Source organism: Klenkia soli, assembly GCF_900103975.1.
GTDB lineage: Bacteria > Actinomycetota > Actinomycetes > Mycobacteriales > Geodermatophilaceae > Klenkia > Klenkia soli.
On sequence record NZ_FNIR01000014.1, the window covers coordinates 55,096 to 141,766 of the forward strand.

Sequence of the window (86,671 nt, forward strand, 5' to 3'; positions counted from 1 at the left end):
CAGCTATCGCGAACTGGATGCGACTTTCATTCTTGTGGCGACTACCCGCAGCTCAGACGGTAGAACTAGTACGAACTCGGCGCAACTAGCAACATGAGACGAGTTCGCGATGTACTACGACATCTGATCGACGTCACCACGACGCCCCCGATCTCGCCGAGGTCGGGGGCGTCGTGCTGTCCGGGGTCACGTCACTACGGAACGAGATCTGCCGATAAGGGCCTGCAGTTGATCCCCCGGAGGTCCCGATGCTGCGCCGCCCCCCTGCCCACCCCACCGACAACGGTGACGTCCCGCGTGACGTCGAGGCCCTCGAGCAGGTGATCGAGGTGCTGGACGGCGGGGTCGTCGACGCCCGGGACGCCTTCCGGAGGGCCACCGAGACCTTGGTCCACGAGCTCCGGCTGTCCTACGGCGCGATCTGGGTGCCCGCGGGCGACCGGTTCGTCCTGGCCGGTGAGTACGGGCCGCTCGTGCCGTCGATGGCCGACGCGCCGGGCGCACGCGACGGGGGCCTGCCCCGGACGGTCGGCTTCGGCGGCGTCGCGATCCGCACCGGGCGACCGACCATCATCGACGAGACCAGCGACCGCACCAGCTGCCTGCGGTGGGCCTCGGCCGCCCGCAACGGAGCCACCCAGGGCTGCGTCCTCCCGGTCCTCGAGGACGGCGAGGTCGTCGCCCTCCTGGAGTACTACGGCTCCGCTCCCCTGCCGTTCCTCGGCGGCCGCGCCAGCAAGTGGGAGGCCATCGGCCGGCTGGTCACGCACGCCCGCCGCGCGGCCCTGGCCAGCGCCGCGCTCCAGGAGACGATCGACGACCGGGGCGCGGTGACCACCGTCGTCCAGGAGGTCGGCGCGGCGACCGACGAGCGAGCAGCGCTGCTCGCGGCGCTGGACAACGTGCGGACGGCCTTCGGCTGGGCCTACGGCTCGTACTGGGCGTTGGACCCCGCCACCAACACCCTGCGGTTCGACACGGAGTCCGGTTCCGCCGGCGAGGAGTTCCGCCAGGTCACGCTCAGCGCGAGCTTCGCCGAGGGCGTGGGGCTCTCCGGTCGGGCCTGGCGGGCCCGCGACCTGGTGTTCGTCAGCGACCTCGCCGAGATCACCGACTGCGTCCGCGCGCCCGCCGCCCAGCGGGCCGGCGTCCGGTCCGGGGTCTGCTTCCCGGTCCTCGTGGACGGCGACGTCATCGGCACCATGGACTTCTTCACCACCGCGACCATCGAGCTGTCGGAGTCCCGCGCCTCGGCGCTGCGCAACGTGGCCCAGCTGGTGTCGCAGCGGCTGGACGGGCTGGCCCGCACCGAGCGGGACGGCGACAACGCCCGGGCGCTGTCCGAGACCATCCACCGGCTGCGCGAGGCCGCTGACGACGCCGGCCGGGTGGCCGACTCCGCGGTGTCCCAGGCCCGGTCGATGGCCGGTGAGGTGGACGCGCTCGACGAGGCGTCGGCCGCGGTGGGCGAGGTCATCCGGATCATCAGCCGGATCGCCGACCAGACCAACCTGCTCGCCCTGAACGCCACCATCGAGGCCGCCCGGGCCGGTGAGCTCGGCCGCGGCTTCGCCGTCGTCGCCAACGAGGTCAAGGAGCTGGCCCGCGAGACCGCAGGGGCGACCAAGCGGGTGTCCGAGCACATCACCGGGATGCAGGAGACCACCCGGTCGGTGTCGGCCGGCATCCTGGCGACCGGTGAGGAGATCGCCCGGCTGGGCGACGTCCAGGCCCGGATGAACGACGTCCTGGAGGAGCAGGCCCGCATGGCGGCGGCGTTCGACCGCTGAGCGAGCAGCGGTGGACGGCGCCACCGGGCGCCGTCCACCGCGACGGCGCGACCTGCCTGCTCGGCGGCTGGGGCTCGGCGATGTTCGCCGACGAATCGACATGTCCCCTGCCGATAACTTTGTGTACATGCCCACCTACCAGGAGCGACTCATGACCAGCTCGACGACACGCCGTCCGCGACCCGAGCTCGACGTCCTCCGGGACGACGACGGCTGCGCCTGCGGCCCGCGTTGCACCCTGTCCGGCCCCTGCCTGGAGACCGCCCTGGCCGACGAGCGGTTCGGCCTCTGGATCCGCGAGTCCCGACCGGTCCTGCGCCTCGCCTCCTGACCCCGGCCTCCCGGGGCGATCCGGACCCAGAGGTTCCGGACCCCCTCCCGCCGGGCATGACTGGTCGGTGCATCTGCCGACGCCCCGCGGTCCGCTGTCCACCCTCCTGTTCGCCGACCTGACGACCGGGGGCGACGTCTCACCGGCCACCCTCGCCCTGGCCGACCAGGCCGCGGGCACCCCCGTCCCGCTGGCCGACGACGACCTGCAGATCAGCCTGTACGCCTGCTACGAGCTGCACTACCGCGGCTTCGACGACGTCGACGACCGCTGGGAGTGGGCCCCCTCCCTGCTCGCCCTCCGCGCCGTCCTCGAGGCCCGGTTCGAGGACGCCCTGCACGAGGCGGCGGACCCCTGGGTGCGGTCCTTCACCGCCGAGGGCGACCCGGTCGACCGGCAGCTGGCGGCCATGGTCGCCGCCGACGACGGCCCCTCGATGTCCGAGCACATGGCCAAGCGCGCCGACGAGGCGCAGTGGGCCGAGTTCCTCGCCCTGCGGTCGGTCTACCACCTCAAGGAGGCCGACCCGCACACCTGGGCCATCCCGCGCATCGCCGGCCGCGCCAAGGCCGCCCTGGTCGAGATCCAGGCCGACGAGTACGGCGGCGGCTCGTACCGCCGCATGCACTCGGTGCTCTTCGCCCGGGTCATGCGCGCGTTCGGCCTCGACGACACCCACGGTGCCCACGTCGACGCCGCGCCCGCCGAGCAGCTGGCCACCCTCAACGCGATGAGCTACCTCGGGCTGCACCGCCGGCACCGCGGCGCGGTGGTGGGCCACCTCGCCGCCCTGGAGATGACGTCGACGGTGCCCAGTCGGCGCTACGCGTCGGGCCTGCGGCGACTGGGCAAGGGCGAGGACGCGACCCTGTTCTACGACGAGCACGTCGAGGCCGACGCGGTGCACGAGCAGGTCGCCTCGGTGGACATGTGCGGGTCGCTGGTCGCCGACGACCCGTCGCTGCGGGCCGGGGTCCTCTTCGGGGCCGCCGTGGCCCTGGAGCTGGAGGCCCGGGCCGGCGCGCTGGCCCTGCAGGAGTGGACCGCCGGTCGGTCAGCCCTCCGTCGGACCACCCCGGTCGTCGTCCGCGCCGTCTGACAGCGCGGCGAGCCGGGTGCTGGGCCGCGCGCTGCGGGGCGCGGACGGCGCGGAGAACCCGGCCCGCTTGTGGCTGCCGTCGCAGAACGGCTTCAGGCCGGACTTGCCGCAGCGGCACAGGGCCACGGTGTCCCGGCCCGGGTCGATCTCGACGCCGTCGGCGTCGACGAGCCGGAAGTCACCGCGGACGACGAGCGGGCCGTCGCGGTAGGGCGTGATGGTGGCGGGTTCGCGGTCCTCGGGCACCGGGTCCCGATGCCCGCCGCCGACCAGGCCCAACCGGTCTCAGTCGACGGCGTCCTGGCCGTAGAAGACCCGGTCCACCACCGACCGGGCGTGCCGGGTGGCCCGGCGGTAGTCGTCGACGAACTCCCCCGGGTCGGCGTCGGCCGGGTAACCGCTGGCCCGCGCCACCCCGGCGAGCTCCAGCCCGGGTCGGGGCAGCTGGTCGCCCGGGCGGCCGCGGACCAGGAAGACCGCGTTGCGGGCCCGGCTGGCCCGCTCCCACGCCACCCGGAGGGCCACGGCGTCCGCGGCGTCGAGGAGGCCGGCCGCCTGGAGGCCGACCAGCGCGTCGACGGTCGGGGTGACCTGCAGCGCCGGGTGGTCGTGGGCGTGCTGCAGCTGCAGCAGCTGGACGGTCCACTCGACGTCGGCCAGCCCGCCGCGACCCAGCTTGGTGTGGGTGGCGGGGTCGGCACCGCGGGGCAGCCGCTCGCTCTCCACCCGGGCCTTGATCCGGCGGATCTCGGCGACCTGGGCGTCGGTGAGGCCGTCCGCCGGCCAGCGGAGCGGGTCGACGAGCGCGCAGAACTCCCGGCCCAGCTCGGGGTCGCCGGCGACCGGCTCGGCCCGGAGCAGGGCCTGCACCTCCCAGACCGACACCCAGCGCTCGTAGTACTCGCGGAACGCCGACAGGCTGCGCGACATCGACCCCTGGCGGCCCTCGGGGCGCAGGTTGGCGTCGACCTCGAACGCCGGGTCGGGCGCGGGCTCGGCCAGCAGCCGGCGCAGTGCGTGCGCGATCTGGTTGGCGGCGCCGACCGCCCGGGACTCGTCGGCGCCCGGGCGCACCCGGTGCACGAAGAGGACGTCGGCGTCCGAGCCGTAGCTCATCTCGCGCCCGCCCAGCCGCCCCATGCCGATGACCGCCATGTCGACCGGCACCTGGTCGGCGGGCAGCTTGGCCTCGGCCGCCCAGCTGCGCACCGCGGCGGCCAACCCCGCCTCGAGGGTCGCCACCGCGACGTCGCGCAGCGCCACCCCGACGGCCACGACGTCCAGCAGCCCGAGCAGGTCGGCGCAGGCGATGCGGAGCAGCTCGGTGCGGCGCAGGCCGCGGAGCACCCGCACCCCGTCGGCCGCGTCGCCCGCGCGGGCCACCGACTGCAGCCAGGCCGAGGTCAGCGAGGCCGCCGTGCGCGGCACGAGCTCCTCGTCGCGGGCCAGCAGACGCAGCGCCTCGGGCGTGCGGGTGAGCAGTCCGGCGACGTACTGCGAGGAGCCCAGCAGCTGCGCGAGCCGCTCGGCCACCTGGCCCTCGTCGCGCAGCAGCCGCAGGTACCACTGGTTGCCGCCCATGGCCTCGGACACCTGCCGGTAGGCCAGCAGGCCGGCGTCGGGGTCGGCGCACGAGGCGAGGGTCTGCAGCAGCACGGGCAGCAGGTACCGCTGCATGGACGCCGAGCGGGACACCCCGCCGGTCAGCGCGGCCAGGTGCCGCAGCGCGCCCTCGGGGTCGGCGAAGCCCAGGGCCCGCAGCCAGACGCCGGCGGCCTGCGGGCCGAGGGCCAGCTGCTCGCCGGGGACCCGGGCCACCGCCGACAGCAGCGGTCGGTAGAACAGCTTCTCGTGGATCCGGCGCACCTCGCGGGTGTGCAGCGCGAGCTCGGCACGGAGCACGGCCACGGCGTCCCCGCGGTGGTCGGGCTTGTAGCCCAGCGAGCGGGCCAGCCAGCGCAGCTGCACCTCGTCGGTGGGCAGCAGGTGGGTGCGGCGCAGGCGGAGCAGCTGCAGGCGGTGCTCGACGGTGCGCAGGAACCGGTAGGAGGCCAGCAGCGTGGCGGCGTCCTCCCGGCCCACGTAGCCCCCCGCCGACAGCGCGAGCAGGCCGGGCAGCGTGCCGCCGGTGCGCAGCGTGGTGTCGACCCGGCCGTGCACCAGCTGCAGCAGCTGCACGCTGAACTCGACGTCGCGCAGCCCGCCGCGCCCCAGCTTGAGCTCGCGGCCGGCCTGGGCGGGCGGGATCAGCGACTCGACCCGGCGGCGCATCGCCTGCACCTCGCCGACGAAGCCGGGGCGGTCGCCGGCCTTCCAGACCAGGGGCCAGAGCGCGTCCACGTACTCCCGGCACAGCGCCGGGTCGCCCGCGACGCCGCGCATCTTCAGCAGCGCCTGGAACTCCCAGGTGCTGGCCCACTGCTCGTAGTAGGCGACGTGGCCGGCCAGGGTGCGCACCAGCTGCCCCGCCTTGCCCTCGGGGCGCAGCGCGGCGTCGACCTCCCACGCCGCCTCGTGGCAGACCCGCATGAGGGTGGCGCAGACCTTGGCCGCGGTGGCCGTGGCGGTGGAGTCGTCGGCGCCGTCGAGCGGTTCGGCGACGAAGACGACGTCGACGTCGCTCACGTAGTTGAGCTCGCGGCCCCCGCACTTGCCCAGCCCGATCACCGCGATCCGGCACCGGGTGGCCCCCGGCGGCTGGTCGGCGACCGCGATCGCCAGGCCCGCGACGAGCACCGCGCCGGCCAGGTCGGCGAGCTCGCCGGCCACCTCGTCGGCGGTCAGGTTGTCGCCGAGGTCGCGGCCGGCGACCGAGAGGACCGCCCGCAGGTAGGCCCGGCGCAGGTCGCGCACCCGGGAGACGTCGGAGTCCGGCGCCGGCGTGCCCAGGCCGACGCCCCACGGCGGGTCGTCGGGGTCGGCCCCCACGGCCCGCAGCATCTGCTGCTCCAGGGCCCGCGGGGTCGGCCGGAGCAGACCGTCGTCGCTGTCGAGCACCACCCAGTCCTCGGGGTGGGCGACGAGGTGGTCGTCGAGCCCGGCGCTGGCGCCGAGGACGGCGAGCAGCCGGGCGCGCAGCGGCGCCGAGCCGCGCAGCCGGGCCAGCAGGTGGGCGGCCAGCTCGCCGCCCGGGTCCTCGCGGTCCAGCGCGTCGACCAGCCGGGAGAGGGTGAGCAGGGCAAGGTCGGGGTCACCGGCCCGGGCCAGCGCCGAGACCACCGGCGCGGCCTCGGGGTCGGCCGGCTCGTTGCGGGCGAGGTCCCACAGGCCCAGCTGGGGCGAGGCGAGCAGCCGGGCCGCCTGCTCGCCGTCCTCGAAGCCGAACCGGACCAGCCGGACGACGGCAGGTCGCGGGATCGTGCCCCGGTCGGGTCCGGTCACCTCAGCGGGTGGCCGCGCGCGAGCGGACCAGCTCGGCGAACCGGCCGGCGAACGGCGACCACACCTGCTCGAGGTCCGGGTGGACGGCCTCGGCCTGGGCGCTGACCTCTGCGGCGTCGAGGCCGGTGGCGGCCACCCCGACCGGGTCGTGCTCGGCCCAGGACGCGGTCATCGCCGGGGTGGTCTCGACGTGGAACTGCAGGCCGTAGACCGCCGAGCCCAGCCGGAAGGCCTGGACGTCGCAGACCGGGTTCGCCGCCAGCACGACCGCGCCCTGCGGCAGCCGCTCGACCTCGTCGTGGTGCCAGGCGATGACGTCCGGGGAGAGCGGCAGGCCGGTGAAGACCGGGTCGGTCTCGGCGGCGTCGCGGCGGGCGACCAGGGTGGCGCCCACCTCGGGGCCGTCCGGGCGGACCCGGGTGGACCCGCCGGCGGCCTGGGCCAGCAGCTGGGCGCCCAGGCAGATCGCCAGCGTGGGCACGTCGTCGGCGGTGGCCCGGGCGAGCAGCTCGCGCACCGGCCCGAGCTCGGCGGCGGTGTCGTCCAGCGAGGACTGCGGACCACCCAGCACCAGCAGCCCGTCGTGCGCGGACAGGTCGGCCGGCACCGGGTCGCCGGCGTCGAGGTGCCGCTCGTCGAGCTCCAGCCCGGCCGCCGTCAGCCACTCCCCCAGCCGCGCCGGCGGGTCGGTGTCGGACGGGACGACGACGAGCAGGCGCATGGCCGCAAGGTTAGAGGCCGGGGAGGTAGCGCCTGAGCTCGAAGGGGGTCACGTTCTGCCGGTAGGAGTTGAACTCCTCCCACTTGTTGCGCAGGAAGAACTCGAACACGTGCTCGCCCAGGGTCTCGGCGACCAGCTCGCTGCCCTCCATCGCGGTCAGCGCCTCGCCCAGGCTGACCGGCAGGTCGACGTAGCCGGCGGCGCGGCGCTCGGTGTCGGTGAGCGACCAGACGTCGTCCTCGGCCTCGGGCGGGAGCTCGTAGCCCTCCTCGATGCCCTTGAGCCCGGCGGCCAGCAGCACCGCGAAGGTCAGGTAGGGGTTGCACGCGCTGTCGGGCGACCGGACCTCGACCCGGGCCGAGTTGGCCTTCGACGGCTTGTAGGAGGGCAGCCGCACCAGCGCCGAGCGGTTGGCCTTGCCCCAGGTCGCCGCGGTCGGCGCCTCGGTGCCGGCGAGCAGGCGGCGGTAGGAGTTCACCGTCTGGTTGGTGACGGCGGTGACCTCGCGGGCGTGGGTGAGCAGCCCGGCGATGAACTGCTTGCCGGTGGTCGACAGCCGCATCGGGTCGTTGGCGTCGTGGAAGGCGTTGCGGTCGCCCTCGAACAGCGACAGGTGGGTGTGCATCGCCGAGCCGGCCAGGTCGGTGAACGGCTTGGGCATGAAGGTGGCGTGCACGCCCTGGGCCAGCGCGACCTCCCGGACCACGTGCCGCAGCGTCATGATGTTGTCGGCCATGCTCAGCGCGTCGGCGTAGCGGAGGTCGATCTCCTGCTGGCCGGGCGCGACCTCGTGGTGGCTGAACTCGACCGAGATGCCCATGGCCTCGAGCGCGAAGACGGCCTCGCGGCGGAAGTCGTGGGCCACGTTGTGCGTGGAGAGGTCGAAGTAGCCGCCGGTGTCGGCCGGGGTGGGCGGCGTGCCGTCGTCGGGGAGGTCCTTGAGCAGGAAGAACTCGATCTCGGGGTGGGTGTAGAAGGTGAACCCCATGTCGGCGGCCTTGCCCAGCGCCCGGCGCAGCACGTGCCGCGGGTCGGCCCACGCCGGCGAGCCGTCGGGCAGCGTGATGTCGCAGAACATGCGGGCGGTCTCGCTGGTGCCGCCCTTGGCCGACGGCATCACCTGGAAGGTGCCCGGGTCGGGCTTGGCGAGCATGTCGGACTCGTAGACCCGGGCGAAGCCCTCGATCGCCGAGCCGTCGAACCCGATGCCCTCGGCGAACGCCGCCTCGATCTCGGCCGGGGCCACCGCGACGGCCTTGAGGTAGCCCGAGACGTCGGTGAACCAGAGCCGGACGAACCGGATGTCGCGCTCTTCCAGGGTGCGCAGGACGAACTCCTGCTGGCGGTCCATGCTCGGCATCCTGTCCTCCACGCGTGTCCGGTTCGTTACGACCCGCCCAGAGCCTGCCCGAGCGGGTCGGCGGCTACGCGCCGGGGTGCAGCGCCGAGCCGGCCACCCACTGGTCCCAGCTGACGTTCCAGTCGCCGAAGCCGTCGGTCTCGGCCAGCGTCGCCCCGGCGTTGCTCACCTCGACGACGTCGCCGCGGCCGAAGTTCTCGTAGAACCAGCCCGCGTTCGCCGTCGAGACGTTCAGGCAGCCGTGGGAGACGTTGCGATACCCCTGCTGGCCGACCGACCAGGGCGCCGCGTGCACGAAGATCCCCGAGTTCGACAGCCGGGAGGCGTACTCGACCTCGGAGCGGTAGCCGCCCGGGGCGTCGATCGGGACACCGTAGGTCGAGGAGTCCATCGTGTAGCGCCGGGACTGCTGCATCACCACGTAGGTGCCCGAGGGCGTGGGGGTGGAGTCCTTGCCCAGCGAGGTCGGCATCGTCTGCACCAGCTGGTCGTCGACGTAGAGCCGCAGCACCAGCTCGGTGGCGTCCACCACGCCCACCTTCTTCGGGCCGATGTCGAACTCGACGTGCTTGCCGGCCTGCCCGCTGATGCCGTCGCCGACGTCGACGCCGTAGGTGTCCACATCCACGGCGACGTGGGTGTGCGCCGGCCAGAAGTCCGCCGGGCGGTAGTGCACGGTGCGGTCGGACAGCCACGACCACGAGCCGTCCACGTGCGGCGTCGTCACCACCGACAGGTGGCTCTCGACCGCGGCGCGGTCGGTGATGTCCTCGTCGAAGGTGATCGAGATCGGCTGGCCCACGCCGACGACCGGGGTGTCGGCGTTCGGGAAGACCGTGGGCATGGTGAAGGTGCGCGGGGTGACCGTGGCCACCGTGCCCGTGGTGGTGGACGTCCGCCCCGCGGCGTCGGCGGCCGTGGCCGTCACCGTGTAGGTGGTGCCGAAGTCCAGGTCCGCGGACGCCGTCCAGGTCGTGCCGGTCGCGTCCAGCCCGCCGGGCAGGGCCGTGCCGTCGGCGGCGGTGACCCGGACGACGCCCAGGGAGCCGTGGTCGGCGAGCACCTCCAGCGGGGCCACCGGGTCGACGTCCACCGAACCCAGCGGCGGGTCGGCGGTGACCACCGCGGCCGGGACCGGCGGGGTGGTCGGCGCCGCCGAGGTCGCCGCGGCGTCCGGTGCCGGGTCGCCGTCGACGCCGTTCTGGCACCCGGCCAGCAGCACGACCAGCAGGAGGAACGGGGCGCAGCGGCGGCGGACCACGGACATGGGGACCTCGGGCTCGGGAGCAGGACTGGTGGAGCGGATCCAACCAGTGCCCGGGGCGTGCGGGAACCGTGTCGCGCCGTCCAGGAACGACGACGTCCGGGTCCGCATCTGTCAGGTGTCACCCGCCGGGCCCGCAGGGCAGGATGGACGCCGTGACCACGCCGTCGTCGTCCTCCCCCGAATCCGTGCTCTACGGCGGTGGCTCGCCCACCGCCCGGGTGCGCATTCACCACCTGCAGCAGGCCAAGGCCGCCGGCGACAAGTGGGCCATGCTCACCGCCTACGACACCTACGCGGCGCGGGTGTTCGAGGAGGCCGGCATCCCGGTGCTGCTCGTCGGCGACTCCGCCGGCAACGTGGTGCTGGGCCACTCGTCGACGGTGCCGGTGACGGTCGAGGACCTGCTGCTGTTCACCAAGGCGGTCACCCGGTCGACGTCGCGGGCGCTGATCGTGGCCGACCTGCCCTTCGGCTCGTACGAGGCCTCGCCCGAGCAGGCCTTCGCCACGGCGGTGCGGATGATGAAGGAGGGCGGCGCGCAGGCGGTGAAGCTCGAGGGCGGCGCCCGGGTCGCGCCGCAGGTGCGGCTGCTGGCCGAGAACGGCATCCCGGTGATGGGCCACGTCGGCTTCACCCCGCAGTCCGAGCACGCGCTGGGCGGGTTCCGGGTGCAGGGGCGGGGCGAGGGCGGTGACCAGGTGCTGGCCGATGCCCGCGCCGTGGCCGACGCGGGCGCGTTCGCCGTCGTCCTCGAGATGGTCCCCGCCGACGTCGCCGCCCGGGTCACCGCCGAGCTCGCCGTGCCCACCATCGGCATCGGCGCCGGCGTCGACTGCGACGCCCAGGTGCTGGTGTGGCCGGACATGGCCGGGCTCAACGGCGGCCGGGTGCCGAAGTTCGTCAAGAAGTACGCCGACCTGCGGGGTGAGCTGCTGCGGGCGGCCCAGGAGTACGCCGCCGAGGTCCGCGGAGGTCAGTTCCCCGGCCCGGAGCACAGTTTCTGAACCCGTCCGGGTGAAAAGTGCCGAATTGAACTGAACTGGATCGTCCGTATTGCCGATCTCCGTGGCAACCACCCCCGGAGAGGATCGACCATGAAGTTCGACCGCACTGCTGTGATCGGCGTCGCCTCGGGCGTCGTCTTCCTGGCCGCCGTGATCGGCGGGGTGGCGGCCAACGCCGCCCCCGGCGACCCCGGCACCGCTCCCGCGGCCGAGACGGCGGCGGTCGCGGCGACCGCCCCGACCGCGGCTGCTGCCCCCACCGCTGCGGCGGCCCCCACCGCCGACGTGGGCAACGCCGCACCGGTCGCACCGGTCGCCGGGACCGCTGCCGTCGCCGGCACCGCCCCCACGGCCTCGCCGGCACCCACGGCCGGTCAGGGCACCGTCGGGGTCACCGCCGGGGTCGGCTCCACCGCCGGCCTCGGGGCGACGGCCGGGGTCGGCGCGGCAGCACCCACCGCCACCACCGGCACGATCGGCGTCACCGGCACCGTCGGGGTCGCCGCACCCACCGGCAGCGTCGGTGTCACGGGCACCGTCGGGGTCGCCGCACCCACCGCGGCCGTGGCCGCCATCGCCATGCCGGCGAGCGGGACCTGCCCCACCGGCACCACCGCCGGCATCGGTCTCGGCGGCCTCGCCGTCTGCATCAAGCTCTGACCCCGGTGACCGGCCGCCCACCCGGGCGGCCGGTCACCGGTCCAGCGGAGCGCCGTTCAGCTCGATGCCCGTCGTGCCCCCTGCCCCGGGCATCGACGCGGCCAGCTGGTCCAGGAAGTCGTCCACCGCCGCCTCGGCGTAGCCCCGCTTGCCGATGGGCGGCTTGCGGAACACCACCTGCTGCACGTCTGCGGCGTCCATCCCCGGCGGGTGCCCCGCGGCCAGCGCGTCCAGCGCCGCCGCCGCGCGGTCGAGGAACGCGTCGACCTCATCCGGGGCGTAGCCCCGCTTCCCCCAGCCGGGCTGGCCGAAGGCCACCGCACGCACGTCGTCCCCGGTGAGCCGCGCCATCAGACGCCGGTCACCCGCACGCCGGCGTGCGCCTTGTACCGGCGGTTGACCGACACCAGGTTGATGGTGAGCGCCTCGACCTGGCGGGCGTTGCGCAGCCGGCCGGCATAGACCCCGCGCAGCCCCGGCAGCTGGCCGGCCAGCGCCTGCACCAGGTCCATCGCGGCCCGGTCGTCGCCCACCACCAGCACGTCGCCGTCCAGCGTGGGCTGCGAGAGGTCCTCGAGGGTCACCGCGGACAGGTGGTGGAACGCGCCGACCACCCAGCTGTCGGGGAGCAGCGCGGCGGCCTGCTGCGCGACGCTGCCCTCCTCGACGTCCAGCACGTACGCGCCCAGCTCGTCCCAGCCCATCGGCACGACGCAGTCGACGACGACCTTGCCGGCCAGCGCCGGTGCCAGCTCGGCCAGCAGCTCGGCGTGCCCGGCGAAGGGGACGGCGACGACGACCAGGTCGGCCGCACCGGCGACGTCGGCGTTCGAGCCGCCCTGCACCGAGACCTCCTCGCCGCCGGCCGCGGCGGTCGCCCGGGCAGCCACGGCGGCGGCGACCTCACCGGCCCGGTCGGCGTCCCGGGAACCCAGCAGCACCCGCTGCCCGGCCGCCGCCCAGCGGACGGCCAGCCCGCGCCCCTGCGGCCCGGTGCCGCCGAGGATCCCGACCACGAGCTCGCCCACCGGCCGGCCCCCGGCCGGCGCACCGCTCTCGCTCACGTGCGGTCGCCCTGCTCCCACGCCCGGTCCGCGGCGTCGGCCTGCTCGTTGCGCTCGGCCACCTTGTCCAGCGCGGCGGCCGCCTCCTCCTGGGTGGCGAAGGGGCCCAGGCGATGGCGCTCGGCACACCCGTCGGGTCCTTCCACGGTGTGGTGCTTGAGGCAGAAGAACCACGGTCCCTGGCTCATGTCGGCGTCCTCCTCGTCGTGGCGTGCAGGCGTGCGCACGACAGCCTGGCACCCCGGACCGACGGTCGCCCGCCGACCGACCACGGCGGGACGGCGACCGGCCACGGATGGTCCGTCGTGCGGCACACTTCCGGGGTGCCCGCGGACCGGAGTGCCCCGACCGACGCTGCCGGGGGTCCGCCGGCGGCCACCGACGAGGTCGTCGGCGGGGTGGTCGCCGCCCGGGTGCTCGCCGTGCTCATCACCGTCGGGGCCGGCCTGGGCTCGCTGAACCTGCTGGTCGACGGGGTCCTGCGCCCGGGCGCGCCGCGCGGTGTGTACGCCGGCACCATGCTGCTGCTGGTGGCGCTGGCCGTGCTGCTGCTGGTCACCCGGCGGATCAGCCTGCCGGCCATCGCCGGCCTGGTGGCCGTCGGCGACCTGGTCTACGTGGTGGTCGCGCTGTCGATCACCGACCCGATGCTCTACTCGCCGCCGCTGATGATGCTGTTCGCGGCCTTCACCGCGGCGTGGTTCCTCGACGGCTGGATGCTGGGCCTGCACATGCTGGCGGTGCCGGTGGCCTGCTGGATCGCCCTCATGGGCAGCTTCGAGGACCCCGCGGCCCTCGGCGTCCAGGTCGTGGTGCAGTCCGTCGTCCTGGACGTCGCGTCGGCCGGGGTGTACGTGCTGCGTCGCCGGGTGCAGCGGCTGCTGGCGGCCACCGAGCGGCTGTCGTCCACCGACCCCCTCACCGGCCTGGCCAACCGCCGGTCCATGACGGCCGCCGCCGAGCGGCTGTGGCGCCAGGCCCAGCGCGAGGGCGGGTCCGTGGCGGCCTTCCTGCTCGACCTCGACCGGTTCAAGCAGCTCAACGACGAGCACGGGCACGCCGCCGGCGACGCCGTCCTGCTGGCGGTCGCCGGGTCGTTGGCCCGCACCGTGCGCCCCACCGACGTGCTGGCCCGCACGGGCGGCGAGGAGCTGGTCGTGCTCGGCCTGGTCGACGACCACCACGACGCCCGGCAGCTCGGCGAGCGGTTGCGCACCGCCGTGCACCAGGCCGGCCACCAGCGGCACGCGGTGACCGCCTCGGTCGGGGTCGCCCTGACGTCCCCGGTCCTCGGCGAGAACCCGCAGGACGCCGTCTGGCGGCTGATCGACCGGGCCGACCTGGCCATGTACGCCGCCAAGGAGGGGGGCCGCGACCGGGTCGAGGTCGCCGTCCCCGTCGTCCCGCGACCTCGCGTGGGCGGCACCCCCGCGGGCGCCGGCTGACCCGGGCTGGTCTGATCGGGGGCATGACGACCACCGTGCCCCTCCCGCTGCGCGAGCAGGCCGCCGTGCGGGACCACTGGCTGGACCGTCGCATCGACGACCTGCTGCCGGGGTTCATGGACGAGGCCGGCATCGACCTCTGGGTGGTCGTCGGCCGGGAGTACCACGAGGACCCGGTGCTGCCCACGATGCTGCCGGCGACCTGGCTGTCGGCCCGGCGCCGCACGGTGCTGCTGCTGCAGCGCACGGCCGAGGGCGTCCTCCCCCAGGCCGTAGCCCGGTACCCGGTGGGTCGTTTCGCCCAGGCCTGGCAGCCCGAGGACGACGACCCGGCCGCTGCGCAGGAGGCCGCGCAGTGGGCCGCCGTGCGGCGAGCCGTCGACCGCGCGCAGCCGCGGCGGATCGGCGTCGACGTGTCCGCGACGTTCGCCCACGCCGACGGGCTGGCGCACACCGACCACGGGGCCCTGCTGGCCGCGCTCGGCCCCTGGGCGGACCGGGTGGTGCCCGCCGAGCAACTCGCGGTGCGCTGGCTGGAGACCCGGCTGCCCGAGGAGATCGCGGCGCAGGACGCGATGAACGGCCTGGTGCACCGGGTGGTCGACGAGGCCTACTCCCCCGCCGTGATCACCCCGGGCAGCACCACGGCCCTCGACGTCGCGTGGTGGATCCGGCAGCGTTTCCACGACCTCGGCGTCGACCCGTGGTTCCAGCCCACCGTCGGCCTGCAGCGCGCCGGCACCCCCTTCGGCGGGGTCCCCGACGACGCCGTGGTCGAGCCCGGCGACCTGGTGCACTGCGACGTCGGGCTGCGCACGCTCGGCCTGACCACCGACACCCAGCGCAACGCCTACGTGCTGCGCCCGGGCGAGACGGCTCCGCCGGCCGGGCTGGTGGCGGCCCTGGCGACCGGGAACCGCATGCAGGACCTGGTGACCGCGGCGATGGTGCCCGGCCGCACCGGGAACGAGGTGCTGGCCGCCGCCCGGGCCGGCGCGGCCGCCGAGGGCATCGACGGCGACGTGTACTCCCACCCCGTCGGCAACCACGGGCACGGGGCCGGCCCGGCGATCGGCATGTGGGACGCGCAGGACGGCGTCCCCGGCACCGGTGACGCGGTGGTGCGCACCGACACGGTGTGGGCCCTCGAGCTGTGCGTGCGGGTGCCGGTGGCCGAGTGGGGCGGCCAGGTGGTGCGCATGGCGCTGGAGCAGGGCATCGCGCTGACCGCCGACGGCGTCTCCTACCTGGCCGGCCGGCAGACCACCCTGATCACGATCTAGCCTCGCGCGTCGCCCGGTCGTTGGCCTTCTCGAGGGCCTCGACCAGTTCGTCCTTGGTCATGGTCGAGCGGCCCTCGACGTCGAGCTGCTGGGCGCGCTCGTAGAGGTGGGCCTTGCTGGCGTTCGCGTCGACGCCGCCGGCGGTGCCCAGGTCGGTGTCCCGGTCCCCTTGCGCCGACTGCTCGTCGGAGGGCCCCTTCTCCTCCTTGGGCTCCCAGTGGTCGCCGACCTTCTCGTGGGTGTGCTTGACCGCCGACCAGGCCACCCGGGCCGCGGCCTGCTCGTCGCCGTCGTAGGTGTCCAGCGCGCTGTCGTGGGCCTGGGCGAAGGTGTCCTTGGCCTTCTCGTCGGACCGCTGCAGCGTGCTGGGCAGCTCGTCCTCGATGGGCGTCCCGCTCTTCGTGGTCTTCGGCATGGCGCGGCTCCTACCCGGCCGGCTCCTCGAGGAACGTCGTCCACCAGGCCCGCTCGGCGTCGGTCAGCGGCCGCGACGCGTCGCCGTCGACAACCACGAGCACCGCGACGACCGAGATGGCCACGGCGCCGTCCTGGTGCAGGTCCTGCCGGGTGGTGATCGAGCTGCGGCCCAGCCGGGTCACCCAGCTCTCGACCCGCACCTGCTCACCGGGCCGGTAGAACAGCTGGCGCCGGTAGTCGACCTCGAGCCGGGCCAGGATCACCGGCGGGGCCGCCCCGCCGTCCCCGGCCTCGGACGCCATCGTCAGCCGGGCGTCCTCGAGCAGGCTCAGCGCCCGGGCGTGGTTGACGTGGCCGTAGACGTCGGGGTCGGACCACCGCAGCTGGACGGCGTGCTGGTGCCGCACCCGCTCAGACGGTCTGGTCGGAGGTGCGGTGGCCGCCCTCGTCGGCATCCGGGTGCAGGGTGCGCTCCTCGGACTCGGCGAGGATGGCCGCGGCCTGGGCCTCGGGGTCCGCGCTGCCGCCGGCGGCGTCCTCCTCCGGCAGCAGCTCGGCGCGGGTCTCGACGTTGTGGTCGGTGACGTTGTCGCGCGCCTCGGGGCTGGGGTCCTGGGTGGAGGTCATGCCCCCAACCTAGGAGTCAGCCCATCAGGTCGCCCAGGTTCATGAAGGCCGGACCCAGCACGACGACCAGCAGCGCGGGCAGGATGCAGACCATGAGCGGGAAGGAGACCTTCACGGGGACCTTCATCGCCCGCTCCTCCGCCCGCTGCCGCCGCTTCATGCGCATCTCGGCCGCCTGCACGCGCAGCACGTCCGCCATGGCGATGCCGTAGCTGTCGGCCTGGTTGACCGCCGCGACGAACCGACGGAGGTCGTCGATCTTGGCGCGGGCGACCAGGGCCTCGTAGGCGGCCCGCCGCGGCCGACCGACGTTGATGTCGGCGAGGGTGCGCCTGAACTCCTCGGCCAGCACCCCCGTGCCGTGGTTGGCGACCCAGGCGAGGGCGGCCTCGAAGCCGAGGCCGGCCTCGACGGCGATGGTCATCTCGTCCAGGACGTCGGGCAGCTCCTGGGTCAGCTTCGCCTGCCGCTCCTTGCCGCGTCCGTCGAGGATCGCGTCGGGCAGCCAGTAGGAGCCCACGGTGGCCGCCAGGCCCAGCAGCACGACCAGCGGGCCGGGGTAGGCGTCCACCACGGCGAGGGCGAGCAGCCCCACGACGACCACGAGGAGCGGCTTGGCCGCGAGCACCCGGGTCATCGTCATGCCGGCCGGGTAGCCGGCCGCCTGCAGGAGGCGGCGGGCCCGGCGGGCCTCCCGCTCCGGGGTGATGGTGCGGAGGAACGCCGTCGCGCCGTTGCCCCGCGACTCCAGGGACCCACCGGTCGGGGTGCTCGTGCTCAACCCGCGGGTGAGGTTGCGGTGAGCGATCGCCAGCGGGCGACGCGAGGTCCCGGCGAGCAGGTACACCGCCGCCGCGAACGGCAGCGCGACGGCGAACGAGGCACCGAGGAGCAGGGGGGACATCAGAACCTCAGCTTCACGATCGAGCGGAGCCAGAAGGCGCCGACGGCCATCAACCCCAGGGCGACGAGCAGGAGCAACCAGCCGGTCCCGGTGCTGAACAGGGGGGTCAGGTAGGCGGGCGCGCTGAGCGACATGAGCAGCACGACGCCGAACGGCAGGGCCAGCAGCACGATGCCCGAGGTGCGGCCCTCCGCGGAGAGCGCGCGCGCCTGGCGGAACAGCTGGGCGCGGTCGCGGAGGGTCTCCCCCACGCGGTCGAGGACCTCGGCGAGGTTGCCGCCGACCTCGCGGTGCACCCCGATGGCCTGCACCAGCCAGCGGAAGTCGTCGCTGCCGGTGCGCTCGGCGACCTCGGCCAGCGCCTCGGTCACGTCCCGGCCGACCCGCACCTCGTTGACCACCCGGGAGAACTCCTCGGACATCGGTGCCGGGGTGTCCTTGGACACCGCGTCGATGGCGCGGAGCAGGCTCAGCCCCGCGCGCAGGCTGCTGGCCATGAGCTGGAGGGCGTCGTCCAGCTGCTCGGCGAAGGCCTTGCGCCGGCGGCCGGCCCGCACGGACAGGAAGCCCCACGCACCGATCGGCACACCGACCAGGAGCAGGGCGGCCAGCGCCGGACCGCCCAGCACGCCACCGAGCAGCAGCCCGGTCAGCGACCCGACGGCCACGACGACCAGCAGGTCGGCCGCGGCGATGCCGAGGCCCGCCAGCTCGATCGCGGCGCCCAACCGGCTCTGCGGGTCGAGGCGGCGGAGCAGCCGTTCGGCGACGGCGACGGTCTCGTCGGCCGTCGTCGGCTTGCGCGTGGACGTGGCCTCCCCGCCGACCTGCAGCCGGGTGATGTCCACCCGGGGCGGGCGGGTCAGCAGGACGCCGACGCCGACGGCCAGGGCGAGGGCCAGCGCGGCGACGGCTCCCCAGACGGCGGCGGGCATCAGGCGCGCCCAGCCGTGAGCGGACGACGTCCGGGGGCGGTCGGCGGTGCGGCGAACACCCGCGACGAGACCGAGACGCCGAGATCGGCGAAGCGGTCGACGAAGCGCGGGCGCACCCCGGTGGGCACGGCCTTGCCGAGAAGCCGGCCGTTGAGGTCGGCCCCCGCGGAGTGGTCGAAGAGGAACGCGTCCTGGAGGGTGACGGTGTCGCCCTCCATGCCCTGCACCTCGGTGACGTGGGTGATCCGGCGCGTGCCGTCCCGGAGCCGGGAGATCTGCACCACCAGGTCGACCGCCGACGTGACCTGCTCGCGGACGGCCCGCAGGGGCAGGTCCATGCCGGCCATGAGCACGAGGGTCTCGAGCCGGGCGATGGCGTCGCGCGGGGTGTTGGCGTGCACCGTGGACAGCGAGCCGTCGTGGCCGGTGTTCATCGCCTGCAGCATGTCCAGGCTCTCGCCGCCGCGGACCTCCCCGACCACGATGCGGTCCGGGCGCATGCGGAGCGAGTTGCGCACCAGCTCGCGGATGGAGATCTCGCCCCGCCCCTCGATGTTCCGGGGCCGGGACTCCAACCGGACGACGTGCTCCTGCTGCAGCTGCAGCTCGACGGCGTCCTCGATGGTGATGATCCGCTCGGACTCCGGGATGAAGGAGGACAGCACGTTGAGCAACGTGGTCTTCCCGGTGCCGGTGCCCCCGGAGACGATGATGTTCAGCCGTGCCTCCACGCAGGCGCGCAGCAGCTCGGCCATCTCCGGGCTCAGCGTCCCGTAGGAGATGAGGTCGCCGATGCCCAGCGGGGTGCGGGCGAACTTGCGGATGGTCAGCGACGACCCGCCGAAGGCCAGCGGCGGGATGATCGCGTTGACGCGCGAGCCGTCCGCGAGCCGGGCGTCCACCATCGGCGAGGACTCGTCGATGCGGCGGCCGACCCGGGAGACGATGCGCTCGATGACGCGGCGCAGGTGCTCCTCCGAGGTGAAGGTGGAGGCGGTGCGCACCAGCCGGCCGTTGCGCTCGACGTAGACCGACTCCGGCCCGTTGACCATGATCTCGCTGACGTCGGGGTTGTCCAGGTGCGGCTGCAGCGGCCCGTAGCCCAGCACCTCGTCGGTGACCTCGGTGATCAACCGGCGGCGGTCGGCGTCCGAGAGCGGCGTGGGGTCGTTGGCGACCACGCGCTGCAGCTCGGAGTTGACCAACCGGTGCAGCTGGTCCTCGGGGACCTCGGAGCTCGACAGCTTGCTGCCGAGCCGGTCGAACAGGGCCTGGGTGGCCCTGGCCCGCAGCTGCGCCAGACCGTCGCCCAGGATGACCGGGGCCTCGGGCTGCGCGTGCCGGCTCAGCGGGTCGACCTCGACCGGCGCGTGGGAGGCCCGGGCCGAGAGCGAGACGTGCTCCTCCGCGGGTGCGGTGCGGGCGGCCCGGACCGGGTCGGGGCCGAAGGCCTCGTCGCCGCGGGCCGTGGCCAGCCGCTCGCCGAGCCTCATCGGGCACCGCTCCGGAGCCGGCCGAGGACACCGCGGGGAGCGGCGGCCGGCTCGGGCAGGAAGCGGTCGACCAGCGACTGCAGCCCACGCACGACCTGGTCGCGGCCGCCGCCGGACAGCAGCATCGGCACCCCGGTGTTGGTGGACAGCGGGACGGCCGAGCTGCGCGGCAGGACGACGTCCAGGGGGAAGCCCAGGGTGGACTCGACGTCGGCCAGGCTGAGCCCGCCGGAGGTGTCCGAGCCGTTGAGCAGGAGGTGGCGCCCCTTCGGCACCAGGTTCAGCTCCGTCAGGACGTCGAGCTCCTTGCGCATGCCGCGGACGCCGGGGACGTCCATGCTGCTCATGAGCACCAGGTCGGTGGCCCGCTCCAGGGTGGTCAGCGTGTGGTCGGACAGACCGGGGGCGGTGTCCACCACGACGTAGCGGAACTCCTGCCGCAGGGTGTCGACCAGGCGGGCGACCTGCTGCGCGGTGACGGCGTCGCCGGCGGCCGGCGACTCGCTGCCCGCGACGACGTAGAGACCGCTCTCGTGCCGGCTGAGGAAGCTCTTGAGCACCAGCGGGTCGGTCGACGCCGCGCCGTGCACGGTGTCGGGGAGCGTGTACTCGGGGACCAGAGCCAGGGCGCTGGCGACATCGCCGAACTGCACGTCCAGGTCGACCAGCACGGTGGACCCGGTGCCCGAGCGGGCGAGCCCGACGGCCAGGTTGGTGGACACGGTGGTCTTGCCGACCCCGCCCTTGGCCGAGCCCACCACGACGACGCGGTGGCCGCGGTCGCCGGTGGTCTCCCGGAGGGCCTCGCGGCGGGCCTCGGCCCACTCGGCCCCGCGGGCCACGACGCCGTCCACGTGGTCCTGGTGCGCGTCGGAGGTCAGCAGGTCGCGGACGCCCGCGTGCATGGCCCGCATCCACAGGTCCGGGTCGGTCGAGCTGGTCGCCATGACGATGCACGTCGGGGCGGCCAGCACGTCCGCGCGGGTGGCCAGGGCCAGCGCGCGCTCCTCGGGGACGTCGGGCCCCAGGACGGTCACGCCGGGCGAGCCGGCCTCGGCGACGCGGGCGAACAGGCCGCCGTCCGCGTCCAGCGCCTCCACACCGAGGGCGACGACGTCGCCGTCGCAGGCCAGCGCGAAGCGTGCGACGAGCTCGGCTCCGACGCCGACGGTCAGGACGGTGCTCACGAGTTGCCTCCGGAGGACGAGGTGGTGGTGGACGAGGAGTCGGACGAGGAGTCGCCCCCGGCCAGCCCGCTGATGTCGCTGGAGTAGCGCGACGCGGCAGCGGTGCCCGCCGCCTGCAGCGAGAGGTAGACGGTGCCCTTGGACTGCGCCGCCTGGACGACGGTGGACGCCTCGGGGCTCAGGGCGAGGGTGATCGTGTAGATGCCGTCGGGGTCGCTCGGGCTGGCAACCCGGGTCACCAGGACGCCGTCGAGCTGGAACGAGACCTCGGGACCGTCGTTGATCGTGTCGGCAGTGCCGAAGACCCCGACCAGGTCGCCGGGGGCGAGGGCTCCGCCGACCGAGCGCTGGCGGTCGAGGGTCACGCTGATCTCCTCGGTGCCCGCCGGGGCGGGGACCGACCCGTCGGCGCGGGCCGCGGTCGGGTCCCCGAAGCGGCCGCTCTGCACCATGTCGCCGGGCAGGAGGTCGGTGGTGGTGACCAGACCGGTCACGCTGGCCAGGTCGCTCAGGGTGCCCGAGGTGACCAGACGGGCCGGCACCTGCTGCAGGGAGACCGCGGTCCCCAGGTCGGCGACCGGGGTGCCGGCCGGCACCTCGGAGGCCACGACGAGGACGGGGGTGAGCTGCTCGGCGGACTGGGCGCGGGCGTCGGCGCCGCGGACGTAGCCGAGGATCACCCACGCACCCGCGGCGGCGACGAGCACGGCCACGACGGCGGCCACGAGACGGCGGTTCATGGAGTCCTTCTCCTTCGATGGGTGGGGTGGGTGATCGGGGGCGGGGTCAGCAGGGGCACCGGGTGCCCTGCCAGTCGTCGGGGTCCCAGAGGAAGACGCCGCGTGCGCCGAGGTCCGGCGCGGTGGGCATCGTGCTGGGGGTGTCGATCTGCCGGCCCTCGTAGGTGAACCAGCCGGTCACGCTGGCCGGTGAGCCCGAGCTCACCGACGTCACCCGCAGGGCGGCGTAGCCGTACACGCGGACCGACGAGGAACCGCTCTGGTCGTAGACCGCGAGCAGGATGTCGGTCCCGATCAGGCCGTTCAGGTAGGCGGCCGTGCAGACGGCCGGCGCCGAGGTGGCGGTGGTGACCGTGGTCCCCGCCGTCGAGGCCGTGCCGCAGCGCGAACCGGTCGGCTGCAGGAGGGCGCTGGTCCCGCGGACGGCGGTGCCGTTCGGGGCGTTGCAGGAGGTGGTGGTCACGGTGCTGAGCGACACGGTGGCGGTCGCCCGCGTCGACCCGACCCCGCCGTTCCCGATGGCCGACTGGTAGGCGCAGTAGGACACCGCGACCGGGAGGTCCGCCGTGGCGGTCTGCAGGCCCGCCCAGCGCGCCATGGTCTCGACGGTGAGCTGCACGTCGGGGATGCCCAGCGCCGCTCCGAAGAAGTGCCGGATGGTCCAGGTCCCCTGGCCGCGCGTGGCCCGCTGCCCGGTGTCGGTCTGCAACCAGCCCGTGCCCGGCTGCAGCGAGGCCAGCTTGGCGCCGGAGTTGTTGGTGATCCCGTAGTGCGAGATCATCGTCTCGCCCTCGGTCTTGGTCGGGCAGTCCTGCTCGGCGCAGTCCATGGCCGCGGCCAGCGCGAAGGCGTCGACCGACGAGAAGACCTGGGTCCTGGCGTTCCAGACGGCGGCGGTGTCCACCGCGAGCGCCGCGGCCCCGAAGAGGATCGGGAAGAGCAGGGCGACGGCCACGGCCACCGCGCCGCGCTCCCCCGCAGGTCCGCGCACCCACAGGCGGCGCCACGGGCGGGTGGTCATCGCCCGCACCGGTACAGGGCCTTGCCCGTGATGGGGAACGCCAGGCCGGCTGCGTAGCTGCCGGTCGGCTGGAAGGTGTAGGTGATGGTGACCGTGACGTCGGCGCCGGGACCGGCGGTCGCGCACGAGGAGGGGCTGATCGAGATGTTGGCCGTCGACAGGGTGACCGCCGAGGTGCCGGCGGCGTTCACGGCCCTGGTGCGGGCCGAGGCCACGTCGTCGTTGATGGCGTAGTCGCGGGCCGCCTCCCGGGCGGCGCCGGACAGCGCCGCCTGCACCTGGAAGGCGCGGCTGACCGAGACGATGCTGAACAGGAAGAGGAGCAGCAGCGGGACGACGAGGGCGAACTCGACGGCGGACGCGCCGCGCTCACCGCGTGGTCGGCCGAACCGGCCGGTGCGGCGGGTGCGGGTCATGCCGATCTCCTCTGCTGCTGGTGGGGGTGTGCTGATCGGGCCGGCGGGCGGGAGGGTCTCCCGCCCGCCGGGCCCAGCGGGTCACGTCAGGGCTTGGTGCCGTTGACGTTGATGTTGGTGAACAGGGCGTTGAGCTTCGGGCCGAAGAGGCCCACGGCGGCGACGACGGCGAGGGCGATCGCACCGACCAGCAGGGCGTACTCGACGGCGCTGGCACCGGTCTCGCGGGCCTTGAGGGACTTCAGCTGGCCGCCGACGCGGTCCGCGCTCGTGACCGACAGCGCGAAGAGGGTCTGGAACAGGTGGGTCATGTCGTGCTCCTTCAGGTGACCGTCACCCGGAGGGACCACGGTGGTCCCAGGTGCGGCTGCAGGAGCGACATCGGGTTGCGCCCAACCGGTCATGAGCCCAGTCGGCCGGGTCTCCCCCGGAGGGGTGAACAGGCCGCGACCGCGGTTTCAGGCGGCGAGCAGCCCCACCACGAGGGCGCCGGCCAGCAGCGCCGGGCCGAAGGCCAGCTGGGTGTCCCGGCCGGCACGGCGTGCGGCCAGCAGCACCATGGCCACCAGCCCCTGGACGACGAAGCCCAGGAACACGCCGGTGAGCACCGCCGACCAGCTCAGCCAGCCCAGGTAGAGGCCGAGCACGAGGCCCAGCTTGACGTCGCCGAGCCCGAGGCCCGACGGGTTGACCGCGGCCAGCGCGAAGAGCCCGGCGGACAGCGACAGGGCGGCCAGCACCCCCCTGACCAGCGCGGACCAGTCACCGGTGGCCGCGGCGACCACGGCCAGCGCCACCAGCCCGACCACCCCGGTGGGCAGCAGGACCCGGTTGGGCAGCAGGTGGTGCTGCAGGTCGATGACCACCAGCACGACGGCGCACCCGGCGAGCCAGAGCCAGGCGGGCAGCAGGGGGACGAGGCCGAACCGGGCGAGCACGAGGGCGGCCAGCGCCGCGGTGCCGAGCTCCACCCACGGCCCCGGGACGGCGACGCGGCGGGTGGTCGTGGTCCCGGGCAGCAGCTTCGCGGCATCCGGCCGGCGGACGACGACCCGGTGCGCGAGCACGTTCAGCCCCCGCCCGGCGAGCAGGCCCACGACGGCCCCGACCACACCCAGCAGCACCGGCTCGCCCACGGCGGGGAGGGTCGCACGGGGGCACCCGTCCGGGTGGGAGGCGGCACGGGGATCGTGGTGGTGTGCCGAGCCACCCCTGCGGGTTTCGTCACATGTGTCACCGGATCGACCGTCCGGCAGGCGGGAGGCCGGGGCGTCGTCCTGCCTACCGTGGATCCATGCCTCGCACCCAACTCTCCCCGGTTGACCGCAGCCTGGCCGCCCGCGTCCGCCAGCTGCACCTCATCGCCGCCGCCCGCGTCTCCGCCGCCCGGGCCACCTCCCCGCAGCAGGTGGCCGACATCGTCCGGGTCACGGTGGACGACGAGGTCGACACCCGCACCTTCGCCGCCATCGTCACCGACTGCTCGGCCGGCCTGCCCCGCCGCTGACCCACCCCTGTCGGTCCCGGCCCGGACGGGCCACGATGGACCGGTGGCCGAGGTCGTGGACGAGCACCTCGTCGCGCCGCGACCGCACCGGCACCTGGCGGGCCTGAGCGGCTGGGCCCAGGCCGGCACCACCCCGCAGGTGCACCACGGGCTGCCCTCGCCCTGGCTCACCTTCATCGTCACGCTGCACGACCCCCTGGTGGTCGCGGCGCACCCCGACCCGGCGCAGCGGCCCGACCACTACGAGGCCCTGCTCGGCGGCCTGCACACCCGGCCGGCGCTGATCACCCACGGCGGCCGGCAGTCCGGGGTCCAGCTGTCGGTGCACCCGCTCGCCGCCCGCGGACTGCTCGGTGTGCCCGCCGGCGAGCTGGCCGACCGGGACGAGCACGCCGTCGACGTCCTCGGGCCGTGGGTGCAGGACCTGCAGGACCGTCTGCGCACCGCGGTCGGGTGGCCCGAGCGGTTCGCGGTGGTCGCCGAGGAGCTGGCCGGCCGCCCCGAGCTGCCGGTCGTCCCCGAGCTGCGCCGGGCCTGGGCACTGCTGACCCGCACCCGCGTGCCGGTGGCCGAGGTGGCGGCCGACGTCGGCTGGAGCGCCCGACGGCTGCACACGCGGTGCCGCGCCGAGACCGGGTTGTCGCCCCAGGAGCTGCGCCGGGTCACGAGGTTCGACCGGGCACGGCGGGCACTGGCCGCGGGCGCCACGCCGTCGAGCGTGGCCGCCGACCACGGCTACACCGACCAACCGCACCTGACCCGCGAGTTCAGCCGGTTCGCCGGCCTCCCACCGCGTCGGTGGCTGGCCGCGGAGGGCCGATCCGTGCAAGACACCGTCGCCCCGCCGGACGCAGGATGACCCCATGACTGCTCCCGCACCCCAGGTCTGGCCCACCCTCCGGGCCACGGACGCACCCGCCCTCATCCGGTTCCTCGTCGACGCCTTCGGGTTCGAGGAGGTGGCGGTGATGGCCGACGGCGACACCGTCCACCACGCGCAGCTGGCCTGGCCGCTGGGCGGCGGCGTGATGCTCGGCTCGGCACGGCAGTCCGACGCCGACCGCTGGCCGCTGCGCCCGGGCACCTTCGGCGCCTACGTGGTGTGCGACGACCCCGACGCGCTGTTCACCCGGGCCGTCGTCGCCGGGGCCACGGTCGGCCGCGAGCCGGAGGCCACCGGCTACGGCTCGCGGGAGTGCCTGCTGCTGGACCCCGAGGGCAACCACTGGTCCTTCGGCACCTACCGCGGCGAGCCGCGCCCCTGATCGACCCGCTCGACGCAGACCGGGCAGGCATCGGGGTCCGCGCCGTCGAACGGCTCGCCACCCATCACCCGCACCGCGTGGTTGCACAGGGAGGTGGCGGCCTCCAGGTCGGCCAGCCCGGCGGGCACCGCGTGCAGCGGCCCGGTGGCCTGCTCGCCGGCCAGGTCGCCGTCGGGACCCTGGACGACGACCGGGGTCGTCTCCCGGCCGATGCCGTGCTGCGCGGAGTGCTCCGTGGTCGGGTCCATGCCGGGTCCTTGCCCAGCGCACCGGACCGCTACCCGCCGGCGACCACCCGGTCCAGCCACTCCGCCAGCAGCTGCTGCTCGGCCGAGGTGAGCGCGGTCAGCTCCGCGGCCCCGGCGCGCAGCGCCACGACGGCCGGGAGGAGTCCGGCCGTCGTGGCGGGCTCCGCGGGGTCGACCAGCACCTGCTGGAGGACGGCGTCCAGCATCGCGGCGGACAGCTCGCCGTCCCGCTCGGCGGGCGGGACGGCCAGCAGGGCGAGGACGGCGCCGGTCCCGGCGGCGTGCACGAGCTCGGCGGCGTGCCGCTCCCCCACCCGCAGCCGGCCCGCGAGGGCGACCCGGTGCACGCGGGCGGCCAGCACCTCCCGTCCCGACCGGGCCGCGGCCGAGCGGCCGGCGCGGGCGGGGTCGCTGAGCAGGGCGAACACCGCCGGGTGGGTCAGGCCGAACTCGACCTGTCGGTGCCAGCCGGCGCGCAGGTCCGCCACCGGGTCGTCGTCGGCGTCGGCGGCCGCCCTGACCTGCGCCGCCTTGCCCGCCACGAAGGCGGCCAGCTCGTGCTCCACGACGGCCTCGAGCAGCCCGTCCTTGTCCCCGAACAGGCGGTAGAGGGTCGGCGCCTGCACGCCCGCGGCCTCGGCGACCGCGCGGGTGGTGACGGCGTCGCCGCCGGCATCCCGCAGCAGCCGGGCGGCGGCCTCGACGAGCGCGGAGCGGGCGACGTCCCGTGGTGGGGCGCTGGGAGCCATGCCCCGACGATAGCGCGGATCCGGTCTCGCTGTTAGCGTCGTTAACACCACCGGGCTACCAGCGATACGAGGCCAGCATGATCACCGTCACCGGCGCCACCGGCGCGCTCAACGGCGCCACCGTCGACCACCTGCTGCAGCACGTCCCGGCCGAGGGCGTGACCGTCGTCGTCCGCGACCCCGCCCGGGCCCGGCGCTTCGCCGACCAGGGGGTGACGGTCCGCCGGGGCGGCTACGACGACCCGGCGGCGATGCGCGAGGCGTTCGCCGGCGCCGACCAGCTGCTGCTGGTGTCCTCCAACGACCCGGGGGCCGACGCCGTGGCCCTGCACCGGGCCGCCGTCGAGGCCGCGGTCGCATCCGGGGTCGGCCGGGTGCTCTACACCAGCCACCAGGGCGCCGCGGCGGACTCCCCGTTCGCGCCGGCGCGGGTGCACCTGGCCACCGAGGAGCTGCTGGCGGCGTCCGGCCTGCCCTGGACCTCGCTGCGCAACGGGTTCTACGCGCACAGCCTGGCCTGGTTGGCCGGGCCGTGGCGCGAGACCGGCATGGTCACCGTCCCCGTGGACGGACCGGTCTCCTGGACCGCCCGGGACGACGCCGCCGAGGCCGCAGCCGCCGTGCTGCTGTCCGACGGGGGACACGACGGCCCGGTCACGCTGACCGCGCCGGCCGCCCCGACCTTCGCCGAGGTCGCCGAGATAGCCGCGCAGGTATCCGGCCGGCCGGTGGGGATCTCCGTCGTCGGGGAGGAAGCGTGGCTGGCCGGGCAGGAGGCCGCTGGGCGTCCGGCCCACGTCGCGCGGTTCACCCTCGGCATGTACCAGGCCGCGGAGCAGGGCCTCTTCGCCGGCACCGACCCACGGCTCGCCCAGCTGCTGGGCCGGGAGCCCTCCGGCGTGCGCGACCAGCTGACCGCACCGCCGGAGCTCTGAGACCGAACCGAGACCTCCCGCCTCCCTACGCAGACCGCTCCGTATCGATACCTTCCCGGTCAACTGCTCACGGGGAGAACACGATGCACGAAGCGACACCCATGCCGACAGGCCAGCAGCCCTTGGCCGCGCCAGCGAGGAGCCGCTCCTGGTACCAGCGATGGCAGCTGTGGACCGGCGTCGCGGCACTCATCGCCGTCGTGCTGGGGGCCGCAGCCATCGGTGCCGCATCCGTCGACCCGACCGCCAGCGATCAGTACCGACAGGCGATGTCCGATCTGGGGGACAGCGAGGCAGAGGTGGCGACCTTGCACGAACAGGTCCGACGCCTCGGCGAGCAGGCCGAGGATGCACGAGCCGAGAGCAGCGCGGCGATCGCCAGCGCCTCCGCGAGGTCGACGGAGCTGGACGCGCAGGCGGCGGACATAGCGGCGCGAGAGGCGGCCGTGTCTGCCACCGAAGCCGTCATCGCGGCCAACACGGTCGGACCTGGCACCTACGTGGTCGGCGTCGACATGCAGCCCGGGACCTACCGCAGCGAGTCGGCCGTGTCCTCCGACTGCTACTGGGCCATCCTCGTCAGCGGCACCAACGGGGACGACATCGTCGAGAACGACCTCCCGGGCGGCGGCTTCCCCACCATCACCGTGTCCGAGGGACAGGACTTCAAGAGCAACCGGTGCGGGAACTGGGTGCTGCAGTAGCCCTGACCGGGTGAACGTCGACCTGGCCCCCGTCCTCCGCGGAGGGGCGAGGCCAGGTCCACCCAGGACCCTCCCGGGCATCGCCGAGGTCAGATCGGGACGACGGACGAGTCGGCCTGTACGCCGGGTTCTGTCCCCGGGTGCCTCGCGGCGGTCCCGATGGGCGGTCATCCATCTAGGCCTGCGATTGCTCGCAGGCTCGAGCGGTCTACCCGGAGACTCGGGCGGGCAGCCCTCGAACGCCTCCGCGGGTCCTCGGCGAACCGAGGGCCCTTCCTGACCTTGCTCCGGGTGGGGTTTACCGAGCCGCACCGGTCACCCGGCACGCTGGTGGTCTCTTGCACCACCGTTTCACCCTTACCAGCCTGCACCGTCGAGACGGCACCGCTGGCGGTCTGTTCTCTGTGGCACTGTCCCGCGGGTCACCCCGGGTCGCTGTTGGCGACCACCCTGCCCTGTGGAGCCCGGACGTTCCTCGGCGGCGGGGTCTCCCCCGCCGACGCGACCGCCCAGCCGACTCGTCCGTCGTGCCCGGGAGCCTACCGGCCCGCGGCGAGCAGCCGCGGCAGGTCCGCGAAGACGGCGTCCAGCGCGGACCGACCGGCGCCGAGCAGACCGGCGCGGGGGCCGGTGCGGCCCACCACGACCTCCAGGCCGTCGGTGACCAGCGGCGGGCTCTGCGCGTAGACCGCCGAGCGCACACCGGCCACGAACGCCTCGGCCTGGCTCAGCCACCCGGCGAGCACCAGCCGGTCGGGGTTGACCAGGTTGACGATGGTGGCCAGCACGGTGCCGGTGCGGTACCCGGCCTCGCGCAGCAGACCGGTGGTCTGCGGGTGGGCGTCGCGGGCCAGGTCGAGCATCGCGTCCACGCCGTCGACCGGCACCCCGTCGTCGCGCAACCGCTGCGCCAGGGCCGCACCGCTGGCGACGGCGTCCAGGCAGCCCACGCGCCCGCACGAGCACGGCACCGGCTCGGCGTCGGGCACGGTGACGTGGCTGATGTCGCCGGCGAACCCGCGGGCCCCGCGCTGCAGCACCCCGTCGACGACCATCCCGCAGCCGATGCCCGACCCGGCCTTGACCAGCACCAGGTGTGCCGCGGTGGGGTCGGTCGCGTGCTCGCCCAGGGCCATGAGGTTGGCGTCGTTGTCGACCACCACGACCGCGCCCGCGGGCAGGTGCGGGCGGGCCAGCGCCGCGACGTCGGCACCGTTCCAGCCGGGCATGCGGGCCGGGGAGGTGACGGCGCCCTGCGGGTGGGACACCGGCCCGGGGACGCCGAGGCCCAGCCCCAGCAGTGGCCCGGCGCCGTCCCCCTGCCCGTCGAGCAGCTCGGTCAGCACCCCGGTGACGACGGCGAGCACCGCCTCGGGCCCGTCGCCGATCTGGACCGGGACCCGGCGCTCCGCCAGCACGACGCCGGTGGCGTCCAGCACCGCGCAGTCGGCGTGCTGCTCCCCGAGACCGACCGCACCGACGACGCCGAGACCGGCCCGCAGGGCCAGGCGCCTCGGTGGCCGGCCGCTGCCGGTGGCCGGCCCGACCTCCTCGACCAGCACACCGCTGCGCACCAGCTCCTCCACCCGGGCCGCCACCGTCGTGGGCGACGCGCCGGTGCACCGGGCCAGCTCGGCCCGCGAGGCCGCGGCCCCGGTGCGCACCAGGGACACCAGGGAGGCGGGCGATCCGGGCCGGACTGTCATGCCCGGCAGTAGAGCACGCAGGCGTCCGAATGTCCCGCCTGTTAAAACCTTTCTGGATTAATTCCTACCCCTTTTGCATGGAACACCCGGGTGCTTACTGTTCGCGGCGTCACACCCCCACCGCCCCCGGCCCAGGAGTTCCCCGTGTCCGCAGCTGCTCCGAGCCGGACCCCGATGGTCAGCCTGCAGGCCGTCGACAAGCACTTCGGTGCCCTCCACGTGCTGCAGTCGGTGGACCTGGACGTCGCCGCGGGCGAGGTGGTCGTGGTCATCGGCCCCTCGGGCTCCGGCAAGTCCACGCTGTGCCGCACCATCAACCGGCTCGAGTCGGTCGACTCGGGCCAGGTGCTCGTGGACGGCGTCCCGGTGCCCGCCGAGGGCGCCGCCCTGGCCCGGCTGCGGGCCGACGTCGGCATGGTCTTCCAGTCCTTCGACCTGTTCGCGCACAAGACCGTGCTGGACAACCTCTGCCTGGCCCCGGTCATGGTCCGCGGTACCCCGAAGGCGCAGGCCCGCCGCGAGGCGATGGAGCTGCTCGAGCGGGTCGGCATCGCCGACAAGGCAGGCCACCTCCCCGCCCAGCTCTCCGGGGGCCAGCAGCAGCGCGCGGCGATCGCCCGCGCCCTGGCGATGCGGCCCAAGGTGATGCTCTTCGACGAGCCCACCTCGGCGCTGGACCCCGAGATGGTCGCCGAGGTGCTGGCGGTCATGACCTCGCTGGCCGACGAGGGCATGACGATGGTCGTGGTCACCCACGAGATGGGCTTCGCCCGCCGGGCCGCCGACCGCGTGGTCTTCATGGACGCCGGTCGCATCGTCGAGGTCGCCCCGCCCGAGCAGTTCTTCGCCGGCGGCGGCAGCGAGCGCACGCGCAGCTTCCTGTCCGCGGTGCTCACGCACTGATCCCCAGCTCCGGCGCCCGGACCCCCGCGCGCCGGCCCCACCCCCCGCACCGACCCGCGGGGTTCGTCGAAAGGCAAGGAATGAGCCGCACCCTCCGGCGACGCTCCACGATCGCCGCCTCCCTCGCGCTGGTCGCCTCCCTCGGGCTCGCCGCCTGCGGGGGCTCCGACTCGGGGTCCTCCGCCGTGCCGCCCTCCGCCTCGGGTGGCGGGGAGGACGCGCTGCAGTCGGTGTACGACGCCGCCCCGGTCGCCGACGCCGCCGCGCTGCTGTCGGACTCCACGATGGCCGCCATCAAGGAGCGCGGCGTGCTGCGCGTCGCCGCCGCCCTGGACGCCCCGCTGCTCAGCCAGCAGGACCCCAGCAACCCCGACGACATCCAGGGCTTCGACATCGACCTGGCCAAGATGCTGGCGATCTACATCATCGGCGAGCCCAACATCGAGGTCGTGCCCCCGGCGTCGGAGACCCGCGAGGCGCTGCTGACCAACGGCACCGTCGACGTCGTGTTCAACACCTACACGATCACCGAGGAGCGGGCGCAGCAGATCGAGTTCGCCGGCCCCTACTTCGTCTCGGGCCTGGCCGTGGCCGTGCCGTCGGACAACACCGACATCTCCGGCATCGACGACCTGGGCGGCAAGACCGTCATCGTCGGCGCCAACACCCCCGCGGTGACCGCGGTCCCCGAGCAGCAGCCCACCGCCGAGGTGGTCAGCTTCGCCACCGACCCGCAGTGCGTGCAGGCCCTCACCCAGGGCCGCGGCGACGCCTACGTGCAGGACTACACCCTGCTGGCCGCCGACGCGCAGTCCAACGCCGGCATCAAGGTCGTCGGGCAGCCGTTCACCCAGGAGGCCTACGGCATCGGCCTGCCGCCGGACGACCAGGACTTCAAGGACTTCGTGAACGACTGGCTCGAGCAGATCTACGCCGACGGCTCCTGGGCCGCGGTCTTCGACGCGACGCTGGGCACGGTCGGCGACGGCAGCACGCCCGAGCCGCCGACCATCGGCTCCGTCCCGGGTTCCTGACCCACCCGTGAGCTGCAGCAGCGTCGGCAGGAGGACCCGTTGAGCGCCCTCGTCGAGAACTGGCCCGCCCTCCTGGCGGGTCTGGGCACCACCCTGCTCGTCCTCGTCACCTCCGCGGTGGGCGCCCTCGTCCTGGGCACCCTCGTGGTGGTGGCGCGGGTCAGCCCCGTCCCCGTCCTGCGGGCCGCCGCGTTCGGGTACGTGCAGGTGCTGGTCAACGTCCCCCTGCTGGCGCTGCTGCTGCTCGCCGTCTTCGCCCTGCCCGACGCCGGGCTCCTGGCCCCGCTGACGCTGACCGCGATCATCGTGCTCACCGTCTACGAGGCCGCCTACGTCGCCGAGGCCCTGCGCAGCGGCATCAACACCGTGCCGCGCGGGCAGGTCGAGGCATCCCGCGCGCTGGGCTTCACCCTCTCCCAGACCCTGCGGCTGGTCGTCGTCCCGCAGGCCGCCCGGGCCGTCGTCCAGCCGCTGGGCAACGTGCTCATCGCCCTGCTGATGAACACCGCCCTGGCCGCCACCGTGGGCGTCGTCGAGCTGACCAGCGCCGTCAACAAGGTCAACCTGGTCCAGGCCGAGCCGATCCCGATCTTCGGCGCCGCCGGCCTGGTCTACATGGCCCTGGCGCTGGTCATCGGGCTGGGCGCCGGCCGCATCGAGAAGAGGGTGGCGATCCGCCGATGAGGCAGCCCGAGACCGCCTACCTGTACGACGAGCCCGGCCCCCGCGGCCGCCGCCGCATCCGCACCGCCTCGGTGGTCAGCCTGCTGGTCCTCGCCGGGCTCCTGGCCCTCATGCTCCGGCAGTTCGCCTCCCGCGGGCAGCTGGACGCCGACCGCTGGACGCCGTTCCTGTCCTGGCCGATCTGGGAGTACCTGCTCGTCGGCCTGCGCGGCACGCTGCTCGCCGCCGCCGTCGTCGCCGTCCTCGGGGGTGCCCTCGGCGTGCTGCTGGCGCTGGGTCGGCTGAGCCCGATCCGGCCGCTGCGCTGGGCCTGCACCGGGTTCATCGAGGTGTTCCGCACCCTGCCGGTGCTGCTGCTGATCTACCTCATGCTGTTCGGCCTGCCCGCCTACGGCATCAACCTGCCGGTGCTGTGGAAGCTCGCCGTCCCCCTCACCGTGGCCAACTCGGCCGCGATCGCCGAGATCGTCCGGGCCGGCGTCCTCAGCCTGCCCCGCGGCCAGTCCGAGGCCGCCGCCTCGCTGGGTCTGCGGCGGCTGCAGGTGATGCGGGCGGTCGTGCTGCCCCAGGCGCTGCGCGCGGTCACTCCGTCGCTGGTCGTCCAGCTGGTCAGCCTGCTCAAGGACACCTCGCTGGGCTACGTCGTCGCCTTCACCGAGCTGCTCTACCGGGCCCAGGTGCTCAGCGCCTACAACCGGCTGCTGATCCAGACCTTCCTCGTGGTCACCCTCGTCTACCTCGTGGTCAACGGTGCGCTGTCGGCCCTGGCCTCACGGCTGCGCAGCCGCGGGTCGCGGAAGACCGCCGCCCCGATCGCCCCCGCCACCCCGGCCCAGCCGGGCGCACCCGCCGTGGAGGCCACCCGTGCCTGACTCACCCGCCGCCGTCCCTGCCCTGGCCGAGCTGGCCGTCGTCGTCCGGTCCGGGCTCGTCGAGAGCCGGCACCTGGGCAGCCTGGTCGCGCTGCGCGCCGACGGCTCCACCGCCCTGGCGCTCGGCGCCCCCGACGCCGTCGTCCTGCCGCGGTCGACCACCAAGCCGCTGCAGGCGCTGGCCTGCCTCGAGGCCGGCGCACCGCTGGCCGGCCCGGCGCTGGCCATCGCTGCCGGTTCGCACACCGGCGAGGACCGGCACGTGGACGTCGTCCGGGCGGTGCTGGCGCAGGCCGGGCTGGACGAGTCCGCGCTGCGCTGCCCGGTCGACCTGCCCGAGGACGAGCCGACCCGCGTGCGGCTGGTCCGCGACGGCGAGGAGGCCGCCCGGGTGCGGATGAACTGCTCGGGCAAGCACGCCGCGATGCTGCTGGCCTGCACGGTCAACGGCTGGCCGACGGAGACCTACCTGGACGCCGACCACCCGCTGCAGCGCCTGGTGCACGACGTCGTCGCCCGCGAGACCGGCACGCCGGTCGGCCACACCGCCGTCGACGGCTGCGGCGCCGCCCTCTTCGGGACGACGGTGCGCGGCCTGGCCACCGCCTTCCGGTCGCTCGCGACCGCGACCCACGGCCCGGCCGCCCGGGTCGCCGACGCGATGCGCACGCACCCCGAGTTCGTCGGCGGGCGCGGCCACGTCAACACCCGGCTCATGGCCGACCTCCCCGGCGTGGTCGCCAAGGGCGGCGCCGAGGGCGTCATCGGGGTGGCCACCGCCGACGGCCGGGCCGTGGCGATGAAGGTGGTCGACGGCAGCCCACGGGCCACCACCGTGGTCGCGCTGGCCGTGCTGCGTGCCCTGGGGGTCGACACCTCGCCGGTCGCGGACCTCGAGACCGTGCCGGTGCTGGGCGGCGGCGTGCCGGTCGGCGAGGTCCGCCCCGGTGCGGCGCTGGCCACGGACCGGACGACGACGTGACCGCCGTCGAGATCTGCGTCGACGACGTCGAGGGCGCGCTCGCGGCGGCCTCCGCCGGCGCCGACCGCGTCGAGCTGTGCGCCGCGCTGGGCGAGGGCGGCGTCACGCCCAGCGCCGGCACGCTCGCCGCCCTGGGCTCCCGGGCCCCGGCGCTGGCCGTCACCGTGCTGGTGCGCCCCCGCGGCGGGGACTTCGTGCACTCCCCGGTCGAGCTCGAGGTGGTCTGCGCCGACGTCTCGGCGGCCCGCAGCATCCTGCCCGTCGTGGGGGTCACCGTCGGCCCGCTGTCGCCCCGGGGCACGGTGGACCGCCGCGCCCTGGACGCCGTGGTCGCCGCCGCCGGCACCGCGCCGGTGACCTTCCACCGCGCCTTCGACACCCTCGCCGACCAGCCGGCCGCCCTGGACGAGCTGGTCGACGCCGGGGTCGCCCGCGTGCTCACCTCCGGCGGGGCGGCGACCGCGCTGGCCGGGGCCGACGCGCTGCGCGAGCTCGTGCAGCGGGCCGCGGGCCGGATCGAGGTGATGGCCGGCGGCGGGGTGCGGGCCGACCACGTCGCCCAGCTGGTCGCCACCACCGGCGTCCCGGCCGTGCACCTGCGAGCCGCCCGCACCGTGCGCTCCCCGGGCCACAGCAGCACCACCGCCGTCTCCTACGACGGCGGCACCCGCACGATCACCTCCACCGAGCAGGTCGCCGCCGTCGTCGCCGCGCTGGCGCCCCGATGAGCGCCGACCGGGCGGTGCTCGGCCTGGACGTCGGGGGCACCACCACCAAGTCGCTGCTGGTCGACGTCGGGGGGCGGGTGCTGCACCAGCAGCACCGGGCCACCGCGCTGGGCACCGACCCGGTGGCCACGCTGGCCGACGAGGTCGACCGGCTGACCGCGCTGGCCGCGGCGCGGGGGGTCACCGTCGTCGGCGCCGGCGTGGTCACACCCGGGATGATCGACGAGGGCACCGGCACCGTGCACTACGCCTCCAACCTGGGCTGGCGGGACCTCCCGCTGCGGGCTGCGCTGGCCGAGCGGCTGGACCTCCCGGTCACCACCGGCCACGACGTCCGGGCGGCCGGGCTGGCGGAGCGCCTGCTGGGCGCCGCCCGCGGCCTGGACGACGTCCTGCTGGTGACCATCGGCACCGGCATCGCCGCGGCGCTGGTCAGCGCCGGCCGACCGGTCACCGGCGGCACGGGGGCGGCCGGCGAGTTCGGCCACGCCCCGATCCGGCCCGGCGGCGAGCCCTGCCCGTGCGGGCAGCGGGGCTGCCTGGAGGTCTACGCCTCGGGCGCCGGGGTCGCCCGCCGCTACGCCGCCCGCACCGGGCAGCAGCGCTCGGCCGCCGGGGTGGTCGGCCGGCTGGACGACGACCCCGCCGCCCGCGAGGTGTGGGCCGAGGCGACGTCCGCGCTGGCCGACGCCCTGGTCACCGCGACCCTGCTGCTGGACCCGGCCGTCGTCGTGCTGGGGGGCGGGCTGACCGCCGCCGCCGGGGACCTGCTCGACCCGGTCCGTGCCGGGCTCGCCGCCGGGCTCACCTGGCGCCCCCCGCCCCCGGTGCACCTCACCGCGCTGGGGTCGTCGGCCGGCTGCCTGGGCGCCGCCGCGCTGGCCGTCCAGCACGCGGGGCTGGGCGACCTGCTGGCCGGCTGGTCGTCCGCGGACCGCTCGGGGGTCGTCGTCGGCTGACCTCCCGACGGGTCACGATCCGGTGTCGGGCCTGGTCGGGGCGTCGCGGCGGCCCCTAGGGTCCCGGCGATGAAGCGCTCCCCGTGCGTGCTCACCACCACCCTCGCCGCCGCCCTCGCCGCCGTCCTGGTCGGCGGCTGCTCGGCCTCGGAGGGGACGTCGTCCGACGCCGGCGCGGTTGCCGTGGCGGAGCCCGGTGTGCAGTCCGTCGCCCCCGGTGAGCCCACGACCGAGCGCCAGGTGGTCACGACGGCGTCCACCTCCCTGGTCGTGGAGGACGCCGCCGACTCCGCGCAGCGGGTCAGCGAGCTGGCCGAGGGCACCGGGGGCCGGGTCGACGAGCGGTCCGAGCAGCGCCTGCCCGACGGCGGGGGCACCGCCGACCTCGTGCTCCGCGTCCCGGCCACGGAGCTCACCGGGCTGCTCGACGACCTCGGCGAGCTCGGCGACGTCCAGGACGTGTCGGTGTCCCGCGACGACGTCACCTCGACGGCGGTCGACCTGGACGCCCGCATCTCGGCGCTGCGGACCTCGGCTGCCCGGCTCGAGGCGCTGATGGCCGGGGCGACCACGACCGAGGCGCTGCTGGCCGCCGAGCAGGCGCTGGCCGACCGGCAGCAGGAGCTGGAGTCCCTGCAGTCGCAGCGCACCGCCCTCGCCGACCAGGTCGACCTGTCGACCCTGGGCGTGCACCTGGCCGAGGACGCCGCCTCCCCCGACGCCGGCCCGGGCGGGTTCCTCGGAGGTCTCGACCAGGGGTGGCAGGCCCTGCTGTCCACGCTGGGCGCCGCCGTCGTCGTCCTCGGGGTGCTGCTGCCCTGGCTGGTCGTCGCCGCGCTGGTCGCCGTCGTGGCCGTGCCGCTGGTCCGCCGGGCGCGTCGCCGCCGGGTCGCCGCGCCCCCGCCCGAGCCCACCGGCGCCTGAGGGCCGCGGCGGACCCTCACCAGGGGACGACGGCGTCCTCGTGGTCGCGGAACTGCAGGCCCGGCTCGCCCGCGTGCGCCTCGATCGTGCGGGCCAGCCCGGCCACGCTCTGCTCGACGGTCAGCGGCGCGCCGGCGCCGCCCAGCTCGGTCTGCACCCAGCCGGGGTGCAGGCACAGCAGGGTGCGGCCGGGGTCGGCGCGGGTGGCGTAGCTGCGCATCAGCTGGTTCAGGGCGGACTTGCTGGCCCGGTAGACCTCGTGGCCGCCCCGGGTGTTCAGCGAGACGCTGCCCTGGCGGGAGGACATCACCGCGACGGTGCCGGTCGGGGTGACCAGCGGGGCGAGCGCCTCGATGGCCAGCATCGGACCCAGGGCGTTGGTCACCAGCACGCGGGAGAACTCCTCGGCGGTCACCTCGCCCACCGGCACGTCGGCCCCGGTGACCCCGGCGTTGACCAGGAGCAGGTCCAGCTCGACCCCCGCGAGCCGGTCGCGCAGGGCGGCGAGGTCGGCGGGCACGGTCATGTCCACCCGCTCGACGGTCACCCGGCCGGCGGAGGCCTCGGCCAGGTCGTGCAGACCGGTCCGGTCGGGCCCGCGGACGGTGCCGGTGACCTGCCAGCCTCCCCCGGCGAGCTCGCGGACCAGACCCAGACCGAGGGTGCGCGAGGCACCGAGGACGAGCGCGCGCCGTGTCGTCTGCACGGCGCCATCATGCGGTGCGGCTCAGCCCCAGAACAGCCGGAACCCCACCCGCCGGTCGCCGTCCTCGGTGAGCGTGGCCTGGTCGACCACCTGGCGGGCCTGGTCCTCGACGGGGACGTCGGGCGACAGCACCTCGAGGTAGCGCCGGTGCTCGGTGAGCGAGGCGACGGCGGGCTCGACCCCGTCGGTCACGTCGACCGCGTGCGGCGGGTCGCCGATGGTCTGGACGGCGACGTACTGCACGCCCGACCAGGGTTCGCCGGGCAGGTCCGGGAAGATCCACTCGTTGCCGGCGTCGGCCACCGCGTCGAGCACCGAGCGGGACAGCGCCCGGTGGTCGGCGGAGTTCCACGCGGCCGGGGTGACGTCGGGGCCGGTCCAGGTGTCACCGCCGTGCAGGGTGACCACCAGGTCGGGACGGTGCCGCCGGATCGCCGCCGCGAGGTCGGCGCGCAGGGGCGGGCCCTCGACCAGCAGGCCGTCGCGGTGGTAGAGGAAGTCCACCTCGGACACCCCGACGACGGCCGCCGAGCGGCGCTCCTCCTCCTCGCGCAGCGGGCCGGCCTCGCCCGGCGGCATCCCGGCGATGCCGGCCTCGCCGCGGGTGGCCAGCAGGTAGCGGACCTCCTTGCCGGCCGCGGTCCACACCGCGACGGCGGCGGCGACGCCGTACTCGATGTCGTCGGGGTGCGCGGCGACGACCAGCGCGCGGGACCAGTCGGCGGGGAACGGGGCAGGCATGCCGTCGAGTCTGCCCCCGATCTGCCTGCTGGTCAGCGGGCGGTCGCGGCGTCCGGGTCGGGTGCCCCCGCGGGGACCTCGTGCTCGGGCAGGTGGGCGGCCTCGTGCCGGCCCGGTCGGTGGTCCTCGGCGGCCTCGTGCTTGCCCACCCCCTGCGCGCCGTCGCCCTCCTGCCGGCGGTCACCGCCGTGCCCCTGCTGCGGGGACGGCCCGCGGACCATCAGCACCACCAGCAGGGCCCCGACCAGGCCGGCGGCACCGGAGACCAGCAGCACGTCGCGCAGCCCGTCCGCGTAGGCGGCGGCCAGCAGCTGGGACAACCCGGACCGGTCCTGCTGGGGCACCGAGCCCAGCAGCTGCTGCGCCTGCCCGCTCGACAGCGCCGACTCGGTGCCCGCCGGGTCCGGAGCGCCGGCGTCGGTCAGTGCTCGCGTGGTGCCCGAGGCGAACACCGATCCCAGGATCGCCACCCCGACGGCGAACCCGAGCTGGCGGGCGGTGTTCACCGCCCCGGACGCCATCCCGCTGCGCTCGCGCGGCACGGAGGCCAGCGCCGCGGAGGTGACCACCGGGTTGCAGATGCCGACGCCCAGCCCGAGCACCGCGAGGCCGGGGACGAGGATGCCCCAGCTCGCACCCCCCTCGACGCGGGCCATGAGCAGCGCACCGGCGCCGACGGCCACCAGGCCCAGCGCGAGCACGATGCGCGGCGAGCGGTCGGTGAGCGTGCGCCCGGCCACCGCGGCCGTCACGAAGCTGACCGCCGAGAGCGGGATGAAGACCAACCCGGCCTGCAGCGGGGTCAACCCGAGGATCGACTGCAGCCACAGCGACAGGTAGATGCTGCTGGCGAACGCCGCCAGGTTGAGCAGCAGCGAGCCGATCATGATGCCGCTGAACCGGCTGGTGCGGAACAGCCGCAGGTCCAGCATCGGGGCCTCGCGCCGCAGCTCGAGGAACACCCACCCGATCAGGACGACGAACCCCGCCACGATCGGCCCCCACGACCCGACCTCGGCCCAGCCGTTCGCCGCGGCCTCGACCAGGCCGAAGACGATCGCCCCGGCCCCGAGGGTGAAGGCGGCGATGCCGGGGACGTCGGGGTGCGGCGCCCCGCGCTGCTTGGACTCCTCGACCACCTTGAGGGTCAGCAGCACCGCGAAGAGGCTGATCGGCAGGTTGACCAGGAAGATCCACCGCCACGAGAGCTCGGTGAGCAGGCCGCCGAGGATCGGCCCGGCCGCCGCGGCCGCACCGACCACGGCACCCCAGATGCCGAACGCCGTCCCGCGGTCCTTGCCGCGGTAGATGGCGTTGAGCAGCGCGATGGTGGTGCTGAACATGGCGGCCGCGCCGATGCCCTGCACGGCCCGCGCGGTGATCAGCAGCCCCGCGTTCGGGGCCAGGCCGCAGGCCAGCGAGCTGACCGCGAAGAGCACCAGCCCGCCGAGGTAGAGCCGCCGGCGCCCGTAGAGGTCGGCCAGCGACCCGGCCCCCAGCACCAGCGCCGCCAGGGCGAGGGCGTAGACGTCGACGACCCACTGCAGCTGGTCGAACGACGTCCCCAACGACTCGGCGATGTCCGGCAGCGCGACGTTCACGATCGTGACGTCGATGAGCAGCATGAACGTGCCGGCACAGACCGCGACGAGCGGCCACCACTTGCGCATGGCGCTCAGCATGCCCGGTGGTTGCCCACCCCAACCGCAGGGCCTGCGGAAGCGGCGCTGGTCACACCCCCCGGGCGACCTGGAGGGCGGCCGCCACCATCGGCACCTGGAACGGGAGCCGGGCGAGCGCGACCGTGCGCCGTCGCCCGGACAGCGCACGGACGGTGTGCAGGTGCGCGGGCACGAACGCGGCCAGCAGCCCAGCCGCGGCCCACCCGCCCAGCGAGCGGGTCGCGGGGACGGCGAGCAGTCCTGCGGTGGCCAGCTCGGCCACCCCGCTGCCGGTCACCCACGGCCGCGCCGGGCCCAGCTCCGGCGGCACCATCCAGTCGAAGGTCCGCGGCCGGAGGAGGTGCAGCACCCCCGATCCACCCAGCGCCACGGCCAGTCCCGCTGCTCGCACGTCGATTCCCATCCGCTGACCGTAGGCTCGCCGCTCGTGTCCGCCCTCGACCTGCTCATCGCGGCAGGGGTCGCCCTCCTCGCCGGGGGCATCAACTCCATCGCCGGCGGTGGGTCGCTGATCCTCTTCCCCACCCTGGTCGCCCTCGGCCTGCCCACGGTGGCCGCCAACGTCACCAACTCGGTGGCCCAGTGGCCCGGCTACCTCGGTGCGGTGGTCGGCTTCCGCGACCACTACCGCGGCCAGCGGACCCGCCTGGTGGCCATGTCCGCGGTCGCCGTCCTCGGCGGGACGGCGGGCAGCATCCTGCTGCTGACCACGCCGTCGGCGGCGTTCGACACGGTCGTGCCGGTGCTGGTGCTGCTGGCCAGCTTGCTGATCGGGGCGCAGCCGCTGCTGACGAAGCGGCTGCAGGCCAACGAGACCGACGGCGAGCGACGCGACCCGCTGTGGCTGTACGTCGTGGTCTTCCTGGCCTGCGTCTACGGCGGCTACTTCGGCGGCGCGCTCGGGGTCATCCTCACCGCCGTGCTCGCCGTGGGGCTGGGCCGGCTCAAGCTGGCCAACGCGATCAAGAGCCTGCTGGCGCTGGTCACGGCCAGCACGACGGTCGTCGTGTTCGGCATCTTCGGCCCGGTCGACTGGCTGCTCGTCGCGGTCTGCGCCCCCGCCTCGCTGGTCGGCGGCTACCTCGGGGCCAAGGTCGCCGACCGCATCCCGAGCACGCCGCTGCGGGTGTTCATCGTCGTGTTCGGCATCGCCGTCGCGGTCTACCTCTTCGTGCGCCCGTGACCGTCGACGTGGTCGCCCTCGTGGTGGCGGGGGTGCTGCTGGTCGCGTCGCTGGTCGCCGCGGTCGTCGACTCCCCCCGCGTGCCGGCGGCGGCGGTCGCCGTCCCCGGTGCGCTCGTGCTCGCCCTCCTGGGCATCGTCGGGTGGGCGCAGGCCGAGGACACCGTGCGGGAGGTCGCGCCCACCGTCGGGTTCCTCGTGGTGATCCTGCTGCTCAGCGACCTGGCCGACCGCGAGGGCCTGTTCACCTGGTCCGCGGCGGTCACCGCGCGCCGGGCCGGGCGCTCCCCGCAGGGCCTGCTGGTGCGGGTGGTCGCGCTGTCCGCCGTCGTCACGGCCGTGCTGTCGCTGGACGCCACCGTCGTCCTGCTGACCCCGGTCGTGCTGGCCACCGCCGCCCGCATGCGGGTGCCGGCCCGCCCGCACGCCTACGCCGCCGGGCACCTGTCGAACTCGGCGTCGCTGCTGATGCCGGTGTCGAACCTGACCAACCTGCTGGCCTTCGCCGCCACCGGGCTGACCTTCCTGCACTTCACCGCGCTGATGGCCGCGCCCTGGGTGGTGGCCGTGCTGGTCGAGTACGTGGTGCTCCGCTGGCTGTTCCGCGCCGACCTCCGGGTGCCGGTGGGCGAGCCGGTGGACCACGTGCCCCCGCCACCCGTGCTGGCGCTGGTCGTCGTCGGGCTGACCGTCGTCGGCTTCGGGGTCGCGTCGCTGACCGACATCGCCCCGGTGTGGCCCGCGCTGGTCGGCGTCCTGGTGCTGGCCGGCAAGCAGCTGGTCCGCCGCCGCACCCGCCCGGTGGAGCTGGTGGTCGCGGCCAACCTGCCGTTCGCGCTGTTCGTGTTCGGGCTGGCGGTGATCGTGCTGGCCCTGCAGCTCAACGGGCTGGAGCGACTGCTCACCGCCGTGCTGCCGGCCGGCGACGACCTGCTCGCCCTGCTCGGCGTCGCGGCGGTCTCGGCGGTGGTGGCCAACGTGCTCAACAACCTGCCGGCCACCCTGGCGCTGCTGCCCGCCGCCGCCGCCGTCGGTGGGCCGCCGACGCTGCTGGCGGTGCTGATCGGCGTCAACGTCGGGCCGAACCTGACCTACGTCGGGTCGCTGGCCAACCTGCTGTGGCGCCGGGTCTTCGCCGCCACCGGCGAGGAGTCGCCCAGCGCGGCCAGGTTCAGCCTGGTCGGCCTGGCCACGGTCCCGCTGACCCTGGTGCTGGCCACGGTCGCGCTCTGGGCCGCCCTGCAGATCTAGCCGACCTCCCCGGCCCCCTGGGCAAAGGAACCTCCGCACCCCCTTCTGGGGCCAGGAGGGGGTGCAGAGGTTCCTTTGCCTGAGAGGGGGTGGTCATTCGCCGCCGCGGCCGGGTTCGCCGATGGCGATCATGGCCTCGACGGCCCTGCGGGCCTTCGCCGCGGTCTCGTCGGGCACCTCGATCGCGCCGTACCCGGTCTGCAGCGTGCGCAGCAGCTTGGCCGGCGTGATCATCTTCATGTAGCGGCAGGCCGCGCGGTCGTTCATCGGGATGAACTGCGTGCCCGAGTTCAGCGCCCGCAGCTGGTGCAGGATTCCGACCTCGGTGGCCACCAGCACCTGCTTCGCGGTGGTCGCCGCGGCGGCCTCGGCCATGCCGCCGGTCGAGAGCACCCGGGTGCGGTCGGCCGGCAGGTCGCCGTTGCTGACCAGGTCGAGCACCGAGGTGGTGCAGCCGCACTCGGGGTGCACCAGGATCTCGGCGTCGGGGTGCGCGGCGATCTGCGACCGGACGTCCGACGGCGAGATGCCGGCGTGCACGTGGCACTCCCCCGCCCAGATGCGGATGTTCTCCCGACCGGTGACCCGCTTGACGTGCGCGCCGAGGAACTGGTCGGGGCAGAAGAGGATCTCGCGGTCCTCGGGGATCGACCGGACGACGTCGGCGGCGTTGGACGACGTGCAGCAGATGTCGGTCTCGGCCTTCACCGCGGCCGTGGTGTTGACGTAGCTGACCACCACCGCGCCCGGGTGCTCGGCCTTCCACTCGCGCAGCTGCTCGGCGGTGATGGAGTCGGCCAGCGAGCAGCCGGCGTCGAGGTCGGGCAGCAGCACCGTCTTGGACGGCGAGAGGATCTTGGCGGTCTCGGCCATGAAGTGGACGCCGCAGAACACGATCTCGCGGGCGTCGGTCTGCGCGGCCACGCGCGAGAGGTAGAGGGAGTCGCCGGTGTGGTGGGCGACGTCCTGGATCTCGGGCACCTGGTAGTTGTGCGCCAGGACGACGGCCCCGCGCTCGTCGGCGAGCCGGCGGACCTCGGCCGCCCACTCCTCGTACTGCGCGGGGGTCAGGGTGCGCTCGTCACCGGTCACGGCAGGGGCTGCGGCAGTCACGGTGACCATGATCCCCCGTCGCCGTGACCGTGCTGTGACCAGCCTGCCCTTACGATTCTCGGGTTCTGTTGATCAAACCCTCAAGGACTCCCCGTGCGCCGTCGTCCGATCGCCCTCGCCGTGCTCGCCACCGCCGCCCTCGCGGTGACCGCGTGCGCCCCGCAGGAGTCCTCCTCGAGCTCCTCGGCCTCCGGCAGCGGCGGTGGCTCCTGCACCCCCGAGGACCTCGCCACGGTCGCCGACGGCACCCTGACCGTCGCCACCGACGAGCCGGCCTACGAGCCGTGGGTGGTCGACGACGACCCGACCAGCGGCCAGGGTTACGAGTCGGCCGTCGCCTACGCCGTGGCCGAGCAGCTGGGGTACTCGGAGGACCAGGTCGAGTGGACCCGGGTGCCCTTCAACACCGCCATCTCCCCCGGTGACAAGTCCTTCGACTTCGACATCAACCAGTTCACGATCAACGACGAGCGCCGCCAGGCCGTCGACTTCAGCTCGCCGTACTACACGGCCACCCAGGCGGTCATCACCACCGCCGGCTCCGCGGCCGACGGGGCCACCTCGATCGCCGACCTCCAGGGCCTGCGGATCGGCGCGCAGGTGGCCACCACCAGCCTCGACGTGCTCACCGACGTCATCGCCCCCTCCAGCGACCCCGTCGTCTTCAACACCAACGACGACGCCAAGCTGGCCCTGCAGAACGGCCAGGTGGACGCGATCGTCGTCGACCTGCCCACCGCCTTCTACATCACCAGCGCCGAGCTCGACGACGGCGTGATCGTGGGCCAGGTGGCCGACTCCGGGAACTCCGGCGACCAGTTCGGCCTGCTGCTGGCCAAGGACTCCCCGATCACCGACTGCGTGAGCCAGGCCGTCGACGCCCTCGACGCCGACGGCACGCTGGCCGACCTGCAGCAGCAGTGGCTCTCCGAGGCCGCCGACGCCCCGGTCCTGAGCTGACCGCGTCCCTGACCGGCGGCGCCCCGGGTCTCCCGGCACCGTCGGAGCTGGAGCTGGGCCGGCGGGCGTACCGCGCCCGCCGGTCCCGGCGCTCCACCGGTGTCGCGCTGGTCTCCACGCTGGTCTTCGCGGTGGTCGCGTACCTGGTGGTCACCCGGTCGCCGGGCTGGCCGCGGGTGCAGACGACGTTCTTCTCGCTGTCGGTGGGCCGCGACGCGTTCCCGTCCATCCTGCGCGGGCTCTGGCTGAACCTGCAGGTGCTGCTGATCGGCGGTGCCTGCGTCGTCGTCCTCGGGCTGGGCATCGCGGTGCTGCGCACCCTGCGCGGGCCGGCGTTCGCCCCGCTGCGGCTGCTGGCCACCGGCTACGTCGACCTCTTCCGCGGCATGCCGCTGATCATCACGCTGTACCTGGTGGGCTTCGGCCTGCCCGCGCTGCGGCTGCAGGGCGTGCCCAACTCCCCGTTCGTGCTCGGCACGCTGGCGATCGTGCTGACCTACTCGGCCTACGTCGCCGAGGTGTTCCGCGCCGGCATCGAGTCGGTGCACCCCAGCCAGCGCGCCGCGGCCCGGTCGCTCGGGCTCACCCACCGGCAGACCACCCGGATCGTGGTGCTGCCCCAGGCCGTGCGGAACGTGACCCCCGCACTGCTCAACGACTTCGTGGCGCTGCAGAAGGACGTCGGGCTGATCTCGGTGCTCGGCGCGGTCGACGCCGTGCGCGCCGCGCAGATCTACGTCGGGCAGACGTTCAACTTCACCCCGTACGTGGTGGCCGGGCTGCTGTTCGTGCTGCTCGCCGTCCCCTCGGCCCGGATCGCCGACGGCGTGGCCGCCCGGGCCCGGCGCCGCCAGCAGAGCGGGAGCGTGCTGTGAGCGCCGTCCTCGACGTCCGCGGGGTCGTCAAGGCCTTCGGCGACAACGTCGTGCTGCGCGGGGTCGACCTGTCCGTCGACGAGCACCAGGTCGTCGCGCTGATCGGCGGCTCGGGGTCGGGCAAGTCGACCCTGCTGCGCTGCGCCTCGCTGCTGGAGACGGTGGACGACGGCCAGGTGCTGCTGGACGGCGAGGACATCACCGACCCGCGGGTGGACGCCGACGCCGTCCGCCGGCGGCTGGGTGTGGTGTTCCAGGCCTACAACCTCTTCCCGCACCTGTCCGTGCTGGACAACGTCGTGCTGGCCCCCACCCGGGTGCACGGCCGTTCCCGGGCCGACGCGCGCGACGAGGCGCTCACGCTCCTGGGGCGGATCGGGCTGGCCGACAAGGCCGGCGAGTACCCCGACCGGCTCTCGGGCGGCCAGCAGCAGCGGGTGGCCATCGTCCGGGCGCTGGCGGTGCACCCCCGGGTGCTGCTGCTGGACGAGATCACCTCGGCCCTGGACCCCGAGCTGGTCGGCGAGGTGCTGCGGGTGGTCCGCGAGGTCGCCGCACAGGGCATGACCATCGTGATGGCCACCCACGAGATGGGCTTTGCGAAGCAGGTCGCCGACACCGTCTGCTTCCTGGACGCCGGCGTGGTGCTGGAGTCCGGCCCGCCCGAGCAGGTCCTGGGCGACCCGGTGGAGCCCAGGACCCGCCAGTTCCTCAGCCGCATCATCGACGCCGGCCGGTTGTAGCCCCCCGCAGTTGATCATCGTCAGGTGGCTGGCGGCGCCGGCGTGGCGACCGACCACTTGCCGATGATCAACCGCGAGGTGTGCCAGGCGGGCTCGTGGAGCACAGTCGGGCGGGGTGTGCTGGCGGGCGTCCACACCGGGTGGTGCCGTCCACAGGTTCCCCGCCCCGGGCCGACTCGTGTCCTTCCCGGGTCACCGTGCCGGCATGGACGCGCTGCCCCCCACCTTCTCGCTCGCCACCGCCCGCGCGGCCGGGCTCACCCGTGCCCAGCTGCGGGGTGGCCGGTACGTGCGGATCAGCCACGACCTGGTGGTCCGTCTCGACGACGCGATCGACAGCCGCGAGCGGTTGCGGGTGCTGGCCACCGCCCTCCCCCACGACGCGGCCTGGAGCCACACCACGGCGGCCCACCTCCTCGGCGCGCCTGTCGACCTGCCCGCCCGGCCGCACGTCGCACTCACCCCACGCCGGGTGCTGCCCCAACGGTCCGACCTGGTCGTCCACGGCCGACGGCTGCTCCCGGACGACGTCGTCGAGGTCGACGGGCTGCGCATGACGGGCGGGGCACAGACCTTCCTGGACCTGGCCGCGGTGTTGCCCCCGGCCGAGCTCGTCGCCGTCGGTGATGCGCTGCTCCGCCGGGGCCACCTCTCGCCCGAGACCCTGCTGGCGCGTCTGTCGAGGGCCGAGCGGGTGCGCGGCGTGGTGCGCGCGCGCACCTGCGCACCGCTGCTGTCACCCGCGGCGATGTCCCGGCCCGAGAGCCTCGTCCGGTTCTGGCTGACCGACAGCCACCTGCCCGACCCGGAGGTGCAGGTCCCGGTGCTGGACCGCTGGGGCACCACGGTCGCGCATGCAGACCTCGGCTACCGGCGGTACCGGTTGCTGCTGGAGTACGAGGGCCGCCAGCACGCGGACTCCGAGCGGTTCGGCGCCGACGTCGACCGGTACTCCCTCATGGCCGCCGAGGGCAACCTCGTCCTGCGGTTCGCCGCCCGCCATCTGAACCCGCGCACCGTCGTCGGCAGGACCGAGCGGGCCCTGCTCAGCCGCGGCTGGCGCCCCGGCACCGACCCCCGAGCCCGTTGATCATGGTCAGGTGGCTGGGCGACACGCCGCCGGCGGCAGCCACCCGCCGATGATCAACTCCTGAGGTGCGAGGTGTCGTTGACCAGGCGGACGCTGCTGGACCCGTCGCTGGACCACACCACCTCGCTCAGGCTGGCGGCCTCCAGGAAGACGCGGTGCACGATCTCGTCGCCCACCCCCAGGCCGGCGGCCAGCAGGAGCTTGATCGGGGTCACGTGGGTGACCAGCAGGACGGTCCTCCCGGCGTGCCGCTCCAGGATCCGGGCCCGTGCGGCGGCCACCCGGGTGGAGACGTCGGCGATCGACTCGCCACCGGGCGGGCGGACGTCGAGCGCGGCGCGCCAGCGGCGGAAGGCCAGCGGGTTGGCGGCCAGCGCCTCGGCGCCGGTCATGCCCTCCCAGCCACCGAAGTCCAGCTCCCGCAGGTCGCGGTCGACCTCGATGCCCAGGTCGAGCACCTCGGCGACGGCACCGGCGGTCTGCCGGCAGCGCTTGAGCGGCGAGGAGACGATCGCCTCGATGCCCCGGCCGACCATGGCCTGCGCGGCCGACGCGGCGTCGGCGCGGCCGAGGTCGGAGAGGTCGAGGTCGCTGCTGCCGCTGAACCGGCGCTCGGGGGTGTGCGCCGTCCGGCCGTGCCGCAGCAGCAGGGTGCGGGTGGTGACGACGGGGACCGGCTCGGCGGGTGGCGCGTCCTCGATCTCGACCGGGGCGGTGCCCAGGTCGCGGTGCACCGGCTTGCCGTCCATCGCGGAGTTGGCCAGCGCGTCGGCGGCGGAGTTCTGCGCGCGCGGGATCCAGGTGTAGCGGACCGTGCCCAGCTGCCGGGCGACGTCCCGGGCCTGGACGGCGAGCTTCTTCATGTCGGGGTGCTTGATCTGCCAGCGACCCGACATCTGCTCGACGACGAGCTTGGAGTCCATGCGGACCTCGACCGTCGCCTCCGGGTCGATGGACAGCGCGGCCTCGAGGCCGGCGACGAGCCCGCCGTACTCGGCGACGTTGTTCGTCGCCCGGCCGACCGAGGCGGCCCGCTCGGCCAGCAGGGCGCCGCTGTCGGCGTCCTTCACCAGCGCGCCGTATCCGGCCGGACCCGGGTTGCCCCGCGACCCGCCGTCGGCCTCCACGACCAGCCGCCGGCTCACAGCCCCGACTCGGCGGTGCGGACCAGGATCCGGTTGCAGTTCTCGCAGCGCAGCACGGTGTGCGGGTCGGCGTTGCGGGCGGCGGCCAGCTCGGTGCCGTAGAGCTCGATCCGGCAGCCCTCGCAGCGCCGGGCGTGCAGGGCGGCCGCCCCGGTGGTGCCGGTGGACTTGGCCACCCGGTCGTAGAGCGCGAGCAGCGGTGCGGTGATCGTGCCGGCGATCTCGGCCCGCTTCGCGGTGTGGGTCTGCTCGCCCTCGGCGATCTCGGCCAGGGCGGCGTCGCGGGCCTGCTCGGCGGTCGACTGGTCGGCCCGGGCGCCGGCGAGCCCCGCCTGGGCGGTCGCCAGCGTGGCGTCGGCGGCCTCGCGGCGCTCCATGAGCTCGAGCACCTGGTCCTCGAGGTCGCCCTGCCGGCGGGCCAGGGAGGCCATCTCCTGCTGCAGGCTGGTCATCTCCTTGGGCGTGGCCGCCCCCGAGTCCAGCCGCTGCTGGTCCTTGTCCGACCGGGCACGGACGGCGTCCACGTCGGTCTCGAGGCGCTTCTGCTCCCGGTCGAGGTCACGCACCTCGGTCTCGGCCCGGACGACGTCCGCGGTGAACTCCCGCTGGGCGTCCTCGGCCGCCGTGACGGCCGCGTTCTCGGGAAGGGTCCGCCGGCGGTGGGCGAGCTGCGCTAGCGCGACGTCCTCCGCGGCCAGGGCCAGCAGCTTCTGCTGGTCGAAGTGGTCTGCCTGCACCCGGTCAACCTACCCGCGCGGCGGACCGTCCCCGGGCGCCGAGGCCAACGGGTCCGGCAGGTCCCGCACGGAGGGGTCCTCGCGCTCGGCCGTGTAGTCGGTCTCCGCCGTCCCGTCGACGCCGTCGTCGACCTTCATCGCCCGCAGGACGACCGTGACGACGACGGTCACCAGCAGGTTCACCAGCAGCGCGAGGAAGCCGGCGTAGACGGTCGTGGTGGTGTCGAACCCGAGCTTGCCCAGCGAGAACGCCGACCCGCCGAAGTGCTCGCGGACGACGACGCCGCCCGGGCCGAGGCGCGGCACCGAGTAGAGCGTCCACAGCGCCGTCAGCATGCCGGCGGTCCAGCCGGCGACCAGCGCCCCGCGGTGCAGCCAGCGGGTGTAGAGCCCGATCCCGACCGAGGGCAGCGTCTGCAGGATGATCGCACCGCCGATGAGCTGCAGGTCGATGGAGAACTGCGGGTCGATGAAGATGATCGCCGCCACCGCGCCGACCTTGACCACCAACGAGGCCAGCTTCGCGACCTTCGCCTCCTGGGTCGGGGTCGCGTCCTTCTTCAGGTACTCCTTGTAGATGTTGCGGGTGAACAGGTTCGCCGCCGCGATGCTCATGATCGCCGCGGGCACCAGCGCCCCGATGCCGACGGCGGCGAACGCGACCCCGGCGAACCAGCTGGGGAACATCTGCTGGAACAGCGCCGGGACGATGGTGTTGCCGTCGCCGCCCACCGGCTCGGTGCCGGCCGCGATGGCCATGAAGCCCAGCAGCGCGATGAAGCCCAGCGCCAGGCTGTAGATCGGCAGCAGGCTCATGTTCTTCTGCAGCGTGCCGCGGCCCTTGGCGGCCAGCACGCCGGTGATGGAGTGCGGGTAGAGGAACAGGGCCAGCGCCGAGCCCAGCGCGAGGGTGGCGTACTGCACCTGGCCCGTGCCCGGCAGCAGGAGCCCGCCGGTACCGGCCAGGTCGAACTTCTCCTCGGCGGCGCCGAAGACGACGTCCCACCCGCCGAGCTTGGTCGGGATGACGATGACCGCGACGATGATCGTCAGGTAGATCAGGGTGTCCTTGACGAACGCGATCAGCGCCGGCGCCCGCAGGCCCGAGCTGTAGGTGTAGACCGCGAGGATCACGAACGCCACGATGATCGGCAGCTCACCGGTGACGCCCATCGTCTTGAGCACGGCCTCGATGCCGACCAGCTGCAGCGCGATGTAGGGCATCGTGGCGACGATCCCGGTGATGGCCACCAGCAGCGCCATCGTGGGGCTGTCGAACCGGGACCGGACGAAGTCCGCCGGCGTGACGAAGCCGCGCACGTGGCTGACCGACCACAGCCGGATGACCACCAGGAAGATCAGCGGGTAGACCACGACGGTGTACGGCACGGCGAAGAACCCGGCCGCGCCGGCCCCGAACACCAGCGCCGGGACGGCGACGAACGTGTAGGCGGTGTAGATGTCGCCGCCGATGAGGAACCAGGTGATCCAGGTGCCGAAGCTGCGCCCGCCCAGGCCCCACTCGTCCAGGTGCATGAGGTTCTCGGCGCGCCGCCAGCGGGCGGCCCCGAACCCCAGCGCGGTGACGACGACGAAGAACGCGATGAAGACCGCGAGCTCGACGGTGTTGATGCCCGCCACGCCTCAGCCCTGCTTCCGGCGCTGGTGGGCGCGGTACACGAGGGAGGTGGTCACGACGCCGACGACCACGAAGGCCAGCTGCACCCAGTAGAAGAACGGCCAGCCGAACAGCGCGGGCTCGGCGCGGTTGAACACCGGCACCAGCAGCGGCAGCACGATCGGCAGCAGGAGCAGCCAGTTCCAGGGGTTGCGGTCGCTGCGGCGGGGGGCCACGTCGGCCGCCCTCCGGCTGGTCGTGGGTGGCTGCTCGCTCACGGGTGGTCCCTCCCGGGCCGCACCCGGGAAGGGGTCAGCCGTGCGTCGTGTCGGTCCGCTCGCCTGCCGCGCGGACGGTGCGGGCGGCCACCGGGTCGGCGATCTCGTCGACCCGCTGGGCCACGTGCATCGTCCACGGGTCGGTGCTCAGCCGCGAGACCGCGACACCGACCCGTGACCTGAGGTCACGGTGCAGCACGTCGGCGGCCACCGACAACCAGGGCCACTCGCTGGCGAAGTGTGCCACGTCACAGATGGCCGGGCCGGGCACCTCCCCCGCCTCGACGGCGGGGTGGTGCTTGACGTCGCTGGTCAGCAGGACGTCGGCACCGGCCGCAGCAGCGCGGTCGTACAGGGAGCTGCCGCTCCCCCCGCACACGGCCACGGTGCGCACGAGCCGATCGGGGTCACCGGCCACCCGGACGCCGGCCGCGGTGCTCGGCAGCACCGCAGCGGCCCGCTCGGCGAACTCGCGCAGGGTGATCGGGTGGGCCAGCTCGCCGAGCCGGCCGAGACCGGCGCGGCTGGGGGTCTGGGAGTTCTCGAAGACCGCGTAGCCCGGGTCCTCGTAGGGGTGCCACTCGTGCAGGGCGCGCAGCACCTCGGCCTGCGCCGCCCGGGGCACGACCATCTCCAGCCGGGTCTCGGGCACGCGCTCGAGCCGGCCGTTGGACCCGATCGAGGGGTTGGCCTCGTCGCCGGGGATGAAGGTGCCGGTGCCCACGGTCTGCCAGGCGCACCGGGTGTAGTCACCGATGACGCCGGCGCCGGCTGCGCTGAGGGCGTCGACCAACCGGTCGCTGTCCTCGACCGGGGAGAACACGACCAGGGTGTTGGTGTGCGGGGCCCCCACGGACTCCAGCGGCACCGTGTTGCCCACCCCGAGCGCCGCGGCCAGGGCGTCGTTGACCCCGTGGTCGGCGGCGCGGTCGGCGTTGGTGTGGGCGACGAACAGGGCGATCCCGGCGCGGATCAACCGGTGCACGACCCGGCCCTTGGGGTCGTTCGCCGGCACCCCGTGCACCGGGCTCAGCAGCAGCGGGTGGTGGGTGACCACCAGGTCGACCCCGCGCGCGATGGCCTCGTCGACCACGGCGTCGGTGGGGTCGACGGCGAACAGCACGGCGTGCACCGGCTCGTCGGGGTCGCCGCAGACCAGGCCGACGGCGTCCCACTCCTCGGCCAGCGCCGGGTCGTAGCGGGCCTCGAGGGCGGCGATGACCTCCGCCAGCGGTGCGCCGGGGAGCGGGAGCGCGCGGACGTTCCCCTCGCCGGGGTAGCCGCCTTCGTCGATCGGTAGTGCCACGCCTTCCAACTCTAGGTGGGGTCGCTCCACCCCGCCCGCCCAGGCGGGAGCACCTCCCCCGTCGGGGACGGGGAGGCGCTCAGCGGGCTCATGGGCAACGGTGGTCATCACCGTGCATTCGCGGGCCGGACACCTCCTGGACGGGTCGAGCGGGCTCGGGTGGGGGTGGCGGACCTCACGCCCGTCAGTCGACCAGCGCGTCGGCGGCGTAGGCCGACCAGAGGACGGCGTAGGGGCCCTCGACCCCGATCAGCTCGTCGTGCGGCCCCTGCTGCACCACCCGCCCGTGGTCGAGCACGACCACCCGGTCGGCCCGGGCCGCCGTGGTCAGCCGGTGGGCCACCACCACGGTGGTGCGCCGACCGGACACCGCGTCGGCGGCCCGGTTCACCGCCGCCTCCGACGCGAGGTCGAGCGAGGCGGTGGCCTCGTCGAGCAGCAGGACGTCGGGGTCGACCAGCTCGGCCCGTGCCAGGGCCAGCAGCTGCCGTTGACCGGCCGACAGCGAGCGGCCGCGCTCGCCCACCCGCGTGCGGTAGCCCTCCGGCAGCGCAGCCACCATCTCGTGCGCGCCGACGGCCCGTGCCGCGCGCTCCACCTCGAGGTCCGAGGCGTCCGGGCGGCCGTAGGCGACCGCGTCGCGCACGGTGCCGTCGAACAGATGCGCCTCCTGCGGCACGACGCCCAGCCGGGCCCGGTAGGCACCCAGGTCCAACCCGCGCAGGTCGCGACCGTCGACGCGCACCGCACCCCCGGTCGGGTCGTAGAACCGGGCGATCAGCTTGACCACCGTCGACTTCCCGGCCCCGGTCTCGCCGACCAGGGCCACGGTCTCACCCGGGGCGATGCGCAGGTCGACGTCGCGCAGGGCCGGGGTCGGCGCACCCCGGTAGGCGAACGTGACGCCGTCGAGCACCACCTCGCCACGCAGCGGCCCCACCGGCGCAGGATCGGCCGCCGGCGGGGTGGAGGTCGGGGTCTGCAGCAGGTCGCGCAACCGGCGCAGCCCCACCGCGGCCTGCTGGTAGCTGTCGAACACCTGGGACAGCGACTGCACCGGGGAGAAGAAGGTGCCGACGTACAGCAGGAAGGCCACGAGCACCCCGGCGGTGATCGTGCCGGTGGTCAACCGCGCGGCGCCGACGACCAGGACGGCGGCGACGGCGAGCTCGGAGAGGAACTCGACGAACGGGAAGTAGGTCGCGATGTACCGCTGGGCCCGCAACCGGACGTCGCGGTAGGCCTTCGCCTTCTCGCGGAACACCTGCAGCGAGCGCTCGGTGCGCACCGCAGCCTGAGTGACCCGCACCCCGGCGACGTCCTCCTGCAACCGGGCGTTGACCGCGCTGACCCGCTCGCGCGCCTCGGTGTAGGCCGGCACCGAGCGCCGCCGGAACCACCAGGTGGCCACCGCGAGCAAGGGCAGGAAGGCCACCAGCACCAGGGCGAGCTCGCCGTCGAGCAGGCCCAGGGCGACCAGGACCCCGACCAGGGTGAGCAGGCTGACCACCGCGGTCGTGAGGCCGGTCTGCAGGAACGCCGACAGCGCGTCGACGTCGGTGGTCATGCGGGTCATGATCCGACCGCCGAGCTCGCGCTCGTAGTAGTCCAGCCCCAACCGCTGCAGCTGGGCGAAGGTCTTCACCCGCAGCGTGTAGAGCAACCGCTCGCCGGTGCGACCCGTCAACCGGGTGGAGCCGATGGTGACCGCCCAGTCGGCGAGCACCACCAGCAGCGCCAGCCCGCTGATGGCCATGAGCGCCCCGGTCGAGCCGGCCGACACCCCGCGGTCGATGCCGCCGCGGACCAGCGCGGGCACGGCGATCTGGGCGGCGGCGTCGGCGGCGGTGAGCACCAGCGCGAGGCCCAGCACCCACCGGAAGGGCCGCAGCAGGCCGGCCAGGGTGAACCCGGGGTCGGCCGCCCGGGCCCGGGCGGCCGGCACGTCGGGCTCGTCGACGGTGGGCGGCAGCGCCGCCACCAGGGCGCGCAGGCCGGGCGTGGGGGCCGCGTTGGCCGTCGCGGACCCCGGCCCGCCGATCGAGCCGCCCACCCCGCGCAGGGGCTGGTCGTGGTCGGCGGCGGACTCGACCGGCGGCCAGGCGGCCGGGTCGGGCTGCTCCGCGCTCCAGGGGACGTCGGCGGCCCGGGCCGGGCCTCCGTCCTCGGTGGGCTCGCTGACCCCGGAGACGAGCAGGCGGAACAGCCCGCTGCGCTCGGCCAGCTCGTCGACGGTGCCGACGTCGACCACCCGGCCGGCGTCCAGCACCGCCACCCGGTCGGCGAGGGCCAGGGTGGAGGCCCGGTGGGCCACCAGCAGCGTGGTGCGGTCGGCCCGGCCGTGCTCGCGCAGGCCCTGCTGGATGCGCGCCTCGACGGTGGCGTCGACGGCCGAGGTGGCGTCGTCGAGGACGAGCACGCGCGGGTCGCCGAGCAGTGCCCGGGCCAGCGCGACCCGTTGCCGCTGCCCACCCGAGAGCGTCAGGCCCTGCTCCCCCACCACGGTGTCGTAGCCGGCGGGCAGGTCGTCGATGAACCCGTCGGCCTGCGCGGTGCGGGCGGCGGCCCGCACCTCCTCGTCGGTGGCGTCGGGCCGGGCGAAGGCGATGTTGGCCCGCACCGTGTCGGAGAACAGGAAGCTGTCCTCGAACACGACCCCGAGCGCCCCGCGCAGCTGCTGGAGGTCCAGCTCGCGGACGTCGGTGCCGCCGATGCGGACGGTGCCGGCCCCTGCGTCGTAGAACCGCGGGAGCAGGCCGACGACGGCGGACTTGCCCGACCCCGCGGTGCCGACCAGCGCCAGGGTCTCCCCCGGCCGGACGGCGAGCGAGACCCCGTGCAGCGCGGGGCTGCCGCCGGCGAAGGCGAAGGTGACGTCGTCGAGCTGGACCGACAGCGGCCCGTCGGGCACCGGGGTCGACCCGGAGGCCAGGCCGGGGTCGGTGTCCACGATCTCCAGCACCCGCTCCACCCCGGCCCGGGCCTGCTGGCCGATGACCAGCAGCGCGGCCAGCTGGCGCACCGGGGAGACCAGGGCGGCCAGGTAGGTGGCGAACGCCAGGAAGGTGCCCAGGGTGATGCTGCCCTGCAGCGCCAGCCACCCGCCCAGGGCCAGCACGCCGACCTGCCCCAGGGCCGGCACCGCCTGCAGGGCCGGGTTGTACCGCGCGGTGAACGCGACGACCCGCATGCGGGCTCCGAACAGCCGCCGGGCGCCGCCGTCCAACCGGTCGAGCTCGCGGGCCTCCTGCCCGAACCCCTTGACCACCCGCACGCCGGTGACGGCGGCCTCGACGTCGCCGACCACGGCGCCGGCCTGCTGCTGGGCCGCCCAGTTGGCCGGGAACAGGTCGCGGCGCGAGCGCAGCGCCAGCCACCACAGCGCCGGCCCGACGGCGACGGCCACCAGGGTGAGCAGCGGCGAGAGCCACGCCATCACCGCGATCGAGACGACGAACAGCAGCGCGTTGCCGGCCAGGTTGGGCAGGAACGCCAGCAGACCCTGCACCAGGGTGACGTCGGAGATCGACCGGCTGACCACCTGGCCGGTCTGCAACCGGTCCTGCCCCGGGCCGTCGAGCCGGGACAGCGCCACCGCGACGTCGTTGCGCAGGTCGTACTGCACGTCGAGGCTCAGCCGCCCGGCGAGGTAGCGGCGGGTGAAGCCGGCGGCGAACCGGACGACGCCCGCGACCACGAGCAGCCACACGTAGGGCGCGACCGAGCTGGTGCCGCCGGCCACGACGTCGTCGACCACCGCGCGCACCACCAGCGGGACGCCGGCGGCGATCACCGAGCCGACCAGGGCCGCGGCGAAGGCCCCGACCAGGTCGCCGCGGTGGCGCAGGCAGTACCCGACGAGGCGGCGCAACCAGCCCCCGCGGTCGACGGTGGAGCTCGAGGGGCGCGGCACGCCGTCCAGTCTGCGCCCGGGGTCCGACAACCCGGGTGGGAAGCTGCTGGACGTGGCGGACAGGGGGTTGCGGGCGCCGGCCTGGCTGGAGGAGCTGGTCCGCACCGGGCGCCCCGCCGTCCCGTGGTCCGACGTCGTCCGGTTCGCCGTCGGCATCACCGGACCACTGGTCCTCGTGGCCCTGCTGGGTCGCCTCGACGAGCCGACCGCCCTGGGCGCCGGGGTGTTCGGCACGACCGGGGCGCTGGCCGTGACGCTGGCCCCGCAGGGCGGGCCGTTGCGCACCCGGTTGCGCCGGGTCGTGGCCGCGGGCGGGTTCGGCGCCGTGGGCCTGGTGGCCGGCGAGGCGGCCTCCGGTGCGGGCTGGCAACCGGTGCTGGTGATCGGTCTGCTCTCGGCCCTGGCTGCATTGATCAGCTCGATCGACGCCGCCCTCTCGCTCGGTGCCCTGCAGCTGCTGGTGTACGCGGCGCTGTCGTCGGGCCTGCAGACCACCCTGCCGCTGCCGGCCGAGATCGGGTTCTTCCTGGCCGGGGCGCTCTGGGCGGTCCTGCCCGTGCTGGTCCAGGCGGGCACCGAGACCGCCGACCCGGACCGTTCCTCGGTCGGTGCGGTCTTCACCGCCATCGGCGACCTGCTCGCCGCGGTCGGCACGCCGCGCACGGACGACGCACGCCGGGCGTTGACCGCCGCGCTGAACACCGGCTACGACCGGGTGATCCACAGCCGCAGCACGTCCTCCGGGCGCAGCGCCGAGCTCGCCGAGCTGGCCGGCCTGCTGAACGCCACGGCCCCCCTGGTCGAGGGCGCCGTGGCCACCGCGCGGGCCGGGGTCACCGCCGACCCGGTCGACGTGACCGCGGCCCACGCCCTGGGTGCCGCGGTGGTCAGCCGCCGTCCGCTGGTCGGCGACCGACCCGTGGCGCTGGCCGACGGTCCCCCGACGCGCCGGGCGGTGCGGCACGGCGTCCGGCTGGTGTGGAACGTGGTCGGCGACCCGGAGGAACGGGCCTCGGCCGCCGTCGTCCGCGAGGCCCTGCCGTGGCGGCTGCGGGTGCGCGACCTGCTGGACCGGACGACGGGCAACGCCGATTCCCGGGCCTTCGTCGTCCGGCTGACCCTGTGCATGGTGATCGCCGAGGTCGCGCGGCAGCGGCTGCCGATCGAGCGGCCCTACTGGGTGCTGCTGACGGTCGCCGTGGTGCTCAAGCCCGACTTCGGGTCGGTGTTCTCCCGCGCGGTGCAGCGCGGCGCCGGGACCCTGCTGGGCGTGCTGCTGGGCTCGGCGCTGCTGGCCGTGCTGCCGAAGGGCGCGCTCGTGCTGGTGGCGATGGCGCTGTTCGCGGCGGTGATGCCCTGGGCGCGCAACGCCAACTTCGGGCTGTTCTCGGTCTTCCAGACCCCGCTGGTGATCATGCTGCTGGACCTCGCCGCGCCCTCGCCGTCGGACCTGGTGGGCCCTCGCCTGGTCGACACCCTGATCGGCTGCGCGATCGTGCTGGTCTTCGGCTACCTGCTGTGGCCCCAGACCTGGCGGGCCCCGCTGGACGACGCGCTGCGCGGGGCCGCGACCGCGCTGGACCGGTTCGTCGACGCCGCGTTCACGGGGACGCCGGAGGAGACCCGACGGGCCCGGCGCACCAGCTACCGGGCGCTGACCGAGCTGCAGACCCAGCTGCAGAGACGGCTGGCCGAGCCGCCGCCGATCAGCACCCGGGCCGCGGCCTGGTACCCGGTGATCATCCAGCTGGAGCGGACGTCGGACGCCGTCACCGAGGCGGTGATCGCGATGCGGGCCGGCGAGGAGATCCCGCCGCGCGGCCAGGTGGAGGTGCTGCGCCGCTCGATCCGCGGGCTGGACCACGACCTCCGCCTGCACCGCACCCCCGACGACACCGAGATCCACGCCGAGGGCGTGCTCGCCCCGGTGGCCCGTGAGGTCGACGCTGCGCGGCGCCTCGTCCGCCAAAGAGCCCCAGGCATCCGGGGATGACTTCGTAGTAGTCGGTCGTGCAGGCTCAGGTCATGGACTTGTACGAGATGACCGTCCTTCTAGGGACACTCGATGCCCAGTGCTCAGCATTCGAGACCAACCACCAGCATCGGGACGACGCTTACCGGCGACTGGTGGATGCCATGGACACAGCTCATTCCAAGACTGCGCCAATATCGGATGAAGGCGACCGCGCGATCAGGCTCGATGAGCTGCGCACCGAATTGAACGTATCGGCGATTCAGACCGAGGTGTGGGCGTCGAACATCTCAATGTTAAATGCGGCCGCAAACGCCTACAAACTATCGTGGAACAAATCGAAGTATTCGACCGAGAGAGCCGAGCTGCGATCACTCCTCGAAGAACCGGACGAAGAACCCACAGGTGTTCGAGACGTCCGAAATAGCTTTGAGCACCAAGACGAGCGAATCTTCAAGCACTTCAAGGACGAAGCAGCTCGGCTGAGAAACGACTCGGACCATGGCCGTATCCATTTGTCCTACCTCATCGTCGATGACCCAGGAGTAGATCAGGTGGATGCGCTGCCCGACCGAAACCGCATCTACGGGCTGTGGAATGCGTCGTCCGACGTGATGTCATTCTGGGACGACGATGTAGACCTGCGGGCCGTGGCATCTCATCTAAGGTGCATGAAAGCCAAAATCCCAGCTGCACGTTCGGCAGCCGCGCATGCTTCTGGGGCGCAGATTCTATAGCCGTACGGTGCGGGATCCGGTGGGCGCGGCAGGGTTCGAACCTGCGACCGCTCGCTTGTAAGGCGAGAGCTCTACCGCTGAGCTACGCGCCCGGGAGCCGCCCCACCGTAGTGGGGCGAGCCGGGTTCAGGCCGCCAGTGCGGCGACGGCGTCCTTCCAGCCGGTCTGCGCGCGGGCGTCGCCGGGGCCGTTGACCTCGGCGAAGGCGACCTTGCCCTCGGCGTCGACCAGGAAGGTGCCGCGGTTGGCCATGCCGGCGGTCTCGAAGAACGCGCCGTAGGCCTTCGCCACCTCGCCGTGCGGCCAGAAGTCGCTGAGCAGGGGGAAGTCGAAGCCCTGCTCGGCCTTCCACGCCTTGAGCGCGGGCGCCGGGTCGCAGGAGACCGCCACGACCTGCACACCGGCGTCGGTGTAGGTGGCCAGCTCGTCGCGCAGCTGGCACAGCTCACCGGTGCAGATGCCGGAGTAGGCGAACGGGTAGAAGACCACCAGCACCGGCGAGCCGCGGTGCTCGGACAGCGCCCAGGGCTGCCGGTCGGAGTCGTTCAGCGTGAAGTCGGGCGCGGTGTCACCCACGGAGAGAGTCATGGATGAATCGTGCCGTCACCGCTTGGAGCGGGCCGCCTTGGGGGTGACCAGCCGGATGCCGGCCCACTCCTTGGCCGCGGAGATGCTGCTGGTCTGCTGCAGGCCGGCGGTCGGCGCGGCCTCGGTGACCTCGCCGGGCTCGACGTGGCCGGGGCGACCGGACTTCGGCGTGAGCAGCCAGACGACGCCGTCGTCGGCCAGGGCGGCGAGGGAGTCGACGAGGGCGTCGATCAGGTCGCCGTCCTCCTCGCGCCACCACAGCAGGACGACGTCGGCGACCTCGTCGGAGTCCTCGTCCACCATCTCGCCGCCGGAGAGCTCGACGACGGAGTCGCGGAGGTCCTCGTCGGCGTCCTCGTCCCAGCCGAGCTCCTGCACGACCATGCCCGGCTTGATCCCCAGCCGGGCCGCCATGCTGGCGCTGCCCGAGTCGACGCTCATCCCCGCTCGTCCTCCATGTCCTAGGTGATCCCGTTGTCGGTGTCCGCTGTGCCGCGGCGCACCCGGGTCGGTGCGTCAGTGTGTCCGACGCGCGGCCCGAGCGGTAGCCGACCGGTCCGATCCGTGCCCGGAACGTGTCCCGACCGGCCTCGTCGGGGTCCGGAACGCGAGGCGGCGTGACGTCGGCGGGGGCGGCAGGAGACGATGTGCGCATGAGCGCTTCGCAGCAGTCGGACGGAGACCCCGCCCGAGAGTCCGGCACCCCCCGCGCGGTCATCACCGACGGCCTGCCGAGCCAGTTGATCGACAACGACCCCGACGAGACCGGTGAGTGGCTGGAGTCCTTCGACGCCGTCGTCGACCACGCCGGCAAGGGTCGGGCCCGCTACCTCATGCTCCGCATGCTGGAGCGCAGTCGTGAGCAGCAGGTCGGCGTCCCCGCCCTGCGCAGCACCGACTACATCAACACCATCGCGCCCGAGCGCGAGCCGTGGTTCCCCGGCGACGAGCACGTCGAGCGGCGCATCCGCGCCTACATCCGCTGGAACGCCGCGATCATGGTGCACCGTGCGCAGCGGCCCGGCGTCGGCGTCGGCGGCCACATCTCGTCCTACGCGTCGTCCGCGTCGCTGTACGAGGTCGGCTTCAACCACTTCTTCCGCGGCAAGGACCACCCCGGCGGCGGCGACCAGATCTGGTTCCAGGGCCACGCCTCCCCCGGCATCTACGCCCGCGCCTTCCTCGAGGGCCGGCTGACCGAGCACCAGATGGACGGCTTCCGCCAGGAGGTCAGCCACCCCGGTGGCGGCCTGTCGTCCTACCCGCACCCCCGGCTGATGTCGGACTTCTGGGAGTTCCCGACCGTGTCGATGGGCCTGGGCCCGATCAACGCGATCTACCAGGCCCGGTTCAACCGCTACCTGCACGACCGCGGCATCAAGGACACCTCCGACCAGCACGTCTGGGCCTTCCTCGGCGACGGCGAGATGGACGAGCCCGAGTCCCTCGGCGCGATCGGCCTGGCCGCCCGCGAGGAGCTGGACAACCTCACGTTCGTCGTCAACTGCAACCTGCAGCGCCTCGACGGCCCGGTGCGCGGCAACGGCAAGGTCATCCAGGAGCTCGAGAGCTTCTTCCGCGGTGCCGGCTGGAACGTCATCAAGGTCGTCTGGGGCCGCGGCTGGGACAAGCTGCTGGCCGCCGACCGCGACGGCGCCCTGGTCAACCTGATGAACACCACGCCGGACGGCGACTACCAGACCTACAAGGCCGAGGACGGCGCCTACGTCCGCGAGCACTTCTTCGGCCGTGACCCCCGCACCCGCAAGCTGGTCGAGGGCATGACCGACGACGAGGTCTGGGCCCTGCAGCGCGGTGGTCACGACTACCGCAAGGTCTACGCCGCCTACAAGGCCGCGATGGACCACAAGGGCCAGCCGACCGTCATCCTGGCCAAGACCATCAAGGGCTGGACCCTGGGCTCGCACTTCGAGGGCCGCAACTCCACGCACCAGATGAAGAAGCTGACCGCCGAGGACCTCGCGAACTTCCGCGACCGGCTCTACCTGGACATCCCCGACTCCGCGCTGGAGGACAAGTACCTCCCGCCGTACTACAAGCCCGACCCCGACTCCGACGAGATGAAGTACATGCTCGAGCGGCGTCAGGCCCTGGGCGGTGCGGTACCCCGGCGGCACGTGGCGGCCAAGCCGCTGAAGGCGCCCGAGGAGAAGGCGTTCGAGGTGCTCAAGCGCGGCTCGGGCAAGCAGGAGGTCGCCACCACCATGGCGTTCGTCCGGCTGCTCAAGGAGTTCCTCAAGGACAAGGAGCTCGGCCCGCGCTTCGTGCCGGTCATCCCCGACGAGGCCCGCACCTTCGGCATGGACTCGCTGTTCCCGACGTCGAAGATCTACTCCCCGCACGGCCAGACCTACACCGCGGTCGACCGCGAGCTGATGCTGGCCTACAAGGAGTCGACGACCGGCACGATCCTGCACGAGGGCATCAACGAGGCCGGGTCCACGGCGTCGTTCACCGCCGTGGGGTCGTCGTACTCCACGCACGGCGAGCCGATGATCCCGATCTACATCTTCTACTCGATGTTCGGGTTCCAGCGGACCGGTGACGCCTTCTGGGCCGCCGCCGACCAGATGACCCGCGGGTTCGCCCTCGGTGCCACCGCCGGCCGGACGACGCTCAACGGCGAGGGCCTGCAGCACGAGGACGGCCACTCCCTGCTGCTGGCCGCGACCAACCCGGCGGTCGTGTCCTACGACCCGGCGTTCAGCTACGAGCTGGGGCACATCGTCAAGGACGCCCTGGCCCGCATGTACGGCGAGGACCCGGGTGCCCCGCTGGGCGGTGAGCGCAGCGCCGACGTCTTCTACTACCTGACGGTCTACAACGAGGCCTACCAGCAGCCGGCCGAGCCCGAGGGCCTGGACACCGCGGGCCTGCTGGCCGGCATCTACCGGCTCAACCAGGGCCCGTGGATCGACGACGCGAAGAAGGCGCAGATCCTGGCCTCCGGCGTCGGCGTCCCGTGGGCGCTGCGGGCCCAGGAGCTGCTGGCCCAGGACTGGGGCGTCTCGGCCGACATCTGGTCGGTCACGTCCTGGACCGAGCTGCGCCGCGAGGCCGTCGAGACCGACCGGTGGAACCTGGACCACCCGGCCGAGGAGCCGCGGGTGCCCTACGTGACCCGCACCCTCGCCGACGCCGAGGGCCCACTGGTCGCGGTGTCGGACTGGATGCGGGCGGTGCCCGACCTGCTGGCCCCCTACGTCCCGGGCCTGGTGTCGCTGGGCACCGACGGCTTCGGCCTCTCCGACACCCGCCCGGCCCTGCGCCGGCACTTCCGGGTGGACGCCGAGTCGATCGTCGTCCGTGTGCTGGGCGAGCTGGCCAAGAAGGGCCAGATCGAGCGCTCGGTCGTGGCCGCGGCGGTGGAGAAGTACCAGACCACCGACGCCAGCAAGGCGCCGGTGGACCTGACCCAGGACACCCCCGCCACCTGACCCTGCGCCCGGCCCCTCGCAGCGTTGATCAGGGGGGTGCACGACAGTCCGTCCCCCTCCACCAGATCTGGTGGAGGGGGACGGACTTCCGTGCAGGAGGACCCGCCGTCCACAGCGTCGGTCGTCGTCCACAGATCCGCCGAAGGCCTCCCGGCCGACCGCGCTCGGGCCACACCATGCCCTCGTGCACCCCGTCATCCGCGCCGCCATGGATGGCCACGGCCAGGTCTTCACCGCCGCCGATGCCCGCCGGGCGGGGGTGGGCCGCAACGACGTGGCGCCGCTGCTCCGATCCGGCGAGTGGTGGCGCATCCGTCACGGCGTGTACACCACCGGGGCCACGTGGCGCGAGCACGAGGCCAGCGGTCGGACACATCTGCTGGCGTCCGCCGCCGTGCTGGTCCGCCTGGACGGCCAGGCCGTGCTCAGCCACGCGTCGGCCGCCCGGCTGCACCAGCTCGTCCTGCCGGCCCGTGTCCCCGACGACGTCCAGCTGACCGATGCCGACAGGTTCCGGGCGGGGCGCGGCTACACGGTCCACGAGGCCGGCCTCACCGACGCCGACGTCACCGTGGTGGACGGGCTGCCGGTCACGTCCCTCGCCCGGACGCTGGTCGACGTCGCGCGGGAGTGGGACGTCGTGGATGCCGTGGTGGCCATGGACGACGCGCTCGCCGACGGGCGGGTGACGCCAGAGGTGCTGACCGAGACGATCCTGCGCCACACGCACTGGCCGGGCATCGGGCGGGCGTCGTCGGCAGTGCAGCTGGCTCGGGTGGGCGCGCACTCGCCGCACGAGACCAGGAGCCGGCTCGCCCTGGTCGGCGCCGGCCTGCCCGAACCGCTGCTGCAGGCAGCGGTGTACGTGGGGACCAGGCTCGTCGCCGTCCTCGACTGGGTGTGGGACGACGAGGGCGTGTTCGGCGAGGCCGACGGGAAGGCGAAGGTGCTGGATCCCTGGCGCGGTCGAACCCCAGGGGAAGCGGTGTGGCGCGAGAAGCGGCGGCACGACGAGCTGGTGGACCTCGACCTGCGCGGTGTCCGGTTCGCCCCGGCCGACCTCTTCGAGGCACTGCCCGGCAAGGTCGACCGGGTGCGCCGGCTGCTGGCCAGCCCGCCGCCGTCCGGCCCGCGGCGTTACCGGATCGAGCAGCGCAACGGGGGCCTCCGGATCACCCCGCGGGTCGCTCCGCCGTCCTCATCGGCGGCGTGACCCGCGTCTTGCTCCACGAAAGTCCATCCCCCTTCACCAGATCTCGCCGAGGGGGAAGGACTTCGATCAGGGCCCCTGATCATCGCTGCACCAGCCGGCTCGTCAGGGGGCCAGGGCGGCGAGGGCCATGCGGGTGTAGAGGGCCACGCCCGAGGGCAGCGCGGCCTCGTCGAAGACGACCAGGTTCGAGTGGTTGCCCGGCGACTCCCCCGGCACCAGGTCCGGCGGGCAGGCGCCCAGGAAGGCCATCGCGCCGGGCACCCGCTCCAGGACGTAGGAGAAGTCCTCGGCGCCCATCAGCGGGTCGACCATGGGCACCGACACCTCGGCACCCAGCAGCGCAGCCGCCCGCGCCTCCACCTGGCCGGCGACCACCGGGTCGTTGACCGTCACCGGGTAGCCCTCCACGTGCTCGAACTCGGCGACCAGCTCGTGGGCCTCGGCGACCTTCTCGGCCACCCGCTGCACCCGGGCCAGGACGTCGGCGCGGCGCTCGGCCGACAGCGTGCGGATGGTGCCCTCCATGAACGCGGTCGCGGGGATGACGTTGTTCGTCGTCCCGGCGCTGATGTGCCCGACGGTGACCACGGCGGGGTCGAACACGTCGACCCGGCGGGTGACCATCGACTGCAGGGCCAGCACGATCTCGGCGGCCACCGGGACCGGGTCGGCGGTCACGTGCGGGGTGGACGCGTGCCCGCCGGCGCCGTGCAGGGTGATCCGGAAGTGGTCGGCGGCGGCCATGAGCGGGCCGGGCCGCACGTTGACCGTCCCGGTCGCGAACGCGGTGCTGATGTGGATGGCGAACGCCCCGGCCACCGGCGCCCCGGCCACCACGTGGAGCAGCCCCTCGTCGAGCATGTACCGGGCGCCGTGGTGGCCCTCCTCGCCGGGCTGGACCATGAACACGACCTGGCCGGCGAGCTCGTCGCGGCGGTCGGCCAGCAGCCGGGCGGCCCCCAGCAGCATCGCCACGTGGGTGTCGTGCCCGCAGGCGTGCATCGTGCCGGGGATCTCGGAGGCGAAGTCCAGGCCGGTGTCCTCCTGCAAGGGCAGGGCGTCCATGTCCCCGCGCAGCAGGTAGGTCGGGCCGGGCCGGGAGCCGCGCAGCACGCCGACCACCGAGGACGTCGTCCGCCCCGTGGTCACCTCGACCGGCAGGTCGGCGAGGGCCTCCAGGACCATCGCCTGCGTCTGCGGGAGCTGCAGCCCGACCTCGGGACGGCGGTGCAGCCGGCGCCGCAGGTCCACCACCCACCCGGCGTCGGCACGGGCAGCGGCGAGCAGCGCGGTGTCGTCGGTCATGGCCCCAGTCTTCAGCAAGGCTCACGATCCGGTCAGTCGACCGCCCACAGGGGGCGGGCGCGGTCGAGCTGCCAGACGCACACCGTCGCCGGCCCGGTCACCCGGCCTTCCCCCTGGGTGGGCAGCGGACCGGCCCAGACCCGGTCGCGGGTGGCCACCACCCGCAGCCCCGGGGGGACGGCGACCGTGTCGTCGGCCTGCACGCGGGCCAGCCAGAGCCGGGCGTCGGGTCGGCCGAGGTCCACCCAGCCGCGGTCGAGGGCGGCGGCCCAGCGGACCACCCGGTGCCCCGGCTCCTGGCCGGCGGTCCGGGTGCGCAGGTAGGTCTGCAGCACGTGCGCGCCGTCGGCCCCGGCCACCTCGTCGTGCACCAGCCCGGTGCCGGCCCGCAGCACGCCGACGTCCCCGGGGCGCAGGGTCGACCGACCACCCCAGCCGTGCGCCAGCGAGCCCGACAGGACGACGGCCACCACGTCGACGTCGGCGTGGTGGTGCGCGCCGTAGCCGGCGCCGGGCATCAGCCGGTCCTCGGCGATGCGCAGCAGCGGGCCGGCCGAGCCGTCGGTGGGCTCGACCAGGTGCCGGGAGATCAGGCCCTCCTCCACCGCACCCCCTCGACCACCGCGACGACGAGCAGCGTCCAGCCGACGCCGAACGCCCAGCCGGCCAGGACGTCGGTGAGGTAGTGCACGCCCAGCAGCATCCGGGTCGTGCCGACCACCGCCACGACCACCACGCCGGTCAGCGTCCACCACCGGCGGGCCGTGCGGGAGAGGTTCGGCCAGGCCAGCACGAGGGCCGTCGTCACCAGGCAGGCGATGCCCGAGGAGTGCCCGCTCGGGAAGGACAGCGAGCCGTACTGCGCCCCGCCCTCGGCGAAGTCCGGCCGCACCCGCCCGACCAGCTCCTTGATCGCGCTGGTGGCCACCCCCACGCCGACCACCGACACGGTCACCCAGACCGCCGTCGCCCACCGACGCGCCCGCAGCAGCAGGACGACGACCGGCAGGAACACCAGGAACCGGGTCACCGACAGCCCCGGCGCGGTGAGCACCTCGAGCAGCACCGACACCCACCGGGGCCGGTCGTCACCGGTGTAGAGGGCCTGGCTGACCGTCGCGTCCAGCCTCAGCTGGGGCGCCCACCCGGCCGCCACCCCCACCCCGAGCAGGACGACGACCAGCGCGCAGCCGGCCACGGGCAGCAGCCGGACCCCGATCGGGTGGACCCGCTGCGCCGTCGTCACCGGGTCAGCCTGCCCCATGACAGGCTGACCCGATGACCGCGGCGGGCCCCTCCGAGGCGACGCTCCGGCTACTGGAGCGCGCATCGGGCTCGTTGGCCACCCAGGCCGTGGCCCGCATGGACGACTCCCTGCCCTGGTTCCGGTCGATGCCGGCCGACCAGCGCTCGTGGGTGACGCTGGTCGCGCAGGCCGGCATCGCGTCCCTCGTCGAGTGGTGCCGGCACCCCGGTCGCCCGCCCCGGCTGACCGGCGAGGTGTTCGGCGCGGCCCCGCGCGACCTCGTGCGTGCCGTCCCGCTCAAGCAGACCGTCGACCTGATCAAGGTGACCGTCGAGGTCGTCGAGGACCGGCTGACCCAGGTGGTCGGCCCCGCCGAGGCCGACGTGCTGCGGCTGGCCGTCCTGCAGTACAGCCGCGAGGTCGCCTTCGCCACGGCCCACGTCTACGCCAGCTACGCGGAGAACCGCGGCGCCTGGGACGCCCGGCTGGAGGCCCTCGTCGTCGACGCCCTCGTCCGCGGCGAGCGCTCCGAGGAGCTGCCCGGCCGGACGGCGGCACTGGGCTGGGCGACCACCGCGCCGGTGCTGGTGCTGGTCGGGCGGACCGTGCCCGACGTCGACGACCTGCACTCCACGGTGCGCCGGGCCGCGAGGTCGATGCGCGCCGAGGTCCTGGTCGGGGTGCACGCCGACCAGCTGGTCGTGGTGCTCGGCGGGTTGCCCGACCTCGGGCCCGTGGTCGAGCGGGTCGCCCGCGAGTTCGGTCCCGGGCCCGTGGTGGTCGGCCCGGCGGTCGACTCCCTGGCCCTGGCCGGTGACTCCGCGGCCGTCGCGCTGGCCGGCCTGCGGGCCGCCGTCGCGTGGCCCGGGGCACCGCGGCCGGTGACCGCCGACGAACTGCTGGCCGAGCGTGCGCTGGACGGCGACCCGCTGGCCCGTGCCGCCCTCGCCGAGCGGGTGGCCCAGCCCCTCGAGGCCGCCGGGAGCGGCGTCCCGGACACCGTGCGGGCGGTGCTGGCCAGCGGGGGCAACCTCGAGGCCAGCGCCCGGGCGTTGTTCGTGCACCCCAACACCGTGCGGTACCGGCTGAAGCGGGCCACCGAGCTCACCGGTCTGTCGGCCACCGACCCCCGGGGTGCGTGGACCCTCCAGGTCGCGCTCGCCTTGTCGGCTCTGGACGGCGGCCGCTCGCTCTGGTCCTGAGCTGTGACCGGACGCACCACCGGTCACAGATTTGTGGGAACCCTCCAGAAGTTCACCGGTGTTCTTCGTGGGGCGCGACGGCCCACCGGGCACCGATCACTGGCACCGTGATCAGCGTGCTCGCCGTCCTCGCCCCCGGCCAGGGGGCCCAGAAGCCCGGGATGCTCACCGACTGGCTGGAGCTCCCCGGCGCCGAGTCCTTCTTCCGCTGGGCCGGTGCGATCGCCGACGCCGACCTCCTGACCCTCGGCACGACCGGCGACGCGGAGGCGATCAAGGACACCGCGGTCACCCAACCGCTGGTCGTCGCGATGTCGCTGTTCGTCGCCCGCGAGCTCGGCGGCCTGCCCGGCCCGGTGGCGCACACGCCTCAGGCCGGCCGCGACGTCGTCATCGCCGGCCACAGCGTCGGCGAGCTGACCGCCGCCGTCCTGGCCGGGGTGCTCTCGGTCGAGGCCGCCATCGCGCTCACCGCCGTCCGCGGCCGGGCCATGGCCCGGGCCTGCGCGCAGACCCCCACCGGCATGTCCGCCGTCCTGGGCGGCGACCCGGCCGAGGTGCTGGCCGCCATCGAGGCGAACGGGCTGACCCCGGCCAACGTCAACGGCGCCGGCCAGGTGGTCGCCGCCGGCTCGCTCGAGGGCCTGGCCGCGCTGAAGGCCGCACCCCCCGCGAAGGCCCGGGTCATGCCGCTGTCGGTGGCCGGCGCCTTCCACACCGAGTACATGGCCTCGGCCCGCACCGAGCTCGAGGGCCTGGTCGGCGGCATCCGCCCCGCGCAGCCCTCCCGGTTGCTGGTGTCCAACAAGGACGGCTCCGCGGTCGAGACCGGCGCCGGCGTGCTCAACCGCCTGGTCAGCCAGGTCACCAGCCCGGTGCGCTTCGACGCCTGCCTGGACACCCTGCGCGAGCTCGGGGTCACCGCGGTCATCGAGCTGCCGCCGGCCGGCGCCCTGGCCGGGTTGGCCAAGCGCGACTGGAAGGGCACCCACGACGTCGAGGTCCTGGCGATCACCAGCCCCGCCGACCTCGACCGGGCCGCCGAGCTGATCGCCGCCGAGCGCGGCCGGGCCGAGGCCGAGCACTCCCCCGACTGGCGCGTGGTGGTCTCCCCCGCCCGCGGCACCATCTCCCCGGCCGCCGTCGCCGAGGGCACCGCCCTCCCCGCCGGCGCCACGCTGGCCACCATCGCGGGCCGCCGCGAGACCGTCGAGGTCGCCGCGGGCTACGCCGGACTGCTCGCCGAGTGGCTGGTCGCCGAGGGCGACCTCGTCGACGCCGGTGACCCGATAGCCCGTCTCTACCCGGAGGTCTGACGCATGAGCACCATCCAGCTGCCGGCCGGTTCACCCGGCGCGCAGATCCTCGGCGTCGGGGAGTACCGACCCCGCCGTCGGGTCACCAACGACGAGCTCTCGCAGACCATGGACACCAACGACGAGTGGATCCGCACCCGCGTCGGCATCCAGGAGCGCCGGTGGGCCGACGCCGACGAGACCGTCGTCGAGATGTCCGTCGCCGCCGGCGGCAAGGCGCTGGCCGCCAGCGGGCTCTCCCCCGAGGACGTCGACCTCGTGGTCGTCGCCAGCTGCAGCCTGCCCACCCAGATCCCCGGCGCCGGCCCCGAGGTCGCGCACCGGCTGGGCATCCCCCGCCCCGGCGGCTTCGACGTCAACGCCGGCTGCGCCGGGTTCTGCTACGCCCTGGCCGCGGCGTCCGACGCCATCCGCGCCGGCTCGGCGCGCAACGCGCTGGTGGTGGGGGTCGAGAAGCTGACCGACGTCGTCGACATGACCGACCGCTCGACCGCGGTGATCTTCGCCGACGGCGCCGGCGCGATGGTCATCGGCGCCAGCGACGAGCCCGGCATCGGCCCGGTGGTCTGGGGTTCGGACGGCGACCAGCGCGACGCCATCGCCATCCCGGCCCCCGGCCAGCCCGACGCCGGCAACCTGACCATGGCCGGGCAGGCGGTGTACCGGTGGGCCACCACCAAGCTGACCACCACCCTGCAGGAGGCCATGGACCGCGCCGGCGTCACCGCCGACGACATCGACGTCTTCGCCCCGCACCAGGCCAACCTCCGCATCATCGAGCTGATGGCCAAGAAGCTCGGGCTGCCCGAGTCCACCGTGATCGCCCGCGACGTCGCCCAGGCCGGCAACACGTCCTCGGCCTCGGTGCCGCTGGCGCTGTCGGCGCTGCTCGAGAGCGGCGAGGCCAAGAGCGGCGACCTCGCCCTGCTGCTCGGCTACGGCGCCGGGCTCACCTTCGCCGGACAGGTCGTCCGGCTCCCCTGAACCCCGGACGGCCCCGCCGTCCGGCTGCACGAACCCCCTGACCCGAACGACGAAGAGGAGGCCCTCGTGGCCAGCACCGCCGAGATCCAGTCCGGCCTCGCCGAAATCCTGGAGGAGGTCGCCGGGGTCGCCCCCGCCGACGCCACCCCCGAGAAGTCCTTCACCGAGGACCTGGACGTCGACTCCCTGTCCATGGTCGAGATCGCCACCGCCGTCGAGGACAAGTTCGGCGTGGCCATCCCCGACGACGAGCTCGGCGGCATCAAGACCGTCGGCGACGCCATCTCGTTCATCGAGAAGAACCAAGACTGACCCCAGCCTGACCGCACGTCCCTGATCCCCGGCCGGCCCGGCCAGCACGATCCCAGGAGGAAGAACGTGAACTTCAACAACGGCGACGTCGTCGTCACCGGTCTCGGTGCGACCACGCCCCTCGGGGCCGACGTCCCCTCCACCTGGGACGCCCTGCTGGCCGGCCGGTCCGGGGTCACCCGGATCACCGACGAGTGGGTCGAGCCCTTCCCGGCCCAGCTCGTGGCCCGGCTCGCGCAGGAGCCCGCAGAGAAGATCGACCGGGTGCGCTCACGCCGGCTGGACCGCAGCCAGCAGGTCGCCGTGGTCGCCGCCGAGGAGGCCTGGGCCGACTCCGGCGCGGGCGACGCCGGCTACGACTCCCTGCGCATCGCCGTGGTCGTCGGCACCGGCATCGGTGGGGCGCTGACCCTGCTCGGCCAGGACGACGTGCTCGAGGAGAAGGGCCCCAAGCGGGTCTCCCCCTTCACCATCCCCATGCTCATGCCCAACGGCCCGGCCGCCGCGGTCGGGCTGGCCATCGGCGCCCGCGGCGGCGTGCACGCCCCCGTGAGCGCCTGCGCCTCCGGCGCCGAGGCCATCCGCTGGGGCCTGGACATGCTCCGCCTGGACCGCGCCGACGTGGTGCTGGTCGGCGGCACCGAGGCCTGCGTGCACCCGCTGCCCATGGCCGGGTTCGCCTCGATGCGCGCCATGAGCACCCGCAACGACGACCCCGAGCACGCCTCCCGGCCCTTCGACGCCGGCCGCGACGGCTTCGTGCTCGCCGAGGGCGCCGCCTGCCTGGTGCTCGAGCGCGAGGACGCCGCCAAGGCCCGCGGCGCCAAGGTCTACGGCAAGCTGGCCGGCGCCGGCGGCACCTCCGACGGCTACGACCTGGTCGCCCCGCACCCCGAGGGCGAGGGCGCGCAGCGGGCCATCGGCGCCGCGCTGCGCGACGCCGGCCTCACCGCCGCCGACATCGGGCACGTCAACGCGCACGCCACCTCCACCCCGGTCGGCGACATCGCCGAGGCCGCCGCGATCCTCGAGTCGATCGGCGACCACGCCGCCGTCACCGCGACCAAGAGCCAGACCGGCCACCTGCTCGGCGCCGCCGGTGCGCTGGAGTCCGTCTTCTGCCTGCTCGCCCTGCGCGACCAGGTCATCCCGGGCACCCAGAACATCGAGCAGCTCGACGACGCCGCCGCCGTGCAGAAGCTCGACATCGTCCGCGGTGCGCCCCGCACGGCCACCTTCTCCGCCGCCCTGAACGACTCGTTCGGGTTCGGCGGCCACAACATGGCCCTGGTCTTCACCACCGCCTGAACGGCCCTGGAGGTCCCCGCATGACCACCGTCCACCCCGCCCCCACCTCCGTCGAGCCCGACCCGCGCGACCCCGAGGACCGCCTCGCGCGGTTCTTCGACCCGGGCACGATGCAGCTGCTCATGCCGCGCGACACCTCCGGCGCCCTGGCCGCCCGCGGCCAGGTGCAGGGCTCCCCCGCCATCGCCTACTGCACCGACGCCACGATCATGGGCGGGGCGATGGGGGTGGACGGCTGCCGGCACATCGTCGACGCCATCGACGCCGCGCTGCGCGAGCACGTGCCGGTCGTCGGCATCTGGCACTCCGGCGGTGCCCGGCTGGCCGAGGGCGTCACGGCCCTGCACGCCGTGGGCGAGGTGTTCGCCGGCATGATCCGCGCCTCGGGCCGCATCCCGCAGATCTCCGTCGTCCTCGGCCCCGCGGCCGGTGGGGCCGCCTACGGGCCGGCGCTGACCGACCTGGTCGTCATGGGGCCGCTGGGTCGCGTCTTCGTCACCGGCCCGGACGTCGTCCGCTCGGTCACCGGCGAGCAGGTGGACATGGAGGCCCTCGGTGGGCCCGACACCCACGGCCGCCGCTCGGGCGTGGTGCACATCGTCACCGACACCGAGCAGGACGCCCTGGACACCGCCCGCCAGGCGGTCGACCTGCTGGCCGCGCAGGGCACCTTCGCCTCCACCGACGGCGAGCCCGACACCGACCTCGCGGCGATGCTGCCCGAGGCCAAGCAGCGCGCCTACGACGTCAAGCCCATGATCGCCTCGCTCCTGGACGGCCCGCCGCTGGAGCTGCAGAGCCGGTACGCCCCCAACGTGATCACCGCCCTGGGCCGGCTGGCCGGCCGCACGGTCGGCGTGGTGGCCAACAACCCGCTGCGCCTGGGTGGCTGCCTGGACTCCCCCTCGGCCGAGAAGGCCGCCCGCTTCGTGCGCATGTGCGACGCGTTCGGCGTCCCGCTGGTGGTGCTGGTCGACGTCCCCGGCTACCTGCCCGGCGTCGGCCAGGAGTGGGACGGCGTCGTGCGCCGCGGCGCCAAGCTGCTGCACGCCTTCGCCGAGGCCGTGGTGCCGCGGGTGACCCTGGTGACCCGCAAGAGCTACGGCGGGGCCTACATCGCCATGAACGCCCGCTCGCTGGGTGCCACGGCGGTCTACGCCTGGCCGGGTGCCGAGGTGGCGGTCATGGGCGCCAAGGCCGCGGTCGGCATCCTGCACCGCAAGAAGCTGGCCGCCGCCCAGCCCGGTGAGCGGGAGGCGCTGCACGCCCAACTGGCCGAGGAGCACGAGCGGATCGCCGGCGGCGTGGCCCGGGCCCGCGAGATCGGCGTCGTCGACGACGTCGTCGAGCCCGCGCAGACCCGCAAGCGCCTGGTCGCCGCCCTGGCCGCGGCCCCCGCCGGCCGCGGCGCCCACGGCAACATCCCCCTCTGACGCAGCAGCACAGCGGCCCGGCACCCTTGATGGGTGCCGGGCCGCGGTGCGTCCGCAGACGGCATCGGTCCGGGGCAGGGGGCCGGCGCGATCTGCGGACGCGCTACACCACCTGGTGCAGCCAGCTGATGGGTGCGCCGTCGCCGGCGTGCCGGTAGACCTCGAGGTCGTCGTCCCAGGAGGCGCCCAGGAGCTCGTTGACGCCGTGCCGGAAGGCCTCGCCGGAACCGGCGGTGGCCGCCAGGTGCCGGAGCTGCTGCTCGGTGACCATGAGGTCGCCGTTGGCCGACATGGGCGCACGGAAGACACCCTGGCCGGGCACGTAGGCCATGCGCTCGCCGTCGTTGCCCTGGCTGGGCTCCTCGGTCACCTCGAAGCGCAGCATCGGCCACGACTTGAGGGCGGCGACGAGCTTCGCACCGGTTCCGGTGGCACCGGTCCAGGCGACCTCGGCACGGTAGGCACCGTGCTGCGCGGGCTGTTCGGCCCAGGACAAACTCACCGGCCCGCCGATGACCCGCTCGAGGGCCCAGTCGACGTGCTGGCAGAGAGCCTTCGGGCACGCGTGCACGAAGACAACACCCTGCGTAGACCGTCGTTGCACAGTGCACCTCCATCGGATCAAGACGGGTCTCGTCTTCCCCAACGGACCTGACTCGGCGATGGCAGTGCGTAGCTCGAACGGGTGAAGCGGAGTGCTCGGGACAGTCTGCCCGACTACCACGCCTCCGCGCTACTGCGGGTCCGAATCGCTGGTCCACGTGTGCCAGAAGTGACGTGTGGGGTTCATGGGGCGACCGGCGTGTCCACCGCCGACCACACATTCCGCCAAGGACTCATCGGCAGCCGCGCACGCACTGGGCAGATGTCGCTGGACGAATCGGCTCGAGGTGACCAGTCGCCGGGGCGGTTGGGAGTCGTGGGGCAGAACAGCCGACCGTGACTGTGTCGTTACGCGCCGTGCGGTCTGTCGGCCCGGTGACGCTGTGTGGAGCTGCCATGGTCCGTCCGTGACTTCGACACAGCGCCGCGGCCGGCACTCGGTCCTCAGCGACGAGACCTTCGTGTGCGGCCAGGCCGCCGTGCAGGTGCTCTGGAACGGCGTCAGCGGCACCCCGATCGTCGACTCCAGCGGGCCCTGGCACGCGTGCGAGCCCGGCCCGTCGGAGGTCGTCTACGCCCTGTGCGGCCGCGAGGTGGCCCGGATCGAGGGCGCCGCGATCTGGCCCGACGAGCGCCGCACCCCGGCCTGCGTGGTCTGCGTGGAGCTCGCGCTCGACTGACCGACCCGGACACGACGGAGCCCCGCACCTCAGCTCGAGGTGCGGGGCTCCGGTCGTCCGGGGATCAGGCGCGGCGGATGGTCATGGTCGGGGGCTCCTTGAGCGTCTGGGCGACCACGCAGTACCGCTCGGTCAGCTTCGCCAGGGTGGCCAGCTTGTCGTCGTCCGCGTCGGTGTCCAGGGTCATGACGACCTCGATGCCGGTCATGCCGACCGGGACCTCGCGCGAGACGCCGAGGGTGCCGCGGGCGTCCATGTCGCCGCGGGCGGTCAGCTGGGCGCTGCGGATCTCGATGCCCATGGCGGTCGCCACGCTGCGCAGGGTGACCCCGGAGCAGCCCAGCAGGGCCTGCAGCAGCATGTCCCCGGAGCAGGCGTCGGAGCCGTCGCCGCCGGTGGTCTCGTGGAACCCGGCGCGCTGCGGGCCCGACCAGGTGTCGATGGTGGCCGTGATGCCCTCGTCGCGGAAGTCGCCCTCGGCGTGCAGGTGGGCCAGCGCGGCGGCCGGGTCGTCCTTGTACCTCTGCTTGATCGGTGCCTGCATCTCGCGCAGGGTGGCGGCGTCCATGGTCACAGCCTCCCAGCCTGCTCGGCGAACCAGGCCAGCACCTCCTCGCCGGCCCGGATGCCGGTGGCGGTCAGCGCGGTGACGTGCGGTCGCGTCCAGCCGCGGTCGGCCAGCTCGCCGTGCCCGGGCCGGACGGCGAGGTCGGCGAACTCCAGCAGGTCGGTGTCCAGCAGCGAGTCCCCCGCGGCGAGCACGGTCGTGGCCCCGGTGCGCCGGGCCACCTCGGCGACCGCGGCGGACTTGGTCAGCACCGACGGCACCAGGTAGAGCTTGCGGCCCTGCAGCGAGACGCCCCAGCCCGCCGCCAGGCCCCAGGTGCGCAGCGCGTCGAGGTGCTCCGCCGTCACCGCCGGTCGGTCGACCACGGCGTAGCAGAACAGGCCGGGCACGGTGTACCGGCGGGCGCCGGGGTCGCCGGCGCACGCGCGGGCCAACGCGGCCTCGGCCTCGGCGACCGGGGCGACGGCGGCCAGGGCCGACCCCACGGTGTCCGCCCACGCCGGGTCGGGTTCGCCGGCCTCGAGCAGCACCCCGCCGTTGGCCGCCACCGCCCACGGCGCGAGCGGGCCGGGCAGCTTGATGCGGGCCAGCTGCGCCGGGGTGCGGGTGGTGACGGGGACGACCGGCCAGGTGCTCGCCAGCGCCTCGTACCGCTGCGCGGCCAGCACGGACACGTGCGAGATCGCCCGGCCGTCCAGGTGCTCGACCACGACCCAGGGCGGCTCACCCGGCAGGGGCTCCCCCGCCGCGGCCAGGGAGTAGACCAGCGTGCGGTCCAGGTCGGTGGCGATCAGCACGCTCACGCGACCTCACCGCCGCCCCCGGGCCGGATGACGCCGATGCAGGAGAACGGCATACCCTCGCGCGTCTCGACCTCGACCCCGCGGTCCCGCGCCAGGTGCAGCACGTGGGCGAGCTCGGCGGTGCGGTCGGGGCGCACCAGGACCTTCCACGGCACCCGGCGCAGCAGCACCCGGGTGGTCTCCCCCACCCCGGGCTTGACCAGGTTGAGGTCGGTGATGCCGAACCCGGCGGCCACCTCCTCGACGGCGGCCCAGCCGGCCCAGGTCGGGGTGCGGTCGACCGGCGCGGCCACCGCGCGCACCACGTCGTCGGCGACGTCGGCGAAGTGGCCGGAGACGGTGTCGAGGAACCGGCCCGAGACGTCCTGGGGCGCGAGTTCCCGGTAGAACTTCGCGCCGTGGTAGCCGCCCGGCGGCACCAGGTCGGCGCGCAGCACGGTGCGCGAGACCAGCCCGGAGACGGTCGAGTTCAGGCAGGCCGAGGGGATCAGGAAGTCCTCTCGGGTGCCGAACAGCGCCGTGCACCCGCCCGGGTCGGCGAGGACGGCCAGGTCGGGCCGGAATCCGCGGGGCTGCACCTGCTCCCTCTCCGCGACGGCGGCGAGCAGCTCACGGGTGATGGCGCCCTTGCCGGTCCAGCCGTCGACGAACACGACGTCGGCGGGGTCGTGGTGGGCGGCCAGGTGGTCCAGCGCCCGCGGGTCCAGGCCGCGGTCGCGCACGATGGACACCGTCAGGTGCGGGACGTCGACCCCGCGGGTGGCCGCCCACCGCCGCATGAGCACACCCACCGGCGTGCCGGCCCGCGCCAGCGAGACCAGCACCGGCGGCCGCGACCGACCGGCCAGCACGAGCTCGGTGACCATGCCGACCGCCTCGGCCACCCGGGCGGCCGACTCGGCCAGGGCCTGCTCGAACAGCTCGAGGTAGGCCGGCCCGGGCTGGTACTCCACCGGCAGGGACTCCGAGTAGTGCGCCCGCCCCGACTGGATCGCCTGCTCGCGCGCCTCGACCGGGGCCTCCAACGGCACGGCGGAGAGGTCGGTGAGCAGCCAGCCGACCTCGTCGGGGGCGTAGGACCCGAAGGCGGGGCCGCGCAGGGGGTCCGGGGTGGGCCGGTGGCTGGGCACGGTGAGGACGACGACCGGCCCGTCGACGGCCGCGGCCAGCACGGCCGGCAGCGCGGTGGGGTCGTCGTCGTCCCAGTCGTGGGACACGTCGTCCACGACGAGGACGGCGGCGGCGAACGGGTGCGCTCCGGCGCCGGGCGCGACGTTGTAGGCGAACCGGTGCCCGGGCCCGTCGGCCGGGCGGTCGTGGCTGGGGAACGTCAGCGCGGTCCGCACGGCGTAGCCGGGGTCGTCGACCGGCAGCACGGGCGAGCGGCTGGTGCTGGAGACGCGGACGTCGAGGCCGCGCCGGACCAGTTCGCCGGCCACCCGCACGGGCAGGTGGACCAGCTCCTCGGTGCCCAGCACGAGCACCGGGTCGGCCGGGGCGCCCAGGGCGGCGTGCACCTGCTCGGCGATGCCAGGCAGCACGGCCTCCAGCTCGCGGCGGTGGTGCGACGTGAACCCGTGCCGGCCGCCGTCGCGGGGCACGGCAGCGGTCACCTCGACCACCGGTCCGCCCCGCCCCCCGCGGGTGGCCGGTGCCGGAGCATCCGCCCACCGCGCCACCAGCGCGGTGCCGCGGGCCAGCACGTCGGCGGGCAGCTCGACCACGCCGCCGGCCAGCGCGACCACGTCGACCTGCACGTCGAGGTCGGCGGCGAATCGGTCGAGCTCGGCGCGGGCGGTGGGCGTGCGCAGGTCGACCAGGCTGGCGACCACCCAGCGCCGTCGGGGCGCGACGGCCTGGAGGCCGCGGATGGTGTCCATGACGGTGGCCCCGGTGGACAGCTCGTCGTCGACCAGCACGATCGGCCGCTCCCCCGCGAACAGCGCCGGGTCGTCGGGCAGCAGCAGGTGGCCGGTGGCGTGCGAGTGCACCTCCTCGAAGGTGCACAACGGCGTGGTGCCGACCGGTCGCCGGGTGGAGTGCAGGACGTCGGCGTCCAGGGCGTCGGCGACCAGGTGGCCGAGGCCGGTGGCGGTCTCGGCGTACCCGAGCACCAGCACGTCCGGCGCGGCGCGGTCCGGGGTCCACCGGGTGCGCTCGACGAGGTGCGCGGCAGCGTCGTCGTCCCCGCGGAGGGCGGCGGCGAGCAGGTCCCCGCCCTCGGTGGCCACCCCGCTGTCGACCCCGGCCAGCCGGTCGGCGACCAGGCGGCCGAGCAGCATGCCGGCGCCGCGGACGACGTCCGGGCGGGCCGGCACGTGCTTGCCCAGCACGCGGCTGACCAGCAGGTGCGCCCGGCGCGGGTTCACCCGCACCGCCAGGCCGACCAGGTCGGTGACGGCGAGGGACCCCGCGGCGTCGGTGGTGGTGACCACGACGTCCAGCTCGCGGCGCACCCAGTCGCCGGTCCACACCGGGGTCACCGGCGCATCCCGGCGCCGAGCAGGTCCACGAACGAGGTGGTGGGCCGCGCGACCCCGAACACCTGCGCGCGCTGCACCAGCCGCCGGGCCCAGGCCCGGTGCGGCTTGGACTCGTTCATCTTGTTGCGGTAGGACGACGCGGCGACCCCGCCCCCGGCCCCGGCGCCCAGCACGTCCAGGGCGTCGGCATGCTCCTCGTGCGGCACCACCGACAGCGCGTGCACGGCGGCGACGTGCGTCGGGTGGATGACCGTCTTGCCGTGCAGGCCGTTGGCCTGGTCGAGCACCACCTCGCGGATCAGCCCGTCCAGGTCGCGGGCCAGCAGGTTCGCCCGCAGCGGGCGCTCCTCGTGCTCGCGGAACGGGGTCTCGCGCAGCTGGGGCTTGAACACCCGGTCGGGGCTGTTGAAGTACTCCCAGACGGGACCGGTGACCACGTGGCCGGTGCCGTCGGACCGCCCCAGGACGTTGACGACGTCGGCGATGGCGTCGGCGACCACGCGCACGTCGTAGACGGTCAGCTCGCGACGCCGGCGGAGGCCGAACGCGGCCGAGAGGTCGGTGGCCCCGATCCGCACGGCGAGCACCTCGTCGCGGTGGTCGGCCAGGAGGTCCCGCACCTGCACCAGGGCGTCGACCCGGGTCTCGGCGTGCGCCATCTCCGGTGACTCCACGACCGGCATCACCCGCAGGCGCCGACCCAGCCGTGCCGACGCGGCCTGCACGGCCTGCAGGTACGCCGGCCCGGAGCGGCCGGTGAACTTGGGCAGCACGAACCCGGTGAGGACGGCGGCGGCGTCGCCCAGGGACTCGACGAGCTCGGCGACCTGCTCGGGCCGCCGGACGCGGACGAACACCAGCGGCAGGACGGCGGCGTCGGCGGCGAGGTCGCGCACGTGGTGGACGAGGTTGGCCTGGGCGGCCGGGAGGTCGTCGTCGGCGACGGCGTCCTCCAGGCACAGCACGACGCTGGTCACCCCGTCCGCGCACCGGCGGCGGACGTCGTCGGCCAGCGCCGGTCGGTCGGCGGGCAGGTAGAGCGTGGCGCCCAGGGCCAGCGCCAGCACCTCCGGGTCGCCGTCCGGGTCGACCGGCTGGGGCCGGTGCAGGAAGAGCCGCTGCTCGTCGGCGGGGTCGAGGTGGGCGAAGTGCCGCAGCGGCACGGGTGCCGCGCTCACAGCACCGGGGTGCGGGCGTCGGCCCAGGTGATGGCCCGGAAGCCGTGGGCGAGCGCGACGTCGCGGACCAGGCCGTGCACCGGGTCGAGCTCGGCGCGGACCACGAACTCGCCGTCCACCGCGTGGACCGAGGCGAGGACGACGGGGCCCGCGTGCGGGGCGAGGTCCAGCGGGATCTCCACGCGGGACCCGCCGTGGGTGGTGATCACCAGGGTGCCGCCCCAGGCCAGCTGGCCCTCCGACGCCGACATCGCGTGCACGACGAACCGGCGGAGCGACCGGGTCTGCCGCAGGTCGACCCGGATCTGGTCGTGCTCGTCGCGTCCGGCCTCCAGCACGGGACGGCGGGAGCGCGGTGGGGCCGTGGGCACCCCGGCGGTGCGGCTGACGACGCCGGAGCTGCCGTCGGCGAGCTGGTAGACCGCGCCGAGCACGAGGTCACCGACCGCCGGGGAGCAGACCGCGGTGATCGTGAGCGCCCCGACGCCGGACTGCACCCGGTCGAGGGTGACCACGGGCTCGCGCGGGGTCAGGATCACCCGGCCGCCGTGCGGCACCCGCGGGACCTGGCGCGCCACGGGCCGGGGCCGGGCGACCGGGGTCCGGGCCGGCGGGGCGGCAGGGGCCTCGGGGAACAGGTCCAGGCTGGACGACGCGGGCGGGGCCGGCGCGGGCGGAGCGGCCACGGGCGGCGGCCCCGACAGGTCCAGGTCCGACGAGCCCAGGTCGAGGTCGCCGCCGGCCGGCGGCGGGGTCGGCTGCGGGCTGGCCTGCGGGACCGGTTGTTTGATGGGCGCGGACAGGTCGAGCGGGTCCGCGGCCGACGTCCCGAGGTCCAGCGGGTCGGCCGCCCCCGGGGTCGGGACCTCGCGGGTGTGCAGTTCCGGGGGTCCGTCGGCCCGGTTGGACCCCGGGACCTGCACACTCGGGGCGGGTGCTGGCTGGCGGCGGGTGGTGCGGCCGGCGAGGAAGTCGGCCAACCCGGTCGTGCTGCCGGACCCGCCCTGGCCGGCCACCGCGTACGGCGCGACGGGTGCCGGGGCGGCGGCCACGGGGACCCGGCGGGTGCGGTGGCGCAGCCAGCCCAGATCCGGACGGGCCGGTGCGTCGCCGGGGGCCGGGATCACAGCGGCAGCCCGTAGTCGGCGGCGATGCCGCTGATCCCGTTGCGGTAGCCCTCGCCGACGACCTTGAACTTCCAGTCGCCGCCGTGCCGGTAGACCTCGCCGAGCACCAGCGCCGTCTCGGCCTGCAGCACCGGCGCGAGGTCCTCGGAGCGGACCAGCTCGCGGTGGGTGGTGGCGTCGCGCACCACCACGGACACCGCACGCAGCTGGCCCAGGGTGCGCCGCTGCGTCGTCCCCTCGTTGACGTAGACCACGGCGACCAGCCGGGCGACGTCCTCGGGCACCCCGCGCAGGTCGACCTCGATCTGCTCCTGGTCGCCGTCCAGGGCCTCGTCGCGGGCGGCGACGGACTCGTCGGGCGAGGTGAGCTGGTTGAAGAACACCATGTGCCGCTCGGACAGCACCCGGCTGTCGGGGCCGCACAGCAGCAGCGCGAGCACCAGGTTGTCCGAGAGCACGCGCTCGCTGCCGGCATCCCAGGCCACCCCGACGACGAGGCTGGTCAGGCCGGGGATCTCCCGGGTCAGGGCCACGTTGGCCCCGCGGGTCATGCGTGCCACGGTGCTCGCCTCTCAGATCGGGTCACAGGTCGAGGTCGGAACCGGAGAACTTGGTGCGCAGGAAGCTGCCCTGGGTCATCAGCGCGTCGACGTCCTGCCGCTGGGCGGCCGCGAGCACCTGCTCGGCGGCGCCCTCGAGCGCCTCCAGCTGGGCGGCCAGGGACTGGACGGGGGTCGTGCCGGACGTCGCCGGGACGTCGACCAGGTCCGGGTCCAGCGCCACGAAGCTGCGCACCGTGGTGGGCAGGTAGTCGGTGGCCGTGGCCCGCACCGAGATGGCCGCGTAGATGTCCAGCGGCCGGACGTCGGAGGTGCGCACGACCTCCGACAGCAGGTCGGTGATCCGGCGGGCGGCGACGACCGAGGCCACCGGCAGGTCGCCGGCCGACGCGTTGACCAGGCGGACCACCCCGGCGATGTCGGCGTCCAGGGCCGCCGGGGTGTCCTCCGGGTCGGGGCCGGTGACGGCGGGGACCGGCTGGGGCTCCTCGTTACGCCGGAACCAGGCCACGACGTCCCTCCCCGGCGGTCACGGCCTGCTCACTGCTCGATGGCCTCGTTCGCGCGCACCCGGGCCAGGTAGGGCTGCGCCCGCTCGAGCTGGCCCTCGAGGGCCCGCACGGTGTCGGCCATCGAGGTGACGGCCTGCGCCCGGAAGGTGTCGACGGCGTCCATGGTGGCGAACACGTTGTCGAAGGCGGCCTGCAGCTTGGCGACGTCGATGGTGGACGACGCGGCCTGCTCGTTGATCGCCGCGCCCTGGATGCGCAGCTGCTCCGAGGTCGACTGGATGAGGTCCGAGGTCACCGTGTTCAGCGCGTTGATCTGGTCGAGGACCAGCTTCTGCCGGCTCAGCGCCTGCGAGACGATGACCGCGGTGCGCAGGGCGGCGACCGTGGTGGTCTGCGCCCGGTCGACGCCGCGGATGAGCTCCAGGTTGTTGCGCCGGATGAGGTCCAGGGCCATGTAGCCCTGCACCGCGACGGCCATCTGCGTGGTGATGTCCTGGCGCCGCTGGCGGACCGGGAACAGCGCGTCGGCCCGCACGGTGTTCGCGTCGTCGCTGCGCCCGGCCGCCTCGAGCTCGGCGACCTTGCCCTCCAGCGCCTCGTCCAGGGCGGTGGCCAGCTCGTTGTACTCACGCAGCTTGGCCATCGTCGTCCACATGGTGGCCTTCTCGGTCTCGATGGCCGCGTTGTCCTTGCGCAGCTCGTCCTGACCGGAGTCCAGCGCCTTGATGATCGCGTCGAGGTGCGACTGCGCCGACTTGTACTTGTCGAAGTAGCGGTCGATCTTGTCACCGCCCGGCAGCCACCTGAGCACCTTCTTGACCCCGGTGAGGTCCGAGCGCTTGGGGTCGAGGTCGGTGACCGTGCGCCGCAGGTCGACCAGGGTGTTGGAGACCCGGGTCTGGGCGTCGCCGTCCTTGCCCTTGGCGCCCATCGCCGCCGCCGGCCGCTCGAGCATGCGGTTGGAGACCGCCGCCGAGGAGCGCATCTCCTTGTCGCCCATCGCGGTGATGGAGCCGACCTTCTGCGCGAACGCCGGGGACTTGGTGTCCAGGGAGACCAGGTCGGTGACGAACGCGGTGGCCTTGCCGCGCAGCTCGACCTGCTTGGCGGTCTCCAGGGTCACCGCGCCGGCGGCCTGCTCGGGGGCCACCAGGACGACCGGCGCCGGCGGCTGGAGGACCAGCGCACCCCCGGCGGGTGCGCTCTGCCCACCGGTGGTGGGCGTGGACGAGGAACCGAGGTCCAGCTCGGACATGGTGGCTGTCTCCTGGGCTGTGGGGGCGGGACTTACAGGGAGCCGGCGATGGCCGGGAGGAGGTCGCGGAAGGTGCGGCCGGACGCCGGCACGCCCAGCGCGGTCATCGACCAGCCGGCGCCGTCACGGGACACCTTGGCCATGATCTGCGCGTTGTGCCGCCCGGAGCCGCTGAGCTCGTAGCGGGCGATCTCGTTCTCGGTGGTCTCGTCGATCAGCCGGCAGAAGGCGTTGGCGATCTGCGAGAAGTCCTGACCGGTGAAGGAGTTCACCGTGCAGACCAGCGTGGTGACGGCGGCCGGCAGCGCGGTGAGGTCGACCCGGATCGACTCGTCGTCGCCGTCCCCGGCGCCGGTGCGGTTGTCACCGGTGTGCTGCACCGAGCCGTCCTTGCTGCGCAGCTGCTGGAACCAGACCTGGTCGACCAGCTGGCCGCCGGCGTCGAACATCAGCACGGAGGCGTCGAGGTCGACGGACTGGTCGCGGCTGCCGAAGAAGCCCTTCTTCTTGATGGCATCCCAGCCCAGGCCCATGCGGACTCGGGTCAGCTGGCCGCCGTCGCGCTTGGCCAGCGAGACCTTCTGGCCCTTGCTCAGGTTGACGCTCATGCAGAACTCCTCGGGTCGGTGGGGTGTGAACGGGCGGGACGGCGCGGGTGTCCCCGGGGCCCTACTTGCGGGCCGAGCTCCAGCGGATGCCCCAGCCGTAGGCGGCGTCGAGCTGCGGCTGGGCGCCGTCGACGTACCGGACCTCGCGGCGGATCTGGACGTCCCCGGCCGAGGGCGCCAGCAGCGCGACCGCGCAGCTGGTCGCACCGGCCCGGGGCTCGTCGAGGGCGACCTCGATCTGCGGGCCGTCGGGCGGGGTGAGGGTCACCAGCGCCTGCGCGGCGGCCCAGTTGGGCACGCCCTCGTAGATGTAGGCGAACACGAGCACCCGGCGGATGTGGGCGGCGTACTGCAGGTCGACGAACAGGTTCTCCCCGCCCGAGTTGGCACCGGACCGGTCGTCGCCGTCCAGCCAGATCGCCGCCGACGGTGCCCCCGGCAGGCCGGCGTGGAACCCGTTGCCCAACGCCTGGACGACGCCCTTGCTGCCGTCGGTGAACTCGTACAGGCAGCCGAGGTCGAGGTCGACGTCGGGCTCGCGACGGGCGAAGAAGCCGCCGCCCTGCTGGCCCGCGGGCCGCGCCGTCCAGTTCAGGTTGACCCGCAGCACCCCGCCGGCGGCCGCCTTCTTGGTGAGCGACACCGTCGGCGCGGACTTGGTCAGCGTGACCTTGCGCGGCGGGCCGTCGGCGGGTGGACCGGCCGGGCGCTTCGTGTAGTCGATGGGCACGGGGATCAGCCCACGTCCACGCCGAAGTCGCGGGCGATGCCGGCCAGGCCGGAGGTGTAGCCCTGGCCCACTGCGCGGAACTTCCAGTCGCCCGAGTGCCGGTAGATCTCGCCGAAGATCATCGCCGTCTCGGTCGAGGCGTCCTCGGAGAGGTCGTAGCGGGCGATCTCCACGCCGTCGGCCTGGTTCACCACCCGGATGAAGGCGTTGCGCACCTGGCCGAAGGACTGGCCGCGGTTCTCGGCCTCGTAGATCGACACCGCGAACACGATCTTGTCCGCAGCCGCGGGCACCGTCGGCAGGTCCACGGTCAGGGCCTCGTCGTCGCCGTCGCCCTCACCGGTGAGGTTGTCGCCGGTGTGGGTCACCGAGCCGTCCGGTGAGGTCAGGTTGTTGAAGAAGACGAAGTGCGCGTCGCTGAGCACCTTGCCCCCGGCGTCGACCAGCAGCGCCGACGCGTCCAGGTCGAAGGCGTTGCCCGACGTCGTGCGGGCATCCCAGCCCAGACCGACGAGGGCAGCGGTCAGGCCGGGCGCCTCCTTGGTCAGCGAGACGTTGCCGCCCTTGCTCAGGCTCACGCTCATGGTCCGCTCCCCTCGTCGTGGATCAGGTCAGACGTTGACGCCGAAGTCGGCGGCGATGCCGCCGAGGCCGGTCGAGTAGCCCTGCCCGACGGCCCGGAACTTCCAGTCGGCCCCGTTGCGGTACAGCTCGCCGAAGACCATGGCGGTCTCGGTGGAGGCGTCCTCGGAGAGGTCGTAGCGGGCGATCTCGGCGTTGTCGGCCTGGTTCACCACCCGGATGAACGCGTTGCGCACCTGGCCGAAGCTCTGGCCGCGGGTGTCGGCCTCGTAGATCGACACGGGGAACACGACGCGGTCGAGATCCGCCGGCGCTCCGGCCAGATCGACCTTGATCTGCTCGTCGTCGCCGGCGCCCTCGCCGGTCACGTTGTCACCGGTGTGCTCGATCGCGCCGTCGGGGCTGCGCAGGTTGTTGAAGAACACGAAGTGCTCGTCGGAGGCGACCTTGCCGTCGGGGCGGCAGCCGATGGCCGACGCGTCGAGGTCGAAGGGCTTGCCGTCGGTGGTGCGGGCGTCCCAGCCCAGGCCGACCGTGACCGCCCGCAGGCCAGGGGCCTCCTTGGTCAACGAGACGTTGCCACCCTTGCTCAAGCTGACTACCACGCGATGTCTCCGTCTCCTCGCTGGTGGACGGGGACCCGGGTCGTCCTGGGATCCCCGCGGCGCCGGGCTCCGGCACCGTTCGACCGATCCTATGCAGCCTCGGTACACCCGGCAGCATGATCACCCGGGCTCACGCCTGGTCCACAGCTGCCGCGGCCGGGCCGCGCCGCAGGTCGGAACCCTGCGGCCGGGGAGGGCCGGACGTATCGTGCCGGGACGTGGAACTCCCCGTCTGGTTCGAGATCAGCACGTTCGTCGGGCTCACGGTGCTGCTGCTGGCCGACCTGGCCATCGTGGCCCGCCGCCCGCACGAGCCCTCGGTGCGCGAGGCCAGCATCTGGGTGACCTTCTACGTCGCGCTGGCCCTGGCGTTCGGGCTGGTGCTGCTGGCGGTCACCAACGGGGACTTCGCCACCCAGTTCTACGCCGGCTGGCTCACCGAGTACTCCCTGTCGGTGGACAACCTGTTCGTCTTCGTGATCATCATGGCCCGGTTCAAGGTGCCCCGGAAGCTGCAGCAAGAAGTGCTGATGGTCGGCATCATCATCGCCCTGGTCCTGCGCGGGATCTTCATCCTCGCCGGCGCCGAGCTCATCGAACGCTTCACCTGGGTCTTCT

The 86,671-nt window shown here is 74.3% G+C and carries 90 protein-coding genes, 1 tRNA gene and 1 other RNA gene; 38 read left to right on the forward strand and 54 right to left on the reverse strand.

Annotation, left to right across the window (positions count from 1 at the left end):
* Positions 1-248 precede the first annotated feature (248 nt).
* The 3 genes from BLS67_RS24820 to BLS67_RS19795 all read left to right on the forward strand — a co-directional run bounded on the left by BLS67_RS24820 (position 249) and on the right by BLS67_RS19795 (position 3,220).
* On the forward strand, positions 249-1,790 hold the full coding sequence (locus BLS67_RS24820; protein WP_091248795.1) for a methyl-accepting chemotaxis protein: 1,542 nt from the start codon (positions 249-251) through the stop codon (positions 1,788-1,790).
* A 127-nt stretch (positions 1,791-1,917) separates the two neighbouring features.
* Entirely contained in the window at positions 1,918-2,121 is a 204-nt protein-coding gene (locus tag BLS67_RS19790) for a hypothetical protein (RefSeq protein WP_131801799.1), read from the forward strand.
* A 67-nt stretch (positions 2,122-2,188) separates the two neighbouring features.
* The gene (locus tag BLS67_RS19795; RefSeq protein ID WP_091248799.1) at positions 2,189-3,220 is read left to right on the forward strand and encodes an iron-containing redox enzyme family protein; all 1,032 of its coding nucleotides are present in this window, start codon (positions 2,189-2,191) and stop codon (positions 3,218-3,220) included.
* On the opposite strand, the gene BLS67_RS19800 is transcribed toward BLS67_RS19795, so the two are convergent.
* From BLS67_RS19800 to BLS67_RS19820, 5 genes are all read right to left on the reverse strand, one after another.
* Positions 3,176-3,466 (reverse strand): CDGSH iron-sulfur domain-containing protein, encoded by a 291-nt coding sequence (locus BLS67_RS19800; RefSeq protein ID WP_091249049.1) that lies wholly within the window; start codon positions 3,464-3,466, stop codon positions 3,176-3,178. The two genes, BLS67_RS19795 and BLS67_RS19800, sit on opposite strands and share 45 nt — an antisense overlap.
* 39 nt (positions 3,467-3,505) lie before the next feature.
* The gene (locus tag BLS67_RS19805) at positions 3,506-6,601 is read right to left on the reverse strand and encodes a bifunctional [glutamine synthetase] adenylyltransferase/[glutamine synthetase]-adenylyl-L-tyrosine phosphorylase (protein ID WP_091248801.1); all 3,096 of its coding nucleotides are present in this window, start codon (positions 6,599-6,601) and stop codon (positions 3,506-3,508) included.
* A gap of 1 nt (position 6,602) precedes the next feature.
* Positions 6,603-7,322 carry a type 1 glutamine amidotransferase gene (locus tag BLS67_RS19810; protein WP_091248804.1) on the reverse strand — a complete coding sequence of 240 codons (720 nt, stop codon included), beginning with the start codon at positions 7,320-7,322 and terminating at the stop codon, positions 6,603-6,605.
* A 10-nt stretch (positions 7,323-7,332) separates the two neighbouring features.
* On the reverse strand, positions 7,333-8,673 hold the full coding sequence (locus tag BLS67_RS19815) for a glutamine synthetase family protein (protein ID WP_091248806.1): 1,341 nt from the start codon (positions 8,671-8,673) through the stop codon (positions 7,333-7,335).
* Between the two features lie 73 nt (positions 8,674-8,746).
* Entirely contained in the window at positions 8,747-9,949 is a 1,203-nt protein-coding gene (locus BLS67_RS19820) for a L,D-transpeptidase (protein WP_091248808.1), read from the reverse strand.
* A 152-nt stretch (positions 9,950-10,101) separates the two neighbouring features.
* Between BLS67_RS19820 and panB the strand changes: the two genes are divergently transcribed.
* Together panB and BLS67_RS19830 are read left to right on the forward strand one after the other, a co-directional pair.
* On the forward strand, positions 10,102-10,953 hold the full coding sequence (gene panB / locus BLS67_RS19825) for a 3-methyl-2-oxobutanoate hydroxymethyltransferase (protein ID WP_242654217.1): 852 nt from the start codon (positions 10,102-10,104) through the stop codon (positions 10,951-10,953).
* Positions 10,954-11,043: 90 nt separating this feature from the next.
* Positions 11,044-11,613, forward strand: coding sequence for a hypothetical protein (locus BLS67_RS19830; protein WP_091248812.1), 570 nt, complete (start codon positions 11,044-11,046; stop codon positions 11,611-11,613).
* A gap of 33 nt (positions 11,614-11,646) precedes the next feature.
* On the opposite strand, the gene BLS67_RS24825 is transcribed toward BLS67_RS19830, so the two are convergent.
* From BLS67_RS24825 to BLS67_RS19845, 3 genes are read right to left on the reverse strand one after another with little or no spacing between them, the layout of a single operon-like run.
* Entirely contained in the window at positions 11,647-11,964 is a 318-nt protein-coding gene (locus tag BLS67_RS24825; protein WP_091248814.1) for a DivIVA domain-containing protein, read from the reverse strand.
* Positions 11,964-12,677, reverse strand: a complete 714-nt coding sequence (gene npdG / locus BLS67_RS19840) for an NADPH-dependent F420 reductase (RefSeq protein ID WP_242654218.1) — start codon at positions 12,675-12,677, stop codon at positions 11,964-11,966. Before npdG ends, BLS67_RS24825 begins: the two co-directional genes overlap by 1 nt.
* On the reverse strand, positions 12,674-12,865 hold the full coding sequence (locus BLS67_RS19845; RefSeq protein WP_091249055.1) for a hypothetical protein: 192 nt from the start codon (positions 12,863-12,865) through the stop codon (positions 12,674-12,676). Before BLS67_RS19845 ends, npdG begins: the two co-directional genes overlap by 4 nt.
* A gap of 135 nt (positions 12,866-13,000) precedes the next feature.
* Between BLS67_RS19845 and BLS67_RS19850 the strand changes: the two genes are divergently transcribed.
* Both BLS67_RS19850 and BLS67_RS19855 read left to right on the forward strand, forming a co-directional pair.
* Positions 13,001-14,122, forward strand: a complete 1,122-nt coding sequence (locus BLS67_RS19850) for a GGDEF domain-containing protein (RefSeq protein WP_242654219.1) — start codon at positions 13,001-13,003, stop codon at positions 14,120-14,122.
* A gap of 23 nt (positions 14,123-14,145) precedes the next feature.
* Complete coding sequence (locus tag BLS67_RS19855; RefSeq protein ID WP_091248819.1) at positions 14,146-15,405, forward strand: M24 family metallopeptidase; 1,260 nt, start codon at positions 14,146-14,148, stop codon at positions 15,403-15,405.
* On the opposite strand, the gene BLS67_RS19860 is transcribed toward BLS67_RS19855, so the two are convergent.
* The 12 genes from BLS67_RS19860 to BLS67_RS19915 form a co-directional block, all read right to left on the reverse strand.
* A complete protein-coding gene (locus BLS67_RS19860) occupies positions 15,395-15,820 on the reverse strand; it encodes a ChaB family protein (RefSeq protein WP_091248823.1) in 426 nt (141 codons plus the stop codon). The two genes, BLS67_RS19855 and BLS67_RS19860, sit on opposite strands and share 11 nt — an antisense overlap.
* Positions 15,821-15,830: 10 nt before the next feature.
* On the reverse strand, positions 15,831-16,229 hold the full coding sequence (locus tag BLS67_RS19865; protein ID WP_242654220.1) for an acyl-CoA thioesterase: 399 nt from the start codon (positions 16,227-16,229) through the stop codon (positions 15,831-15,833).
* Between the two features lie 4 nt (positions 16,230-16,233).
* The gene (locus BLS67_RS19870; RefSeq protein WP_091248831.1) at positions 16,234-16,449 is read right to left on the reverse strand and encodes a hypothetical protein; all 216 of its coding nucleotides are present in this window, start codon (positions 16,447-16,449) and stop codon (positions 16,234-16,236) included.
* A gap of 16 nt (positions 16,450-16,465) precedes the next feature.
* Entirely contained in the window at positions 16,466-17,353 is an 888-nt protein-coding gene (locus BLS67_RS19875; protein ID WP_091248834.1) for a type II secretion system F family protein, read from the reverse strand.
* Entirely contained in the window at positions 17,353-18,288 is a 936-nt protein-coding gene (locus BLS67_RS19880; protein WP_091248838.1) for a type II secretion system F family protein, read from the reverse strand. Before BLS67_RS19880 ends, BLS67_RS19875 begins: the two co-directional genes overlap by 1 nt.
* Positions 18,288-19,781 carry a TadA family conjugal transfer-associated ATPase gene (locus BLS67_RS19885; RefSeq protein ID WP_091248841.1) on the reverse strand — a complete coding sequence of 498 codons (1,494 nt, stop codon included), beginning with the start codon at positions 19,779-19,781 and terminating at the stop codon, positions 18,288-18,290. Before BLS67_RS19885 ends, BLS67_RS19880 begins: the two co-directional genes overlap by 1 nt.
* Positions 19,778-20,968: a CpaE/TadZ family protein gene (locus BLS67_RS19890; RefSeq protein ID WP_091248845.1), complete on the reverse strand. Its 1,191-nt coding sequence runs from the start codon at positions 20,966-20,968 to the stop codon at positions 19,778-19,780. Before BLS67_RS19890 ends, BLS67_RS19885 begins: the two co-directional genes overlap by 4 nt.
* A complete protein-coding gene (cpaB, locus tag BLS67_RS19895) occupies positions 20,965-21,708 on the reverse strand; it encodes a Flp pilus assembly protein CpaB (protein ID WP_091248849.1) in 744 nt (247 codons plus the stop codon). The genes BLS67_RS19890 and cpaB overlap by 4 nt, the downstream gene beginning before the upstream one ends.
* Positions 21,709-21,754: 46 nt before the next feature.
* Positions 21,755-22,729, reverse strand: a complete 975-nt coding sequence (locus BLS67_RS19900; RefSeq protein WP_131801800.1) for a hypothetical protein — start codon at positions 22,727-22,729, stop codon at positions 21,755-21,757.
* Complete coding sequence (locus BLS67_RS19905; protein WP_091248856.1) at positions 22,726-23,145, reverse strand: TadE/TadG family type IV pilus assembly protein; 420 nt, start codon at positions 23,143-23,145, stop codon at positions 22,726-22,728. Before BLS67_RS19905 ends, BLS67_RS19900 begins: the two co-directional genes overlap by 4 nt.
* A gap of 86 nt (positions 23,146-23,231) precedes the next feature.
* Positions 23,232-23,456 carry a Flp family type IVb pilin gene (locus tag BLS67_RS19910; RefSeq protein WP_091248860.1) on the reverse strand — a complete coding sequence of 75 codons (225 nt, stop codon included), beginning with the start codon at positions 23,454-23,456 and terminating at the stop codon, positions 23,232-23,234.
* Between the two features lie 147 nt (positions 23,457-23,603).
* Positions 23,604-24,281, reverse strand: coding sequence for a prepilin peptidase (locus tag BLS67_RS19915; RefSeq protein ID WP_242654221.1), 678 nt, complete (start codon positions 24,279-24,281; stop codon positions 23,604-23,606).
* A gap of 158 nt (positions 24,282-24,439) precedes the next feature.
* On the opposite strand from BLS67_RS19915, the gene BLS67_RS19920 reads away from it, so the two are divergent.
* The 3 genes from BLS67_RS19920 to BLS67_RS19930 are packed head-to-tail and all read left to right on the forward strand — an operon-like array spanning position 24,440 to position 25,917.
* Positions 24,440-24,652 (forward strand): hypothetical protein, encoded by a 213-nt coding sequence (locus BLS67_RS19920; protein WP_091248862.1) that lies wholly within the window; start codon positions 24,440-24,442, stop codon positions 24,650-24,652.
* A gap of 43 nt (positions 24,653-24,695) precedes the next feature.
* Positions 24,696-25,511: a helix-turn-helix domain-containing protein gene (locus BLS67_RS19925; protein WP_091248866.1), complete on the forward strand. Its 816-nt coding sequence runs from the start codon at positions 24,696-24,698 to the stop codon at positions 25,509-25,511.
* A 4-nt stretch (positions 25,512-25,515) separates the two neighbouring features.
* On the forward strand, positions 25,516-25,917 hold the full coding sequence (locus tag BLS67_RS19930; protein ID WP_091248870.1) for a VOC family protein: 402 nt from the start codon (positions 25,516-25,518) through the stop codon (positions 25,915-25,917).
* Here BLS67_RS19930 and BLS67_RS19935 read toward each other — a convergent pair.
* The gene (locus BLS67_RS19935) at positions 25,893-26,165 is read right to left on the reverse strand and encodes a hypothetical protein (protein WP_091248873.1); all 273 of its coding nucleotides are present in this window, start codon (positions 26,163-26,165) and stop codon (positions 25,893-25,895) included. The two genes, BLS67_RS19930 and BLS67_RS19935, sit on opposite strands and share 25 nt — an antisense overlap.
* Positions 26,166-26,194: 29 nt before the next feature.
* Positions 26,195-26,914, reverse strand: a complete 720-nt coding sequence (locus BLS67_RS19940; protein WP_091248876.1) for a TetR/AcrR family transcriptional regulator — start codon at positions 26,912-26,914, stop codon at positions 26,195-26,197.
* Positions 26,915-26,991: 77 nt separating this feature from the next.
* Between BLS67_RS19940 and BLS67_RS19945 the strand changes: the two genes are divergently transcribed.
* A complete protein-coding gene (locus tag BLS67_RS19945; RefSeq protein ID WP_091248878.1) occupies positions 26,992-27,849 on the forward strand; it encodes an NAD(P)H-binding protein in 858 nt (285 codons plus the stop codon).
* An 83-nt stretch (positions 27,850-27,932) separates the two neighbouring features.
* Positions 27,933-28,553: an Rv1352/Rv1906c domain-containing protein gene (locus tag BLS67_RS19950; RefSeq protein WP_091248881.1), complete on the forward strand. Its 621-nt coding sequence runs from the start codon at positions 27,933-27,935 to the stop codon at positions 28,551-28,553.
* Positions 28,554-28,656: 103 nt separating this feature from the next.
* Here the strand turns inward: BLS67_RS19950 and rnpB are convergent.
* An RNA gene (gene rnpB / locus BLS67_RS19955) (RNase P RNA component class A) lies at positions 28,657-29,074 on the reverse strand.
* 18 nt (positions 29,075-29,092) lie between these two features.
* Positions 29,093-30,259 (reverse strand): ROK family transcriptional regulator, encoded by a 1,167-nt coding sequence (locus BLS67_RS19960; protein WP_091248884.1) that lies wholly within the window; start codon positions 30,257-30,259, stop codon positions 29,093-29,095.
* Between the two features lie 144 nt (positions 30,260-30,403).
* Here BLS67_RS19960 and BLS67_RS19965 point away from each other — a divergent pair, with 144 nt between their 5' ends.
* From BLS67_RS19965 to BLS67_RS20000, 8 genes are all read left to right on the forward strand, one after another.
* Positions 30,404-31,162 (forward strand): amino acid ABC transporter ATP-binding protein, encoded by a 759-nt coding sequence (locus BLS67_RS19965; RefSeq protein WP_479723817.1) that lies wholly within the window; start codon positions 30,404-30,406, stop codon positions 31,160-31,162.
* Positions 31,163-31,242: 80 nt separating this feature from the next.
* A complete protein-coding gene (locus BLS67_RS19970; RefSeq protein WP_091248890.1) occupies positions 31,243-32,196 on the forward strand; it encodes a glutamate ABC transporter substrate-binding protein in 954 nt (317 codons plus the stop codon).
* A gap of 39 nt (positions 32,197-32,235) precedes the next feature.
* Positions 32,236-32,880: an amino acid ABC transporter permease gene (locus tag BLS67_RS19975; protein WP_091248893.1), complete on the forward strand. Its 645-nt coding sequence runs from the start codon at positions 32,236-32,238 to the stop codon at positions 32,878-32,880.
* Positions 32,877-33,752: an amino acid ABC transporter permease gene (locus BLS67_RS19980; RefSeq protein WP_091248897.1), complete on the forward strand. Its 876-nt coding sequence runs from the start codon at positions 32,877-32,879 to the stop codon at positions 33,750-33,752. Before BLS67_RS19975 ends, BLS67_RS19980 begins: the two co-directional genes overlap by 4 nt.
* Entirely contained in the window at positions 33,745-34,734 is a 990-nt protein-coding gene (locus BLS67_RS19985; protein WP_091248900.1) for an asparaginase, read from the forward strand. The genes BLS67_RS19980 and BLS67_RS19985 overlap by 8 nt, the downstream gene beginning before the upstream one ends.
* A complete protein-coding gene (locus BLS67_RS19990) occupies positions 34,731-35,462 on the forward strand; it encodes a copper homeostasis protein CutC (protein WP_091248903.1) in 732 nt (243 codons plus the stop codon). The genes BLS67_RS19985 and BLS67_RS19990 overlap by 4 nt, the downstream gene beginning before the upstream one ends.
* Positions 35,459-36,421, forward strand: coding sequence for an ROK family protein (locus tag BLS67_RS19995; protein ID WP_091248906.1), 963 nt, complete (start codon positions 35,459-35,461; stop codon positions 36,419-36,421). Before BLS67_RS19990 ends, BLS67_RS19995 begins: the two co-directional genes overlap by 4 nt.
* A gap of 69 nt (positions 36,422-36,490) precedes the next feature.
* On the forward strand, positions 36,491-37,345 hold the full coding sequence (locus BLS67_RS20000; RefSeq protein WP_091248909.1) for a DUF4349 domain-containing protein: 855 nt from the start codon (positions 36,491-36,493) through the stop codon (positions 37,343-37,345).
* A gap of 16 nt (positions 37,346-37,361) precedes the next feature.
* Here the strand turns inward: BLS67_RS20000 and BLS67_RS20005 are convergent, their stop codons facing one another.
* From BLS67_RS20005 to BLS67_RS20020, 4 genes are read right to left on the reverse strand one after another with little or no spacing between them, the layout of a single operon-like run.
* The gene (locus BLS67_RS20005) at positions 37,362-38,051 is read right to left on the reverse strand and encodes an SDR family NAD(P)-dependent oxidoreductase (RefSeq protein WP_091248912.1); all 690 of its coding nucleotides are present in this window, start codon (positions 38,049-38,051) and stop codon (positions 37,362-37,364) included.
* A 21-nt stretch (positions 38,052-38,072) separates the two neighbouring features.
* Positions 38,073-38,792: a PIG-L deacetylase family protein gene (locus tag BLS67_RS20010; RefSeq protein WP_091248915.1), complete on the reverse strand. Its 720-nt coding sequence runs from the start codon at positions 38,790-38,792 to the stop codon at positions 38,073-38,075.
* A 32-nt stretch (positions 38,793-38,824) separates the two neighbouring features.
* Entirely contained in the window at positions 38,825-40,474 is a 1,650-nt protein-coding gene (locus BLS67_RS20015; RefSeq protein WP_242654222.1) for an MFS transporter, read from the reverse strand.
* A gap of 49 nt (positions 40,475-40,523) precedes the next feature.
* A complete protein-coding gene (locus BLS67_RS20020) occupies positions 40,524-40,877 on the reverse strand; it encodes a DoxX family protein (protein WP_091248918.1) in 354 nt (117 codons plus the stop codon).
* Positions 40,878-40,901: 24 nt separating this feature from the next.
* Between BLS67_RS20020 and BLS67_RS20025 the strand changes: the two genes are divergently transcribed.
* Positions 40,902-41,657, forward strand: a complete 756-nt coding sequence (locus BLS67_RS20025) for a sulfite exporter TauE/SafE family protein (RefSeq protein ID WP_091248922.1) — start codon at positions 40,902-40,904, stop codon at positions 41,655-41,657.
* Positions 41,654-42,907: an SLC13 family permease gene (locus tag BLS67_RS20030; RefSeq protein WP_207500755.1), complete on the forward strand. Its 1,254-nt coding sequence runs from the start codon at positions 41,654-41,656 to the stop codon at positions 42,905-42,907. Before BLS67_RS20025 ends, BLS67_RS20030 begins: the two co-directional genes overlap by 4 nt.
* Before the next feature lie 93 nt (positions 42,908-43,000).
* On the opposite strand, the gene nadA is transcribed toward BLS67_RS20030, so the two are convergent.
* Entirely contained in the window at positions 43,001-44,029 is a 1,029-nt protein-coding gene (nadA, locus tag BLS67_RS20035) for a quinolinate synthase NadA (protein WP_091248926.1), read from the reverse strand.
* 84 nt (positions 44,030-44,113) lie between these two features.
* Between nadA and BLS67_RS20040 the strand changes: the two genes are divergently transcribed.
* The 4 genes from BLS67_RS20040 (at position 44,114) to BLS67_RS20055 (ending at position 47,688) form a co-directional block, all read left to right on the forward strand.
* A complete protein-coding gene (locus BLS67_RS20040; RefSeq protein WP_091248930.1) occupies positions 44,114-44,980 on the forward strand; it encodes an ABC transporter substrate-binding protein in 867 nt (288 codons plus the stop codon).
* On the forward strand, positions 44,941-45,855 hold the full coding sequence (locus BLS67_RS20045) for an amino acid ABC transporter permease (RefSeq protein WP_207500756.1): 915 nt from the start codon (positions 44,941-44,943) through the stop codon (positions 45,853-45,855). Before BLS67_RS20040 ends, BLS67_RS20045 begins: the two co-directional genes overlap by 40 nt.
* On the forward strand, positions 45,852-46,598 hold the full coding sequence (locus BLS67_RS20050) for an amino acid ABC transporter ATP-binding protein (protein WP_091248934.1): 747 nt from the start codon (positions 45,852-45,854) through the stop codon (positions 46,596-46,598). Before BLS67_RS20045 ends, BLS67_RS20050 begins: the two co-directional genes overlap by 4 nt.
* A gap of 205 nt (positions 46,599-46,803) precedes the next feature.
* On the forward strand, positions 46,804-47,688 hold the full coding sequence (locus BLS67_RS20055) for a hypothetical protein (protein ID WP_242654224.1): 885 nt from the start codon (positions 46,804-46,806) through the stop codon (positions 47,686-47,688).
* Between the two features lie 53 nt (positions 47,689-47,741).
* Here the strand turns inward: BLS67_RS20055 and BLS67_RS20060 are convergent, their stop codons facing one another.
* The 6 genes from BLS67_RS20060 to BLS67_RS20085 all read right to left on the reverse strand — a co-directional run bounded on the left by BLS67_RS20060 (position 47,742) and on the right by BLS67_RS20085 (position 56,685).
* The gene (locus tag BLS67_RS20060; RefSeq protein WP_091248937.1) at positions 47,742-48,833 is read right to left on the reverse strand and encodes a bifunctional RNase H/acid phosphatase; all 1,092 of its coding nucleotides are present in this window, start codon (positions 48,831-48,833) and stop codon (positions 47,742-47,744) included.
* Positions 48,830-49,570: a zinc ribbon domain-containing protein gene (locus BLS67_RS20065; RefSeq protein ID WP_091248942.1), complete on the reverse strand. Its 741-nt coding sequence runs from the start codon at positions 49,568-49,570 to the stop codon at positions 48,830-48,832. The genes BLS67_RS20060 and BLS67_RS20065 overlap by 4 nt, the downstream gene beginning before the upstream one ends.
* Positions 49,571-49,579: 9 nt before the next feature.
* On the reverse strand, positions 49,580-51,211 hold the full coding sequence (mctP, locus tag BLS67_RS20070; RefSeq protein ID WP_207500757.1) for a monocarboxylate uptake permease MctP: 1,632 nt from the start codon (positions 51,209-51,211) through the stop codon (positions 49,580-49,582).
* Positions 51,212-51,214: 3 nt separating this feature from the next.
* Positions 51,215-51,466, reverse strand: a complete 252-nt coding sequence (locus BLS67_RS20075; RefSeq protein ID WP_242654225.1) for a DUF3311 domain-containing protein — start codon at positions 51,464-51,466, stop codon at positions 51,215-51,217.
* A gap of 34 nt (positions 51,467-51,500) precedes the next feature.
* The gene (locus BLS67_RS20080) at positions 51,501-52,772 is read right to left on the reverse strand and encodes a Nif3-like dinuclear metal center hexameric protein (protein WP_242654226.1); all 1,272 of its coding nucleotides are present in this window, start codon (positions 52,770-52,772) and stop codon (positions 51,501-51,503) included.
* Positions 52,773-52,956: 184 nt separating this feature from the next.
* Positions 52,957-56,685 carry an ABC transporter ATP-binding protein gene (locus tag BLS67_RS20085; protein WP_242654227.1) on the reverse strand — a complete coding sequence of 1,243 codons (3,729 nt, stop codon included), beginning with the start codon at positions 56,683-56,685 and terminating at the stop codon, positions 52,957-52,959.
* Positions 56,686-56,737: 52 nt separating this feature from the next.
* Between BLS67_RS20085 and BLS67_RS20090 the strand changes: the two genes are divergently transcribed.
* Together BLS67_RS20090 and BLS67_RS23535 are read left to right on the forward strand one after the other, a co-directional pair.
* Positions 56,738-58,678, forward strand: coding sequence for an FUSC family protein (locus BLS67_RS20090; protein WP_091249076.1), 1,941 nt, complete (start codon positions 56,738-56,740; stop codon positions 58,676-58,678).
* 32 nt (positions 58,679-58,710) lie between these two features.
* Positions 58,711-59,394, forward strand: a complete 684-nt coding sequence (locus tag BLS67_RS23535; protein WP_131801801.1) for a hypothetical protein — start codon at positions 58,711-58,713, stop codon at positions 59,392-59,394.
* 20 nt (positions 59,395-59,414) lie between these two features.
* Here the strand turns inward: BLS67_RS23535 and BLS67_RS20095 are convergent.
* The 3 genes from BLS67_RS20095 to BLS67_RS20105 form a co-directional block, all read right to left on the reverse strand.
* Positions 59,415-59,486 (reverse strand) — tRNA-Val (locus tag BLS67_RS20095).
* Positions 59,487-59,520: 34 nt separating this feature from the next.
* Positions 59,521-59,982, reverse strand: coding sequence for a peroxiredoxin (locus tag BLS67_RS20100; RefSeq protein ID WP_091248957.1), 462 nt, complete (start codon positions 59,980-59,982; stop codon positions 59,521-59,523).
* A gap of 15 nt (positions 59,983-59,997) precedes the next feature.
* Positions 59,998-60,423, reverse strand: a complete 426-nt coding sequence (locus tag BLS67_RS20105; RefSeq protein WP_091248960.1) for a DUF3052 domain-containing protein — start codon at positions 60,421-60,423, stop codon at positions 59,998-60,000.
* A gap of 212 nt (positions 60,424-60,635) precedes the next feature.
* Here BLS67_RS20105 and aceE point away from each other — a divergent pair, with 212 nt between their 5' ends.
* Together aceE and BLS67_RS20115 are read left to right on the forward strand one after the other, a co-directional pair.
* Complete coding sequence (aceE, locus tag BLS67_RS20110) at positions 60,636-63,440, forward strand: pyruvate dehydrogenase (acetyl-transferring), homodimeric type (RefSeq protein ID WP_091249080.1); 2,805 nt, start codon at positions 60,636-60,638, stop codon at positions 63,438-63,440.
* A 184-nt stretch (positions 63,441-63,624) separates the two neighbouring features.
* Positions 63,625-64,653 carry a type IV toxin-antitoxin system AbiEi family antitoxin domain-containing protein gene (locus BLS67_RS20115; protein ID WP_091248963.1) on the forward strand — a complete coding sequence of 343 codons (1,029 nt, stop codon included), beginning with the start codon at positions 63,625-63,627 and terminating at the stop codon, positions 64,651-64,653.
* A 102-nt stretch (positions 64,654-64,755) separates the two neighbouring features.
* On the opposite strand, the gene BLS67_RS20120 is transcribed toward BLS67_RS20115, so the two are convergent.
* The 3 genes from BLS67_RS20120 to BLS67_RS20130 are packed head-to-tail and all read right to left on the reverse strand — an operon-like array spanning position 64,756 to position 67,204.
* On the reverse strand, positions 64,756-65,958 hold the full coding sequence (locus BLS67_RS20120) for a M20 metallopeptidase family protein (protein ID WP_091248965.1): 1,203 nt from the start codon (positions 65,956-65,958) through the stop codon (positions 64,756-64,758).
* Between the two features lie 32 nt (positions 65,959-65,990).
* Entirely contained in the window at positions 65,991-66,563 is a 573-nt protein-coding gene (locus BLS67_RS20125) for a pirin family protein (protein ID WP_242654228.1), read from the reverse strand.
* The gene (locus tag BLS67_RS20130; protein ID WP_242654229.1) at positions 66,548-67,204 is read right to left on the reverse strand and encodes a phosphatase PAP2 family protein; all 657 of its coding nucleotides are present in this window, start codon (positions 67,202-67,204) and stop codon (positions 66,548-66,550) included. The genes BLS67_RS20125 and BLS67_RS20130 overlap by 16 nt, the downstream gene beginning before the upstream one ends.
* 32 nt (positions 67,205-67,236) lie before the next feature.
* On the opposite strand from BLS67_RS20130, the gene BLS67_RS20135 reads away from it, so the two are divergent.
* The 6 genes from BLS67_RS20135 (at position 67,237) to BLS67_RS20160 (ending at position 73,759) form a co-directional block, all read left to right on the forward strand.
* Positions 67,237-68,406, forward strand: a complete 1,170-nt coding sequence (locus BLS67_RS20135) for a PucR family transcriptional regulator (RefSeq protein ID WP_091248970.1) — start codon at positions 67,237-67,239, stop codon at positions 68,404-68,406.
* 116 nt (positions 68,407-68,522) lie between these two features.
* A complete protein-coding gene (locus BLS67_RS20140; protein ID WP_091249086.1) occupies positions 68,523-69,722 on the forward strand; it encodes an acyltransferase domain-containing protein in 1,200 nt (399 codons plus the stop codon).
* A 3-nt stretch (positions 69,723-69,725) separates the two neighbouring features.
* A complete protein-coding gene (locus BLS67_RS20145) occupies positions 69,726-70,706 on the forward strand; it encodes a beta-ketoacyl-ACP synthase III (RefSeq protein ID WP_091248973.1) in 981 nt (326 codons plus the stop codon).
* Positions 70,707-70,772: 66 nt separating this feature from the next.
* Entirely contained in the window at positions 70,773-71,018 is a 246-nt protein-coding gene (locus BLS67_RS20150) for an acyl carrier protein (protein WP_091248977.1), read from the forward strand.
* A gap of 66 nt (positions 71,019-71,084) precedes the next feature.
* Positions 71,085-72,326: a beta-ketoacyl-[acyl-carrier-protein] synthase family protein gene (locus BLS67_RS20155; protein ID WP_091248980.1), complete on the forward strand. Its 1,242-nt coding sequence runs from the start codon at positions 71,085-71,087 to the stop codon at positions 72,324-72,326.
* Between the two features lie 20 nt (positions 72,327-72,346).
* Positions 72,347-73,759: an acyl-CoA carboxylase subunit beta gene (locus BLS67_RS20160; protein WP_091248984.1), complete on the forward strand. Its 1,413-nt coding sequence runs from the start codon at positions 72,347-72,349 to the stop codon at positions 73,757-73,759.
* Between the two features lie 103 nt (positions 73,760-73,862).
* Here the strand turns inward: BLS67_RS20160 and BLS67_RS20165 are convergent, their stop codons facing one another.
* On the reverse strand, positions 73,863-74,330 hold the full coding sequence (locus BLS67_RS20165; RefSeq protein WP_242654230.1) for a DUF3145 domain-containing protein: 468 nt from the start codon (positions 74,328-74,330) through the stop codon (positions 73,863-73,865).
* A 439-nt stretch (positions 74,331-74,769) separates the two neighbouring features.
* Between BLS67_RS20165 and BLS67_RS20170 the strand changes: the two genes are divergently transcribed.
* On the forward strand, positions 74,770-75,042 hold the full coding sequence (locus BLS67_RS20170) for a hypothetical protein (RefSeq protein WP_131801802.1): 273 nt from the start codon (positions 74,770-74,772) through the stop codon (positions 75,040-75,042).
* Positions 75,043-75,106: 64 nt separating this feature from the next.
* Here the strand turns inward: BLS67_RS20170 and BLS67_RS20175 are convergent, their stop codons facing one another.
* From BLS67_RS20175 to BLS67_RS20230, 12 genes are all read right to left on the reverse strand, one after another.
* Positions 75,107-75,610 (reverse strand): OsmC family protein, encoded by a 504-nt coding sequence (locus tag BLS67_RS20175; protein ID WP_091249089.1) that lies wholly within the window; start codon positions 75,608-75,610, stop codon positions 75,107-75,109.
* Between the two features lie 2 nt (positions 75,611-75,612).
* Positions 75,613-76,413 (reverse strand): HAD family hydrolase, encoded by an 801-nt coding sequence (locus tag BLS67_RS20180; protein WP_091248995.1) that lies wholly within the window; start codon positions 76,411-76,413, stop codon positions 75,613-75,615.
* A complete protein-coding gene (locus BLS67_RS20185) occupies positions 76,410-78,896 on the reverse strand; it encodes a phosphoribosyltransferase (protein WP_091248998.1) in 2,487 nt (828 codons plus the stop codon). The genes BLS67_RS20180 and BLS67_RS20185 overlap by 4 nt, the downstream gene beginning before the upstream one ends.
* Entirely contained in the window at positions 78,893-80,074 is a 1,182-nt protein-coding gene (locus BLS67_RS20190; RefSeq protein WP_207500758.1) for an HpcH/HpaI aldolase/citrate lyase family protein, read from the reverse strand. The genes BLS67_RS20185 and BLS67_RS20190 overlap by 4 nt, the downstream gene beginning before the upstream one ends.
* The gene (locus BLS67_RS20195) at positions 80,071-81,201 is read right to left on the reverse strand and encodes a hypothetical protein (protein WP_091249002.1); all 1,131 of its coding nucleotides are present in this window, start codon (positions 81,199-81,201) and stop codon (positions 80,071-80,073) included. Before BLS67_RS20195 ends, BLS67_RS20190 begins: the two co-directional genes overlap by 4 nt.
* Positions 81,198-81,752, reverse strand: coding sequence for a TerD family protein (locus tag BLS67_RS20200; RefSeq protein ID WP_091249005.1), 555 nt, complete (start codon positions 81,750-81,752; stop codon positions 81,198-81,200). Before BLS67_RS20200 ends, BLS67_RS20195 begins: the two co-directional genes overlap by 4 nt.
* 31 nt (positions 81,753-81,783) lie before the next feature.
* Entirely contained in the window at positions 81,784-82,272 is a 489-nt protein-coding gene (locus BLS67_RS20205) for a hypothetical protein (RefSeq protein ID WP_091249007.1), read from the reverse strand.
* A gap of 29 nt (positions 82,273-82,301) precedes the next feature.
* Entirely contained in the window at positions 82,302-83,528 is a 1,227-nt protein-coding gene (locus tag BLS67_RS20210; protein WP_091249011.1) for a toxic anion resistance protein, read from the reverse strand.
* A 32-nt stretch (positions 83,529-83,560) separates the two neighbouring features.
* Positions 83,561-84,136 (reverse strand): TerD family protein, encoded by a 576-nt coding sequence (locus BLS67_RS20215; protein WP_091249014.1) that lies wholly within the window; start codon positions 84,134-84,136, stop codon positions 83,561-83,563.
* Between the two features lie 61 nt (positions 84,137-84,197).
* The gene (locus tag BLS67_RS20220) at positions 84,198-84,866 is read right to left on the reverse strand and encodes a tellurium resistance protein (protein WP_091249017.1); all 669 of its coding nucleotides are present in this window, start codon (positions 84,864-84,866) and stop codon (positions 84,198-84,200) included.
* Positions 84,867-84,871: 5 nt separating this feature from the next.
* The gene (locus BLS67_RS20225; RefSeq protein ID WP_091249022.1) at positions 84,872-85,450 is read right to left on the reverse strand and encodes a TerD family protein; all 579 of its coding nucleotides are present in this window, start codon (positions 85,448-85,450) and stop codon (positions 84,872-84,874) included.
* A 27-nt stretch (positions 85,451-85,477) separates the two neighbouring features.
* Positions 85,478-86,053, reverse strand: a complete 576-nt coding sequence (locus tag BLS67_RS20230; protein ID WP_091249025.1) for a TerD family protein — start codon at positions 86,051-86,053, stop codon at positions 85,478-85,480.
* 218 nt (positions 86,054-86,271) lie between these two features.
* On the opposite strand from BLS67_RS20230, the gene BLS67_RS20235 reads away from it, so the two are divergent.
* A partial coding sequence (locus BLS67_RS20235; protein ID WP_423221514.1) for a TerC family protein occupies positions 86,272-86,671 on the forward strand: 400 nt, incomplete at its 3' end.

Excerpts from the sequence above, each read along its gene's own strand:
- BLS67_RS24820 (WP_091248795.1), top strand. The coding sequence starts at position 249 with ATGCTGCGCCGCCCCCCTGCCCACCCCACCGACAACGGTGACGTCCCG.
- BLS67_RS19790 (WP_131801799.1), top strand. The coding sequence starts at position 1,918 with ATGCCCACCTACCAGGAGCGACTCATGACCAGCTCGACGACACGCCGT.
- BLS67_RS19810 (WP_091248804.1), bottom strand. The coding sequence starts at position 7,322 with ATGCGCCTGCTCGTCGTCGTCCCGTCCGACACCGACCCGCCGGCGCGG.
- BLS67_RS19815 (WP_091248806.1), bottom strand. The coding sequence starts at position 8,673 with ATGGACCGCCAGCAGGAGTTCGTCCTGCGCACCCTGGAAGAGCGCGAC.
- BLS67_RS19820 (WP_091248808.1), bottom strand. The coding sequence starts at position 9,949 with ATGTCCGTGGTCCGCCGCCGCTGCGCCCCGTTCCTCCTGCTGGTCGTG.
- BLS67_RS19830 (WP_091248812.1), top strand. The coding sequence starts at position 11,044 with ATGAAGTTCGACCGCACTGCTGTGATCGGCGTCGCCTCGGGCGTCGTC.
- BLS67_RS24825 (WP_091248814.1), bottom strand. The coding sequence starts at position 11,964 with ATGGCGCGGCTCACCGGGGACGACGTGCGTGCGGTGGCCTTCGGCCAG.
- BLS67_RS19845 (WP_091249055.1), bottom strand. The coding sequence starts at position 12,865 with ATGAGCCAGGGACCGTGGTTCTTCTGCCTCAAGCACCACACCGTGGAA.
- BLS67_RS19855 (WP_091248819.1), top strand. The coding sequence starts at position 14,146 with ATGACGACCACCGTGCCCCTCCCGCTGCGCGAGCAGGCCGCCGTGCGG.
- BLS67_RS19860 (WP_091248823.1), bottom strand. The coding sequence starts at position 15,820 with ATGCCGAAGACCACGAAGAGCGGGACGCCCATCGAGGACGAGCTGCCC.
- BLS67_RS19870 (WP_091248831.1), bottom strand. The coding sequence starts at position 16,449 with ATGACCTCCACCCAGGACCCCAGCCCCGAGGCGCGCGACAACGTCACC.
- BLS67_RS19875 (WP_091248834.1), bottom strand. The coding sequence starts at position 17,353 with ATGTCCCCCCTGCTCCTCGGTGCCTCGTTCGCCGTCGCGCTGCCGTTC.
- BLS67_RS19880 (WP_091248838.1), bottom strand. The coding sequence starts at position 18,288 with ATGCCCGCCGCCGTCTGGGGAGCCGTCGCCGCGCTGGCCCTCGCCCTG.
- BLS67_RS19885 (WP_091248841.1), bottom strand. The coding sequence starts at position 19,781 with ATGAGGCTCGGCGAGCGGCTGGCCACGGCCCGCGGCGACGAGGCCTTC.
- cpaB (WP_091248849.1), bottom strand. The coding sequence starts at position 21,708 with ATGAACCGCCGTCTCGTGGCCGCCGTCGTGGCCGTGCTCGTCGCCGCC.
- BLS67_RS19900 (WP_131801800.1), bottom strand. The coding sequence starts at position 22,729 with ATGACCACCCGCCCGTGGCGCCGCCTGTGGGTGCGCGGACCTGCGGGG.
- BLS67_RS19905 (WP_091248856.1), bottom strand. The coding sequence starts at position 23,145 with ATGACCCGCACCCGCCGCACCGGCCGGTTCGGCCGACCACGCGGTGAG.
- BLS67_RS19910 (WP_091248860.1), bottom strand. The coding sequence starts at position 23,456 with ATGACCCACCTGTTCCAGACCCTCTTCGCGCTGTCGGTCACGAGCGCG.
- BLS67_RS19920 (WP_091248862.1), top strand. The coding sequence starts at position 24,440 with ATGCCTCGCACCCAACTCTCCCCGGTTGACCGCAGCCTGGCCGCCCGC.
- BLS67_RS19930 (WP_091248870.1), top strand. The coding sequence starts at position 25,516 with ATGACTGCTCCCGCACCCCAGGTCTGGCCCACCCTCCGGGCCACGGAC.
- BLS67_RS19935 (WP_091248873.1), bottom strand. The coding sequence starts at position 26,165 with ATGGACCCGACCACGGAGCACTCCGCGCAGCACGGCATCGGCCGGGAG.
- BLS67_RS19940 (WP_091248876.1), bottom strand. The coding sequence starts at position 26,914 with ATGGCTCCCAGCGCCCCACCACGGGACGTCGCCCGCTCCGCGCTCGTC.
- BLS67_RS19945 (WP_091248878.1), top strand. The coding sequence starts at position 26,992 with ATGATCACCGTCACCGGCGCCACCGGCGCGCTCAACGGCGCCACCGTC.
- BLS67_RS19950 (WP_091248881.1), top strand. The coding sequence starts at position 27,933 with ATGCACGAAGCGACACCCATGCCGACAGGCCAGCAGCCCTTGGCCGCG.
- BLS67_RS19960 (WP_091248884.1), bottom strand. The coding sequence starts at position 30,259 with ATGACAGTCCGGCCCGGATCGCCCGCCTCCCTGGTGTCCCTGGTGCGC.
- BLS67_RS19970 (WP_091248890.1), top strand. The coding sequence starts at position 31,243 with ATGAGCCGCACCCTCCGGCGACGCTCCACGATCGCCGCCTCCCTCGCG.
- BLS67_RS19980 (WP_091248897.1), top strand. The coding sequence starts at position 32,877 with ATGAGGCAGCCCGAGACCGCCTACCTGTACGACGAGCCCGGCCCCCGC.
- BLS67_RS19995 (WP_091248906.1), top strand. The coding sequence starts at position 35,459 with ATGAGCGCCGACCGGGCGGTGCTCGGCCTGGACGTCGGGGGCACCACC.
- BLS67_RS20000 (WP_091248909.1), top strand. The coding sequence starts at position 36,491 with ATGAAGCGCTCCCCGTGCGTGCTCACCACCACCCTCGCCGCCGCCCTC.
- BLS67_RS20010 (WP_091248915.1), bottom strand. The coding sequence starts at position 38,792 with ATGCCTGCCCCGTTCCCCGCCGACTGGTCCCGCGCGCTGGTCGTCGCC.
- BLS67_RS20015 (WP_242654222.1), bottom strand. The coding sequence starts at position 40,474 with ATGCTGAGCGCCATGCGCAAGTGGTGGCCGCTCGTCGCGGTCTGTGCC.
- BLS67_RS20020 (WP_091248918.1), bottom strand. The coding sequence starts at position 40,877 with ATGGGAATCGACGTGCGAGCAGCGGGACTGGCCGTGGCGCTGGGTGGA.
- nadA (WP_091248926.1), bottom strand. The coding sequence starts at position 44,029 with ATGGTCACCGTGACTGCCGCAGCCCCTGCCGTGACCGGTGACGAGCGC.
- BLS67_RS20055 (WP_242654224.1), top strand. The coding sequence starts at position 46,804 with ATGGACGCGCTGCCCCCCACCTTCTCGCTCGCCACCGCCCGCGCGGCC.
- BLS67_RS23535 (WP_131801801.1), top strand. The coding sequence starts at position 58,711 with ATGGACTTGTACGAGATGACCGTCCTTCTAGGGACACTCGATGCCCAG.
- BLS67_RS20100 (WP_091248957.1), bottom strand. The coding sequence starts at position 59,982 with ATGACTCTCTCCGTGGGTGACACCGCGCCCGACTTCACGCTGAACGAC.
- BLS67_RS20105 (WP_091248960.1), bottom strand. The coding sequence starts at position 60,423 with ATGAGCGTCGACTCGGGCAGCGCCAGCATGGCGGCCCGGCTGGGGATC.
- aceE (WP_091249080.1), top strand. The coding sequence starts at position 60,636 with ATGAGCGCTTCGCAGCAGTCGGACGGAGACCCCGCCCGAGAGTCCGGC.
- BLS67_RS20120 (WP_091248965.1), bottom strand. The coding sequence starts at position 65,958 with ATGACCGACGACACCGCGCTGCTCGCCGCTGCCCGTGCCGACGCCGGG.
- BLS67_RS20135 (WP_091248970.1), top strand. The coding sequence starts at position 67,237 with ATGACCGCGGCGGGCCCCTCCGAGGCGACGCTCCGGCTACTGGAGCGC.
- BLS67_RS20145 (WP_091248973.1), top strand. The coding sequence starts at position 69,726 with ATGAGCACCATCCAGCTGCCGGCCGGTTCACCCGGCGCGCAGATCCTC.
- BLS67_RS20160 (WP_091248984.1), top strand. The coding sequence starts at position 72,347 with ATGACCACCGTCCACCCCGCCCCCACCTCCGTCGAGCCCGACCCGCGC.
- BLS67_RS20175 (WP_091249089.1), bottom strand. The coding sequence starts at position 75,610 with ATGGACGCCGCCACCCTGCGCGAGATGCAGGCACCGATCAAGCAGAGG.
- BLS67_RS20200 (WP_091249005.1), bottom strand. The coding sequence starts at position 81,752 with ATGACCCGCGGGGCCAACGTGGCCCTGACCCGGGAGATCCCCGGCCTG.
- BLS67_RS20210 (WP_091249011.1), bottom strand. The coding sequence starts at position 83,528 with ATGTCCGAGCTGGACCTCGGTTCCTCGTCCACGCCCACCACCGGTGGG.
- BLS67_RS20215 (WP_091249014.1), bottom strand. The coding sequence starts at position 84,136 with ATGAGCGTCAACCTGAGCAAGGGCCAGAAGGTCTCGCTGGCCAAGCGC.
- BLS67_RS20225 (WP_091249022.1), bottom strand. The coding sequence starts at position 85,450 with ATGAGCGTGAGCCTGAGCAAGGGCGGCAACGTCTCGCTGACCAAGGAG.